This window comes from Nocardia macrotermitis, from assembly GCF_009604405.1.
Lineage (GTDB): Bacteria > Actinomycetota > Actinomycetes > Mycobacteriales > Mycobacteriaceae > Nocardia > Nocardia macrotermitis.
The window spans coordinates 172601-287943 of the sequence record NZ_WEGK01000011.1 but is presented as its reverse complement, the minus strand read 5'-3'; the positions used below and the strand labels follow the sequence as shown (position 1 = coordinate 287943).

The window sequence follows — 115343 nt, the reverse complement described above, 5'->3', positions numbered from 1 at the left end:
ACACCGCCTGGCCCGCCGCCCGAGCAGCCTCACAGCAACCCCGGAGCCGCTGGGCCGCATCGATTCGAAGTGAGCCCGACCGCAAGGATTCCCACCTCATGCACCCCAATTCGGCCGATCATCGCCGCGCCCGCGAGTACATCGACCAGCAGGATTCAGCGCGAAGATTCCACCCGAGCACCCAACTCACTCCATCGCCACCACTCCCGCTCCAACCGTTCCATCACCACCGCTCCTACGAGTGCGCCGAACAGCAGGATCCAGCGCGAAAGCCGAGCCGGGTAGCGGAATATCCAGCGTCAGCGATGCTCGCGCAGAAATAGATCGACAGCATCGGTGGCGAGCGGATCGGCCAGTTCGGCCGGAGCCCTGCCCGACGTGATCAGGGTGGCGATGCCCTGCAATGTGGCGATCAGCAGCAGGCGCAGCCGATCGAGATCGCCGGGCGGGAGAGCGCCGACGCGCCGGCCCTCGGCGATCAACTCACCGGTGGTGGTGAACAGACGCGTCGGGCCTTCCTCCGGAATGGAGTGTCCCGCACGGGTTTTGGCGGCGAACATCAGATCCATCAGGGCACCGTCACGGGTCGCGAAGCGAATGTAGGCGATCGCCGCCGCCCGCAGTCGCGCGGGATAGTCGTCGCCGCCGCGATCAATCGCGGCGGCGAGTTCCTCGGCGAGGCGATCGAATCCCACTCCGGCCAGTGCGTCCAGCAGCGCTTGGCGGTCCGGGAAGTGGCGCCGCGGCGCGGCGCTGCTCACCCCCGCCCGCCGCGCGAGTTCACGCAGCGACAACTGATCGATGCCTTCGTCCCGGAGCGTTCGCTCCGCCTCGGCGAGCAGCACCGACCGCAGATTGCCGTGATGGTAGGCGTGGTCGCTCATGATCGTCACCTTAACATCCGCATGTACCCACCGATTACAATGTACCCATTGACGACAATGTACTCAGTGGATACATTTGTCTCATGACTACTTTCCACGGTGTGGAACTGCCCGAGCTGTCCGGGACCACGGCGGTGGTGACGGGCGCGAACAGCGGCATCGGCCGGTCGGTGTCGCGGGCGCTGGCGGCGGCGGGCGCGCAGGTCGTCCTGGCGGTCCGCGATATCGAGCGTGGGCGAACGGCCGCGCACGCGATCGCGGGCATCACCGAGGTTCGCGAACTCGACCTCGCTGCCCTGGACTCGGTGCGAGCCTTCGCCGCGGGCTGGGACGGTCCCATCGACCTGCTGATCAACAATGCGGGCGTGTCCGGGCCGACGCTGACCCGCACGGCCGACGGATTCGAGTCGAAATTCGGCATCAACCATCTCGGCCATTTCGCGCTGACCAACCTGCTGCTGCCGCACATCACCGGCCGGATCATCACCGTGGCCTCACAGGCCGAGCGACTCGCCCGGCTCGACCTCACGGATCCGAACTGGGAGCATCGCCCCTATCAGCCCTCCCGGGCATACAACGACGCCAAGTTCGCGAACCTGCTGTTCACCGCCGAACTGCACCGGCGACTGACCGCGGCCGGATCGAATATCCGGGCGCACGCGGCACATCCCGGCCTGGTCGCGACCGATATCTACCGGCACGACGGCCCACGACGCCCGATGGACCTCGTGTGGGCGGCCGCGCTGAAGCTACTGGCCCAGGACGCGGACCACGGCGCACTGCCGGTCCTGTACGCCGCCGTCGCCGAAATCCCGGGCAACAGTTTCACCGGACCCCGCCACCTGGCCCACATGCGCGGCGCACCGCAACTCATCGACCGTTCCGAACCGGCGCGGAATTCCGAACTCGCCGAACAACTCTGGAATGTCTCCGAACAGCTCACCGGCGTCGGCTTTCCGCTACCCAGCCCGACGGGCACCCGATAACGCGCGCTTCCGTTGCCGGACAGCACGTATCGAATCCGAGCGGGTGCCGAACACATCCAGCGGACCTTCGAGACGCAGCGCGAACAGGTGCTCTGAGTGGGGAGCTGGCGGGCGCGTCACGGATGCGATCGGCTCGTGTCGACGACGAGCTCACCGTTCAGGATCGTCGTGCGTAGTTCACGAAGGTTGCCGATGTCACGGGTGGGGTCGGCGGTCAGCACGATGAGGTCGGCGCGTTTGCCGGGGGCCAGCGTGCCGAGATCGGGGCGGGCGCAGTGGCGGGCCGCGGCGCTGGTGGCCGCGGTGAGCGACTGGATGGGTGTCATGCCTGCCGCGACCATGAGTTCGGCCTCTTCCAGGGTGTTCGCGCCGAACAGACCTCGGCCGGAGAAGGTGTCGCTGCCCAGGACGATGCGCACGCCGGCAGCGGCGACCCTTCCGACGTTCTCGCGGGCGTGCGGATGGGTCGCGTCGTGAATCCAGAGCGTCGGCGTATAGGTGATGTCGCGTTCGAGCATCAGATCGATGAGCGAGTGGTCGGTGATCGGCTCGATCGTGACGCCGTGCTCGAGGCCGTCCGCTCCGGCCTCGATCGCTTCGCGCGCGGCGACCTGCTGGGTCGTGTGCACGGTCACCCGCAGACCTCGCTCGTGACCGGTGTCGATACCCGCCCGCAGGAAGTCGAGCGGGAGCCGCGCGAGTTCGACGGTGACCGGGAAGGCGGGATTCCGCCAGAGGTACTTCGGCGAGCCGTCGCACGCGCACCCGCCTTCGGAAAGCAGCTTGATCGCATCCACTTTGCGGTCGGCCAGTCGATGCACCAGGTCACGCAGCTGCCGCGCACTGTCGACCTCGGCCGTGAATCGCTCACGCGCCCAAGGATTGTCGCCGAAAATGGTGGAGGCGGGATGACCGTCGCGTCCGGTGATGCCGCAGCCGGTGACCAGCAGTCGCGGGCCTCGCAGCGTGCCCGCGGCCAGATCGGCGCGCGTCCGCAGGATCCCTTCGGTCGGGTCGCCCACCGACTTGATGGTCGTGACACCGTGACGGAGGAACAGGTCGAGTCGTTCGGGGAGTTCCTCCTCCTCGAACACCCGCATGGATTCCGGATCGGATACCGCCCGGACGTCGTAGAAGTGCAGATGCGTATCGATCAGGCCCGGTAGCACCCAGCCCTCGGCCGCGTCGATCTCCTTCCTGCCCTTCAGTGGCGTTGCCGAGATCGCGGCGATCTGTCCGCCATCCATCGCGATGTCGCGCAGTCCGGGCAGCGTGGCGTGGCCGTCGAAGACGTGTGCGCGTCGGATGACGAGGTCGTATGCGGCGGGGTCGCGCATCTCGGTGCTCGGCATCACTTCGGGCTCACCGGCCATTGCTCACACTCCTGATCGGGCGATATCTGCTGCGAACGGACCCTGCCGCCGCAGTCGGTAGCATTTCATTACTAGGTTACAAATTACAACCAGACAGGAAAATGTTCCCGAACTCGTATCCTGAAGACGTGACCGAGACCCAGCCGCCGCTGCAGGCCTGCTCGCACACCGAGACGGTCTTCGGTCTGCTCGGCAAGCGCTGGACGGGCCTGCTCATCGACCTGCTCCTCCAGCGCCCGGCCCGATTCAACGAACTGCACGCCGCGCTGCCGACACTGTCCAAGCGGGTATTGAGCGAGCGACTCACCGAATTGCAGGGCATCGGCCTGGTCGAGCGCGACGTCGATTCCGGTCCTCCGATCACCGCGACCTATCGCCTCACCGCACGCGGCCGCGGACTCGGCCCGGCCATGGATGCCCTGCGGATCTGGGCCGGGGCCCCGACCGATGCCGAGGGCCGACCGATTCCGCCGCACGCGCACACGGATCAGCCGACCGACCCCCTCGGTTCGCGCGACGAAAAGCTCGACACCGAGCAGATCGATGCTTGAACATATGTTCGATAGAACGTAGATTCGATCGCATGTCGGTACCGTTGCAGGGATCGTTGCTCGACGGATTCGAAGAGGTCGCACCCGGTCCGCTTGATGGGGTGCGCCGCGTCCAGCTGTCCGACGGCGCGTGGGTCGATCTGCTGCCGGGGTGGCTCGGGGGTGCGGATCTGCTGTTCGATCGGCTCGTCACGGCGGTGCCGTGGTGTGCGGATCGTCGGCAGATGTACGACCGGGTGGTGGATGTGCCGCGGCTGCTGCGGTTCTACGAGGAGGGGCAGGAGTTGCCGGATCCGGCACTGGATGCGGCGCGAATCGCGTTGAGCGAGCACTACTTCGACGAGTTGGGTGAGCCGTTCCGCACCGCCGGACTGTGCTACTACCGGGACGGGGCGGACAGTGTGGCCTGGCACGGGGACACCTCCGGGCGCGGTGCGACACACGACACAATGGTGGCGATCGTGTCGATCGGCGCGCCCCGGGCGCTGCTGCTGCGTCCCCGTGGCGGCGGGGCGAGTCTGCGGTATCCGCTGGGTCACGGGGATCTGATCGTCATGGGTGGGTCCTGTCAGCGGAGCTGGGAACACGCGATACCCAAGACCCGCCGGCCGGTGGGGCCGCGCATCAGCATCCAGTTCCGGCCGCGTGGCGTGCGCTGAGCGGTAGCGCGCGGCCGGTCCCCATCCGGTCACCGTAATTTCGCCTACCGATGGGTCACTTCGTCGGTGCCGCCCGATACATTGGGGCCATGAACGCGACAGGGGCGGGGATTCTGGCCGTGATGCCGCTGCACACGATCAGCGATGTGCACGGCGAGGAGGGGCTGCGCCGCAGACTCCGACTCGAGTCCGCGAAGCTGGCCGAGCCCGAACGGGTCGAGGCGGCACTGGAATTGGCCTCGCAGCTGCATCGCGACGACCGGTACGGCCGCGAGCCCTACCTGAATCATCTACTGCGCGTGGCCATTCGGATCGTCAGCCACTACGAGGTGCACGACACCGATCTGGTGGTGGCGGGCCTGCTGCACGACGCCGTCGAGGATCACGCGGCCGAACTCGCCGGCACCCACGACGGTTCCGCGACCGAGGCCGCCCTCGCCGCGCTGCGTGAACGTTTCGGGGCGCGGGTCGCCGAACTGGTCGCCGCGGTCACCAATCCCGCGCGCGAGCCCGGTATCGATCGCAATCACCAATACCGCGCGCACATCGCCGAAAGTCTGGAACGCGATCCGTGGGCACGGGTGGTGAAACTGTCCGACTTCACCGACAACGGGGTCGGCATCCTCTACGCCACCAGCCCGGCGATGGAACGGCTCGCGGTCAAATACCGCCCGCTCACCGGCGTCTACCGCGATCTGGTCACCCGGCCCGACACCCCGCTGGCCCCGCACGTCAAACAGCACATCCTCGATCAACTCGACCTGGCCGACCAGCGTTTCGCCGCCATCCTCCAGGAGACCTGACCGCCGCGAGCGCCGGTGATGCGGCGTGCCCCGAATCGGTGATCCGCCACCCTTTCCGATGATTCGAGGTGCGGCGCGGCCGAGAACGCGAGACCATCACCGGGCTCGGCGTTAGGCGAACGGAAGGACCTCCGAGGGATGAACGGCATCGATCGGATCGCGGCGAACCTGGAGTCACATCTCACGATCACGGTGCTCGCCGTCCTCGGGGCGGTCGTCGTGGTGGTCGGTGCGGTCTGGGCGGTGCGATCGGCGCGACGTCGCGGACTCACCGGAGAACAGGCGGGCACCCTGCTCGCGGCCGCGATCGCGACCGGTGTCAGCGCGCAGGGCATGTGGGTGTTCTTCGACAAATCACTGCATCTGACGCTGTCGCTGCGGATCATGTTCTTCGCCTTCCTCGAGATCATGGTGCTGACCTCGGCGTTGCGGGCGCGCAGCGCGCAGCAGGTGAGCGGTAGCGCCGGTATCGACGGCGTCGCCATGTGGGTGCTGACGTGCCTGTCCGCGGTGCTGGCCGCCACCGACGCCGACAATCTGGGCACCGTGCTGATCCGGCTCTCCGCACCACTGGTCGCGGCGTGGGGCTGGGAACGCAGTATGGCCCTGGAGCGGCGGCGCAGCGGCGCGCTGGGCGGGATCAACTGGCGCATCACACCCGAACGCATGCTGATCCGGCTCGGTATCGCCGATCCGACCGACCGCACCGCCGGGGAGGCCGCGCGGCAGCGTCGTCTGATCGATGTCGCCCTCGCCGCCGATCATGCCCGGACCCTGCGCGAGACCGGCGCGAGTTCGCGGCGGATCAATCGGGCTCGCCATCATCTGCAGCGGGTCATGCGGCGGGCGGTCGAGGACGGCGGCCTGGTGGACAATTCGCGTGCGCCGCGGACGGTGCTGATGGACAACCTGCGGATTCTGTCCGGGACCGGGGCGCTGGTGGATCTGGATCTGCCGAGTCCGTGGATTTCCGAGGAGGAGTCCGGTGGCGACCTCTTCGCTACCCCCGCGCTCGTGGCCCCAACGCTCGCGGCTTCGCCGGGAGTGGATCCGGTTGCCGGGACGCGGCCGACGGGTGGGGCGAACGGGCTGTCCGGGGCGGGCGTTGTTGCGGCGGAATCATCGGCCGCGCAGCAGGTTACGGCGGAGCAGGCCGTTTTGACCGATCAGACCGATCAGGCCGGGGCGACGGGGCAGGTCATGGCGCGGACGCACGCGCCTGCGAATTCGTCTGCCGCGCAATCGGTCCCGCCTGCCGCGCAATCGGTCCCGTCTGGCGAGCAGGTTTCGTCGGTTGCTCAAGCGGCCCAAGGGATTGCCAGCCAGTCACTTCCGTCGGACACGGAGACCTCATCGACGGACCGCTCCCTCCCCGTAGATGCAATCCGGCAGGATCGAACGGGCGAACCGACACCGGAAGCAAGCCAGCCTTCCTCGGTGGACGTACAGGCGCCACTCGCGGACCCGACGTTCACGATGCCCGCGCAGCCTCTGGACCCGTCTCAACTGTTGCCTGCGACAGCGCAGCAGACAGAACAGCCGTTGCCGACCACCACGCAACCGCAGGACCCCGATCGCACACTCTCGGCGTCAGCCCGGACAGCACAGCCGGACCAGGACTCCTCGGCCGTCACCCGAACCCTGCCGGTAACCCCGCCACTCCCCGATGCAGCGCGGACATGGCAAGCGGCACAAACACTTCCACCGAACACACCGGACGAGACAGCACCGGACGACGAGGAGTCCCCGGACTCGGAATTCGCCGACTCCTACGGCCCGTACACCGCCACCGCGATGCCGACAGCCTCGCCGCAGACCGGCCAGTCCGACTCACCCCAGACGAACCGTCAGTACCGCCGCGATCCGGCATTCCGCGAGCGGGTGCGGGAACTGCAGGCGATCAACGCGCCGACCAGCGAGATCGCGGCGCAACTCGGCACCAGCTCACGCACCATCCGACGCATTCTGGCCGATCTGGATGCCGAATCGGACGGCTCGCGGCGACAGAACCGGAATCCGGCACAGGCCGCGGTGTCGAACTGGCACAACGGTTTCCGCGTCCTGCCGGGCGGAAACACCCGTGTCGCACCGGGATCCGAGAACATCGACGAGACGGCCGCGGAGCGGACCTCGCGCCGCACCGATCGGTCGATGGAGAAGTAGACGGCCCGCCCGGCGACGCATCGCCGGGCGGCACACCCGGATCTACCGCGTACTCAGCCGTTATCGCGCGACAGGATGAAGAAGTACGGGTCGCTCATCCCGCGCATATCCATCACGCCGAGCAGCGTATCCCCGTCGACCAGGCGAAAGCAGTCGATGATCGGCAGGTGGTCGTACACCATCGCCGCGCTGACCTTGCCGCGGAATTCCAGGTCTCGCAGTCGCGCGCACGGTGATCCCGCGCGCAGGACCGGGCGCAGCAGCGGCAGCAGCCGTCGGCAGAACCGGACAGCGGGCAGCGGGATCCGGCCCGCGAGCGCGAGCGGGACGCGGCGCGGATCGACCGGGAAGACCCGCTCGTCCGGACCCGCGAACAGCAGCGGCTGCACACTGTCGGCGCTGTCGAATTGTTTGCCGTACCAACCGGATCCGACCAGTACGCCCTTCCACGGATGCCCGGTGTCCAGTTCACCGCCGTGCCACCGGCCGGTGGTGACCTCCTCCACGCGGACCGCGGGGAGGCTGTCGAAAAGTTCCCACGCCTGCTGCGGGGTGCAGCCCGCGCCGCGCAGCTCGTCCAGCCGCGCCGCGGGTGTGCCGATACCGGCCACGCCAGCCTCCTCGATTCGTGCGAAAGAATGAACAATCGTGTCTCACAATATCTCGACACGCCGACCCCTTCGACACCTCCGCCCCGCAATCGCCGCTAACCATCCGCGAACCTCCGCTCGCCGCACCTGATCGACCCCCTCGCACCTGATCGACATCGGTTGGCCGGTCCACCGACCACGCCCGATCAGCCAGCCTCATCGCTCGCATCGAACCAACCTCACGAATCCCCTTGACCTCGAGCGCGGTTGAGGTATCAGGATGTTCCCCGACCCCGGTCCGCGAATCCGCCCGATGCGATCGCGGAACACTCCGCCGTCCTGCCGTACACCCGTCGGCGGGGTTCCGGGGCTCATCTCTCGATGCGACCCGCCGCTACGCTGGATGGCGTGCAGCCGAGTCTTCTGTCGCATGTCGCCGCGGCCAACGAGTTGACCGGCCGTTGGTGTGAGCGGGCCGGGTCCGACGATTTCGTGCTGTCGGGGTGCGGGGTCTGGCCGCTGCTGGGGATTCTGGCCGACGCCGCCGACGAGCCCGCGCGGTCCGAGCTCGCCGCCGCCGCGTCGATCGCGGCTCCCGCTGCGCGGCGAGCCGCCTCGGCCCTGCTCGCCGAACTCACGGACGCCGACTCGACCGCGGCCGCACTCGGCGTATGGGTGCGGCCGGATATCGCGCTGCACGAGGCGTGGGTGCGGACGCTCCCGCCGGGCACGGTCGAGAAGCTGACCGGGCAACCCGCGCTCGATGCCTGGGCCGACCGCCACACCCGAGGGCTCATCGACCGGTTCCCGCTCGACGTACAACCCGACACGTTGCTGATTCTGGCGACCGCGATCGTCGCGAAGACGGCCTGGCGCACCCCGTTCCACGACGACGTCCTGGAACCCGAGTCGGGCCCCTGGGCGGGCCACCGCGGTCCCGGACTGTCCCGCGACTCCGAAACCCTCACCGACGCAACCGTTCTCGCGGCACCCACGCCGGTAACCAGGGTCGTCGTGCGCGGCACCGGCGACCTCGATGTACACCTGCTTCTGGGCGACGCCTCCCCCGCCGAGGTCCTGCGGGCCGGGCTCGGCGTCCTCGACGGCTCGATAGAGGCACACACCGCACTGCGGATCGGCGACACCGGCCCCGGCCTGACCGTCCGGGAAACTCGCGCGACCACCGACACCCTGCGAATCCAGTTGCCGCCCTTCGTCATCCGCTCCTCACACGATCTGATGAAACACCCCGACCTGTTCGGCCTGCACACCGCCGCCGACCCCCGAACCGGTCACTTCCCCGCACTGTCCGACACCCCACTGCGCGTCGACGGCGCGGCCCAGCACGCGCTCGCCCGATTCACCCGGGAAGGTTTCGAGGCCGCCGCGGTCACCGCCGTCCGCATGGTCCGCGCCGTGGCATACCGCCGCCCGCACCGCACCACCGAAGTCGCCGTGACCTTCGATCGCCCCTTCGGCTTCCTCGCCGTCCACCGCCCCACGGGTCTGGCCGTCGTCGCCGGATGGGTCGCGGCTCCCCCGAAATCGCGGTGACATCGCGTACCTCGGGTAACCGCCCGCCTCGCCGATCACTTCACACCCGGACGCGGATACCGCCACGAACGCCGACATCGAGGGCACCACTGCCGCTCCGAAACTCACTGGTCGGACATCTCCCCCCGTGGCATCCTGTACCTCGATTCCACATTCACGACTCACCTGGGGGTTTTCGTGCGACGAGTAATCATTCCTGCCATCAGCCTAGCGATTTGCACTCTGGGCATCCTCGCGCCCGCGGCGAACGCCGACGCGTGGACCGACGGCCAGGTCCAGTGGTCGAATTGCAAGAACGCCGGTCATTCCAACGCCTATTGCCGCTCTCCGCGGCCCCGCCCGAGGCCTGCCCCGCCGCGCGCCGCCCCGCCGCGGCCCGCACCGGCCCCCAGCGGCTCGGCCGGATAACCATCTGTTCCGACCCGTCATCGGCACCCGTCCACATCGGCCGGGTGCCGATTTCGTCCGCTCACCGAACTGCGAGTACCGAGGCGACCAGGTCGCGCATGCTCTGCCGGATTCGTTCTCGCCCCACCGCCTGCATCGCCCGCACGACCATCTCACTGCCCAGCGGCGCCATCAGTAGTGCCGCGGTGGTCTCCGCGTCCAACTCCGGCCGCGCTTCGCGCAGCAGACCGGTGATGTGCGCCGACCAGAAGGCGTGCAGTTTCTCCCGGTCGGGATGTTCGGGCAGGGTCTGATACGCGACGACCAGATCGAGGTTGTCCAGGGCCAGTTCCGTCATCGCGTCGAAGTAGGCGATCAGCCGTTCCGGCGCGGGCGCACCCGGTCCGAGGGGCGGCGGGCCGTGCTGGACCGCCTCACGCAACGCGAACGCCCGCTCCCCGACCAATTCCTGGAGCAGACCCGCCCGCGACCCGAAGCGGTGGAAGATGGTCCCCTTGCCCACCCCGGCGGCCGCGGCCACGCGCTCCATCGTGACACCGGCGGCTCCGTATTCGGCGAACAGCGCCGCCGTCGCATCGAGTATGGCGCGCCGATTGCGCGCGGCGTCAGCGCGTTCCCTGCGGGGTTCGTCGGCCATGCCATCCCTTCGTTGACAACTTGACCGGCGGTCCATATCGTCGTAATCGACAACTTGACCATCAGTCCACTTATGGAGTTTCGATGCAGACGATCGTAATGACCGCCGTCGGCGATCCCGAGGTACTCCAGGTCCGCGACCTGCCGGACCCCCACCCGGGCACGGGCGAAATCCTGGTGCAGGCCACCGCGATTCCGGTCCTCTACCCCGAAATCGCCCTGCGCACAGGCATTTTCCCGATGGCCGCCGACCTGCCGGCGGTATTCGGATTCCAGGCGGCCGGAGCGGTGATCGAGATCGGCGCGCGGGTGGATCCCGCACTGCTCGGCGCGCACGTCGTCGCGGCCACCGCGGGTTCCGGCGCGTACGCGGAAAAGGTCTGTGTCCAAGCTGAATTCGCGACCGTGATCCCGGCGGGACTGTCGGTCGACGCCGCCGCCGCGGTACTGATGGGCGGATCCGTGGCGATCGCGCTGCTGCGCCGGGCCGCCCTCACCGGCACCGAAACCGTCCTGATCCAGGCCGCAGCCGCCGGAGTCGGCGGTTATCTCACCCAACTGGCCGGGGAGTTCGGCGCGAAACGCGTCATCGCGACCGCCGGTGGGGCGAAGGCCGAGCGCGCCCGGGCACTCGGCGCACACGAGGTCATCGACCACCGCGACCCGAACTGGACGCAACACCTGCGAGATACGCTCGGGGACAACACGATCGACGTCGTCTTCGAATCGATCGGCGGCCCGGCCGCGGCGGATCTACTCGACCTGATGACCCCGCTGGAGGGCCGCATGCTCGGGTACGGCACCCTGTCCGGACTCCCCGCGGCGATCACCGCCGCCGACCTGTTCGCGCGCGGGTTGACCTACACCGCTTGCGCCGGTCCGGCCTGGCTCGGCACCGTCGCCGCGGCCCGCGCCGAAGTTCTCCGCCGCGCCGCCGACGGCACCATCGAACCGCTCATCGATCGGGTGCTCCCGCTGGATCAGGCCGCGCAGGCGCACCGCCTCGTCGAGGACCGCCGGACCGTCGGCACGATCATCCTGCGACCGAATCCGACTGCCGCGTAACACTACAGCGGCACGTCCGCCGCCACCTGGGCGATCTCACGCAGATACGGGTCCAGCTCCCCGATCTCGAAGCGGCACATGCCGATAACCCACCAGAATGCCCCGCCGATCGTCCCCTCGGCCTTGTAACGCCCGTCCGGAGCGATGGCCGCCCAGCCCTCCGGCAGCCCGACCAGCGTCGCGCGAATCCGCGGATCCGATTGGGCGGCATCGTCTTCCACTCCGGCAAGCGACCACAGGATGACGTTGCCGTCCTCCGAGCCGCTGGCCAGCTGCCCGCCGACTGATCGAATACCCCCCACGCCGTAAACCGTGCAGGTTATCGAGTAGCGAGGCACCCCACGCCACAATCAATCCACGCCCCAGGCCACGCAGTCGATCCACACGGGCCACTGTCAGCGTGGGCCGCGATGACCATGCGCCGTGAACACGCGTCGTGATGAAATGATGGCCCGGTGCCCGAAACGGTCGAATCCGATTCCCGGACCCCCTCGCCGCCCGCCCGCGCCTGGCGGCAACTGCGTCGGATGAGCGTCCTGGACCGCGTCCGGCTCGCGCTGCTGCTGGCCGGATTGCTCTGCGCCGCAACGGGTCTGCTGCCCCGCGCCGAGGTCGAGTCGAATATGCGCCGCATCGGGCCGCTGCTGCTGTTCCTGGGCAGCGTGATCGTGCTCGCGCAGCTGGCCCGGCGGGCCAAGGTGTTCGACGTGATAGCACACCGCCTGGCCATCATCGGGCGCGGCAACTACCCGGCCCTGTTCGGCCTGTGCGTGCTGTTCGCGGCCGCGACGACCATGCTGCTGAACCTCGACACCACCGCGGTACTGCTGACCCCCGTGATGCTGGCGCTGGCCGGACCCGCCCGCATCACCCCGCTGCCGCTGGCGATGACCACGCTGTGGCTGGCCAACACCGCCAGCCTGCTGCTGCCGGTATCGAACCTCACCAACCTGCTCGCGGCCAACCGGGTGGCCCTGGACGCGACCGGCTTCGCGTCGAAAATGTGGCTCCCGCAACTGATCTCGATCGCCGCGACGATGGCGTGCCTGTGGGTGTTCTACTGGCGGCGCGGGCGGCGCGATACGGACCGATACCTGCCGCCCGAGCCCGTCCGGCCCGCGGATCGGCGCGAGCGCGTGCTGCTGTACACGACATCCGGGGCATGTGTGCTGTTCATCGCCGCGATCCCGTTCGTCGGCGACCGGATCGGCCTGGCCGCGCTGGCGGCCGCAGCGCTGGCGATACTCGCCTTCGCGGTATTCGACCGGTCCGCCCTACGCCCGTCGCTGATTCCCTGGCAGCTGCTGGTCTTCGTGGTCGGGCTGTTCCTGGTGGTTCCGACGCTGAGCCGGTTCGGGCTCTCGGATCTGATGCACGCGCTCATCGGCACGAATTCCGGTGCGGCAGGGGCATTCCGGGCCGCGGGCGCCGGAGCCGGGTTCTCCAACGTGGCGAACAATCTGCCCGCCTATACCGCGGGCGAGGCGGTCGTTCCGGCGGCCAACCACAACCAGTTGCTCGCCCTGCTGATCGGGACCAACGTCGGGTCGATCGTGACGCCGTGGGCCTCGCTGGCCACCCTGCTTTGCCTGGAATTCTGCCGCACGCACGGGGTGCGGGTACCGATGCTCCGGTTCACCCTGACCGGGTTGCTGCTGGCGGGCGCCGGGACCGCCGCCGCGGTGGGCGGGCTGCTGCTGATGTCCTGATCAACCCGGCAGGCCCGCGACGGCCACCGTACAGCAGCCGCACCGGGGACGACGAACCGCCCGGGCCGAATCTCGTTCCGGCCCGGGCGGTTCGGGGTGTTTCAGGACTGCTCGGTGGTCCCGGGCGTGCTGCGGGTGGCCGCCGCGGCGGCGCGAACCTGCGGAGCCACCCGAACCACCTGTCCGAGTACGCCGTTGATGAAACTCGGCGAATCGTCGGTGGACAGCTCCTTGGCCAGTTCCACGGCCTCGTCCACGGCCACCACCGGGGGAACGTCGTTGGCGTGGAACAACTCCCACACCGCCACCCGCAGGATGGCACGATCCACGGCGGGCAGCCGCGAGAGGGTCCAGTCCTGGAGGTAGGACTCGATGGTGCCGTCCACCCGATCCAGATCGTCGGCCACACCCTCGACCAGAACGGTGGTGTAGGGGTTCACCGGCGCGACCGAATCGTCGCCGGTGGACAACTGCACCCGCTCGGTGATCAGCTCGGTCACGTCGACGTCGCGCGCCTCGGCCTCGAACAGCAGGTCCACCGCGCGCCGACGCGCCTTGTGTCGCGCGCCGAGCTTCTTGTACTGGGACTTCTTGTCCCCGGGCTGATCGGCCACAGTCGCTGGCTTCCCTCGGGTCAGGAGTTGACGCGGCTGATGTAGGAACCGTCGCGGGTGTCGATGCGCAGCTTGTCACCCTGGTTGATGAACAGCGGCACCTGTACCTCGGCGCCGGTCTCCACGGTGGCGGGCTTGGTGCCCGCGCTGGACCGGTCGCCCTGCAGGCCCGGCTCGGTGTGCGTGACCACGACGTCGATCGCGACGGGCAACTCGACGTACAGCGCCTCGCCCTCGTGCATCGCGATCTGGACCTGCATGTTCTCCAGCAGGAAGCCCGAGGACTTGCCCAGCACGGCCTCGCCCAGGTTGATCTGGTCGTAGGTGTCGCCGTCCATGAAGATGTAGTCCGACCCGTCGTGGTACAGGTAGGTCATATCGCGACGGTCGACCGTCGCGGTCTCGACCTTCACGCCCGCGTTGAACGTCTTGTCGACCACCTTGCCGGACAGCACGTTCTTCAGCTTGGTACGCACGAACGCGGGACCCTTGCCCGGCTTGACGTGCTGGAACTCGACGATCTGCTGGAGCTGATTGTCGATCTTCAGCACTAGGCCGTTCTTGAAGTCGCTGGTGTCCGCCACTGTCCTCGGATCTCCTTGTTGTGAATGAATACTGTTCGGGCCGTGCGTCAGTCGACGACGGTCAGGTCTTTGCCGGTGAGCGTGAGCAGCTCGGGACCCCCCTCGCGCACCACGAGGGTATCCTCGATCCGGACACCGCCGCGGCCCGGGAAGTACACACCTGGTTCGACGGTCACCGCTACGCCACCGAGCAGTGTACCCGTGCCCGTTTTGGCGAGACCGGGCGCTTCGTGGATCTGCAGGCCGACACCGTGTCCGAGTCCGTGCACGAACAGCTCGCCGTATCCGGCCGCCTCGATCACCCCGCGCGCGGCCGCGTCCACCTCGGCGCAGCCGACGCCCGGTTTCAACGCCTTGCGGCCCGCCCGCTGCGATTCGCGGACCAGGTCGTACACCTCGCGCTGCCATTCGTCGGGCTCGCCCAGCACCAGCGTGCGGGTCATATCCGAGTGGTAGCCGTCCACCACCGCGCCGAAATCGAGTTTCACGAAATCGCCCGCGGCCAGTACCGCATCGGTCGGACGATGATGCGGCACAGCCGAATTCGCGCCCGCGGCGACGATGGTCTCGAAGGCGACCGCCTGACCGCCGTGCTCGAACATCAGCCATTCCAGCTCGCGCGCGACCTGGCGCTCGGTCCGGCCGGGCCGGATACCGCCGCGTTCGAGCAGGGCGGCCAGTGCGGCGTCGGCCGCCGCGCAGGCCGCGCGCAACCGGTCCACCTCGTACTGGTCCTTGACCATGCGCAGCTGTTCCACCAGGCCGGGGACCGCGACCAGTTCCAGTCCGGTGGCCTGTTCCACGAAACCGCGATGCTGATCGACCGTGACGACGTGGCTCTCGAAGCCGACGCGTCCGGTCTGCCACTCCCCGGCCAACTCGACGATGCGCCGGGCGCTGGCCCGCGCGATCTCCGCGCGCAGATCCGGCACCTGCTCGCCGACCTGGGTGATGTACCGGCCGTCCGTGCAGATCACGGTGCGGGCCTCGGGTGTGTCCCAGGCGTACACCAGCAGGGCGGCATTGGATCCGGTGAATCCGGTCAGGTACCGGATGTTGACCAGATCCGTCACCAGCAGGGCGTCGACCCCGTTCTCCACCAGCAGGTCCCGCAGCGCGGCCCGGCGAGCCCCGTGGTCGGGGCGCTGGGCACCGTGATCAGCAGACATGCTCACAACGCTACCGCTGTCCGGCCCGAACATCCCCATGCCGTATCCCCATACTGCTACACAGCCGCGTCGGACCGCCCGCCCGCGCGGCAAGCTGGGCGAACGACCTCGAACGACGGAATCTGAAGCGATAGATATTCACATGTTCGAAGTTATCCACATTTCCCGTTCGGGGCGTCCGAGGGCCTTGCTGCGCAGGCACGATGAGGTCATGTCCCCAGCCACGATCGCCGCATTCCTCGCACTCACCGGTTGGTGTGTCGTGCTGAGCGTCATCGACCTCCGCGAGCGCCGCCTCCCCAACGCGCTCACCGGCCCGGGCGCGGTAACAGTACTGGGCGTCGCGACCGTCACCGGACGCGGGACCGCCGCCGCACTCGGCGCACTTCTCCTCGCGGTTCCCTATCTGCTGATCCACCTGCTGTTTCCGGCCGCGTTCGGGGCCGGGGACGTGAAATTGGCGCTCGGGCTCGGCGCGGCGGCGACGTTCGGCGGCGCGCAGGTCTGGGTGTGGGCGGCACTCGCCGCGCCCGTACTCACCGCACTGGCCGGGCTGGTGGTGCGAATACGCGGTCGCCCCGCCCGCGCCGCGCCCGTGGACCGGGCGATACCGCACGGCCCGGCCATGTGCCTGGCGACGCTCGGCGCGTTGCTGCTGGCCGGGTGATCCCGTCGTCGGCCCGTGCGTCCGAGTCGGCGACGGTCGCCGGCACGATGCTCGCGTAGCTGCGATTTCGCCGTCGACGCGCGGGCGGACCCGGGGTCCCGGCGGGCCGCGGTCGGGCGCGACATCCGGCCCGACGCCGGGCCAGATGTCCGGGTAGCGCTGCTGACGTGGAAAGATGGAGCCGTGCTGCGCTGGATAACTGCCGGAGAGTCCCATGGTCCCGCCCTCGTCGCCATCCTCGAGGGGATGGTGGCCGGTGTCGAGGTGAGCTCTGCCGATATCTCGGAGCAGTTGGCGCGCCGACGCCTGGGCTACGGCCGCGGCGCCCGGATGAAGTTCGAGGCCGACAAGGTCACCGTGATCGGCGGGGTGCGGCACGGACGCACCATGGGCGGACCGATCGCGATCGAGATCGCGAATTCGGAGTGGCCCAAGTGGATCGAGGTCATGGCCGCGGATCCGGTGGACGAGGCCGAACTCGCCGAACTCGCCCGCAACGCGCCACTGACCCGTCCCCGCCCCGGACACGCCGACTACTCCGGCATGCTCAAATACGGCTTCGACGACGCGCGCCCCGTGCTCGAACGCGCCAGCGCCCGCGAGACCGCCGCGCGCGTCGCGGCGGGCACCATCGCGCGGCAGTTCCTGCGGCAGACCTTCGGCGTGGAGGTCATCTCGCACGTGGTGTCCATCGGGACCGCGACCGCTCCGGCCGGTCTCGTCCCGGCCGCCGCGGATCTGCCCGCGATCGATGAGAGCCCGGTGCGGGCGTTCGACAAGGACGCCGAGGCCGCGATGATCGCGGAGATCGAGGCCGCGAAGAAGGACGGCGACACCCTCGGCGGCGTGGTCGAAGTCGTGGTCGAGGGCCTGCCGGTCGGCCTGGGCTCGTTCACCAGCGGCGAGAATCGTCTCGACGCGCGCCTCGCGGCGGCGCTGATGGGTATTCAGGCGATCAAGGGCGTCGAGGTCGGCGACGGATTCGAGACCGCGCGCCGCCGCGGCAGTGCCGCGCACGACGAGATGCGGCCGGGCCCGGACGGCGTGCTGCGCTCGACCAACCGGGCCGGTGGCCTCGAGGGCGGGATGACCAACGGCGAGGCGCTGCGGGTACGCGCGGCGATGAAGCCGATCTCCACGGTGCCCCGGGCACTGTCCACGGTCGACATGACCACCGGTGACGAGGCCGTCGCGATCCATCAGCGTTCGGACGTGTGCGCGGTACCGGCCGCCGGTGTGGTCGCCGAGGCGATGGTCGCGCTCGTCGTGGCCCAGGCCGCGCTGGAGAAGTTCGGCGGCGACTCGCTGTCCGAGACCATCGGCAATATCGATGGCTACCTGAAACGAATCAACGCCCGCCCCCACGTGCCATCGGGCTCCGCGGTCTCATGACCCGCGAGACCGGCCCGCACCGGCCCTGCGTGGTGCTGGTCGGGCCGCCCGGCGCGGGCAAGTCCACGATCGGCCGCAAGCTGGCCCGCGAGCTCGGGGCCGAATTGATCGACACCGACGCGGTGATCGAGGCCGAGACCGGACGGACCATCCCGGAGATCTTCTCCGTCGACGGGGAACCCGAATTCCGGCGCATCGAGGAGGATGTGGTCCGCCGCGCCGTGGAGGCCGACGAGGGCATCGTCTCGCTCGGCGGCGGCGCGGTGCTGTCCGAGGTCACCCGCGCACTGCTGCGCGAGCGGACCGTGGTCTACCTGGAAATCAGTGTCGCCGAAGGACTTCGGCGCACCGGAGCCACGACCCACCGGCCGCTGCTGGCCGGCGCCGACCCGTCGGCCAAATATCGCGAACTCATGCAGCTCCGCCGCCCGCTCTACCGGGAGGTGGCCTCGGTCCGGGTGCGCACCGACGGCCGCAGTCCGGGCCGGGTGGTGCGCAACATCCTGACCAGACTCGGCCTCGAACCCGTCGAACCGGTGGCGACCCCGCCGATCCCCGCCGCGGCCGCGGAGACACCGACGGCTCGGCGCAACCGGCGTCGCCGTCGCGGTGGGCGTTCCCGTAGTGCCAACAAGGCTGCCGCACAAGCTGTTTCGCCCACGACGCAGGATGAGAACGCGACGTCCGAGACCGACGAACCGACCGCATCAGCATCGGATACGTCGGCCACGAACGGCCCGGCCACCACCCGCAGGTCCCGCCGATCCCGGCGCGGCGGACGTCGACGTTCGAAAGGCCAACGCGCCACCGCGACGACACTGGACGCGCCGACCGCCGAAACGCGACCCGATTCGACCGCCGTATCCACCACCGCGCAACCGGCCTCGGAGCAGACCACCACCACACCACGGCGACGCGGCACATCGCGATCGAATTCCGCTGCAACACAACAGAACCGATCGACAGCCTCGCAGTCGCAAACAGGTACGACTCCCCCACGATCGCCAGTCGGCACGACCGGCACGACAGGCACCGAGACCGTATCTCCACGCACACCCGGCGCTCGACGTTCCCGCGCCGCCAAACGCCCGGCCGGTCCCCCCGCCCCCAGACCGACCCCCGACCCGGCAACTCCCGACACCCAACACCGAACCCCGCCGAGCGACGCATCCGAGGACACACCCAGCACGAATACCACCGTCCCCCAACGAGATTCGGCCGACCCCAGCACCCCCGGCCGCACCCGCTGGAACCGCACCCGCCGCGCCCGCACCACACGACCACAGCAAGAGCGAGCACAACAAGAATCGGAGCAGACCGCATGACCGACCCGATCCGCATCGACGTCCGCACCGCAGCGCCGTATCCGGTGATCATCGGGCGCGGCCTGCTGGACGATCTGGTCGAACAGGTGACCGGACGGCCCGCCGTGCGCACCGTCGCCGTCTTCCATCAGCCGCCGCTCACCGAGACCGCCGAGGTGGTCCGTAAAGCCCTGGCGGACAAGGGCATCGACGCGCATCGCATCGAGATCCCGGACGCGGAAGCCGGTAAGGATCTGCCGGTCGCCGGATTCTGCTGGGAGGTGCTGGGCCGCATCGGCCTGACCCGTCAGGACCTGGTCATCGGCCTCGGCGGCGGCGCGGCCACCGACCTGTCCGGTTTCGTGGCCGCCACCTGGATGCGCGGCGTACAGGTCATCCACATCCCGACCACGCTGCTGGCCATGGTGGACGCCGCGGTCGGCGGCAAGACCGGTATCAACACCGAGGCCGGGAAGAATCTGGTCGGCTCGTTCCACGAACCCGCCGCGGTGCTGGTGGATCTGGCCACCCTGGAGACGGTGCCGCCCAACGAGATCGTCGCCGGAATGGCCGAGATCATCAAGACCGGTTTCATCGCCGACCCGGTCATCCTCGACCTGATCGAACGGGATCCGCGGGCCGCCCTCGATCCCACCGGCGAGGTGCTGCCCGAACTCATCCGGCGTTCCATCCAGGTCAAGGCCGACGTGGTCGCGGCGGATCTGAAGGAATCCAGTCTGCGGGAGATCCTGAACTACGGGCACACTCTCGGCCATGCCATCGAACGTCGTGAGCGGTACCGCTGGCGGCACGGCGCGGCCGTGTCGGTGGGCCTGGTCTTCGCCGCGGAACTGGGCCGGCTGGCCGGCCGCCTGGACGACGCCACCGCCGACCGGCACCGCGCGATCCTGACCAGTGTCGGCCTGCCGACCAGCTACGACGCCGACGCCCTGCCGCAACTGCTGGAGGGTATGCAGACCGACAAGAAGAACCGCGCGGGCATCCTGCGTTTCGTCGTCCTGGACGGTCTGGCCAAACCCGGCCGCCTCGAGGGCCCCGATCCCTCGCTGCTGGCCGCCGCCTACGCCACCATCGCCCGCGAGGACGCTCCCCAGGGCGGCGCGATCCTGCTGTAGCCGGGAAACACCACGGCCGCACCGAAATACGAGACCCGCCGAAATACGAAATGCCGTTCCGGATCGAATCCGGAACGGCATTTTCGTTCTCGAAGGAAATCGGGCCCGAAGGGATCAGGCGGGGCTGGCGGCGTGATCCACCGACCGCGCACTCACCTTGTCCGCCTTGTTGTTCTCCCGGGTGACCAGGAAACGCCCGAGCGCGACGCCCACCATGGCGGGGATGAAGATCATCAGCACGATGAACGCGGCGCCCGCGGTGATCTCGAAGACCAGGCCGTTGTCGCCGAGGTCGAAGGACGGCACGTAATCCAGCAGCCAGGCCACCACGCCGGATCCCAGTCCGCCGACCACGCCCGCCTTCAGCCAGCGCATGGTCAGATCCGCGCCACCACGTTCGGGGTCGGGATTGGCCCGCCGGTCACCGCGACCGTCGAACAGACCCCAGGCCACTCCGGCCGCGATCAATACGACCAGGCCGACCAAGCGCATCCAGGAACCCTGGGTCGGCCAGTAGATCATCCCGAAGCCCAGCAGGGTTCGCAGGACAACCGTCAGCACACCCAGCCCTACGGCGCGTAACAACCACGCATTCATGTCGTCCACCCTAACCTGCCGAAGGATTCGGAAAAATAGTAACCGGTTACAGTTCTACAACCCGGACCGGCCGCGTCAGCCGTCCAGCGCCGCACTCATCGCCGCCCGGGGCGCCTGCGCACCGGTGAACTGTTCGACCTGCCCGTACGCCTGATTCAACAGCATTTGCAGGCCGCTGATCACGGTGTGACCGGCCCGCAGCACCGCCTCGGCGAGCGGGGTCGGCCACGGATCGTAGATGGCGTCCAGCACCACCGGCGCCGCGGCGATCGAATCCGCCACCGCCGCAACACCGTTCGCGGGTACCGTGCTGACCAGTGCGTCGGCGTCGGCGCAAACCTCACGCAATCGATCCGCGTCGAAATCGATCACCGCCGCCGACATGCCCAGCCGCCCGGCCAATTCCAGCGTGCTCATGGCCCGGCCCGCGTCGCGCGCCACGATCGTGACCGTGTGCGCCCCGAGTTCGGCCAGCGCCAGCAGCGCGGGCCGCGCGGTACCGCCCGCGCCGACCACCACTCCCGCGGCGACCTTCTCGACCCCGCCGCCGCGCAGCGCGCCACGCACCCCGTCCACGTCGGTGCAGTCCGCCCGCCAGCCGGATGCGGTGCGCACCAACGTATTCGCCGAACCGACCAGCACCGCGCGTTCGGTGCGTTCGTCGGCGAATTCGAGCGCGGCCACCTTGCCCGGCATCGTCACCGACAGCCCCACCCATTCGGGCCCGAGTCCGGAGACCAGGCCTGGCAACTGTTCGCCGGTGCATTCGATGCGCTCGTAACTCCAGTCCAGGCCCAGCGCGCGATACGCGGCCAGATGCAGTTGCGGTGAGCGGGAATGCGCGATCGGACTGCCCAGCACGGCCGCCCGGCGGGATGTGCCCGTCGTCGCGGTGTCGTTAGTGCCCACTGTCGAGAATTCCGCTCTGCCTTGCCTTTTCGATATTGCGCTGATGTTCGCTGTAACTGTCGGTGAACAGCGTGGTGCCCTGTTTGTCCACGGTGACGAAATACAGCCACGGTCCGGGCAGCGGATTCTCCATGGCGCGCAACGCACCCAGCGACGGCGAGGCGATCGGCGTCGCGGGCAGCCCGGACATGGCATAGGTGTTCCACGGGGTGCGCTTGGCCCGGTCGGTGTCGCTGGTGGCGACCGCGAGCTTGTCCAGGGTGTAGTTCACCGTCGAATCGAATTGCAGCGGTTGGTCCACCGCGAGCCGGTTCACGATCACCCGCGCCACCTTGGGCATATCGGCGGGCAGCGCCTCGCGCTCGACCAGCGACGCGGCGGTCAGCGTCTGGTACGGGGTCAGCTTGTTGGCGTTGGCCGTGAGCAGCCCGGTCGACTCGTAACTCTGCGCGCTCTGCCTGACCAGCTGCGCCAGAATCTGCTGCGGGGTGCCACTGGGATCGAAATCCCAGGTGCCCGCCTCGATCAGCCCCTCGAGCTGGCGGGTGCGATCGGGCACCTGACGCACCGAATCCAGCGCCCACTGCGGCACGCCGAGCCCGCTCAGATCGGTACCGCCGCCCGCGGCGACGAGCTGTTCGTAGGTGACGCACTTCTTCGCCGCGTCGGTGCCGATGCAACTGGCGTTGGCGATCTTGCGGTAGATCCCGTCGCTGCGGGAGCCGGTGTTCGCATCGGTCGAATCGAGCAGCCGCCGTCCCTCGGAGATGACCACGTTGCCGACCCGGGCGTCCTTGCTCATCAACGCGGTCACCGCGTCCGCGCCCTGGCTGTGCGTGGGCACCGCGTAGTAGCCGGGCTGCACCGAGTTCATCCCCGAATCCCGAACGGCCGCTTGATAGAACGCGCCGGTGCTCTTGACCACGCCCTTGTCCAGCATCGTCTTGGCGATCTGCTCGGCGGTGTCGCCGGGCGCGACGTGCACGACCGTCAGCGGACCGGCCGCGCCCGTGTAATCGTCGGGACCGCCGAATCCGCCGATGAACTTGTATCCGGCGTAGACCACCGCGACGGCGAACAGCACCACGAAGACGGTGCCGATGTAGATCAGATTCCGCCGCCGCCGCTTACGCTCGGCCGCCTTCCGGGACGCAGCCCGCGAGCGTCGCCCCCGGCCGGACCGACCGCGCTGCGGCTCGTCCCGCGAACCCTGTTTGCGCGAGCGCTGGGTACCCGAACCCGATCCGCGAGCGCCGGATTTCCGGGCCGCCTGTTTGCCACTGGTTTGCTTACGATTCGGGCGGGAAGCGCCCGATCGCGACTGCGCGGTCTCCTCGTCCGTGTCCCGGCTCCGCCGCCCGGACCGTTTCGGCGCGGGTTCGGGCTCGGGTTCCGGCAGTGGTTCGTCGTCGTAGTACTCGTCCTCGGCGTACTGGCCGTCGGCGTACTCGTCCTCGGCGTACTGCTCGCCGGCGTACTGCTCGCCGGTGTAGTGCTCGTCGGCGTACTGCTCGCCGGGATAACCGTGCTGCTCCTGCGGATAACCCCGCGGTTCGACGTACCGGTGCCCGCCGGTGTAGGCGTGGTCGCCGTACTCGGCGGTCTGCGAGTAGGCGTTGTTCGGATAGTCGTCGTCGCGGTACACCGGGATGACGCCGGTGTCGGCGGCGGATTCGTCCCACTCCTCGGGGGCCGCGTGCCGCGCCCGCCGCCGCGTGGGTTCGGGCGCGGGCGCCGCGCCCAGCTCCGAACCGCGCGCCGCCCGCTGCTGCGCACTCTGGGCGGCACGGTCGTCCGCCTCACCCCACTTCTCGGAACGACGGTACCGCCGCTCCTCCGTGCTCTGCCGAAGACGTTCTTCGGCACGGAGCCAGCGGTCGTTCATTCGCTCACCCCGCCGCCTGCGTCACCGGCCGACCTTAACACCGCACTCCGTTCGTCCAACCACCCTTGCAGGATCGATACGGCCGCCGCCTGGTCGATCATCTGCCGCTGCCCACGTGCGCGAACTCCACTGTCCCGCAGTGCACGTGCAGCTGCCACCGTAGTCAAACGTTCGTCGGAAAGTCGTATCGGCACATCGGGCAGCAGAGATCGCAAACTCTTCGCAAACCTTGTCGCGAGCGTCGCGGACGCGCCGTTCTCACCGCGCAGCGTGCGCGGCAGGCCGACGACCACCTCGACGGCCTCGTATTCCCGCACGATATCGACGATGCGGGCCAGATCGGTTGCGGCAGCGCCCTTTCCTCCCGCGCGTCCCTTACCCGCGCCGCCCTTGCCCTTTCCGGCACGCGGCACCGTCTCCACGGGCGTGGCCAGAATTCCGTCCGGATCGCAGGAGGCGACACCGATGCGGACCGTGCCCACATCGATGCCGATCCGCCTGCCGCGACCCGGATCGGTCGCGATATCCGGCCGATCGGAAATGGGACCGGACTCCGGTGGAGTCTCCGCCGGAGTCCCGTCCCCCGGGGACCCCTGCATCAGACGGCGAGCTCGGCCACCCGCGCACGCACGGCGGCCAGACCGGTCGCGATTCCGGACGGGTCCGAGCCCGCGCCCTGCGCCATCTCCGGCTTGCCGCCGCCGCGGCCGGCGATGCTCGGACCGAAGCTGCCGACCAGATCCCCGGCCTTGAAGCCGAGATCCTGCGCGGACTTGTTCACCGCGACCACGAACGGCACCTTGCCGCCGTCGCTGCCCAGCAGCACTACCACGGCCGGTTCACTGCCGAAACGGCCGCGGATATCGCCGGCCAGCGTGCGCAGATCGCCCGCGCCGACACCTTCGGGCGCGGCGGCGGCCACCAGCAGCACCCGCCCGATCCGCTCGGCGTCCTCGACGAACTTCCCGGCCTGCGACAGCACCGCCTGCACCTTGGTCCGCTCGAGTTCCCGCTCGGCGACCTTGAGCCGCTCCACCAGTTGCTCCACCCGCGCGGGCACCTCGTCGCTGGGCACCTTCAGCGAGGACGCGACACCGGCCAGCAGCGCGCGCTCCTTGGCCAGATACCGGTACGAGTCGAGGCCGACGAACGCCTCCACGCGCCGCACACCCGAACCGACCGAGGACTCGCCGAGCACGGTGATCGGGCCGATCTGCGAGGAGCGCTCGACGTGCGTACCACCGCACAGCTCCATCGAGAACGGTCCGCCGATCTCCACGACGCGCACCTCGTCGCCGTAGTTCTCGCCGAACAACGCCATCGCGCCCATCGCCTTGGCCTTGGGCAGATCGGTGACGAACGTGTTCACCGGGAAGTCCGCGCCCACAGCGTCATTGGAGACGGCCTCGATCTCGGCCTTCTGCGTTTCGGACAGCTGGCCCTGCCAGTTGAAGTCGAAGCGCAGATAGCCCGGCTTGTTCAGCGAACCGGCCTGCACGGCGTTGGGGCCGAGCACCTGACGCAGCGCGGCGTGCACCATGTGGGTACCCGAGTGCCCCTGCGTCGCGCCCCGACGCCACGCCGAATCCACCTGCGCGAGAACCGAATCGCCCTCGGTGAGCTGCCCCTGCTCGATCGTGGCCTTGTGCACCCAGAGCTGCTTGGCGATCTTCTGCACGTCGTTGACGCGCACCTTCAGCCCCGACGCACTCAGCGAACCCCGGTCCGCGATCTGACCGCCGGACTCGGCGTACAGCGGGCTGCGATCCAGGATCACCTCGACGTCCTGCCCCGCGGTGGCCACCGGCACCCGCACGCCGTCGGAGATCAGCGCGAGAACCTTTGCCTCCGAGGTGAGTTCGTCGAATCCGGTGAACTCGGTCGGGCCGCGGTCGACGAACTCCTTGTAGATGGTCAGATCGGCGTGCGCGTGCTTGCGGGACTGCGCGTCCTGTTTGGCGCGCTGACGCTGCTCCGCCATCAGCGACCGGAACCCCGCCTCGTCGACCTCGAGTCCCGCCTCGGCGGCCATCTCCAGGGTCAGATCGATCGGAAAGCCGTAGGTGTCGTGCAGCGTGAACGCGTCCGCACCCGCGATCCGCGCGCCACCGCCCGAACGCACCTCCGCGACGGTGTCGTCGAACAGTTTCGAACCCGTCGCCAGGGTCTTGAGGAACGCGGTCTCCTCGCCGACCGCCACGGTCTCGATCCGCTTGAAATCGGTGGCCAGCTCCGGATACGAGGGAGCCATCAGCTCGCTGACGACCGACATGAACTCGCCCATCACCGGCTTGTCCGCACCCAGCAGCCGGGCCGAGCGCACGATGCGGCGCAGCAGGCGGCGCAGCACATAACCGCGGCCGTCGTTGCCCGGGTTGACGCCGTCGGCGATCAGCATGGCCGCGGTGCGGGCGTGATCGGCGATGACGCGGAAACGCACGTCATCGGCGTGTTCCACACCGTAGGAACGGCCGGTCAGCTCCTCGGCGCGGGTGATGATCGGGCGGCACAGATCGGTCTCGTAGACGTTGTCCACGCCCTGCAACAGGAACGCGACACGCTCGACGCCCATGCCGGTGTCGATGTTCTGCTTGGGCAGCGGGCCCAGGATGTCGAAATCGTCCTTACCGCGTCCCTCGCCGCGCTCGTTCTGCATGAACACGAGGTTCCAGATCTCGAGGTAGCGATCCTCGTCGGCCTCGGGACCACCCTCGCGCCCGTACTCCGGGCCGCGGTCGTAGTAGATCTCCGAGCACGGGCCGCACGGACCGGGAATGCCCATCGACCAGTAGTTGTCGGCCATGCCGCGACGCTGGATCCGCTCCGGCGGCACGCCCACCGACAGCCAGATCTGCTCGGCCTCGTCGTCGTCGAGATAGACCGTGGCCCACAGCTTTTCGGGGTCGAACCCGTAGCCGCCGTCCTCGACCGAACCGGTCAGCAGCGACCAGGCCAGCTCGATCGCGCCACGCTTGAAGTAGTCGCCGAAGCTGAAGTTTCCGGCCATCTGGAAGAAGGTGTTGTGCCGGGTGGTGATACCGACGTTCTCGATGTCCAGGGTCCGCACGCACTTCTGCACGCTCGTCGCGGTCGCGAATGCAGGGGTCTGCTGACCGAGGAAATACGGCACGAACTGCACCATGCCTGCGTTGACGAACAGCAGGTTGGGGTCGGCCAGGATCAGCGAGGCACTGGGCACCTCTGTGTGTCCGGCACGGACGAAATGGTCCAGGAAGCGCCGTCGAATCTCGTGGGTCTGCACAGATATCCAGCTTACTGTGTCTTTGGCCTCCGCTTCGCTCCGGCGGGGTCGGGGCCCCCTGAGGCTCGATTCTTCCCTCCTCCGCTCCTCCGCTGTGTCTTCTGCCTCCGCTCCGCTCCGGCGGGGTCGGGGCCCCCCAAGGCTCGATTCTTCCCTCCTCCGCTCCTCCGCTTCGCTCCCCCGCTCCGTCAGTCCAGAATCAAGCCGGGCCCCGACCCTTGCCGTCGGCGTTATTTGGAGTTGGCGGAACTGGGTGACGTCGGCAACCAGGACTCAGCGGCCCCGGACGATGCGACGGAGTTTGGTCACGCGCGGGCCGACTTCGCGTTCGTAGCCGTGGTCGGTCGGGGTGTAGTAGTCGGTGCCGACGAGTTCGTCGGGCGGGTACTGCTGGGTCAGCACGCCGTCGGGGTGATCGTGCGGATATTTGTAGCCCTGAGCGTTGCCGAGCTTCGCGGCACCGGCGTAGTGGCCGTCGCGCAGGTGTGGGGGTACCGCACCGGCTTTGCCCTGGCCGATATCCGACATGGCCGCGCCGATGGCGGCGGCGACGGCACCGGATTTCGGGGCGGTGGCGACGTGGATGGTGGCGTGCGCGAGGGCGAGCTGGGCCTCGGGCATGCCGACCAGCTGCACCACCTGGGCGGCGGCGACGGCGGTCTGGAGTGCGGTCGGATCGGCCATGCCGACGTCCTCGCTGGCCTGGATCATCAGGCGGCGGGCGATGAAGCGGGGATCCTCGCCCGCGCTGATCATCCGGGACAGATAGTGCAGCGCCGCATCGACATCCGAGCCGCGCAGCGATTTGATGTAGGCGCTGATCACGTCGTAGTGCTGATCCCCGGCGCGGTCGTAGCGCACGGCCGCGCGGTCGACGCTGGCCTCCACCAGATCCACCCCGACGTTCCCGTCCAGCGAGGATTCCGCCGACGCCTCCAGCGCGGTCAGCGCGCGCCGCGCGTCTCCCCCGGCAATGCGCACGATGTGGTCGAGCGCCTCCTCGCTGATCGCGTACTCCCCGCCGAGCCCGCGCGGATCATCCGCGGCCCGCCGCAGCACCTGCCGAATATCGTTCTCCGACAACGACTTCAGCTGCAAGACCAGCGATCGAGACAGCAGCGGCGACACCACCGAGAAGGACGGGTTCTCCGTCGTCGCGCCCACCAGCAGCACCACCCGGTTCTCCACCGCCGCCAGCAGCGCGTCCTGCTGGGTCTTGGAGAACCGATGCACCTCGTCGATGAACAGCACGGTCTGCTCACCGGACAGCAGTCGGCGACGGGCCAGATCGATGACCGCCCGCACCTCCTTGACCCCGGCCGACAACGCCGACAGCGCCTCGAACCGGCGGCCGGTGGCCTGCGAGATCAACGAGGCCAGCGTCGTCTTGCCGGTCCCCGGCGGGCCGTACAGCAGCACCGACGCCGCCCCCGAGCCCTCGATCAACCGCCGCAGCGGCGACCCGGCCCCCAGCAGATGCTGCTGCCCCACCACCTCGTCCAGACCCGCCGGACGCATCCGCACCGCGAGCGGAGCCAACCGCCCCGCGGCCCGGCCCATCGAGAACTCCTCGGCTCCCGCCGAGGGCTCCGCCTCGCCGGGAGTGTCGAACAGCCCGTCACTCATCACCGCACCTCACCCGATTCCCCGCGCACAGCCGACGATTCACGTCCCGCGCCCTGCCGCGTCACACCCGACTCCGCCACACACCGATCACCGTACCGACGTGCACCGACATCCCGGACCGCCACCTCAGTCCCGCGGCGGCGGATCGGCGCGACCGGGCGGATCGGCGCGACCGGGCGGATCGGCCGACGGGTGCGAATCGTCGCGACCGGACAGCAGCAGACGGGCCGCGACGGAATCGATATCGCCCTGCAACTCGGCCTCGGTCATCTCCCCCAGGCCCGCCGCACCCCGCAGGAACGGCCCGAACAGCTGCCAGCCCAGCGACAACGCCGCGACGTGGGCCACCGCCAGCGACGCGTCGCGATCCGATGCGTGGACCGGCCGGGCCCGCTCGATCAGCCGCGAGATCACCGGGAAGTCGCGCTGCAACAGGGCGACCGGATACCCGTCCAGGATGCTGCGCGCGAGCACGGTCAGATGCAGGCGCAGCGCGTCGTCCAGCGGCGACCGATCACCGGGTACCGAACGATCCAGTGCCGCAAGCGATTCCGAGGCCAGATTCTCGAGCACCCGGGCCACCAGCTGATCCTTGGCCCCGAAGTGCCGGAACACCAGGCCGTGATTGACCCCGGCCCGTTCGGCGATATCGCGGATGGAGGTCGCGGCCGGACCACGCTCGGCGAACAACTCGGCCGCGTGCGTCAGCACCGCCGAGACGACCGCATCCCGTCCGACCGGGGCGTCACCGCTTCCGGACGGCCCTGTTGCGCGATCTGTAGTCATGCGACTACATTAGCGCATACGCCACTGTAGTCGACCGACTACACCTCGCCGTTCGAAGGAGCAGAAATGACCGAAGCACCCGCCGTCACCGCCCCCGAACCCACGGTGCGGCCGTTCCAGCTGCCGGGATATCCCCTGCTGTCCGGGCCGTTCACCCATCTGACCGCCGAACACCAGCGCCTCACCGCCCTGCGCTGGCAGCATTTCGACGCCCGGCTGGTCGGCACCACACTCGGCGGCGAGATCAGCGGTATCGATCTGTGCGCACCGCTGGCCGACGACATCGTCGCGGAATTGCGACGGGCGCTGCACGAATACAAGGTGCTGTTCTTCCGCGATCAGCCGATGACATCGGCCCAGCACGTCGCATTTGCCCGCCGATTCGGCGAACTGGAAGTGCATCCGGCCCTCGGATCGAATTCCGATCAGCCCGAATTGGTGCGTTTCGAAAAGGGTGCGGATGTGGCCGGACTGGAGAACACCTGGCATCACGACGTGACCTGGCGACCGCTCCCGTCGATGGGCGCGATCCTGCACGCGATCTCGGTGCCCGAGGTCGGCGGCGACACCCTGTTCTCCGATATGTACGCCGCCTACGCCGCCCTGGACGAGGACACCCGCGCACTCGCCGACGAACTCACCGCGGTGCACGATTTCACCCGCGCCTTCGGCCATTTCGCCACCCCCGACGTGCGCGAACGCATGCGCGCCGAACATCCCAGCGTGGAACATCCCGTGGTGTGCACCCACGCGGCCACCGGTCGCAGGCATCTGTACGTCAACCGGATCTTCACCGACCATTTCGGGGGCCGGACGTTCGAGGAGAGTCGCGAACTGCTGGACCGGCTGTGCCGCCAGGCCGACTACCCCGAACACCAGGTCCGCCTGCACTGGCAGCCGCACACCGTCGCGTTCTGGGACAACCGCGCGGTGCAGCACTACGCCACCAGCGACTACTGGCCGCAGATCCGCATCATGGAGCGGGCGTCCATCATCGGCCCGCGACCGGCCTGATCACCCGGCCCCGTCGAAACGCCGTCGCCGCAGCCCGCCCCGACTCGAGAAGGGCTCTTACTCTTCCCAGCGCTCTTCGAGAGTCGCCGACACATGCTCGGCGAAATCACCCAGAATGTCGTCGCCGACGCTCCGGGCATCCTCGGCCAGCGCGACCCAGCGGTTGATCAGCGCCGCCGAACGCGGAATCGACAGGCCGTGTTCGCGGGCGGCGGCGATGCGGGCGTGATCGGCGGGCAGGAACCAGTACGTGGTCAGCCAGACCCAGATCAGCCGCGCCTCGAGGATCCGCTCGGCCAGCACGTCGTCGTCGGCGAGGGCGGGCCAGACGCCGACCACCTCCGAACGCCACGCCTCCACCAGCTGCCGGGCACGTTCGCGGGAGAGTTCCACATCGCACAGGCAGCCCGGGAAGGAGACCAGCGCGTAGGCGATATCCAGCGTCGCGTCGCGGAAGCCGCCCCACTCGTAGTCCAGGAACCGCGCGCCCTCGGCATTGAGGATGACGTTGTCCGGGCACAGATCCGAGGGGCTGAACGCGCGGTAGCGTCCGGCCGAGAACAGCCGGTTGCCCGCGACGATGCGTTCGGCTATCTCGCCGGGCACCTCGATGTTCAGCTCGCGCCGCAGCATGCCGGGCACCTCGCCGATCGCGGCCTCGGCCTGCTGGGCGATCCCGTCCACCCGATGCACCACGTCGACGCGACGCAGCAGCGCGACGAAATCGGGCTCGCGGCCGACGGTGGCCGCGTGCATGCGGCCCATCGCCTGCGCGAACGCCATCAGCGCATTGCGGCTGGCCGGTTCGGCGCCCGACTGCAACACCGTGGTGAGCGACGCGTTCTCGCCCAGATCGCTCAGGATCAGCAGCCGCGCGGACAGGTCGTGCGCCAGCAGATACGCGCCGGGGCGATGGCGGCTGCTCAGCGCGGTGGTGAACTGGTAGGACACCGCCTCGCGCAGGAACGCCGCGTCGATACTCGCCACACCGGGCGCGAGACCGCCGATGCGGCGATCCTGCGCCGCACCGCGGAGTTGTTTGACGATGAGCGTGCGCGGAAGGGAAAACGCGTTCTCCGCGACACGCACTCGTAGAACCGTCGTCCTGCCACTTCCGCCGAGCTCGATCGGATCGCTGAGCTTCACCGGAGCACCCATTCGCTTTGTGAGCAAATGCTGTGCCGCGGACACGACTTCGGTGGCGCGTTCGGCCAATAGTGCGGTCATCGCGATCCAAGTTACTCGCTCCAGGTCACTTTCAGCGAGCGGTTCCACAACCTTTCGCGCGTCGTCCGGCGTGTCTCGGCGCAGCGCGCGCTGTCGCCGGGAGAGGCTGGACGTCCGCACACGACGTGCTCGTCGTCCAGGATCATCCTGCCCCACCAGGGATTACGACATTTCGGACAGGAATATCATTGAGGCTGCTTGACACGATGCGGCGCGTTCCGGTTGTGTCGAAAGCCAACTGCTGTGCGCCACACTGAAACCCAGGTGATTCGAAAGGTCCCCACGATGACCGAGACCCCGCACCCCGCGCCCGGCACATCCGGGGAAGGCACCTCGAGACCGACCACCGCCGCCGCCCCGCCGCCGCCCCCGGTCTTCGGCGCGACGCCGGCGCCGACTCCGCAGCCCGCGCCGCCGCCGGTCTCCGGACCCGGCCCCGGATACGGCCAGCCGTCGGGTTACGGCCGGTCACAGCCCGGATACGGCCCGCCGACCACGCCCGGCCAGGGCTACGCCCCCGGGCCGACGCCGGGTTACGACCCGAACACGGGTTACACCCCGAACCAGGGTTACGACCCCAACACCGGCCAGGGTTACATCCCCGGCACGATGCCCCCCGGGATGCCGCAGAGCACCACGCCGGGCCAGCAGCCGTACGGATTCCCCGCGCCCGCGCCTGTCGGGCTGAGCATCGGACGCGCACTCGGATACGGCTGGGAACGCTTGCGCGCCAACCCGATTCCGTGGATCTCCATCACGCTGGTCGGTTTCGTCGCCTACCTCGCGGCGATGGTGGTGGTCCGGGTCGCCGGGATCAACTCGCTGATTCCGCTGCTGCTGATCTTCCTGATCGTCGCGGTCGTGGTCTGGTTGTTGCAGGCGGCCATGATTCGCGGCGCGCTCTACGAAACCGACGGCACCCCACCGGATTTCCAGGCCTTCTTCGGATTCGTCAACGCGGGCAACGTACTGCTGTGCGCGCTGGCCGTCTTCGCGAGCAGCGTGCTGGCGATGATCGTGATGTCGGTGGTGTTCGGCCTGCTGTCCGCGGCGCTGGCGACCGTGCTGGGGGTGCTGGCCTCGATCGCGATCGGCTTCCTGTGCATGTTCGCGCTGCACTTCGTGATCGATCAGGATCAGAATCCGATCGCCGCGATCCGGTCCAGTGTGCGGCTGGTGCTCTCGGACTTCGGCAAGTCCGCGCTGCTGGCCCTGTCGGTGCTGTTCATGACCATGGCCGCGCTGGTGGTCTGCCTGATCGGCATGATCATCGCCGGGACGATCGGATTGATCGTCTGCTCGCTGAGCCTGCTGCTGGTCGGCCCGATCTCGGTGATGGCGCTGACCTACTGCTATCGCGCGCTCACCGACGGCCTGACCCTGGGCTGATCGGTAGCCCCGGGCCGATCAGCCCGCGGAGATCCACCAACGTTTGAGGCGATCCAGCGGTCCGCCCTCGCTGCCGTGGCGAGGGCGCAACTGCAACACGATCCATCCGGCGATCACGATCCCGACCATGTTCACGCCGAGCTGACCGATCGACTCGAACGCCTTGCTCCACTCGCCGACCGTCGCGGCCACCACCGCGAAACCGGCCGCCGGGATCGTGGTCACCGAGATGAAAACCCCAACCAGCGCAGCCGATTTCGAGGTCACCAGCGACAGCATCCCGGCCGCGCCCGCGAGCAGCGCGACGACCAGTGAGAACGGCCCCACCTGATAGATGAACTCCACGTTGTGGATCCGGTCCACGCTGTCCAGGGTCAGCCAGCCGAACTGTTCCCACACCAGCGTGGCCACCCAGGTAATCACCATGGCCACGGCGAATCCGACGACCAGCGCCAGCGCCGAACGCCGGGCCAGCGCGAAATCCTTGCGCACCAACGACACCGCGAGCGCGGCCAGCGGCCCGAACTCCGGTCCCACCACCATCGCGCCGACGATCGTCACCGGCGAATCGGTCGCGACACCGACCGCGGCGAGCAGGCACGCGATCGTGATGAACGCCAGGAACGCCGGGCTGAGCGTGGACTCGTCCCGGGTCTCGGCCAGCAGCGCCTGCCAGACGACCGCGTCGGACGGATCGCCCGGGGCCTCGGCGACCGCCCGATCCGCCGACTCCGACAGCGTCGTATCGATCGGCCCGAGCACGATACCGCCGTCGCGGCTGATGCCCAGGGCCTCCAGGGCCGCGACCACGTCGTTGACCGATTCGCGCGCGACGTCGGCGGCGAGGACGTCCCCCGCCGGTTCGACGGCCGCACCGCGCTGCACCGTGATCAGCGTCGCGCCGGGTTCGGCGCGCAGTGCGGCCAGGGCCGCCTCGGTCGTATCGGACGGGCAGATCACCCGGACGTGCAGCACGATTCTCCCGCCTCAGCTTCGCCCCGGACCGACCCGAGATCACTTGCCGGACAAGTGAACCCGGACCGGACGAACCGATCCGGGCACACCACGGTCACTTCTTCTCGGTGTCCTCGCGCTGCGCGGCCTTCTTGTCCGCGGCCACCGGGTTGCCGTTCTCGTCGAGGACGACCTCGAGCCCGGCCTCCTTGCGCTGCTGCCGGGTGATCGGCGCGGGCGCCTCGGTGAGCGGGTCCACGCCGCCACCGGACTTCGGGAACGCGATGACCTCGCGAATCGAATCCACCCCGGCCAACAGCGCGGTGATGCGGTCCCAGCCGAAGGCGATACCGCCGTGCGGCGGCGCGCCGTAGGAGAACGCGTCGAGCAGGAAGCCGAACTTCTCCTGCGCCTCGTCGTGGCTGATGCCCATCACCTTGAACACCCGTTCCTGCACGTCACGACGGTGGATACGGATGGAACCGCCACCGATCTCGTTACCGTTGCAGACGATGTCGTAGGCGTAGGCCAGCGCCGCGCCCGGATCGGTGTCGAAGGTGTCCAGCGATTCGGGCCGGGGCGAGGTGAACGCGTGGTGCACCGCGGTCCAGGCCGAATGGCCAAGGGCCACATCGCCACTCGCGGTCGCGTCGGCGGCCGGTTCGAACATCGGCGCGTCCACGATCCAGACGAACGCCCAGGCGTTCTCGTCGATCAGTCCGCACTTGCGGGCGATCTCGCCGCGCGCCGCGCCCAGCAGCGCGCGCTGCGCCTTGGTCTCACCGGCGGCGAAGAACACGCAGTCCCCCGGTTCCGCGCCGACGTGCTTGGCCAGACCCTCACGTTCGGCGTCGGTGAGGTTCTTGGCCACCGGCCCGCCCAGCGTGCCGTCCTCGTTGACCAGGATGTAGGCCAGCCCCTTCGCACCGCGCTGCTTGGCCCACTCCTGCCAGGCATCGAGCTGCCGACGCGGCTGGCTCGCACCGCCGGGCATCACCACCGCGCCGACGTACGGCGCCTGGAACACCCGGAACGGCGTCTGGGCGAAATACTCGGCGCACTCGGTGATCTCGACACCGAACCGCAGATCCGGCTTGTCGCTGCCGAACCGGCGCATCGCCTCGGCGTAGGTCATGTGCGCGATCGGCGTGGGGATCTCGTAGCCGACCAGCTTCCACAGCGCGGCCAGCACATCCTCGGCCAGCAGGATGACGTCCTCCTGGCTCACGAAGCTCATCTCGACGTCGAGCTGGGTGAACTCGGGCTGCCGGTCGGCGCGGAAGTCCTCGTCGCGGTAGCAGCGCGCGATCTGGTAGTACCGCTCGATCCCGGAAACCATCAGCAACTGCTTGAACAGCTGCGGGCTCTGCGGCAGCGCGTAGAACTTACCGGGCTGCAAGCGGGCCGGGACCAGGAAGTCGCGCGCGCCCTCGGGCGTGGAGCGGGTCATGGTCGGGGTCTCGACCTCGACGAACGCGTGGTCGGCCAGCACCGCGCGGGCGGCGGCGTTGACCTGCGACCGCAGCCGGATGGCGTGCGCCGGGCCCTCGCGACGCAGGTCCAGGTAGCGGTACTTCAGCCGGGCCTCTTCGCCGGGCTGCTCGTCGAGCTGGAACGGCAGCGGCGCGGCCTCGTTCAGCACGACCAGTTCGCTGACGTTCACCTCGATCGCGCCGGTCGGCAGATTCGGGTTCTCGCTGCCCTCGGGCCGCGGCTCGACCACGCCGGTCACCTGCACGCAGTACTCCGCGCGCAACCGGTGCGCCTGTTCGGCGGGAGCACCCTCGCGGAACACCACCTGCGCCACACCCGACGCATCGCGCAGATCGATGAAGATCACGCCACCGTGGTCTCGACGGCGAGCCACCCAACCGGTGAGGGTCACGGTCAGACCGGCGTGTTCGCTTCGCAGCGAACCTGCCAAGTGGGTGCGCAGCACGGGATTCCTTTCGACGGGTCGATGCACGCTGGGGCTACGGTGCATCGCAGGACTGTGGTTGATCGTCTTCATCCTAAAGAGATGCGTTCACCGGTCGGCAACCGATATCCGCCGCCCCCGTGTCAAGCTGTAGTCCGCGCGCGGCCCGGACCGACCGGATCGCGCGGCGGCACAACGAATCGAACGGGCGAGAGGGCCACGGGATGACCTTCAACGAGGGCATGCAGATCGATCCGGATCGGGTCTCCTCGGGCGGCGGCCCGGGAATGGGCGGGAAGATCGCGCTCGGTGGCGCGGGCGGTCTGATCGTGCTGGTGCTGGCACTGGTGTTCGGCGGGGATCCGGGCTCGCTGCTGCGCGAGGTGACCGGCGGCACGACCAGCACCCAGTCCGCCGCCGGCGCCAAGACGCCCGCGCACTGCAAGACCGGCGCGGACGCGAACAAGTACGTCGACTGCCGGGTGGTGCTGACCGCGCAGAGCCTGGATTCGGTGTGGGGCAGCAAACTTCCGCAGCAGACCGGCACCAAGTACGCCGCGCCCAAGGTGCGGTTGTTCACCGGCGCGGTGTCCACCGGCGGCTGCGGCCGGGCCACCACGGCGGTCGGGCCGTTCTACTGCCCCGCCGATCACACCGCGTATTTCGACACCAGCTTCTTCCAGGAGCTGGTCGACAAGTTCGGTTCCAGCGGCGGGCCGCTGGCGCAGGAGTACGTGGTCGCGCACGAGGTCGGCCACCACATCCAGAACCTGCTCGGTGATTCGGGCCGGGCCGCGAAATCCGCGCAGGGCGCCACCTCCGGATCGGTGCGGCTGGAATTGCAGGCCGACTGCTACGCCGGGTTGTGGGCCTCCTACGCCGACAAGCTGCCCGCGCCCGGCAGCAACCAACCGTTCCTGAAGCCGTTGTCCAACAAGGATATTCAGGACGCGCTCTCGGCCGCCTCGTCGGTCGGCGACGACCGGATCCAGAAGGCGGCCACCGGCCGGACCAATCCCGAGTCCTGGACGCACGGCTCCTCGTCCGAACGGCAGAAGTGGTTCCTCACCGGATATCACAACGGCCAGGTGAAGGCGTGCGACACGTTCTCGGCGACCAACCTGGACAATCCTCCGGCGTATCGCTGAGTCGTCGGAACAGCCGCGGTCCGGGTACCCGATCCGGATTCGTCCGTTCGTCCGGTTCCGGTGGTGTGCGGCGGCGCGTCGGGCGCGCCGCCCACGTTTCACCGGACGCGCGGCCGACAATCGCCGGACGCGGCAGCCCGCCGCTGCGACGAAGGGACGGTTCATGCAGAGGTTCGGGACGCGGGAACGATTCGGGTCGGCGCGGATCGTCGCGGCCGGGTCGGCGCTGACCCTGTCCCTCTGCGGCGGCGCACTGGTGGCCGCGCAACCGACACCGACCTCATCGACGCCCGGCACCGGACCGCCGACCGGGACGAGTCAGAGTTCGACGAGCCGGAGCTCACCGCCACCCGTCTCACCCACCTCCTCGACGGTCCCGCCGGAGGATTCCTCGACGCACGTACCCGCGTCGACCCCGCCGATCCTGCCGCGACCGACGGCCCGGCAGCGCCCCTCCCCCGCACCGACCTCACCGGCCGCCGCACTCGTCGTCAACCGGGGTCACACGCCGCGGACATGAGTTCGAGTCATACGCATCGCGAACCGGCGCGCCGACCACGACCACGAACGGTACCGATCACGACCCCCCGGTACAGAGACCGTAGACATGAAGTTCGGGCAGTGCGCATCGCGGGCTTGCCAGTACTGACCCAGACAGGAGATCGGGCGGTGCGCATCGTGGATCACGACGCGCACCGCCCGAATCCGTTGTGCCGGTTGACCGTTGAGCGGATTGGCCGTTGCAGGACTCAGCCGACGGTCCAGGTCTCCTTACCGCTGAGCAGTTGCTGCAACGAATCCGCCTGCACCGGTTTACGTTCCCGCGCGATCTCGGTCTGCTCCCGGACGCCGTCGTCGTAGGTCGGCCGGGAGACGCTGCGGAAGATGCCGACCGGCACGTGCGAGAGGTCCTGCTCGGACAGCCGCGAGAGCGCGTACGCGTACTCCGGATCCTCGCAGTAGGCGTCGTGCACGACGATGTCGGCCTCGGCGACCGAATCCGACGCCACCACCTCGAGGCCGAAACCCCTTCGCACCACCGCGAATTCACCTTCCGCGCCGAAACGCAGCGGCTGACCGTGCCGCAACGGGATCAGATGCGATTCGGCATTGTCCTTGCGCAGCACGTCGAACGAGCCGTCGTTGAAGATCGGGCAGTCCTGCAGGATCTCCACGAAGGAGGTGCCGCGATGTTCCGCGGCCGCGCGCAGCACCTCGGTCAGGCCGGCACGATCGGAATCCAGCGCCCGCGCGGCGAAGGTGGCCTCCGCGCCCAGCGCCACCGACAGCGTGTTGAACGGGTGGTCCACCGACCCCATCGGCGTCGACTTGGTGACCTTGCCCGGCTCCGAGGTCGGCGAGTACTGGCCCTTGGTGAGGCCGTAGATCCGGTTGTTGAACAGCAGGATCGTCATGTTCACATTGCGGCGCAGCGCGTGGATGAGGTGATTGCCGCCGATGGACAGCGCATCGCCGTCACCGGTCACCACCCACACCGACAGGTCCGGGCGGGTCACCGCCAGACCGGTCGCGATGGCGGGCGCGCGGCCGTGGATCGAGTGGATTCCGTAGGCGTCCAGGTAGTACGGGAAACGGCTGGAGCAGCCGATCCCCGAGACGAACATCATGTTCTCCCGGCGCAGACCGAGATCGGCCAGGAAGCTGCGCACGGTCGCCAGGATGACGTAGTCGCCGCAGCCCGGACACCAGCGCACCTCCTGATCGGAGGTGTAGTCCTTGACCTTCTGCGGCCCGTCCGCGCCCGGCACGCCGGACAGCCCGGTCAGGCCCAGATCGGCCCCGACGAGCGAGGTTTCCACGATCGTCATCATTTACCCCCTGCGGTGCGGTAGGTCGCCCGCGCGCGTGCGGCGAAGGCCTTGTCGTTCTCGAGTTCCGCGAGTGAGCCGTCCAGTGCCGCGTCGATCACCCCGACCAGCTCCTGCGCCGAGAAGGCGGTTCCGGCGACCTTCGTCCAGGGCTGCACGTCGACCAGGTAGCGGGCGCGCAGCAGCATGGCCAGCTGACCGCCGTTCATCTCCGGCGCGACCACGGTGCGATAGCGGCTCAGCACCTCACCGGTGTTGGCGGGCAACGGATTCAGATGCCGCAGATGCGCCTGCGCCACCGGCACCCCGCGCCGCCGCGCCCGGCGGCACGCCTCGCCGATCGGCCCGTACGAGCTGCCCCAGCCGATCAACAGCAGTTCGGCATTGCCGCTGGGGTCGTCGACCTCGAGGTCCGGCACCTCGATGCCGTCGATCTTCGCCTGCCGCAGCCGGACCATCAGATCGTGATTCGCCGGATCGTAGGAGATGTTGCCGGTGCCGTCGGCCTTCTCCAGGCCGCCGATCCGGTGCGCGCGCCCGCGCGTACCCGGCACCGCCAGCGAACGGGCCAGCGTTTCCGGATCGCGCGCATAGGGCTGGTACGGATCCGAATCATCCTCGGCCGCATCGGCTTCGAAGGCCGGGTCGATCGGGGCGAGATCGGAAACGCGCGGAATCGCCCACGGCTCCGAACCATTCGCGATCGAACCGTCCGAGAGCAGCAGCACCGGCGTGCGGTAGGTCAGCGCGATGCGCGCGGCCTCCACCGCCACCGCGAAACAGTCGGCCGGTGAACGCGGCGCGAGGATCGCGACCGGCGATTCACCATTGCGCCCGTACAGCGCCTGGAGCAGATCGGCCTGTTCGGTCTTGGTCGGCAGCCCCGTGGACGGCCCGCCGCGCTGCACGTCCACGATCAGCAGCGGCAGCTCGGTCATCACCGCCAGGCCGATGGTCTCGCTCTTGAGCGCCAGACCGGGCCCCGAGGTGCTGGTCACCCCGAGCGCGCCGCCCAGCGAAGCGCCCAGTGCCGCACCGATTCCGGCGATCTCGTCCTCCGCCTGGAACGTGGTCACGCCGAAGTTCTTGTGCTTGCTCAACTCGTGCAGGATGTCCGAGGCGGGCGTGATCGGATAGGTACCCAGGAAGACCGGCAGGCCCGCGAGCTGCCCGGCCGCCACGATGCCGTACGCCAGCGCGGTGTTACCGGTGATCTGCCGATAGGTGCCCGCGGGCAGCGCCGCCGGGGCGACCTCGTAGGTGGTCGCGAACGCCTCGGTGGTCTCGCCGTAGTTCCAGCCCGCCCGGAACGCGAGGATATTGGCCTCGGCGATATCGGGTTTGGCGGCGAACTTCTCCCGCATGAACTGCTCGGTGCCGCCGATCGGCCGCCCGTACATCCAGGACAGCAGGCCCAGGGCGAACATGTTCTTCGCGCGCTGGCCGTCCTTCTTGCCGACGCCGGTCGATTCGGTCGCGCCCAGCGTCAGCGAGGTCATCGGCACCCGGTGCACGACGAAATCGGACAGTGAATCGTCGGAGAGCGGATCGGCCGCGTAACCGACCTTGGTCAGCGTGCGCTTGGTGAACTCGTCGGTGTTGACGATGATGGTGGCCCCGCGCGGCAGATCCTCCACATTCGCCTTCAGCGCGGCCGGATTCATCGCCACCAGCACATCGGGCTGGTCGCCCGCGGTGAGGATGTCGTAGTCGGCGATCTGGATCTGGAAGGAGGAGACCCCGGGTAGCGTGCCCTGAGGTGCGCGGATCTCGGCGGGGAAATTCGGTTGAGTGGCGAGGTCGTTGCCGAATGCGGCGGCCTCGTGCGTGAAGCGGTCACCGGTCAGCTGCATGCCGTCGCCGGAGTCACCGGCGAATCGGATGACGACCTTTTCCAATTTCGCTGCGACACCACCGGTTCCGGCCGCAGCTGCGCGGCCCGCCCGCGAGGCGGTGTCGCCGGGAGAAGCGGCGGTGTCGCCGGGAGAATCAGAGCCCTGGGCAACCATGCGCGTGTATCACTTCCTCGTCGATGAGTACCACATGCCAAGTTACTCCGCTGCCTTCGAATACGCCCGAGTAGCAAGCGGTTCAACAGATTTCGCGTCCTACCGATTCCAGTCGGTACCAATCCGCACGTCGTCGGCGCCGAGATGTCCACCGCCGCGGCACAACACTCGTGTGCCCGGCGCTCGCCTCCTCCGCTCACCTACGCCGGCGCCCGTCCGGGCCCGGACGGGCCGCACTAGGAGAACAGCGCCAGCTGTGCGGCCGGTTGCGGCGCGCGCGGGGGCCGGACCTGCGGCTCCGGTGGCACGTCGCGGTTCAAACCGTGCCGCGACAGCAGCGGATCGAGCCGGTCGCGCAGCCACGCGGAGTACTCCGGTGTGACGTACGCCCCACGACCGTACAACTGCCTATAACGCCGCAGCAGCGCCGGGTGGTGCTCGGCGAGCCACTGCAGGAACCAGCCGCGGGTCCGGGCGCGCAGATGCATCGGGAAGGCGACCGCACTCGCCGCGCCGGCCTCGGCGATCGCGGCGAACAGCGCGTCCAGGTGCGCGGTGCCGTCGGTCAGGCACGGAATCACCGGCGCGACCATGACATTCACCGAAAACCCCGCGTCGGCCAGCGCGCGGACCAGGTCCAATCGCGCCCGCGGCGAGGGCGTGCCCGGTTCCAGGCCGCGATGCAGTTCCGGATCCAGGATCGCGATGGAGACCGCCAGCCGCACCGGGATCTCGCGGGCGGCCAGGGTGAGCAGCGGCAGATCGCGCCGCAGCAGGGTGCCCTTGGTGAGGATGGAGAACGGGGTGCCCGAATCGGCCAGCGCGCCGATGACGCCCGGCATCAACCGGTATCGCCCCTCGGCGCGCTGATACGGATCGGTATTGGTGCCCAGCGCGACCGGCTCGCGCCGCCACGAGCGCCGGTTCACCTCGCGCCGCAGCACCGCCGCGACATTGGTCTTGACCACGATCTGACTGTCGAAATCGCGGCCCGCGTCCAGGTCCAGATATTCGTGGGTGCTGCGCGCGAAGCAGTACCGGCACGCGTGCGAGCAGCCGCGCATCGGGTTGATCGTCCAGCCGAACGGCAGCGTGGAATTCTCCGGCGTGCGGTTGAGCGCGCTCTTGCACAGCACCTCGTGGAAGGTCACGCCGTCGAATTCGGGGGTCTGCACGGTGCGCACGAGACCGGCCCGGTCGAGCCCCGGGAGGGCGCCGTCCTCGGCATCCAGGGTCTGGCTTCGCCACCGCACCCTCCCAGTCGAACATCTGTTCTATTATCTGTCAAGCAACATCTGCCACGCGACAGCTGCGCCCGAGCACCTCAGGCGACGCTGTGCGAGCGCGATTCCAGCGGCTCCCCCTTGTAGAACGCGACCAGATCGCGCACGGTCTCCTCGGTCGAGCGCGGCCGGTAGCCGAGTTCGGCCTCGGCCTTCGCGCCGTCCACGACCGGCGCGGAGATCAGCGCGCCCATGGCGGCCTTGGACACCCGGTCACTGCCGAACAGTTTCGCGATCGGCTCCAGCACGGGCAGCGCCGCGGAGATCACCTTGGTCGGGATCGCGAACCGCGGCCCGCGCTTGCCGTTCACCGCGGCGGCCAGCTGGGTGATCTCCAGCATCGAGCACATCGCGCCGGTCAGCAGGTAGTTCTCGCCGGTGCGGCCCTTCTCCCCCGCCAGGATCAGCCCGTCCGCGACGTCACGCACGTCGACCAGATCGAATCCACCGGCGATCATCACCGGAACGCGCCCGCGCGCGGCATCCCACAGCGTGGTGTTGATCCGCGAATCCGAGTGATCGACCGGTCCGTACACTCCCGTCGGGTTGCAGATCACCGCGTCCAAACCCTGTTCGATGACCTTGCGCAGCTCCACCTCGCCCTGGAACTTGGACCGGTCGTAGACGGGCAGATCGGGATCGATCGAACGCGGCGCGCGCTCATCGATCCGGCCGCCGCAGTCGTACTGGTTGAACGCGTGGATGGAGCTGGTGTGCACCATCCGTCGCACACCCGCGGCCAGCGCGGCCTCGGCAACGATACGCACGCCCTCGGTGTTGATCCGCCAGGCCAGATCGTGCCGGTGCTCGAGGGTGATCATGGCCACCAGGTGATACACGACCTCGGCCCCCGCGAGCGCCGAGCGCATCGACTCCGGGTCCAGCACGTCGCCGCTGACCCAGGTCACCTTCGGGTCCGGCGCGACGGTGGGCCGGACGCGATCGATGGCGGTCACCTCGTGACCGCGCTCCACCAGTTGGTGGAGCAGGTTGGTGCCAAGGAAGCCGGCTGCGCCGGTGACTGCGACCTTCATGAGAACGAGAATATAGAACCCGTTCTAATTTGCAACAAGTTCTAGTTTCGACCCATTCCCGTTTGTCCGATTCGACGCGGAAACGGCCGAAATCCGCAGGGGCCGTACCCGTCGGGGTCGAAACCTGTCGGACTGGTCGGCTATATTGATGCCCTGTACCGTTACCGGTCACGCCGGTGACGGCGCATGGGACCGGACGCCGTGACGTCCGGGTAAGTCTACGAGACCGATGGTATGAGGATTGGGGGGCAGACTCGATGAGTTTCTCGGTGGAAACCGACGCGCTGCGCGCATTCGCGGCGACACACAAGACTGTCGCGGCGCAGATCTCCGGGGCGGGCAATATGGATACGGCCACGCACGTGGCCGCGATGACACCGGTGTTCGGCCTCATCGGCGCCGACTATCTGGCGATGTTCGCCGCCGCGCAGGTGTTGCACTGCCAGGACATCAACGATCTGTCCAGCAAGGTCGACAAGATCGGGCAGTCCGCGTTCGGCACCGCCGCGTCGTTCGACAGTTCCGATTCGAGCTTCTCCAGCGCGCTGAAGTCCGCCGCCGACCAGATCGGGGCCTGAGCATGGCAATCGATTCCGGACTGGGCGGGGTCATCGGCGCGCAGACGGCCGATCCGGTCGCCGCGGTCTCCGCGGCGGCCTCGCAGACCGCCCAGAACATCGCCTCGGCCGTGCAGAACGGCCCGTTCGCGCACATCTCGCTGCCGCAGTGGCCCACCCAGAGCACCGACGCGGCCGATGCCACCGAGGCCACCTCGCCCGAATTGCACCTGTCGCAGAAGGAGTTCGAGGACGGGCACAGTTCCTCGCTCGGCGGCGGGCACATCCCCGGCCTGGGCGACACCTCCACGCACACCTCGTCCCTGACCGATGCGGCCAGCCCGCTGCTCGGCTCGGCCAACGACGCGCTGACCAATGCGCAGCACACGCTCGGCGCGATTCCGGGCGCGCAGAACGTCTTCGACAACGCGCACACCGCCCTGAACAGCGCCCCCAGCGCGTTGAGCAGTGCCGCGTCCTCGATCCACCAGGCCGCCGCCCCGATCGCCGCGGCCGATCCGACCGGCACGGTCGAGACCCTGCTCAGCAAGGGCATCACGCTGCCCGCCATCCCCGGGATCGAGCAGCTGTTCCAGCCGTTCGCGAGCCTGTTGCAGAGCTTCGGCACGGGCGTGATGGGCGCACTCGATCCCAGCACGCTGCTGAGCCAGTCCTCGCAGATCATCCAGGCGGCCATGTCGGTCGGGCAGGGCGCGCTCAAATCCGTCGAGCAGGTCTGGCAGGGCAAATCCGCCGACAGCGCGCAGTCCGCGGGTCAGCAGACCCAGTCCAAGGGCGAGGACACCAGCCAGCGCGGTTTCGACATCTCCAAGCTGACCGACGAGGCCGCGGCCGTGGTGCAGAAGGGCAATGTGCAACTCACCGCCGTGGCCCAGTCCTTCGCCACCCAGGCCACCGCGCTCGCCCCGGTGATCGTCACCCCGCCCGCACAGGCCACCCTGATCGCCACGGCCACAGAGCATCTCGGCACGGCGGTCAGCATCGTCAACGCCACCCGCGGCGAACTGTCCGGCTACACCGGGCAGCTCAGCGGCGTGGTCAACCAGCTGCTCGGGCAGAGCGGCGCCGGACAGCAGGCCGCGCAGGCCGCACAGTCGGTCGCGCAGAACATCGCCCAGCCGGTGATGGAGCAGGCCCAGTCGCTGCTGTCCAACAACAGCGACAGCAGCACCAGCAGCAGCGATCTCACCTCCAAGCTCGGCACCTCGACCGCGGGCTTCGGCGGCTCACACAGCGGCGGCGGTGGCTCCTTCAGCAGCGGTGGCGGCGGTGGGAGCAGCCTGGGCACCAACGGCATCGGCACCAATTCCGGTGGCGGCCTGGGCAGTTCCGTCCCGGGCACCATTGCCAACGCGAGCAACGCCGTGGCCGCTCAGGTCAGCGCGGCGGCCCGCGCGGCCGGCCTGACCAGCCCGAGCAGCTTCATGGGCGGCGGCGGTGCCGCGGCGAACGCCCGCAACACCGAGGACGAGGAACACCAGAGCACGGTCCAGCCGTACCAGAGCATCACGGGCGATACCGAACTGTCGGGGCTGCTCGGCGAGATCGCGCCCGATGTCATCGGCCAGGTCCACAACGACGAGGAGATCAACGGCTACTCCTCCGACAGCAAGCTCTGATCGACCGGATCACTCGACAGCTTCACCCCGCAAGGCCCGGACCGACACGGTCCGGGCCTTGCGTGTATACGCGCAAAAGTGTTTCCCGGGAACACAATTCGCAGATCCCGTACCCAGTGCACCGGCCCGCGCACGCGCCGGATCACCCGATCGGCTGACAGTTCATGATCGCTGCGGCTACCATCGCGGACGAAACTAGAATCTGTTCTAATTCGACCGTCCGGAGGCAGCAGCATCCGTACCCGCGCCATCCGGACCGGCGACTACCCAGACCGCCGACCGAGAGGATGTCCGATGCGCTTCACCTACGCGGAGGCGATGACCGATCCGGCCCACTACGTTCCGCTGGCGCAGGCCGCGGAGGCCGCCGGATTCCACAGCATGTCGATCGCCGACAGCATCGCCTATCCGGCCGAATCGGATTCGACGTACCCGTACACGCCCGACGGCTCGCGCGAATTCCTGGACGGCAAACCGTTCATCGAGACGTTCGTGCTGTCCGCGGCGCTCGCCGCCGCGACGACCACGCTGCGCTTCACCCCGTTCGTGATCAAACTGCCGATCCGCCCGCCGGTGCTGGTCGCCAAGCAGGCGAGTTCGGTTGCGGCACTGAGCAACAACCGTTTCGCCCTCGGTGTCGGCATCAGCCCGTGGCCGGAGGATTTCGAGATCATGGGCGTCCCGTTCGAGCGTCGCGGACGGCGGATGGACGAATGCATCGAGATCATCCGCGGCCTGTGCACCGGCGAATACTTCGAGTACCACGGCGAGTTCTACGACATCCAGCGGATCAAGTTGACCCCCGCGCCGACCGAGCCGATCCCGATCCTGGTCGGCGGGCACAGTGACGCCGCGCTGCGCCGGGCGGTCCGGTGCGACGGCTGGATGCACGCCGGAGGCCAGCCCGAGGAACTCGATCGAATGCTCGCCCGGCTGGACGAACTGCTGCCCGAACGCGACAGTGCCATCCCGTTCGAGATCCACGTCGCCTCGCTGGACGCGTACACCCCCGACGGCATCAAACGGCTCGAGGATCGTGGTATCACCGACGTCATCGTCGGCTTCCGCTACCACTACACGCCCGGACCGGACACCGAACCGCTGGCGAAGAAGATCACCGCGATCGAGCGCTACGCCGAATCCGTCATCGCGAAGTGCTGATCCGCCGCACGCGGTCCGGTCGCCGCCTCCGCGACGCCCGGACCGCACGGCACCTCGATCACTCCTGCTTCGCGTAACCCAGTTCGATCACCGCGTCCCGCTCGGCTTGCAACTCGGCGACGCTGGCGTCGATGCGGGCGCGGGAGAATTCATCGATCTCGAGCCCGGTCACGATCCGGTACTCCCCGTCGGCACAGGTGACCGGGAACGAGCTGATCAGCCCCTCGGGCACGCCGTACGAACCATCCGACGGCACCGCCATGGACACCCAGTCCCCGTCCGGCGTCCCGCGCACCCAGTCCCGGACGTGATCCAGGGCCGCACCCGCCGCGCTGGCCGCCGACGACGCCCCGCGCGCCTTGATGATGGCCGTCCCGCGCTGCTGCACGGTCGGAATGAAATCCTCACTCACCCAAGCGGTTTCGCCTATCGCGTCGATCGCCGGACGGCCACCCACCGTGGCGTGGCTCAGATCCGGATACTGGGTGGCCGAGTGATTGCCCCAGATGGTCATGCGCGCGATGGACGCGGCGGGCGCACCCGTCCGGCGGGCGAGCTGGGCGATGGCCCGGTTGTGGTCGAGCCGGGTCAGCGCGGTGAATCGCGCGTCGGGCACGTCGGGGGCGTTGTTCATCGCGATGAGCGCATTGGTGTTCGCGGGATTGCCGACCACCAGCACCTTCACATCCGGTGCGGCGCTGGCGTTGATCGCCGCACCCTGATCGGCGAAGATCGCGCCGTTGGCGGCGAGCAGATCCGACCGCTCCATGCCGGCGGTCCGCGGCCGCGCGCCCACCAGCACCGCGATATTCGCGCCGTCGAAACCGAGCCACGGATCGTCGGCGATGTCGACCGATTCGAGCAGGCCGAACGCGCCGTCCTCGAGTTCCATCGCCACCCCTTCGAGCGCGCCCACGGCGGCCGGAATCTCCAACAGCCGCAAGCGAACCGGCGTCTGCGGCCCGAGCATCGCCCCGGCGGCGATCCGGAACAGCAGTCCGTAGGCGATCTGTCCCGCCGCCCCGGTGACGGTAACGGTCACGGGCGTCCGAGCGGTCCTGGTCACATCAACTCCTCGATGATCGGTATGTGCCGAGCCTGTCGAGCCGCACATCGCCGGACGGCTCACCGCGAACGATCTCCACATCCGCGCAACCCGCCGCGAATGCCCGGCGCAGGCCGCGATGCGCTGCGCCACAACACTTCCCGCACGAAGGCCGAAGCTCTCAGCCCAGTGCCGCGATCTCCGCGTCGCTCAGCGCGACCGGTTGGACCACGTCCTTCACTCGCACCAGGTGCACGGCCCGGTACAGCGGCCGCTCCCCGAGTCCCGCGTCCCGGGCCTCCGCGCGCAACTGGCCGACCAGCATGCTGGACACACCCAGCGCCGCGGCGAGATGACTCGAGGCCAGCGCGTCGGCCAGGGTACGCAACCCCAGGATGTGCAACTCCCGGCCACCACCGGCGTCGGTGTACATGGCCAGCGGAATCACCTGCCGACCGCGCCCCGCGGTGACGCGCAGCACGATGCGGCTCAACCGCCCGGGATACACCAGGATCTCCACGCCGGTGGCCTGCGCGATATCCACCCGGCGCAGTCCGGTCAGGGTGCGAGCCTCGATGACCGTGCCCGCCAACCAGATTCGCCGCCACCGCACCGATACCGCATAGATCGCGGCCGGTGCCAGCAGCAGCACTCCGGCGAGCACCGCGACCACCCAGTTCACCAGCAGCCCCAGCACCACGGCCGCCACCACGGCCGCGCCACACGCGAGTGCGGTGAACCGGCGCAACACCGGCGCGTACACCTCGGGTGCGATGAGATCCAGGCCGACCCGTTGCGGCCCTGACGAATTCGGTTCCTGCATCTGTATCCACGGCCTCCGCTGCACTCCGGCCCCGTGACCGTACTACCGATCGTGTGCGAGAGCCTCGGCGACCGTGCCGACCGCGTCGTCCAACGCGATCTGCCGCTGCTCGCCGGTGGCCAGTTCCTTCAGCCCGATCTGGTTCTCGGCGATATCCCGATCCCCCAGTACCAGAGCGTATTTCGCGCCGGACCGATCGGCGGCCTTCATCGCGCCCTTGACCCCGCGCCCGCCGTAGGCCAGATCCACCCGCACGCCCGCCGCGCGCAGCCGCGCCGCCAGCACGACCAGCCGCTGAGTCGCCGCCTCGCCGAGCGGCACGCCGAACACGTCGACCCGCGCCGGATCCGCCGCGGTCTTGCCCTCGGCCTGCAACGCCAGCATGGTCCGGTCCACGCCCAGGCCGAATCCGATGCCCGAGAGCGGCTGTCCGCCCAGTTGCGCCATCAGCCCATCGTAGCGGCCGCCGCCCCCGATACCCGACTGGGCGCCGAGGCCGTCGTGCACGAATTCGAAGGTGGTCTTGGTGTAGTAGTCCAGGCCGCGCACCATCCGGGGGTTGATCGTGTACGCCACGCCGATCGCGTCCAGATAGCCGAGCACCTGGTCGAAGTGCACCTTCGCCGACTCCGACAGGTGATCGAGCATCAGCGGCGCCGCAGCCGTCAGCTCGCGCATCTCGGGACGTTTGTCGTCCAGCACCCGCAGCGGATTCAGCTCGGCGCGCTGCCGGGTCTCCTCGTCCAGCGGCAGCTCGAACAGGAACTCCTGCAACAGTTCTCGATACTGCGGGCGGCAGGAGTCGTCGCCGAGGGAGGTGATCTCGAGCCGGTAGCCGTCCAGGCCCAGTGCCCGGAATCCGGCGTCGGCGATCGCGATCACCTCGGCGTCCAACGCCGGATCGTCGACGCCGATGGCCTCGACACCGACCTGCTGCAACTGCCGGTACCGCCCCGCCTGCGGCCGTTCGTACCGGAAGAACGGGCCCGCGTAACACAGCTTGACCGGCAACTGCCCACGGTCCAGACCGTGTTCGATGACCGCGCGCATCACCCCGGCGGTACCCTCCGGCCGCAGCGTGACACTCCGGTCACCGCGATCGGCGAAGGTGTACATCTCCTTGCTGACCACATCGGTCGACTCCCCGACGCCACGGGCGAACAGGCCGGTGTCCTCGAAGATCGGCAGCTCCACATGCCCGTATCCGGCCGATCGCGCCGCGCGCACGAGGGTGTCGCGCACGGCGACGAACTCGGCCGAGCCGGGCGGGACGTAATCCGGGATCCCCTTCGGGGCATTGAAGCTGCTGGTCTTGGTCACGATCTCCGAGTCTCCCCTACCGGATATCCGCAAGTCCAACCGGTTCTCGGCCGTACAACCGCCAGATCCCGTTGACCACCCCGATAACGCCGACTCCGAGGCCGCGGCCCGGGTCGATTCTGGACTGACGGAGCGGGGGAGCGAAGCGGAGGAGCGGAGGAGGGAAGAATCGAGCCTTGGGGGGCCGCGGCCCGCCGGAGCGGAGCGGAGGCCGAAAATACAGCATGGCAGACTCTTGGCCGGAACGCAGACCTACACGGGAGGAACTGGGAGTGCCGAGCAACGAACAGCGACGGGCCGCGGCGAAACGGAAGTTGGAGCGACAGCTCGCCCGGCGGGCCGAACGCGCCCGGCGGCGCAAGCAGCTCACCATCGCGGGATCGGCACTCGGCGTGGTCGTCGTGGTGGCGGCGGGCGTCGGCATCTACTTCCTCACCCGCGGTGACGACCACAGCGCGAATTCGGCCGACGCGTCCACCACCACCAGCGCCGACGCGTCGCTGTCCAATACGCCCAAGGCCGCCCCACCCGCGCCGGCCAAGCCGAAGGCCGCGACCGTGAGCTGCGCGTACCGCGCGGGCGGTCAGGCCGCGAAGCCGGTGCACCAGCCGGAGAAGACCCAGGTCGCCACCTCGGGCAGCCCGAAGGTCAGCATCGACTCGACGCAGGGTCCGATCGGGATCACCCTGGATCCGGCCGAATCCCCGTGCACGGTCAACAGTTTCGAGAGCCTGATCCAGCAGCACTTCTACGACAACACCTCCTGCCACCGGCTCAGCACCGAGGGTCTGCAGATGTTGCAGTGCGGCGACCCGCTGGCCAACGGTCAGGGCGGCCCCGGGTACATGTTCGACAACGAGTACCCGACCGATCAGATCGCCAAGGGCGACACCGAGGCCGGGCAGAATCCGGTGCTCTACAAGCGCGGCGTGATCGCGATGGCGAACGCGGGCCCGGACCGCACAACGGGCCAGGGCACCAACGGAAGTCAGTTCTTCCTGATGTTCGGCGATTCGCCGCTGCCGCCGCAGTACACCATCTTCGGCACGATCGATCAGCCCGGCCTGGCCACGCTGGACAAGGTCGCCAAGGCCGGCGACGACCACTCGATGGACGCCTCGGCCGGTGGCGGCAAGCCGAACCTGCCGATCACCTTCAAATCGGTCACGGTGAGCTGAAATCGGTGGCCGCCGAGTCGATTCCGGCGGCCACCCCGTCCAGGGGGCCGCACCACCGCATACGTAGGAACTACGACGCGTGCCCGTTATTGCCGAAAAATATACGCATGTTCGGCGAGCGAACCGATAATGCGCGATATATGCTGCGGCAGTGCACGCCTGGTAAGGCAACCCTGCATATTTATTGGTAATCTCGTATAACGGAGTACGAACGCAGTGTTGCCAACGCCCGACCGGTAGCGCCGCCCACTCGGTGCTCCCGGTGTCCACAAATGCATGCGGGACGTATCACTCGAACCACCGTTCCGGTGACCACGTCCGTGATGATGCACCACAATTATCCATAGTGATCCCACTGCAACATCGGGGAGCAGGCCATGCCGGAAATGGACGACATCGGCGCAGAGACGGCGTCGATCATGAAGCAAATGTTGCAGCTCGCGACGCTGGTCGCGCTACGCAGCCGCGAGCGCGGGCAGAAGGAAGCCGAAGCTCGCGTCAAGGTCACCGAATCGCGCGTCAAAGAGGCCCGGGAGCTGCAACTCCGGGAAGCGCGCGAGGCGAAGGCCAAGGATCCGCGCAACCTCGAACTGTCCCGGATGTTCGACAAGGCCCCGCTCGAGCGGGGTGTCTCCCTGCAACGAGACCGCATGCCCGAACGTACCGGTTCCAGTACCGCGCCCGTCGGCGGCCAGACCAGCTCGCCCGGCGTGCGATACGACTCGGCCGAACGCCGGGCCGCGCTGGCGCAGCATCTCAACCGCGTCGGCGTCGCGCCCGAACTGGCCGCGGTGCGCATGCTGATGGAAGTCGGCCAGGCCCAACCCGCCTCCGAGGCCGTCCGTGCCAGGCCCGACACCGCCCGGCGTATCGGACAGGCCCGGGAATTGGAAGGTCGCGGACTCGAGCGCACTCGCGGCTGATTTCGCTCGACTCACCGCGTCGCCCGGAGGATCGATCATCGATCCTCCGGGCGACGTGGTGTTTCCGACGACTCTTCCGGTGGCCGACGTTGCGCCGGGACCCGTTGTCGCGCAACCGGTTCCGGTTCAGACCTGATACTTCTCGATACCCTCCGGATTGCTGAACATCTCCGCACCCGGATCCCCGGACGGTAGCGGGGTCAGCAAATCCTTGTGGCCGTGCCGCGCATTGCAATAGCGGAAAGTGCCTCGCGCGTCGAACAATTGCTGCATCTGCGGATCGGCGTAGTCCACGAACCACTCACTCAGGCCGGTCGCACCCTGCTTCCTGAGTTGCTCCCACACCCGCCACAGTGAATCCAGCCGCGCCCCGGCCTCGGGATGCTTCCACCACTCCGGGCACCACACCGTATCGGTCGTATCGGTGACCTGCCGCGGATAGGTCATGCTCAGATAGTTCTCGACGAACTCCACCACCGACTTGTAGATGACGTCGCCGCTCTCCTCGCTGAACATCCCCGTCGGCGGCGTCCGCAACGGCAACGCGGTCAGCAAGTCGCGATGCCCGTGCCGGGCACTGCAATATTTGAACGGGCCGTTGGGGTCCAGCAGTTTCGCCATGTGCTTGTCGGCGTGGTCGAGGAACCAGAGGCTCAGCCCCTTGCCGGGGTCGCGCCGCAGGTTCTCCCACGCCCGCCACAACGCGTCCAGCCGGATGACCGCCTCGGAATGCTTCCACCATTCGGGGCACCACACGGCATCGGTGGTATCGGTGACCTGACGCTGATACACGTAGCGCAAATACTGGTTCACGAACGCCAGCACATTCGGATAGTGCGTGGGGTGCTCCAGTTCGGTCACAGCGGCTGCACCTCCTCGGGCTGACCGTACTGCTCCGACGGCGTCTCACGAACCAACCCACGCTCCTCGACCAGATCGCTGATCTGCGTCCGGCGCGCACCGGGTTCGTACTGCGCGATGGATTCCCGGACCGCGTCGGCGTATTCGCCCTCCCACCACGGCACGGTCCGCACCAGCACCGCGGGCGCACCGGAGGTGAACACCACGGCCCGGCCGCGCGGCAACGTCACCAGCGCGTTCACGTTCAAGGTCCGCGAGGAGCCGAGCGAACGCGAATAACTCTTGCCGCCCTTGGATTCCGACATCGACTGGGAGATCGAGTCGTAATCGCCGATGGCCTCGGAACGTTCGGCCAGGAACTTCATATCGTCGATACCGCTGCCCAGCACCTTGATGTTGGCGGCGGACCACAGCGCCTCCATCCCGTCCTCACCCCAGCACCGCGCACCCTGCGCCCAGGACTGCAACACCGTCATCACCACGATGCCGCGCGAACCGAAGTGGCTGTACTGCTTGGGCAGATCCTTCCAGCGCACCACGTTGGCCGCCTCGTCCAGCACCGCCAGCAGCGGCACCCGCAGCCGTCCGTGCGCCGAACGGGACGCCTCCCGCATCGCCACATCGATCACCGCCGCGGTCAACGCGCTGACCAGTGGTGCGGCCGAACCGCGACCCTCCAGCGAGAGGCAGTACAGCGTGCCGTTGCGCTCCAGGAATTCCAGTTCGTCGAATTCGCGGCGATCACCGCCGGGAGTGATCCACTGGTGCACATTGGACATCTTCAGGCAGCCGATCATCTTCTTGGCGGTGCCGAAGATGCCGCTCTTGGTCCGCGGATCGGTGTTGTACTGCGCGGACACACTGGACGCGGACAGGCTCAGATCGGCCACGTTCGCCCAGTACGGCGTCGCCTGACGCAACATCTCGATCGGTTCGGGGTTGTTCGGGTTGGTGACCCACTCCCACACCTGCACGATCGGCCGCTGCGCCACCGCGGCGGCCAGGAACAGGTTGGCCAGCAGATCCTCGGCCTCGGAGTCGAAGTACTTGTCCCCCTGGCCGCCGTCCTGGCCGGAATCCGCGTCGGCGAAATGTCCGGCCAACTGCGCGGCCCGCATCTCACAGCCGCGGCGGCGCGCGTCCACCCACTTCAGCGGATCCCAGTACCAGTTGATCGGCTGATCCACGTCCAGGGCGACGCCCTGCGGATCGAAGACGTAGACGTGGCGCGGATCGCCCTGGCGTTCGCGCACACCGCGCGTCGCGTCGACGACGTCACGCTTGTTCGAGGTGACCAGCACCGGGCCGATGGCCGACAGGATCGCCGGAATCACCCGCGAGGTCGACTTACCCTGCCGCGGGCCCCAGATATCCAGGTGCAGATCCTCGTACGAGCCGTACAGCGGCACGCCCTCGGCGACCGAGATGCCGATCGGCACACCCGGTGAATCGTTCGAGCCCAGCCCCTGATTGCGGAGCGGATCCGAACCGAAGCCGGATCCGGAGCCCAGGCCGACACCGAGTTGTTCGGCCTTCTCCCGCACGCCCGCCTCGGTCAGCGCGGAGATGGCGCCGCCCGTGCCCATGTACTGGGCCTTGTCGTCGACCGGGAGTTTGCCCTTGCCCGCGCGCTTGCGCAGCTCCTTGCGCACCGTGACGTACGCGATCACCAGCACGATGACCAGGATGACGATCACCGTCGCGGGCGTCGGCCAGCTGAGCTTGCCGCGCGCGAACGCGGCCACGATCGCGATCGGGTTGATCGGGATGTTCTGTCTGGGCGAGGACAGCCAGTTGCCCACTTGCAGTGCCACCCACAGGGTTCCGACGACCGCGAATCCGATGTAGATCAGAATCAGGGTGTGGTCGGGACCCGGGTCGGCCGGATCCTTCACCTTCTTCGCCATCTCCGCCTCCTGAGGTGACCGTATATGTTGTTGCCGCTCAACGGAATCCGTCGAGTCGCCAGACTCCGCCGGTGGATACGACCGTGGCGATGACCGTCGTGGAGGGCAGCGATTCGCGCCTGCCGTCCGGGTATACGGCGGTCTGTTCGATTCCGATCTTGTACTGCTGATGATCCGGGTCGCCGGTGGACGGCGCCTTCTCCCCCGACGCGAACGCGAACGCTTCGATCTTCGCCCCGGCCCGGCCCCAATCCGCCCATTGCAGTGAGGGTTTCGGCGTCTCGGCGACGCTCGGCGGGGAATCCAGCGTGCGCAGCAGGGTGGGGCCGAGATAGCGCCGGGCCCGCGCCAGCGACGAGCCCTCGGACTCGGTCGCCGGATACCAGGTGTAGATCTCCTTCAGCGCCGCGACCGCCACGCCGTCGGGTGTGCTCGGATCCGGCGGCGGCACCGCCTCCAACTGCCGGACCGTGGTCGTCGAGGGCTGTGCGACATCGGATCCGGTGCCGCCGGCGCATCCGGCGGCCAGCATCGCGACGCCCACCACCAGCATCACCACCACTATCGCGTATCGCCCGGCCACCGAGGCTCTCCCGCCCGGCGGACGGGGGCCGACCTTGTCCGTACTCCAGGCTATCGGGCGTGCGGGACTCGGGACAGCACTCGGCAATTCGATGTTCTCGGCGTGTCCCGCGCGGGCGCGGGCGTGCGCGACTGTCCGACTCACATCACCCTCCGTAACCGTGCGTCACCGGGGACCCGGGCCTTGCCCACTCCGGACGGATCGGCCGCGCGCAGCATGGTGCCGCTGCCCAGATAGATGCCGACATCCGCGGGCCCGCGGAGGCCGAAATCGAAGAACACCAGATCGCCCGGACGCGCCGCACTCAACGAGACCTCCGAACCCTTCTCCCACTGCTGTTCGGCCGTGCGGGGCAGGATGATCTTGCCCGAGGAGGCCGCGAACACCGACGCCGAGGTCAGGCCCGGCCCGTCCAGACCGCCGCCGGTGGGGCCGGACGGACCGCCGCCGCCCCACACGTACGGGGTGCCGATCCACTGTTGACCGGCCTGCACGATCTGATCGCCACCCGCGCTGCCGTCCGGCTGGAAGCGGCCCAGCGAGCCCGGGGCCCGGAACTGCGTCTCCATCGCCAGGATGTTCTTCACGTACGGCTGGGTCTCGGAGAAGTGCGCGGGCACCTGATCGGGCATCCCGCCCGAGGCCAGCACCGCGCCCTCACCGGCGTTGTAGGCCGCCAGCGCCAGTGGCACGACATCGCCGTGCACCTTGCCCTGACCGATCCACCCCTCGATCCGATGCGCCAGCGAACACATGTAGCGGCCCTGCGCGATGATCGCGTCACCGTCGTCCCACAGGCTCGCCGTACCGTTGCCGTCGGCGTCCAGCAGATAGGGTCTGCCGTCGTCCGGATCGGCGGATTGCGCTGTGCCGGGCAGGAATTGGGCCAATCCCTCGGCGCCGGCCGGGGAGGTCAGCCCGCGCCGGAAGCCGGATTCCTGCTTACCCTGCGCCGCCAGGATCGACGAGCTGATCTCCGGGCACAGGGAACCCGCACGGCGATACCAGATTTCGAGTTCGGCGGGCACCTTGCCGTCGGCGAGCGCACCACCGGCGGTGCCGAATCCCCTGCCGCACAACGGATTAACCGAATTCGGGATCGCACCGCTGGCCTGCGGGGTCGGCGCGCCGTCCAGCCAGGGCAGCGGATCGATCTGATGTCCGCCGTTGAGCCTGCCGCCGGGCACGATCTCGAAATGCAGGTGCGGACCGGTGGCCTGCCCGGCCGAACCCACCCGGCCGATCGGCTGGCCCGCGCGCACGGTCTGACCGACCCGCACCCCGACCCCGCTGGCCCATTCGTGGCCGTACACCGCCGAGAACGGACGCCCGTTGACGTCCGTGGAGTCGATCACGATCCAGTTGCCGAATCCGGAGGCCGGTCCCGCCGCGACGACCGTGCCGTCGGCCACCGAATAGATGGGCGTGCCGTCCGACGCGGCCAGGTCCACCCCGAGATGGGTGCCGCCGCGCGAACCGAAGGTGTCGGAGATCTGGAACGTCCCCGCCGCCAGCGGCCAGGTCCGCCGGATCGGAGCCAGACTGCCACCCGAGCGATCCCCGCCCGCGTTCGGATCCACCGCTGCCGCAGGCTGATTCGGTACATTCGTATTCGACGCCGAGGCGGGCGCGGTCGACGCCCGGGTGCTCGATCCGGGCGCGCCGGACGTCGGTGAGGTCTGTGCCTGCGCCGCGGCGCTGGGCATCGGCGCGGTCGGTGAGATCGTCGGCTGATCGGCGCACTCGTCCTCGGAGGCGGGCAGCACGATCACGATCACCAGTGCGATCAGCCCGATCACACTGCCGAGTCCGATCCACAGCAGAGATTTCGCGTTCACCGCGGCACGCCCATTCGTCGCTGGGCAGCGATCATGTGCTGCGCTGGGTGTCGTTGAGGGTTTCCACCAGGGTGCGGTTCATCTCGGCGGCGGCGGCCAACTGCTGTTGCAGCAGCGCGACCTTGCGCCGCAGCGCACCCGCGTCCATCCGATCCAGGCCCGGCCCCTCCGCGGCGCGCACCCAGTTGCGGACCGAATTGGCGTGCACGCCGATCTGTTCGGCCACCACCCGGCACGCCTCGGATTCGCTGCGCAACTTGCCCGTCAGGGCGATCACCTGTGCCACCGCGGCCTGCCGCACCTGCGGCGACACCCTGCGATAGGACCTGTGCGGCATCATCGCACCAGCCCTCCCGACCGCCGAATCCGCGAAGGCGCCTGCGCCACCGCCCGGTTCGCTCTCACGCAGCACTCCCCTCGTCACCGCTCGGCGCGGTGTCCCCACCGCGACGCGCGGTGGATTCGGTGAATTCGCTGAAACGCTGGTTGGTTTCGTGGATTCCGCTCTCCCGCTCCGAGATCGTGAATTCCATGTGGAACGGTATGCCCGGACGGCGATCCTCGCCGATCTTCAGCAGGAATTTACCGGTACCGGGTGCGGGCGGACGGGCCTGCCCGGGTTTGAGCGCCTCACCGGTCAACGCCTGCGGCGCGGACCATCCGGTCACCATCTCCTCCTCGGCGGAGGTGAACGGGATCGTGGAATCCAGCCGTTTGATCTCCTCCGGCGGCAGCGCGCCGAAGATCTTCGCACGGGCACGCTCGAGGAAACCGATCGCCTTGGCGATCGCGGCGTCCGAACCGAGCGATTGCAGATCCTTGATGGTGTGGCTGATCATGATCAGCGAGGTGGCCAGGCCGCGTTGCAGACGGGTCAGTTCGTCGACGCGATCGACCATGAAATCGCCCAGGCCCAGCACCTGCCACAACTCGTCCATGACGACCTGGAAGTAGCGCTGCGCGCCCATTTCGGCGTCGGCGAGCACGTGCGCGGCCTCGACCGAGGCGAAACCGTCGGCCCAGCAGGCCAGCATGACCGCGGCCTTGAGCTTCTTGTCGCCGGTCGGGATGTGCGAGACGTCGATGCAGACCGCGACCGAACTGGTGTCGATCGGGGTGCTGGTCTGCCCGTTGAACACCGCGCCGAACGGGCCCTGGGTCAGCGCGCGCAACGAGCGGCGCAGGCCCTTGATGGATTCGTGGTACTCGTCGGGGCTGTCCGCACCGGCGTCGAGCATCAGCTGCTCACCGCCCTCGACGATGACCTCGAGCAGATTCTCCATGATCGGCGGATTCTCCGGGGCGAAGCCGCTGCCCTCGCGATACAGGATGCTCAGGCCGGTGGAGATCAGTGTCTCCTCGTAGTCGCGCACCCGCGCGCCGCGCACGAGTTCGACCAGACCCGCGATCAGGGTGACCTGACGGGCGCGCAACTCCTGCAGCACCTGCACCTGCATGGCGGGCAGTTCGCTCAGCAGCGGCACCACCGAACCCAGCACGCCACCGGCGAGCGGATTCAGCTTGCCGTGGCCGTAACCCAGGTCGATCACCTGCCCGCCGACCATCTCCACGAGTTTGCGGTAGTCGGGTTTGACGTCGGCCAGGATCAGCGGCGTGATGCCCTGCGCGATACCGCCCAGCACGATCCGCCGCACCAGCGAGGATTTACCGAAACCGTTGAGCCCCAACACGAACAGGCTGGGCGCGGTGATGAAACTGCCGCGCATGAACCAGTTCATCGGGTCGAAGCAGACCGGCGCTCCGGTGTGCAGATGCGAGCCCAGCGGGGTGCCGATCAGCGGCGCGCCCGCGCCGACCGACCACGGCCACAGGCCCGCGACCTGCGCCGTGGTGGCGCGATATTCGACCGGGCGGCCCACCACGTTCATCCGGCCGCCGCCCGCGCCGAGATAGCCGCGATCGGTCAATTGCGCTGTGGTGCGGTCGAATCCGTCCTCGTCCACGGATTCCAGCCGGGCCGCGGCGTTCATCCGGCGCAGATCGTCGGTGCGGATGCGGAAGGTCGCCCAGGCCGCGCGCAGGCCCGCGCCCTCGCGGGCGGTCAGCTCCAGCCGGGCCCGGGTGAGTTCGTCCAGCAGGGGCGGGCCCTGCTTGGTCTGCTTGCCGCCCTTGCCTTTTCGGGCCGCGGCGCCCGACCTGGCCGCGGATCCGGATCGGGTGGTGCGGTCCGGGCGCGGGGTTGTGGTGCGGGCGCCGTCGCCGCCGTTGCGATCGGTCACCCGGCGGCGGTTGCGTTCGGACATCGGGGCGCGGCTGCGGGTCAGGTGTCCCGCGTCGGCGCGCTGCTGTTCCGGATGGGATCCGTTGCCGGACAGTCCGTTCGAGTCCGGGCGCGAGCGCGTCGCGCGGGGGTCGGGCGGCCCCATCTGCTCGGGTAACTCCTGCGGCGGGCGCTGACGCCGACCGCCCTGCCCGTCTGGCATGTCCTCACGACCTCTCGTGCGCTGTTCGGTCCCCCGGGCCGCACCGCCCGACCGGTCGGCTGGCTGTTCCGCACCGCGCTCCCGGGCCGTCGTGGGCCGAGAGATGGTGTCGCGCTTGCTCGTTCCGGCCGTCACGTCGGCGGGGGCGCGGCCGGTGTCGACGGAACCTGCCGTGCCCGAACCGGGATTTTCCCGGCCCCGCGCCGTAGCGTCGCCCGCCGGTACGGCGCCGTTGCCGGAAGTCGTTCCGTTCGGCGCAGTCGCGCCGCTGGCCGAAGTCCCGCTGTTCGCCTGGTCCGTGCCATCGTCCCGAGCCGTTCCGTCGGCAGGAGTCGTACCGTTCGCCGCGGGCGCGTCGAGCGCGGGAATCGTGCCCGCACGTGAGGTGGAGCGCTCGCGCGCGGTGACGGTTTGCTCACGGGCAGTGGACGATTCGATCGCCATCCGATCGGAGGTGGCGTCCTCGCGCACCGGACGCCGATCGCGCGGCGCGGCGGCGTCCCGGGAACGCGACCGCGCCTCGACATCGGCATCACGCCCGGTCGCACCGCGGTCCTCCTCGGCGCGTCGCGGACGACGTTCCGGAGGCGTATTCGACCGGCCGCGCCCCGAACCGAGGCCCGACGAACCGCGCCGCGGCGGCCGCACGGGTGCGTCGTCCCAGTCGGCAGGCATGGCGGTACGCGGCTGGCCCGGCGTGTACGCCTCGACGTTCCAGTCGTCCTCGCGGCGCAGCCCGCGCCCGCCGCCCGGCAGCGGATTGCTCGTGTCCACCACGCGTTCGCGATAGCGCGGCGGTTCGCCGCGGTAGCGGATCGGCGCGTCGCCGTCGTCACCTGCCATGAAGAATCACCCCGCCAATGCTTTCGGAATGCTCGCGTGTTCCGGCAGAATCACCCCGCACCCGAGGGAGGCCGCGAAGCCCGCCGCCTGGTAGCGGTAACACCGCCGGATCTTCAACCGCGCCTGGGTGGACAGATCGCGCGTGATCGCCTCGATCCGCGGCAGATCCCCGCGCAGGGGTTCGGTGATCGTCACCAGCGCCCCGAACCGGGTCACGCCGTGTCCGCGCGCCTGTTCCTCGCGGGCCTGCTGCGTCGCGCCCACCCGCAGGGTGGCCGCCGCCGAGACGACACCGCGTTCGCTCTGCTGGGCCACCAGCGCGTTCTTGTAGTCGTCGTCGACGATCTCGGCGGCGTCGGCGGCCGAGTGCGGGCGGTACACGATCGCCACCCGCTTACGCGGCACTTCGGGATTCGGCGCGAGCAGCCGCTGCAACACCCGCTCGTCCACCGCGCCCTCGGGAGCGGTGTCCATCTCCCAGGTCACCGAGCGACCGCCGTCGTGCAGGAAGTGGTCCCAGCGTTCCTCGTGCGAGACCGGTCCGGCATCGGCCCAGTCCAGCCCGTGCCCGCCGGGCTCACCGGCGGCGACCTCGAGGTCGGCCTGCGCGGCCGGATCGTAACTGCGCCGGATGAAGGAGATCACCTCGTCCGCGGACATCGGCTGCGCTCGCACACCCGCCTCGGCCAGCGCCGCGCAGATACCCGGCAACCGGCGGCCGATCTCGACCGCCTCCTCGGCCGGATTCTTGCGACGTTCGGCGGTGGTGGCCTTGAACGTGATCGCCACGCGCGGCAGCAATTGCACACGCTCCTGCGGCAATTCGGTCGCCAGCTCGTACATCACCTGCTGCGCCAGCTCCGGGGCCTGCGGGTGGGTGATGGTCGAAACCTCGGTCAGCAGACGGTTACCGGTCTCGGGCACGGTGTCGATGACCGGCACCACCGCGATGATGTCGGAGGTCTGCCCCAGCGAGGCCAGGAAGGTGCCCCAGGCCGCGACCCAGCGGTCGATCACCGGCTGATCCACCGCCTCGTGGCCCTGCGGCCAGGCCCGCAGCACGACCGTGTACTGGCCGAACTGCGGCAGATGGATCATGCCGAAGCTGTAACCGCCCGCGTCGATCCCCTCGTACAACTTCGACGGCGCCATCAGCCCGGGCAGCCGGGCGACCCCGCCGGGGATGCGGGAGAACCGCCCGCCCCGGTAGACGTGCTCGCCCCGATTACGACCGCGTAGCCAATGGAACATCATCAATCCCGTCTCGTAGCCCGAGCGGCCCCCCGACCGCCACACCAGTGGAACCATCACCACGACGCCGATCCCGGCGACGAAGAACGCCGGTTTCGGACCGGCCACCAACGCGGTCAGCAGCGCGCTGATGACCACGACGAAGCCGAGCACCGTCTCACCCCAGCGCAGGCCGAAAAGACCTGCGCTGCGCGGCTTCTGCCAGAGCCCGTACGAGCGGCGCTCATAGGTTTCGGTCGTCGTCATCGTGGGATGGTGCTCCTGCCGAGGTCGGGTGAACGGTTACCCCAGCCGTCACCGGCGACGTCACCCATCGCCGATTCACCGCGTTGCAGACTGGCCGCGGCCGCACGGGCATTGGCGATCCGGTTCATCGCGCGGGTGGCGCCGGACGTCGTGCTGGCCGATCCGCTGACCGTCGGCGGACTCGCCGCCGCCGACGCGCCGTTACCGCCACCGCCCCGCGGCGGCGGCACCGGACGACCGCCGCCACCGCCACGACCCGCACCCCCCGGCGGCCGCGGACCGCGACCGCCGACGTATCCGGGCGCACCCGAGGCCGCGGCGCCGCGCATGGCGACCGCCTTGGTGCCGACCGCGCCCAGGGCCATCGCGCCCAGCACCACACCACCGGTGGCGCCCAGACCCGAACCGCCGTTGCCGACCATGCCGACCGCCGGAGCGACCAGGCGCATCAGCACCGGCAGCACGAACGCGACACTGCCCAGCAGCACGATCGCGACCAGCATCCGCTGGGCCTGATCCGCGTCGGGAATCCCTGCGGTGGAAGTGGTTTCGTCGGTGTTGCCCGCGGCGAGGAAGGCGATCATGTAGACAATCGCCGCCACCGGTTTCCACAGCATGAACGCGATGATCCAGCTCAGCAGCTTGGAATAGGACTGCTTGCCGATACTCGTGCCCGAGGCCGCCGCGGCCAGCGGCAACACCCCCGCGGCCACGACCAGCATGCCCTGTCGCACGATGGCCAGCACGATCTGCGCCAGCGCGCCGAGCAGGCCCACGATCGCGATGATCAACACCAGACCCGGCGAAAACGCTTGCAGCTTACTGGTTTTCACCATCAGCTCGGCGATGTTCTTGGCCTGGCCATTGGTGGCATCGGTGATCACCCACGCGGAGAAGCGGTCCGAGGCCTGCGTGCCCGCGACGATCACCGCGCCCAGCATCCAGGAACTGAACACCACCCGGGCGAACATCTTGAACGATTCGGCCGCCTCGGATATCAGCGCCCCGCGTCTGGCCTCGGCCAATCTGACGCCGGACAGGATGATCGAGACGATCAGCAGCAGGATCTGCGCCTGATACGTGTAGTCGTTGATCTTCTGGAACAACTGACCGCCGTTGCTGAGCCGCTCGTTGGGCACCTTCATCCAGAAGGTCAGCGCCATGATCAGCGCCTGGCCCAGACCACTCATCAGCGAGTCGACCACCTTGCCGAAGGTGGTGTCCCAGGCCTTGTCCCGCACCGCGGTGGCCGCGTCGCCGGGATGGGTCGCGGCGTTGGCGCCCTTACAGGCCGCCGAGGCCGCATCCCCCAGGGACACCCCGGGTAAGCCCATATTGTTGAGATCGTCGTGAATCTGGTTGCAGGTCTGGTCGAATCCGTAGGTCTGGCCGTATGCCACAGTGGGCGTCGCGATCATCACGGTGAAGATCACCGCGAGAATCGTGACGAGGCGCCTGAACATATGATTCATCCTCACCATTTCGTCCACCCGTCCAGCGAGTCCACGTACTCCGTCTGCGACCCCGAGGCGTCGGTCGGCTTCAGCCGCCAATCCCCGTTGTCCCACACCATGACCAGGCGAACCGCCGCCCAGAGTTGTTTGCCGTCGTTGACCGGGCCGCGTGCAGCCAAGCGCACGATGGCCATGTCGTCGGCATAGTTCTCGATCTGAAACGCGTCGGGGGCCACCAGATATCGCGTCACCTGCTCCGGTTGTTGTTGCGGCAGCCGTCCCGCCGCCCGCGCCTTGTCGTAGGACGCGAGTTGCTGGGCGCTGGCGTCGACCTGACGGACGTACAGATCCCGATCGGCCGGACGCGCGTTGAGCCGGTAGGTGATCTGCGCCGCCGCCACCACCGCGCCCTGCGGGGTGTGCGAATACCCCGTGGCCAGGCCGTCGGTGATCCGGGTCGGACCGTCGCTGGTGGAGAACGGCACCGACGCGCCGAACACCCGCTGCCAGCCGTGCGCCGCGGTGATCCCGGCCGGGGCCGCGGTCAGCCAGTCCTGATCGCTCGGCTTGTGCTCCTTGCCCGGTTCCTGCGTGAGCACCTGTCCCACCGGGTTGTTCGGTACGTCCACCCGGCGGCCGAAGACGTCGACCGCGGGCGCGGCGAATCCGGTCGCGTTCGTCGCCCCCGCCGCCGGAGACGGCGCCCCGGGAGCCGCGGCCCGTGCGCCACCGCCGCGCGAATCATCGTGATTCACGTACATGAACACCCCGACCACCACGATCAGCGCCAGCACCGCCGCGGACGCGATGCCGCCGAAGGATATGCCGCGGTCCGAGTCCGCGTCCTTGTCCTTCATGTCGGCAGGAAGGTCAGCGCGATCGCGCTTGCGGACGATGCCACGATCGCACCGACCAGGCTCATCACGACGCCGTGCGAGGCATCGTTGATCGCCATGTCGTCACGTATCGCCGACCAGAAGCGCCCGGCCGAGATGATCAACCAGGCGAGGCAGAACAACAGCACCACCCAGAGCAACCAGTCGATCAGCTGCATCAACGGCGCGACGACGTCGGCCGGCATCTGTTTGTAGGCAAGCACTCCGCGCCTCGCCTCTATGATCCGATGGCGGCGTTCATGATGGTCCCGGCGCTGGTGGCGATGATGCCGCCGATCATGGCGCCCGCCACCATCTTCGGGGACTCGAGCCCGCCGCCGGTCCACTTCTCCCACGCGAACCGGCCGCCCGCGTAGGTGATGCCCATGATGCCGGACAGCAGCACGAACCAGGTGAAGTAGCGGACCAGTTTGAGCAGCTTGTCCGAGGCGGGCGGGGCCTCCGGGGTCGGATTACCGACCTGGGCGAGAACAGCGCTGTACGTGTCGTGTACAGCGAGCAGGATGGTACTCATCGAGCGTCCTTCTCAATAGGTGAACCGAAAACAATGCCGTGTACCGGGAGTACACCGTCTGTTACGCCATGTCGCCGCCCGCCCAGCGGCGGCCGAGAGTGCACGGTCGTCATCGCCTGCCCTCCTCGAAATGCGAAGCAGTGCTTACCTTTTCACGAATCAGAGCTACTATACCCGCACCCAGCCGGTCCACGTCGTGTGGAACCTCGTGCAGCGGATCGAGTTTGCGTTTGCTCTGCTGCGGCGGCGGATCGCTCGGCGACCACACCGGCAACTGCTCGGGTTCGACCAGCGTCCACTCCTCGTACCAGGGCACCTGCCACACCGGCCCGGCCAGGGAGCCGACCACGTCGCGGTAGCGGCGGATTTCCGCCGGGATGCGACCGGGCCGGGTGGCGACCGTGATCAGCCCGAGCACCTCGCACGCTCCGGCCAGGCCCGCGTGATGCTGGCGCAGCAGGTCGTGCGCCCGGGTCAGGCCCGAAATGGTCTCGCGCGCAACGAGAATCACGTAGGGGGATTCGCGGTCGAAGACACCCGGCCACCGGCGATGCGAATCCGCGGCGGGCGCGAGCACGTGCGCGAGGGTGCTGGCGCCGGCGCCGCCGTGCACACCGAGCAACCACACCAGCGGCGCGCGTCCGGCCCCGGGTACCGGCCGGTCCCAGATGGGCGCGCGACGATTCTCCGGCGGTGCGACGACGCCCGCCGCCCCCGTCGGCCCGTCGGCCTGGGCGGGGTTCTCCGATGCTTCACGACTCTGCTTCATGGCCGCGGTCATGATGCCACCCCCGCCAGCAGGGTGCGATAAGCCCTGCGCGTTTCGGCGGCAAGTGCGTTGTGGCGCACCAGTTCTCCGCGTGCGAGGTGCTGATCGTAGGGAATCTCCCGGATGTCCCGGACCCAGCCGTCCAGATGTTCGCGCAGGTGTTCGGCCACCGGGGCGCTGTCGCCGGGCAGCTGATGGGACACCACGATCGTGGTGTCGCCGACGATTCCGCCGCCCTGGCCCTCGGTCTGGCCGCCGAACTCGTCGTCCAGCCATTCCAGGGTCACCCGCAGCCGGTTGGCCGCGTCGGCGCGCGCCGGAATCGCCAGTACCAGAGCGATATCCGCGTCCTCGAGCAGCGGCCGCAGCTGCCGCGCGGCGATCGGGCTGCCGCCGTCGTAGACCGGGGTGTGACCGGCGTCGGCGAGGGCGCGCGCGACGGTCAGGTAGGTCGCCCGGCGGCGCAGCGGCGCGGCGTCCCGCCAGAGCAGCCCGACACCCGAACTCGACTGGGACAGACACTCTTTCAGCGGTGCGGGCTCGTCGTCACCGCGGCCGTAGAGCCAGGCCTGCAGGCTGATCGGGCTCAGGTGTTCGTCCGCGCCGCGCAGCGCCAGATCACTGCCCGCGGCCGTCGCGTCCACCGCGACCGTGGCCAGACCGCCCGAACCCAGTTCCGCGGCCAATCCGAGCGCCGTCGTCGTGGTACCCGCCCCGCCGCAGCCACCGACCACCAGAATCGGTCGCGGCAGCAGTTCACCCTCACCGTTCTCGCGCCGGCTCCGGCGTAACCGCACCACCGGAGCCCGATCGCGCGTACGCGAACCCGCCGGGTCGCCCGTCTCGGGCGTCTCGTCGAGCCACTGGCTCCAGTCCTGTCCCATCGTCTCAGCTCTCCTCTTAACCGGCCGTGATACCCGTGATCAGGGTGCGGCCGCCGACGACCTTCGTGGTCACCGTCTGTCGGCCGTAGGTCGCGGGCGCGCCACCGGGCCGTTGTTCGGTGACCTCCACCGAATACCTGGAATCCCCGGACGGCGCCACCCGCACGCAGTACGCGGTCCCCGCCGGGACCGAGTCGATGCCGCGCTGAATCACTTCCGCCGGAGGCAAACCCGCGTCGGGTGCGACGACCTCGAGGGCGCGTACGGCGGAACGGTCGACGTAATAGGCGTGCTGGAACCACATGATCGCGTCGGGCCCGGAGTCGGTGCCGCCCGGCCCCGCCCCGCGCACCACCGAACCGATGTGCTCGGTCGGACAGCTGAGCACCGTGCCGGTGGTCGCCCCGGTGAGCCGGACCTCCGAAATCACCGGACGCGCGGAATTCGCGGCGTGCGCGGAACGTGCGGCACCGCCACGGGTCTGAAGCAAATACACAGCGAACATCGCCGCGGCCGCGAGCAGCAGTACCGCGACGCCCAGGACGAGCGCGACGCGCAGACTGCCCGGACCGGCCTGCTGACGCCGGCCGCGCGGTGCGGTCGCCGCGCCGGGACCGCTCTTCGGACGGTTCGCACGGCGACGGGGAAACCAGCTTCTGCGGCCGCTTTCGGCGCGACCGCCGCCGGTGGGCTCGGGCCAGTCGTCGAGCCAGTCCGCGGAGTTGCCGGGCCAGTCGTCATCGTCGAGTGGGCCGGGACGGGACTCGGTCCGGCGCGTACGGGAATCCGCGTCGGCCCGATCGGATTCGTTGCGGGGACTCCGCTCCCTCGGCTCGAATGCCGCGTCCTCGGCGTCGTCCGCACGCGATCGCCGGGGGCGGCGGGCCGGGGCCTGCGCTTCCTCGTCCCACGGGAACTGCACCAGCTCGGCATTGCGCACCGGGTAGTCGTCGTCGGGGCCCGGTGCGTGATCACCCGCGACCCAGTCCGACCAGCCGCCGACGAATTCGGCGCGGCGGGTACCGGTCCCGCCGAACGGGACGTCGAACGGCTCCGGTTCGGTCTCCTGGATGTAGTGCGGATACCGGCCCGCGCCACCCTGGCTCAACGTGTGCTCGAGATCGGGGTCGGCGGTCTCCCGCGGCGCCGCGGGGTCCTGCGGCTCGAGGGCGGGGAACCAGTGCTGCACGTCTTTGTACGAGTTCAACATTCCCCCACCCCCGCAGCGCCAGGCACCTCGTGCGACATCGTCGGACCCTCTCGGCGATCAGTTCGTGGTGAACGGGCACGGAAATTCTCCCGTACCCGACGAATTCGACGAACTCGACGCGCCGCACGCGACACCCGGGATTCCGCCGACCAGGTCTTTCAGATTCTCACACCGGGCCCGAAGATGGCGATTCACGCAGCTCGCGCCGGTGCAGCGAAACGCGGATTCCCCTGGTGGCCAGGCACGATGGCGTATCGCACGCCGACAGACCGAAAAGTGAAACGCCGCTGAACCGCCGACGGCGACGTCCGGAACCCGACGATCCGGTCGAATGTCCAAGGCCGCCAACGCCGCAACGCCACGGGCACCGACGGGAGGGAGGAAGGTTCGCACGGGCTGCGGATACGTCTGCGTTCGCGTGGTGCCCGCCGAGGCGGTACCCGCGATCACGACCAGCCTGCTCCAGGTTGAGCGCGCGGTCAGCATCGTCCGACCCCCTTAACCAGCTGTGTGCAAGGCGTTCGGAGGGCGAGAGCCACGACAGGCGAGGGCAGCCGGTGATCGATTCGAGTTGCCATCGGTGCCGTGTGAGCCCCGAAACGCAATAGACCGTAACAGAATCCGGCGAACTCCGCAGTGCATCCGGTGTGATGCGACCTCGAGACGGGAAGGATCCGGGCCTCGAACACCGCCGCGCCGGAAGAATTTTCGAGGATCGAGCCTGCCACACCGAAGTACCAGCAACCATTCGGCAATCACTCGAGGTGGGGCAGGGACTTCTCGCGACAATGAACACACCCGCGCCACAACCGAATTGCATGCCGGCGGAATGCCGTAATTCGAATATTTCCACAGAAAAGCACGAATTACCGCCCGGGTACGCATAATTCACATTCGCCGTAATTTCGCTGATTGCAATTCCGGCATTCGGATCGATCGGGTCGAACGGTTCACCACCCGCGCACATCCCCCTCGGCCGACGACTCGACGCCACCGCCGACTCGCACCGCCCGGCCGCCGCGGCCCTCGCCGGGCCCCTCGAGCGAGTTGTCAGGGACGTCCGGGCAGACTGTCCGGGTGGCTCAACTACCCCTGGCAGCCGTGGGCTGCGCATTCATCGGCGCGGTGATGTTCGCCGTGTCGGCCGTGGCGCAGCAGCGGGCGGCGGCCGACGTGCCCGAGGGCGACGCCCTGCTCGCCCGGTTGATCCGCAATCCGCGCTGGTGGGCCGGGATCGTCGGCGACGCGGGCGGATTCGGCTTCCAGGTGGCGGCGCTGGCGATGGGGTCGGTGCTGGTCGTCCAGCCGATCCTGGTCACCTCCCTGGTCTTCGCGCTGCCGCTGGCCGCGCACTACAGCGGGCGGCGGGTCACGCCGATGATGTGGGCGCAGGCCGCGGCGCTGTCCGCGGCGCTGGCGGTCTTCCTGGTCGTGGGCGATCCGACCGAGGGCAATACCGACGCGCCCTGGCATCGCTGGATCGGGCCGCTGGGGCTGCTGGGCGGACTGATCGTGGTCGGCATCGTCATCGCCACCACGATCCGCATTCCGGCGCTGCAAGCATTGCTGCTGGGGACCGCCGCCGGTCTGCTGTTCGGCATCTCCGCCGCCCTCACCGAACACGTCACCCAATTGTTCGGCGACGGCCTGAATGCGGTACTGACCAGCTGGCAGCCCTACACCCTGGTGGCCGCCGGAATCGCCGGACTCTATCTGCAACAGCGTGGCTATCAGGTGGGCCCATTGTCGGCGTCGCTCCCGGCGTTCACCGTGGCCGAACCGCTCGGCGCGGCCTTCATCGGGCTCACCGTCCTGAACGAGCGCCTGCGCAGTGGTCCGGTCGGCACGGCTTTCGTCCTGGCCTCGGTGATCGTGATGTGCGTCGGGGCGGTGCTGCTGTCCCGGGCGCAGGCGGCCGGGACCGAAACCACCGACGCCGCGCCCGTGACCGGCTGATCCGCTTGCGCGACCGTTCACGACAGCGCGCGAGAGTGATTGGCCGTGTCGGTGCCGTCGGTGAAGGATGCCCAGACGAACATGCCGCCGGTGGCGTCGGTGCTCACGATGGCCCGTTCGGCTGCCAACGCAAGCCCTCGAGTCTTGTCTCTGATACCCCGGCCCTGTCTCCGACACGTCGCGGTGTGTACCCGAGACGGTGGAATCGATACGGCATTCCGAGTCGACTCCGCCGAATATGTCAGTAGCGCAACAGGTTCCGGCTGAGGTTGCGCGAACTCCAGCCGGTTACGCGGCCGAGGTCACCCGGTAGACGTCGTACACGCCCTCCACATTGCGCACCACGTTCAGCAGGTGGCCGAGGTGTTTGGGATCGCCCATCTCGAAGGTGAACTTGCTGATCGCCACCCGGTCGCCGGAGGTCATCACCGAGGCCGAGAGGATGTTCACCTTCTCGTCGGCGAGCACCTTGGTCACATCCGAAAGCAGGCGGGTGCGGTCCAGCGCCTCGATCTGGATGGCGACCAGGAAGACCGAGGACGGTGACGGGGCCCAGGTGACCTCGATGATCCGTTCCTGTTGCGCCTGTAGGGAATCCGCGTTCGTGCAGTCGGTGCGGTGCACGCTCACCGCACCGCCGCGGGTCACGAAACCCATGATCTCGTCGCCCGGCACCGGCGTGCAGCACTTCGCCAGTTTCGCGACAGTCCCCGGCGCACCGGGGATTTCGACACCGGCATCGCCGCCGGACCGCTGTCGCAGCGGCAGCGTGGACGGCGTACTCCGTTCGGCCAGTTCGTTTTCCACGTCGCCGACGCCGCCGAGCTGCGCCATCAGACGCTGCACCACGTGATGCGCCGAGACCTGGTTCTCCCCCACCGCCGCGTACAGCGCGGAGATGTCCGAGTAGTGCAGCTCGTGCGCCAGCGCTGTCATCGCGTCGACGCTCATCAACCGCTGCAACGGCAGGCCGGAACGGCGGACCTCCTTGGAGATCTGCTCCTTACCCGCCTCCAGCGCCTCCTCCCGACGCTCCTTGGCGAACCACTGGCGAATCTTCGCCTTCGCCCGCGGCGAGACGACGAAGTTCTGCCAGTCGCGACTGGGCCCGGCGTTCTGCGCCTTGGATGTGAAGATCTCGACGACCTCACCGTTCTCCAGTTGCCGTTCCAACGCGACCAGCCGCCCGTTCACCCGCGCGCCGATGCACTTGTGCCCGACCTCGGTGTGCACCGCGTACGCGAAATCGACCGGCGTCGACTTCTGCGGCAGCGTGATCACATCACCCTTCGGGGTGAACACGAAGATCTCCGGCGACTTCAGATCGAACCGCAGCGACTCCAGGAACTCCGCCGGATCCGCGGCCTCCCGCTGCCAGTCCAGCAACTGACGCATCCAGGCCATATCGTCGACCTCGGCGAGATCACCGGAATGCTTACCCTTGGTCTCCTTGTACCGCCAGTGCGCGGCGATACCGAACTCCGCGGTCCGGTGCATGTCCCGGGTGCGGATCTGCACCTCGAGCGGCTTGCCGTCCGGACCGACGACCGTGGTGTGCAGCGACTGGTACACCCCGTACCGCGGCTGCGCGATGTAGTCCTTGAACCGGCCCGCCATCGGCTGCCACAGCGAGTGCACCACACCGACCGCCGCGTAGCAGTCGCGCACCTCCTCGCACAGGATGCGGATACCGACCAGATCGTGGATGTCGTCGAAGTCCTTACCCTTGACGATCATCTTCTGATAGATCGACCAGTAGTGCTTGGGCCGACCCTCGACACTCGCGTTGATCCGGCTCGCGGCCAGCGTATTCACGATCTCCGCGCGCACCTTGGCCAGATAGGTGTCCCGCGAGGGCGCGCGATCGGCGACCAGACGCACGATCTCGTCGTACTTCTTGGCGTGCAGAATCGCGAACGCGAGATCCTCCAGCTCCCACTTGACCGTGGCCATACCGAGCCGATGGGCAAGCGGCGCAATGACTTCCAGCGTCTCGCGGGCCTTCTTGGCCTGCTTCTCCGGCGGCAGGAAGCGCATGGTGCGCATATTGTGCAGGCGGTCGGCGACCTTGATGACCAGCACACGGGGATCACGCGCCATCGCGATGATCATCTTGCGGATGGTCTCGGCCTCGGCCGCGGCGCCCAGATTGACCTTGTCCAGCTTGGTGACGCCGTCGACCAGATGCGCGACCTCCTGGCCGAACTCCTCGGTCAACTCCTCCAGCGAGTAGCCGGTGTCCTCGACCGTGTCGTGCAGCAGCGCCGCGACCAGGGTCGTGGTGTCCATGCCCAGCTCGGCCAGGATATTGGCCACCGCCAGCGGATGGGTGATGTACGGGTCGCCGGACTTGCGGAACTGCGGCGCGTGCTTCTCGTCGGCGACGTCGAACGCGCGTTGCAGCAGTTGCAGATTGGCCTTCGGATACAGCTCGCGATGCACCGTCGCCAACGGCTCCAGCACCGGTTTGACCGCCGCGATACCGCGCTGACCGGTCATCCGGCGGGCCAGCCGGGCCCGCACCCGGCGCGAGGCCGAGGTGGACACGACCGCCGGGCTGCCCGGCTGCCGCGGCGGCATGGCCCGCGGCGTCGGCGCGGGCGCGGGCTTGGCGGGGGCGGCCTTGGGCACGGGTGTGACACGATCGCCAGCGATCGTTTGCTCGGCATTCGCCTTTTCCAGATGCTGAGTCATGCCACCACCTCTCCCGCCTCGACCGGAACACCCTATCCGATGTGCCGGTGCGGCTCAGACCACCAACTTTAATCCCCGCCACCGACAACCGCCGATTCCTGGGAAACGCACCCCGTTCCAGGGCACCGACGGCATCGATCGGCCTATCCGGTGGCGGGGCGATACCGGCATCTTTACAGAACGCCGGCCGCCACCGGACAGTTCCCCGAAGATGCCACGAATTCGCAGAGACCCGTCACGGGTCCTCGGACAGACCCTCCTGCCCCAGTTCCAGCCAACGGGTCACCCCGATCTCCTCCAGGAATCGCCGGTCGTGACTGACCACGATCAGCGCGCCCTCGAATCCGGTGAGCGCCTCGGTGAGATGCGCGAGGCTCGGCAGATCGAGATTGTTGGTCGGCTCATCCAGGAGCAGCAGCCGGGGTGCGGGATCGGCCAGCAGCAGCATCGCCAGCGCCGCCCGCAACCGTTCCCCGCCCGATAGCGCGCCCGCCGCCACATCGGCGTCCGTCCCGCGGAACAGGAAGCGGGCCAGCTGGGCGCGCACCCGCTCGGCGGTGGCGTGCGGCGTTGCGGCCGAGACGTTCTCGAAGACCGAGCGCTGCTCGTCGAACACGTCCAGGCGCTGCGGCAGCATCCGCCACGGCACCTTCGGCGGCTCGGCGGCGATCCGGCGCAGCAGCGTGGTCTTGCCCGCGCCGTTGCGCCCGGTCAGCGCGATCCGCTCCGGGCCGTTCACCCGCAGTGTGACCACCGGACCGTTCGCCAGCCGCACCTGCTCCAACTCGATGACGTCCTGTCCCGGATACAGCCGCGTCCCGGGCAGATCCACCCGGATCTCCCGATCGTCCCGCAACTGGTCCTGCGCGCGATCCAGCGTCTCGCGCGCCTGCTCCACCTTCGCGATGTGGTTGTTGCGCAACTTGCCCGCCGACACCTGCGCCTGCCGTTTGCGTTCGCCCATAACGATTTTCGGCTCACGCTTCTGCTCGAACATCTTCTGCCCGTACCGCTGGCGGCGATCCAGTTTGATCCGCGCCTCCACCAGTTCCCGCGACTGCTTGCGCACATCGCCGCGCGCATCGCGGATCGCCGCCCGCGCGGACTCCTGTTCGGCCTCGATGATCTCCTCGTAGGCGTCGAAATTCCCACCGAAGGAACGGATTTCGCCGCGCCGCAGTTCGGCGATGACACCCATCCGGTTCAGCAGTTCCCGATCGTGGCTGACGATCAGCACGGTGCCGGGGAACTGGCCGACGACCTCGTAGAGTCGTTGGCGCGCATGCAGATCCAGATTGTTGGTGGGCTCGTCGAGCAGCAGCACATCGGGTTCGCGCAGCAGTTCGGCGACCAGGCCGAGCAGCACCGTCTCCCCGCCCGAGAGCGTCTCCAGGCGACGATCCAGCTGCGCGACATCCCCGGCCAGATAATCCAGGCCCAACCGCCCGAGCAGCGCGACCGCGGCCTCCTCGACATCCCAGCGATTACCCACGAGTTCGAAGTCCGACTCGGACCCCTCCCCCGATTCGATCCGGTGCAACGCGTGGCGCACCGCATCGATCCCGAGTACCGAATCAACCCGTTGACCTGCGGAGAGACCGAGATCCTGGCGAAGATATCCGAGCGTGCCACCGACCGTGATCGACCCGCGCGCAGGCCGCAACTCACCGGCGATCAACCGCAAGAGGGTGGATTTCCCAACCCCGTTGCTCCCGACCAACCCCAGGTGAGCGGGCCCGAGCACCGCGTCCAGCCCCTCGAAGACGGGGGCGCCGTCGGGCCAGGCGAAGGTGAGATCGGACAGCGAAACGGAAATAGACATGTGCACACTCCTGAGAGGTTCGCGAGAATGCGGCGCGCGGGACGCGGGCCACTCGACAGTCACCTCAGAAGAGCAACGGCACTACTCCGATCAACGGGAATGAGACTCGACCACGTTAGCCAACCGGACAGGTTCACGCAAGACCCGCACGGCTGTGTGACCCGCCACAGCAGGGTGAACCGTTGCCGCGCAACGCATTCCTCGCCGCCGGATCGGGCAGCCGCCACCGCACCTGAGCCGAACGCGTCGATCCGTCGACACTGGCCGGACCGCCCCGGATCGATGTAAACTCGACTTACCAAGTGGCCTAACGGTTTTAGCGATTCGGCGACGGGATCCGCTCAGTATGGACAGATATCGCAGAGCCCCCGGCCGTGGCCCGGTGGGCGCGCTCATCAGCGCTGTCGGCAGTATCTTCGCCCTTATCGAGATCGTGCACATGCTGATGCTGCTGTTCGGAGTGAATCCGGTGAACAGAATATTCACCGTCATCACCTCGCTGGCCGAATCGCTCGCGCTGTTCTTCCCCGGACTGTTCGACACGGGCAATCACGAACTGAACATCGTCGTGGATTACGGTCTGGCAGCGGCGTTCTGGCTACTCGCGGCCGGTCTCGTGGCGCGCATCTTCGGCCGCCTCTGAGAGCGCGTCAGCGGCGCGGGGTCAGGAATTCGAGCCGGTGATGCTGGAGGAATTCGAAAGCCGGCGCCCAGTGCCCGGTGAACACATCCTGCTCATGCCCGACGGTATGCGCCGAGGACGCCCCGACCTGCGGATTCTCGCAGACCACGCGCGCATCGTGCCGCCCCTGCCGCACCGGCCCGCTGTCCAGGCTGACCGTACCGTCCTGAGCCACCGCATGCCACGGCATATCGATACCCGTGGCCGTGATCCGGCAGGACTGCCCCGGCTTCTCCCCCGAGACGCGCGCGGTGATGGTCTCCCCACCGTGCACATCCACCGACGGCGAGGCCGAGGCGGTGGCGGCGCCGACCGCGAAGACGACTCCCACCGCGCCCACGATGGCGATGCTGATTCTGGTGTGCTGCGCTCGGCTCATAACTGTGAGTATGGATCCGGATCCCTGTGTGATCGCTGAGGAACAGCGATGATTTCGGTCTGCCCGCGAACGACCCGGCATCCGGCCGCGCCGCCGCGGGCACGAGCATAGCGACCCCTCGGCCACCCCACAACCGCAGACCGAAATCTACAGCTGCACAATCGAAGTCAACGAATAATCACCCTGATGCGCCCGCCCGCCCAGGGCGCTCAGCTCGAGCACCACCGCGGCGGCGACCACCTCGGCGCCGGCCGCGGCGAACAAACCGGCCGCAGCGGCCAGGGTGCCGCCGGTGGCCAGCACGTCGTCCAGCAGCAGCACCCTGCGGCCCTTCAGATCGATACCGTCGGCAGGGATTTCCAGTGCGGCGGAACCATATTCGAGGGTGTACTCGCGCGAGAGCACCGGCGGCGGCAGCTTACCGGCCTTGCGCACCGCGACCACGCCGGTGCCCAGCGAGGCCGCGACGCCCGCGCCGAGCAGGAAGCCGCGCGCGTCCACCCCGGCCACCAGATCCGCGTCCGGCGCGCACGCGCCCAGGCAGTCGATCACCGCGTGGAATCCCTCGGCATCGGCGAACACCGGCGTCAGATCGGCGAAACGCACACCGGGAGTGGGGAAGTCGTCATGCCACCGGGTCAGCCGCCGTACCGCCTCCCCGGCCCGTGCGACGCGCTCACCCACCGCGTCGGCCGATTCGGTCAAACCGTGTTTACTCATCCGCACCCACTCCACTCATCCAGCGCCCGGTATCCGCGCTCACCGCCGCAACACCCAGCGATCCATATTCCACCCCGCACCGGCCTCGGTGGGGTTCACGATGCCACTCTGCATACCGTTGCCGAACGCGATCGTCCGCGGTGTGTTGAACAGTGGAATCGTCGGCATCTCGTTCCACAGCAGATTCTCGGCCTCGGCGCGCAGATTCAGCACGTTGGTCGAATTGTCGTCCGCCGCAAGCTGATCGACGATCGCATCGTAACGACCGTTGCCGTAGTGACCGAAATTCAGGCCCTGGCCGGTGTACAGCGCCGCGGCCGCGGCGATACCGGACAGCGATCCGGCCGGACCGGGCGCACCGGCGGTGCCGCCCAGCGCCGCGTCCACGCCGGCGCCGAGCTGGGTCGGCACGAAGGTCGGCGAGCCCGCGTCCACCACGGTGATCCCGGCCGCGCGACACGCGTCGGCGATCATCGCGACGGTCTGCGCCCGCCGATCGTCCGGGGCGCGATATCCGACGCGCACGGTCGGATTGCTCACCCCGGCCGAACTCAGCGCCTGCTGCGCCCCGGCGGTGTCACCACCGGCGTATTTGTTCCCCGCACCGCTGCTCGGGCCGTAGTACAGCGAATCCGCCTGTGTGATACGGGAATTCAACGGGCCCGAACCCAGACCCGACTTCTGGTCGAACCCCGGATGCCCCAGTTTGTCGAACAGCGCCTTGCGCGGCACGCACAGCCCGAACGCCCGGCGGGTGTCGGCCGACGCGAAGACCCCGGAGGTCGACAGCGTCAACTGCTCCGCACCGCGACCGGGCACCTGATTCACCGAGAATCCGCTCAGGTCCAGATCCTTCACCGACCCCGCGCCGATGTCGACGACACCGATCGCCTTGTCCGACATCTTCTTCTTCATGTCGGTGTTCTTGGGCCACACCACAATTCGCGGTGTCCGGGGCGCCAGGCCCCACCACTTGTCGTTTTTGACCAGGACCAGACCGTCGCTGTCACTGTACGAATCGATCCGGTACGGCCCCGAGGACGGGAAGAGTTTGGTATCCACCTTGCCCGGGGTGAGATTCCAGCCGGTGTTCCAGAACTGCGCCAGTTTGCCCATCACGACCGGATCGGCGGACTGCACCGCCGACACGATGTTCGGCACCCCCGTGGCCTGCGCGATGATGTGCGCGGGCAGCAGGCTCGCGGCGCTGAACAGCGTCTGCCAGGGCAGGAAGTGCCGCCCCGGCCGGAAGACGACCGTCGCGTCCTTCGAACCGGACTGGCACTCGACCTTCTCGATATCCCGATACCCTGCGGTACTCGCCGCATCGAACATCGGCACCTGACCACCGCCGGGCCCGGGCTTGGTGAAACGCCCGCTGCGCGCGGCCCACTCCAGCACCAGATCGTCGCAGGAGGTCGGCACCCCGTCGGAGTACGCGCCCTCCGGGCTGAGCCGGTACTGGATGGTCTGCACATCGCCCGGCACCTGCTTGGCCGTGCCGTAGTCGGTGTCCGCGACCTGCTGGCCGTCCGGGCCGGTGTAGAAGAATCCGGTCAGCACGCGCGAGAACACCGCTGCCGCACCGCCGTTCGCGCCCAGCGTGCTGCCGCCGTTGTAGCTCAGCGGCACCGCGTCGACCGCATAGCCGATCGAGGGCACCTGATTCTTCGCTGAACATCCGGCCAGCGCACCACCGGCGAGCGCACCCGCCGTCAGCACCCCGACCGTCCGCAGCATCCACCGACCGCGCGCGCCGGACCCCGGGTGGTTACGCACGCTGCCCTCCGTCGTTACGCAAACTTCCTCCGCTGAATTCGCCGCGCTCGCGGCAGGGCAGCGCCCGCATGTTCAGTGCCTGTTCTTGTGCCGCTTTCCGGTCGGCCGCGCACCCGGACGGGGTGCGGCGGACCGGGGTGCGTCGTTCACCGATTCCCGGCGGCGGGGCGCGCCGCCCGAGGCCGCCGCGCGACGCGGCGCGTCGGACTCCTCCTCGTCGCGGGGAGCCCGGCTCCTACCGGCGCGCTTGTTCAGCACCTTCCTGGTGTGCGCCGCAACGGGCCCCCACCGCTCCTTGATCGAGACCAACAGCGGCACCGCGAAGAAGATCGAGGAGTACGCGCCGACGATCATGCCGATCAGCTGCACCAGCGCCAGATCCTTCAGCGTGCCGACACCCAGCAGCCACACCGCGATGACCAGCATGCCGATGATCGGCAGGATGCCGATGATGGTGGTGTTGATCGACCGCATCAGCGTCTGGTTGGCCGCGAGGTTCGCGAACTCGGCATAGGTGCGGTTGGTGCGGTGCAGCACGCCGCGGGTGTTCTCCTCGACCTTGTCGAAGACGACGACGTTGTCGTAGAGGACGTATCCCAGAATGGTCAGCAGACCGATCACCGCCGCCGGGGTGACCTCGAATCCGACGATCGAGTACAGGCCCGCGGTCACGATCAGGTTGAAGAACAGCGAGGCGATCGCGGCGATGGACATGTCGCGCTCGAACCGGATCGCGATGTAGATCATCGTCAACAGCACGAACACACCCAGCGCGATGAGCGCCTTGCGGGTGACCTGACCACCCCAGGTGGAGCTGATCTCCGCGATGCTGATCGCGTTGCGGCTGACCGTGCCGCTGGAATCCTTCGGATGGAAGGCTTCGAAAAGTCCGGTCTGCACCTTGTCCTGCTGCGCGGCATCCAGTGTGTCCGAACGGATCTCGTACGAGGCCGCGGCGCCCGAGCCGACCTTCTGCACCGTCACCGGGGCGTGCCCGAGCGCGTTGGCGTAGGCGTCGGAGACCTGCGTGGTGCTGGTCCCGGCCGCGGCGGGCAGCTGGATCCGGGTGCCACCGGCGAAGTCGATACCGAGGGTGAAACCGCGCAGTCCGATACTCAGCAGCGCGATCAGTATCAGCACCGCGGCCACGACGTAGTACATCCGGCGACGCCCGACGATCCGGAATCCACCGGTACCGGTGTAGAGCCGTTCGAAGAATCCGTGCTGGGGCGCGGCGACGGGCTGATCGTTCACAGTGTCGGTCTCCATGACTGAACCGGGGTTGCTCATCACGCCTCCTTACCGGCGGGAACGCCGGCGGCGGCCTTGCGTTCACGCGCGTACTGCGCCACCGCGCCCAGGCCGTTCACCGACGGCTTGGCCCAGAAGGACGAGCGCGAGGCCAGCATCATCAGCGGTGAGGTGACCAGATACAGCACGATGACGTCGAGCACGGTGGTCAGACCGAGGGTGAAGGCGAAACCCTTCACCTGACCGGCGGCCAGAATGTACAGCACCGCCGAGGCGATCAGGCTGACGGTCTTACCCGACAGGTTGGTGCGCTGGGCGCGGGACCAACCGCGCGGCACCGCCGACCGGAAACTCCGGCCCTCCCGCATCTCGTCCTTGATGCGTTCGAAGAACACCACGAACGAGTCCGCGGTCATACCGATACCGATGATCAGACCCGCGATACCGGCCAGGTCCAGGGTGAAATTGATCCACCGGCCCAGCAGCACGATGATCCCGTACACCGCGAAACCCGAAGCGACAAGCGAGAATCCGGCCAGGAAGCCGAGCATCCGGTAGTAGAGCAGGCAGTACAGCAGCACCGCGAGCAGACCGATCGCACCCGCGATCAGACCCGCGTGCAGCGAGGACAGGCCCAGCGTCGCGGACACCGTCTCGGCCTCGGAGGTCGCGAAGGACAGCGGCAGCGAGCCGTACTTGAGCTGGTTGGCCAGATCCTTGGCGGTGGTGGCGTTGAAATGTCCGGTGATCTGGGTGGTGCCGCCCTGCTGCGGACCCTGCTGCACCACCGGCGCGCTGACGACCTTCGAGTCCAGCACGAACGCGATCTGCTGGTTGACGTAGTCACCGGTCAGCTTCGCCCACGGATCGGAGTGCTTGAAGCTCAGATCCACCGACCACTGCGACTGCTGCTGGTCGAGCGAGGCGCTGGCGTCCTTGATGTCCTGACCGTCGATGCGGCTCTTGTCCAGCAGGTAGGTGCCGGTGCCGTCGGTCGCGCAGGTGACCAGCGGCAGATTCGGATCGTCGTTACCGGCCAGCGGATCGGGCTTGCTGCAATCCAGCGTGGCCAGCGCGTACTGCTGGATCTGCGGGTTGGTGCTCTGCCGGATCAGCTTGGCGTCGGCGATGGCCTTCTTGGTCTGCTCGGCGGGGCTCAGCGTGCTGGCCGGGGCCGCACTGGTCGGAGCCGGGGTGCCGGGCTTGGGCGTCGTCGTGGCCTTCGGCGTCGTGGAGGGCGTGGGCTTCTTCGGCGTCGTCGGCGGGGTGGTCGGGGCCTGCTGGTGGTTCAGGTCCTGGGCCAGCGGCACCTGGTAGTCCGCCGGGAACACCCGGTTCTGCGGCGCGTGGTTGGCGGCGCTGGGCTTCTGGGCGCCCGGCGCGGGTGCGGGGGTCGCCTTGCCCGGAGTCGCGGCGCCCGGAGTCGCGGTGCCGGGCGTCGTCATACCCGGCAGCGGCAGACCCGGGGTGGTGTTGCCGGTCGGCCCGCCCGGCAGACCACCCGCGGCGGCCTGCTGACCGGATTGCAGCACCGGGCGGATGTAGAGCTTGGCGGTGGTGGCCAGCGACTTGGCCTGCTGACCGTTCTGCCCGGGCACCGTGATCACCAGGTTGTCGCCGTCGATGACGACCTCCGACCCGGCGACGCCCAGGCCGTTGACCCGGGACTCGATGATCTGCTGGGCCTGTTTGAGGCTGTCCTGACTCGGCTTGTTGCCGTCCGGGGTGCGCGCGCTGAGCGTCACACGCGTGCCGCCCTGCAGGTCGATACCGAGTTTGGCCGCCGCGGTCTTCGCATCGGTGAAGTACACCAGGCCGTAGATCACGATCAGCAGCAGCGCATAGACGCCGAGCAGCCGCAGCGGATGCCCCGTTCCCTTGGAAGGTGGCACAGTTCTTATCTCCTGGACGGTGTTGGGCCGGACAGTGGACATGGTGAGCAGGCGGATGCCGGTCGAACGGTCGACTGCGGACATGCCGCAGCGCCGTCGCACACGGCCGGTGCGGCCGGGCGACGACGCGGATCGGTCATTCCTTGGTCAGCCGCGCGTTGGTGTCCTCGACGGACTCCTCCTCCACGGCCGCGCCGTTGGCCGCGGCGTGCGGCTGCTCGGTCTCGGCGGCGGGGTGCGCAGGCTCGGCGGCCTCGGCCTCGTCGTGCGGCGCGAGTTCGGCCGACTCCGGGGCCTCGTCGACGCGCACCTCGCGGACCGCGGCACGCAACCAGGTGGTCACGACATCCTCGGCGATCTCCAGATCGACGGTCGTCTCGTCGAGATCGACCACGGTGCCGTACAGGCCCGAGGTGGTGGTGACCTGGTCGCCGACCTTCAGGTTCTCCTGCATGGAGGTAGTGTTGGCGGCCTCACGCTTCTGACGGCGGACGCCGAGGAACATCGGCACCAGCAGGGCTACCAGCAGCAGGGGAAACAGCAGTTGCGCCATCGTTGTCGTCGGTCCTAGGTCTGTCGGTGGAAGCGGTCCGGCGGACGCCGAACTGCCAGCGTAGTACCCCAGTCTGCCATCAGCTCGCCGTTACCGCCCACGGCGGTCGTCTCGAGCACCCGCACCGACGCCGACGCCGTCGCGACCGGGTGGTCGTCCCCGGGGTCGGGCGAACACTACCCCACCGCGCGTCGGCGGGGCCGTGCGGCCGTCGCGCGCGGGTGTCGAAGACGGCAAACCGGACTACGCGCTGTCGTAGACGTAATCGTCCAGCGGGAAGCTGACCGCCTCGCGGTGGGCGTTGAGGGTGCTGGTCGGGCGCAGCAGGGCGGCCTCGCCATGCTGGTTGAAATAATAGCTGCGCGCGGTCGAGCACTGGCCGTCGTAGAAGACCGACGATTCGAGTTTCTCGGTGACGCGGTCCAGGAATTCGGTGTTCGCGCGCTCGGTCACCTCGAACACCTCGGCGTCGCGGCGGAACATCTCCCCGAACAGCCGGCCCATGTGTTTCATCTGGGCCTCGATGGTGGTGAAGTACGACAGGCCGCTGTAGGAGTACGGGCTGTTGAGGCTCAGGAAGTTCGGGAACTTCGGCACCGTGATGCCCTCGTACGCCTGGAATCGGTTGTCCCGCCAGAACTTTCCGAGATCGACTCCGTCGCGGCCGATGATCTCGATGGCCGGGAAGTTCACGTCCCACAGGTTGAATCCGGTGGCCAGGATCAGGGTGTCGATCTCGGTGGTGCGGCCGTCGGCGGTGACGATGCCGTCGGGTTCGACACGTTCGATGGAGTTCGTCTCCAGGTGGACGTGCGGTTCGTTGAACGTCTTGAAATAGGTGTTCGAGAACGTCGGCCGCTTGCATCCGAAGTCGTAGTGCGGAGTGAGTTCACGCCGGGTCTCCGCGTCACGCACCTGGGTGCGCAGATGCGCCTTCGCCAACAGCCCGGCGCCGCGATTGAGCAGTTTGGCCTGCCGGAAGTGCAGGACGCCGATCACCATCAGGGCTTCGAGCGCGGTGGTGTTGGCCAGGCGGGCGGCCTGCTGGGTGAGCGGCACCCGGTCGAAGAGGTTCTGCACGACCGGCGGGATCGGCATATCGATCTTGGGTACCACCCAGATCGGGGTGCGCTGGAAGACCGTCAGTTCCTCGACCACGCGGGCGACCTCGGGGACCAACTGCACGGCGGTCGCGCCGGTGCCGATGATCGCGGCCTTGCGGCCGGTCAGGTCGTAGTCCTGATCCCAGGCGGTGGTGTGGATGATCTTGCCCGCGAACGTCTCGATGCCCGGGAACGGCGGGGTGTACGGCTGGGACAGGAAACCGGTCGCGGTGAGCAGATAGCGCGCGGTCAGCGGTTCGCCGCCCTCGATGCTCACCACCCACTGGTTCTGCTCGGCGTCCCAGCGGGCGCCGGAGACGACGGTGTCGAAACGCATCCGGCCGCGCAGATCGTATTTGTCGGCGACGTGTTCGGCGTACCGCTTCAGCTCCGCACCCGGCGCGAACAGGCGCGACCAGTGCGGATTGGGTTCGAAGGAGTACGAGTAGGTGACCGAGGCGATATCCACCGCGAGGCCCGGATAGCGGTTGACGTGCCAGGTCCCGCCCAGATCGCTCTCCCGCTCGAGGATCACGAAATCACCGAGCCCGAGCCGGTCGAGCTCGATGCCCGCGCCCATACCGCCGAATCCGGCTCCGACCACGATCGCGTCGAATCGAGGCGCCACGACGAACCTCCCGTCAGAAAAAGTATCTGATACAGCATGACACGCCATTTGCCCGGGACACACCCGTCCGCCACCGCGCGCATACCGGCACCGATCCAATAACCCTGACCCGCACCACATCCGGGCCCACCCATAGTAAGAATGTTCGGTGTGATGACCGAGGACGTGCGTGATACCCGCTTCGCCAGGACCCCCGCCGGACACCGCGGCTACGACGCGACCGAGGTGGACGCCTTCTGCGAGCGGATCTCCGCGGCGTTCGCGGGCCGCGCGATGCTCAGCGCGGCACAGATCCGCGACCACGAATTCGCCTCGGCCGCACTCGGACACAGCGGATACGACCGCGATCAGGTCGACGATTATCTGGACCGCGCGTGCGTGAAGCTGGAGTACGCGCGACGCGGGGACGCACCGCATCCGGGTCCGGAGCCGCTGAGCCCGCGCGATGTGCAGCGGCTCCGGTTTTCCGCACCTCCGGCCGGGCGGGACGGGTACGCCGCCACCGAGGTCGATACGTTCCTGGACGTCGTCGCCACCACCCTCGCGCACGCCGGGCCCACCGGGCTGAGCAGCCAGGACGCCAAGGCGATCGATTTCGGCCCGGCCCGGCCCGGGCTCGCGGCCTATTACGCCGATGAGGTGGACGCCTTCCTGGACGTCGTCGTGCGGACGCTCACCGAGCAGGAGCAGGCGCACACTGTGTCGTGAATGGTGCACACCTCGCCGTGAGGAATGCACACCGCATCGTGAGTAGTGCGTACCGCATCACGAACAGCGCACACCGCATCACGAACAGCGCCGCTAGTTCGTGCGCGGCGCATGCCACTTAGCGGACGGCGCACATCACATGGCGGACAGCGCACGCCGCGTCGTGAGCGGTGCACGCCACACAGCGGACAGCGCACGCCCCGTCGTGAGCGGCGCACGCCACACAGCGGACAGCGCACGCCCCGTCGTGAGCGGCGCACGCCACACAGCGGACAGCGCACGCCCACTCGTGAGCGGTGCGCACCGCTCACGAGTGGGCCGTACCGCGTCGTGGGTAGTGTGGGCACGCGATCCGGCCGAGCGGAGAGGTGACGCATGCACTGGGATCAGATGACCGCCACACCGGACGATCTGCGTAAGCGGGCCACCCGGTTGCGCCGTGGCGTCGGGCAGCTCGGCGTCATCGAGTCGATCCTCGATGCCGCCGACGGGCCGTGGCTGGGCGTGATGGACGCCGACGGTCGCGGCACCGCGGAACTGCGCATGCACCTGGCGGGCCGCTATCGCCTGACCGCCGTGGTGACCAGTGCCGGAAAGCTGAGCCTGATCCAGATGCACGCGCCGACGGTCGGCGAGCGGGTGATCTCGGGCAAGCCCGCGCTGCGGCAGGGCTGGGACGAGAACGTCACGATGCCCAAACAGCCCGAGTGGCTCGATTACGTCATCGACTGGGTCGGCCGGGCCAGCGCGGACGTCGACCGCCGCACCGTCATCGCCTGGCAGCTCGAGGGCGCGGACCGCCGCCTCGCCGCCATGGACGACACCCTCGAGGGTATGCGCGCCAGCCTCGCCGAACGCGAACAACTCCGCGACGAACTCGCCACCGAAATCCACCACCTCCGCACCGAATTCGCCACCCTCCCCGAACCCCCCACCGCCACAACGGATTCCGTCGTCACCGATCACCCGGCCGACCCCGAAACGGTCGCGCCACAATCCACCGTCGACATTCATCTCACCGAATCCACCCCGGCCGCACCCGAAATCCCCGGCGACCCGACCGATCCGGACGCATCTGTATCCGCCCTCCCCACCGAGAGTCGCCCCGGCGAACCCGCAACGGCGGTAATCGGACTCCCGAGCAGCGACTCCCTTGCCACTATGACCGAATCGCCCCACCCCGATGACGACAGCCCGCCTGGCCTCGGCACGAATGCGTCCGAAATCCCCAGCGCGACGGAAACTCCCGATACCGGCACTCCCCCGGGCTATCGGCTCACTACCCCCAACACGCGCCCGGAAGAGAATACGGACATCGTGCACGCGCCGACCGACCTCTCGAGCAGCGCGGCCGACGCACCGATCTGAGTTCCGGTACGAGCCGGGCGAATTCGAAAGCTACTGGCACCCGACCGCACAGCGCGCACCGCACCGCACAGCGCGCACCGCACCACACAGCGCGCACCGCACCACACAGCGCGCACCGCACCACACAGCGCGCACCGCACCGCACCGCACCGCACCGCACCGCACCGCACCGCACCGCACCGCACCGCACCGCACCGCACCGCACCGAGTGTTCGCGACACCATGTGCATCCATCGGGAGCGATATCGCATCCGACACCGAGGAACTGGACTGCGACTGGGCAACACTTCCCAGCCGGGCCCGAAAGACGCAGCGCCGCCCGGGTGAGTACCCGAACGGCGCTGCGCGAGGAGAGATCTCGGCCGGAAAACCGACCGGGCGGGTTGCGGCTACGGGGTGGAGTAGCCGATCAGGGCACCGATGCCCGCGCCGATCGGGATGGTGACCAGCGCGCCGACGCCGCCGAGGAAGAAGCCGATCACCGCGCCGATACCGGCGCCGATCAGGGCACCCACACCCGCGTTGTACTGCTTGCGGGCGTTGGTGTCGGCCTCGTTGATCGACTTCACCACATTCGACGAGGCGGATTGCGGTGTGAGGGTGAGGGTTCGGCCGTCGTTGGCGATGCGCGGGGTCAGGCCGACGAGGCCGGAGGCGGAGCGCAGGCCCAGCGGGACCGTGGCGACGACCGCGCCCGAGGCATCGGTGAGCGTGACCGACCGGGCGTCCGGCGTGAGCGCGAACCGACCCGCCGCGACGGTCGTGGCCACACCGGTGTGGTCCGCGGTCGGCGCGACCGAATACTGCACACCGTGGTCGGCACCCTGGATGGCGGTGACGGCAGGAGTGACAGGCTGTGCTTGGACGACACCCGCGGTGACGCCGGTGGCACCGATCGCGAGCAGCGCGGTAGCTGCGAACTTCTTGGCTCTCATATGCTTTCCCCTCAATCCGTCGGTTGGTTCACCGACACGTCCGACCCCCGACGCTTCGACCGCATCCATTCTGGCGGAAGCCTCGCGGGGACGGTCGTTTTTGGATCACATTGCCTGACAAGGTTTCCCTGGACGAGATTGCCCGGAACGGCCGCGAAACGCCACCCCAACCGCGCACCCGCACCCGTTACCACGGACAACCAGCAGGTCGGCGTTATCAGTGATCTGGATCACGCCTGATGTAGAGGGTGCGAGAACCGTTGTGCGGCAGGTGGACAGCCCGCCGCGCCGCATTCACATCCGGTAGTGCCGGCGCGGCCCACGCACCTGTCGTCCCCATCCCCGGCGGCTACGAATGAACACGAACAACAGCACCGGGACGATGAAGAACGGGAACACATGGACCGTAACGGCAAGTACCACAGCCGCTATCAGCACCACGAACGCGATCACGGGCAGCACCGGACGCGCGGGCCCGGCGGGCATCGCCGCCTGGGTCGGCCGTTGCGTAACCGGACGCGGCAGATCGCTGAACAGCACCGCGAGGTCCGCGGTCGTCTTCGCCGCGTAGGCCCGCGCCACCCGGTCGTCGTATTCGGCGACCTCGAGCCGTCCCGCCGCGAAATGCTCCCCCAGCGCCGCGGCCGCCTGTTCACGTTCGGCCGTGCCGATCCGCACGGCCCCCGAGTTCGCGGACGCCCCGAAGCCCGCGAAGTCTGCATCGGCCATCTCTACCGCCTCACCGGAAATTACGACATTCGAGCTGCCACCAGGGTAGATCGCCGCCGGACCGGTGCGCCTGCGCCGCGACGCGTATTCCCGGGTACGTCCGGCGACGCAGTTCGTACACATATCCGCCGAGCCATTTGAATGCCCGTGCGTGCCCGTCATTTCCGGATATTCCCCGACATCGGTCCGCGGAGGTGTTCGCGCAGAGCCGAATTCACCCGGCACCGCACCTCGAAACCCGCACCGGCCAGGCATTTCCCGGAATTTCGCGCGGCTGCCGGGCAGCCCGGATTCCACCGATACACGCCCGTCAACCCGTTTTGGGTCCGATAGCCGAGACCGGTCGCGTCGACGGGACCGCAAGATCGTCGTAGCGTCGATACGGTGACCGCACCGGAGAACCTCCCCACCACCGCGGGCGAGCTGCGCGCCGCCGGATATCTGCCGCGCAGCGTGAAGTCCGAGCTCCGCGAGAATCTGCTGGCCCTGCTGAGCTCCGGCGGCGACCCCTGGCCCGGCATCGTGGGCTTCGACCGGACCGTACTGCCGCAACTCGAGCGCGCGCTGCTGGCCGGACACGACGTCGTGCTGCTCGGTGAGCGCGGTCAGGGCAAGACCCGGCTGCTGCGCACCCTGATCGGCCTGCTCGACGAGTGGACACCCGTCATCGCGGGCGCGGAGCTGGGCGAACATCCGCTGGAGCCGATCAGCCCGGCCGGACGCCGCCTCGCCGCCGAACTCGGCGACGATCTCCCGGTCACCTGGCGGCACCGCGCCGAGCGCTACGCCGAGAAACTCGCCACCCCCGACACCTCGGTCGGCGACCTGATCGGCGACGTCGACCCGGTCAAGGTCGCCGAGGGCCGCAGCCTGGGCGATCCGGAGACCATCCACTTCGGGCTGGTCCCGCGCGCGCATCGCGGCATCGTCGCGGTGAACGAGTTGCCCGACCTGGCCGAACGCATCCAGGTCGCGCTGCTGAACGTCATGGAGGAGCGGGACATCCAGGTCCGCGGCTACACGCTGCGCCTGCCGCTGGACGTGCTGCTCGTCGCCACAGCCAATCCGGAGGACTACACCAACCGCGGCCGCATCATCACCCCGCTCAAGGACCGCTTCGGCGCGGAGATCCGCACCCACTACCCGCTCGATGTGGAATCCGAGGTGGATCTGGTCCGCCAGGAGGCCGAACTCGTGGCCGAGGTGGGCGATCCGCTGATCGAGGTGCTCGCCCGGTTCGTGCGTCAACTGCGGGAGTCGCCCGCGATCGATCAGCGTTCGGGCGTTTCCGCGCGATTCGCGGTCGCCGCCGCCGAGACGGTCGCCGCGGCGGCGCTGCGCCGGTCCGCGATCACCGGGGAGTCGCCCGCGGTCGCGCGTCCGGTCGATCTGGAATCGGTGCCCGCGGTGTTGCGCGGCAAGCTGGAGTTCGAATCCGGTGAGGAGGGCCGTGAACAGGAACATCTCACCCATCTGATGCGGCGCGCGTTCTCCGAGACCGCCCGCGCCCGCCTCGGTGGCGTCAACCTGCGCCCGCTGGCCAGCGCGGTCGGCGACGGCAATCTGGTGACCACCGGTGAGCGAGTGCCCGGCAAGGACGTGCTGTCCGCCCTGCCCGAACTGCCCGTCCTGCACGAGGTCGCCGAACGCCTGGGCGTCGAGCCCACCGATCCGCCGACCCGGATCGCCGCGGCCGTGGAATTCGCCCTGGAGGCGCTGTTCCTGGCCCGGCAGGTCGCCAAGGACACCGACGACGGCCTCGCGGTCTACGGTGCGTGACCGCCGAACCCCTTTGTGAGAGACCATGACTGCCCCTGATCACTATTCCTACGGTCCGTATCACGACGGACCGGATCCGCTCGCGCCGCCGCTGGATCTGCGCGACGCGCTGGATCAGATCGGTCGCGAGGTGATGGAGGGCGGCTCACCCCGGCGCGCGCTGGAGGAGCTGCTGCGGCGCGGTATGCGCGATATGCGCGGCCTGGACGAGCTGACCCGGCAGGTCTGGCAGCGTCGCTCCGACATCACCCGCCGCAACCGCCTCGACGGCACCCTGCAAGAAGTGCGGCGGCTGCTGGACGAGGCCCTGAACGCCGAACGCCGGGCCCTGTTCCCCGATCCCTCCGACGACGCCCGCTTCGCCGAGGCCCGGCTCGACGCGCTGCCGCCGAGCACCGCGGCCGCGGTAGGCGAACTGTCCGAATACGATTGGCGTTCGGAGACCGGCCGGGAGAACTACCGCAAGATCCGCGACATGCTCGGCCAGGAACTACTCGAATCGCGCTTCCAGGGTATGAAGCAGGCGTTGCAGGGCACCACGCCCCAGGACGTCGAACGCATCAAGCGGATGATGTCCGATCTGAACGATCTGCTCGCCGCGCACGCCCGCGGCGAGGACACCGAACAGCAGTTCGCCGAGTTCATGGCCGAACACGGCGAGTTCTTCCCGGAGAATCCGCGTAACACCGACGAGTTGATCGATGCGCTCGCCGCCCGGTCGGCCGCCGCGCAACGCATGCTGAACTCGATGTCCGAGCAGCAGCGCGCGGAACTGTCCGAGCTGATCGGGCAGGCGTTCGGCGATCCGGAGGTGGCCGCGCAGGTCGCCGCGCTGGACGCGAATCTGCGGTCGCTGCGGCCCGGCGAGGACTGGGAGTCCGCGCAACGGTTCCGCGGCCAGGATCCGCTGGGCATGGGCGAGGGCGCGCAGGCCATGCAGGATCTGGCCGAACTGGACGCGCTGGCCGAACAGCTGGGGCAGTCGTATCCGGGCGCGCGGCTCGAGGACATCGACCTCGACGCGCTGACCCGCCAGCTCGGCGACGAGGCCCGCGTCGACGCCCAGCGGCTGGCCGAACTCGAACGTGAGCTGCGGCGGCAGGGCTTGTTCGAGCGCGCGCCGGACGGCTCGCTTCGCTTGACGCCCAAGGCATTACGGCGGCTGGGTGAGACCGCGTTGCGGTCCGTCATCGGGCAGTTGCGGTCGCGGCGGGGTGAGCGGGACACCGCGTTGGCGGGAGCGGCGGGCGAGCCGACGGGTGCGTCGCGGCCGTGGCGGTTCGGCGACACCGAGCCGTGGGATGTGTCGCGGACCGTGCGCAACGCGGTGCTGCGCTCGGCCTCGACCGGTAGCCGGACGGTCCGGATGGACGTGTCCGATGTGGAGATCGTCGAGACCGAACAGCGTTCGCGCGCGGTGGTGGCGCTGTGCGTGGACACCTCCTGGTCGATGGTGCAGGAGGGGCGGTGGGTGCCGATGAAGCGCACCGCGTTGGCGCTGCACCAGTTGATCAGCACCCGATTCCGTTCCGACGCACTGGAAGTCATCACCTTCGGCCGCCACGCCGGAACCGTGGACGTCTCGGAACTGACCGCGCTGGAAGGGGTGTGGGAGCAGGGCACGAATCTGCACCACGCGCTGCTGCTGGCCGGGCGTCACCTGCGTCGGCATCCCGACGCGGTTCCGGTGGTGCTGGTGGTCACCGACGGCGAACCCACCGCCCACCTCGAATCCGACGGGGAGGCGTACTTCAGCTGGCCGCCACAGCCGCGCACCTTGGCCGTCACCATGACGCAGGTCGACGCCCTGGCCAAACTCGGTGCGTCGATCACGGTGTTCATGCTCGGCGACGAACCTCGCCTGGCCGCCTTCGTGGATCTGGTGGCCCGGCGCAGTGGTGGCCGCGTCATCTCCCCCGACCTCGACGGCCTCGGCGCGGCCGTGGTCAGCGACTACCTGCACGGCCGCCGCGGACGCTAGGGCACAGCTCGTCGGTCAGCACGGTCCCGACGCAGAGCGATTCCGCTCGACGGTTCGGCACCGGAATACCCTGGGGCGTTCACACCGAAATACCCTGGGGCACAACCTATTCGAAGAGATCCAGGGTCGGATGGGACTCGCGGCCGCGGACCTCGATCGAGCCGAAGACCAGATCCGGGGGCGGAACCAAGCCAAGGTGTTCCCAGGCTGCCGCAGTGGCGACGCGGCCGCGGGGCGTGCGGGCGACCATTCCGGCGCGGACCAGGAAGGGTTCGCAGACCTCTTCGACCGTGGCGGCCTCCTCGCCGACGGCCACCGCGAGGGTCGAAACACCCACGGGCCCACCGCCGAAGCTGCGGACCAGTGCGCCCAGCACGGCACGGTCGAGGCGGTCCAGGCCGAGACCGTCGACGTCGTAGACGGCCAGGGCGGCCTGGGCGATGTCGACGGTGATCAGGCCGTCGGCGCGGACCTCGGCATAGTCGCGGACCCGGCGCAGCAGGCGGTTGGCGATACGCGGCGTGCCGCGCGATCGGCCCGCGATCTCGGCGGCGGCGTCGGATTCCAGGCGCACACCCAGGATTCGCGCCGAACGTTCCAGAATCCGTTGCAGCTCATCGGCTTCGTAGAAATCCATATGGCCGGTGAAACCGAAGCGGTCGCGCAGCGGACCGGTCAGCGCGCCCGACCGAGTGGTCGCGCCGACGAGAGTGAAGGGGGCGATATCCAGCGGGATCGAGGTCGCGCCGGGCCCCTTGCCGACCACCACGTCGACCCGGAAATCCTCCATCGCCAGATAGAGCATCTCCTCCGCCGGCCGGGCCATGCGATGGATCTCGTCGATGAACAGCACATCGCCCTCGACCAGGTTGCTGAGCATCGCCGCGAGATCACCGGCCCGCTCGAGCGCCGGACCCGAGGTGATGCGCAGCGCCGAACCCAGCTCTCCGGCGATGATCATCGCCATACTGGTCTTGCCCAGTCCGGGCGGGCCCGAGAGCAGTACGTGGTCGGGGGTTCCGCCGCGCTGTGTGGCACCGCGCAGCACCAGCGCCAGCTGCTCGCGCACCCGTGGCTGACCGATGAAGTCGTCCAGGGACTTGGGTCGCAGGCTCGCCTCGACCTCACCGTCGGAGCTGAGATAGCTTGCGGTGACCGGGGATTGCTCTTCCTCGAACTCCTCGTCCATCCGCGGCTACCGGTTCTTCCCGAGCATGCCCAGCGCCGCGCGCAACGTCTTGGACGTATCCAGCGCGGGATCCTCGGCCAGGATGGTATCGACGGCGGGCTCCGCCTGTTTGATGCCGAAACCCAAGCCGACGAGTGCCTCGATCACCTGATCACGCACCGGCGTGACCACCGGCACGGGCGTGGTGCCGGGCGGACCCGATTGCACCGGAACGAGATTCACCTTGTCACGCAGTTCGACCACCATGCGCTCGGCGCCGCGCTTGCCGATGCCGGGCACGCGGGTCAGCGCGGCCACATTGCTCTCGGCCAGCGCCTTGCGCAGTGCCTCGGGTTCGAGCACCGCCAGCACCGCCATCGCCAGCCGGGGCCCGACGCCCGAGACGGTTTGCAGCAGACCGAACAGATCCCGCGCCTCGGTGTCGGCGAAGCCGAACAGCGTCATCGAATCCTCGCGCACGATCATCGCGGTGAACAGCCGCGATTCCTCGCCGCGGGTCAGTGTCGACAGGGTCGCGGGCGTGGCGTTGAGCCGGTAGCCGACCCCGGCGGCCTCGATCACCACATGGTCGAGGCCGATCTCGAGCACCTCTCCGCGTACCGACGCGATCACCGGTCCACCGCCTTCCGTTGCCGGGCAAGTCGTTCCGTGTATTTGCGCCGCTGTTCGGCGGCCATGGCCTCGGCCTTGGCCATCCGCTCCTGCATCGGCGCCCGCCAACAATGACAGATCGCCAGGGCGAGCGCGTCGGCGGCATCGGCCGGCTTCGGCGCGGTCGCCAGGCCCAGGATCCGGGTCACCATCGCGGTCACCTGTGCCTTGTCCGCGGACCCGTTACCGGTGACCGCCGCCTTCACCTGACTCGGTGTGTGGAACGCGACCGGAATGCCGCGCCGCGCCGCCGCCAACGCGATCACCCCACCGGCCTGCGCCGTCCCCATCGCGGTGCGAACGTTGTGCTGGGAGAACACCCGCTCGATCGCCACCGCCTCGGGCCGATGCGTATCCATCCACTGCTCCGCCGCATCGGACACCGCCAGCAACCGATGCGCCAGATCCATCTCCGGCGGCGTCCGCACCACATCCACCCCGATCGCACTCACCTGCCGTCCGAGTCCGCCGTCGACCACACTCAGACCACACCGTGTGAGCCCGGGGTCCACACCCATCACCCGCACGTACACACCCCTACCCGATTCGCGAACAGTTGTTCGAAGTCTAGAGGATGAGCGGCAACCGCCCCGATACCGACACGGACCCCGGCTCCGGGCCCGATCGGGAACGCTTGCGCCGAGTTCGTCACGATCCAGCTGTAGCCGAGACCACCGACGTATTCTCGCGAAAGCGTTCAGACCAGCGCTTTCTCGAAGATCGCATACCCGTCGTGCGAGAACAGCACGAAGCTGACCCGCTGCACGGACGTGCCCGCCGAACGCACTGTCTCGATCGCGATTCGGGCCCCGTCGTCCATCGGCCAGCCGAAGATTCCGGTGGATATCGCCGGGAAGGCCACCGTCTGCGCGCCCAGTTCGTCTGCGACGGCCAACGATTCGCGATAGCAGGAGGCGAGCAACTCCGAACGATCGTCGCGGGCCGACCACACCGGGCCGACGGTGTGAATCACCCAGCGCGCGGGCAGATTTCCGGCGGTGGTGGCCACCGCGGCGCCGGTCCGCAACCCCTTGCCGTAGTGGGAGGCGCGCAACTTCCGGCATTCCGCGAGGATGGCCGGACCACCCTTGCGGTGGATCGCGCCGTCCACTCCCCCGCCGCCGAGTAGCGAGGAGTTCGCCGCGTTCACCACCGCGTCGACGGCCTGTTCGGTGATGTCGCCATGCACCAGTACGAGTTCGACCATGCCCGCCATTGTGCTCCGCCGCGCATCCGGCAGGAGCGGTGCGGGAGCGAACCGGACGGTCGCATACGGTACGGGGGTGGCCTGGATACTGTTGATCGTCTCGGGATTCATGGAGACCGCTTGGGCGATCTCGTTGGAGAAGTCCGAGGGATTCAGCAGGCTGTGGCCCAGTGTGGGCTTCCTGGTCGCGCTGGCGCTGAGCATGGCCGGGCTCGGATACGCGCTGCGCACGATTCCCGTCGGCACCGGTTACGCGGTCTGGGTCGGTATCGGCGCAGTCGGCACGGCACTGGCCGGAATGCTGTGGCTGGGCGAATCCGCCGCCGTGAGCCGCATCGTGTGTCTGCTGCTGATCGTCGCGGGAGTGGTGGGGCTCAAGGTATTTCACTGAGACATCGCGACGCGCGACGAATCGTGGTTCGCACCGGCCGCCGGTGCGAACCACGAAAGTCTCAGCAGTACTGGCAGATTCCGGTGGCGGGCAGTTGGATGAAGCACTGCGGGCACACCGCGGGGGCCGCGACCGGCTCGGGCTCCGGTTCGACCTTGCGCGCCTTGGCGACACCGCGCCGCGCCGCGACCTTCGGCGTCAACGGCGGCACGCCACCGTCGGCCGGAACCTCCGCGCCGTAGGTCTGGTAGCACTGCCACCGCGCGTACGCCGCATGCAGTTCCAGATCCTCCGGCGTCGGCAGCCCAGCGAGTTCGAGGACGTATTTGTAACTATCGCCGACGGTGTGGTTGGCCCGGACGCACAATGCGGTCAGCGGGGGTTCTCCCGCGCTGTGGCAGCGGCGCGCGACCTTACGCAGGATCGCGTCCATCCAGGTGCGGGTCGGGGCGTCGGTGCGCACGCCCGACATCTCCTGCACCCGCTCGGCCAACTCCTCGACAGTGATGAAATGTCCATAGCCGGTGGCGGTTTCGGCAAGGACCCCATGGGCGGCCAGCGCCCATGCCACGGCGGCGTCACGGAACGACACTGTTGTGTCGTCGCCCGCGAGCCAAGCTCCTGAAATTGTGGTGGCGGCAGTTTTCATAGCTTTCTAAAAATAGCCCTCGAACCCCTTCCGCCGAGCACCGACCCACCTTTTTCGGCCGCTGCACATCGAGAAGTTCATTCCGATCCGGCAAGATCACCAAGGGTCGCCCGCGCGCCCCTGGTGTGCAGCGACTCCAACGCCGCCAGGTAGGGCCGCACGAACCGCGGTTCGTCGATCAGATCGCCGAATACCGAACGGTTGCACAGGAATGCGGTCGGATCGGTGCGCTGCCGCTGCGCCAGCGGGGTCAGCCGATCGCGCAACCGGTCGACCACCTCGATCGGCTGCCCCTGCTCGTCGACGCCCTCGGCGTACCGAGCCCAACTCGCCACGATGGCTGCGGCGCAATCGATCTCGCCGCCCGCGGCCAGACGCTCCCGGATCACCGGCAGTACCCACTTGGGAATCCGGTCCGAGGATTCGGCACACAGCCGGGCGACGGTGTCACCGATCGCCGGATTCCCGAAACGCTCGATCAGCGTCCGCTTGTAGCGATCCAGATCGACGCCCGGCACCGGACGCAACGTCGGCGTGGCCTCGAAATCCATGTACCGCATGAGGAATCGGTCGAACAGCGGATCGCGCGCCGCCTCGTCCACCATCCGGTAACCGCACAGGTGTCCGAAGTAGGCGATGCCCTGATGACTCGCGTTGAGCAGCCGCAACTTCATCAACTCGTAGGGCATGACGTCCTCGACCACCTGCACCCCGACCTCCTCGTAGGCCGGGCGGCCGAGCGTGAACGAATCCTCGAGCACCCACTGGGTGAACGGTTCGGTGATCACCGGCCAGCGATCGGTGATTCCGGTGCGGCGCAACACTTCCAGCTCCGCCTCGGGCGGGGTGACCGGCGTGATCCGGTCCACCATCGAATTCGGGAAGCGCACCTCGCGGTCGATCCACTCGCCCAGGTCCGGATCGCGCAACCGCGCGAACGCGCCGAACACCCGTTGCGCGACATGGCCGTTGCCCTGGATGTTGTCGCACGACATCACCGTGAAGGGGGCGATACCCGCGGCCCGCCGCCGCGCGAACGCCTCGACCACGAATCCGAATACCGTGCGCGGCACCGCGCCGGGCGCCAGATCCGCCGCCACGGACGGTTCGGCGGCATCGAATTCGCCTGTGGTGGCGTCGATTCCGTAACCGCCCTCGGTGATGGTGAGCGAGACGATGCGGGTCGCGGGATCGGCCAGTTTCGCCAGCACCGCCTCGGGATCGTCGGGGGCATAGAGGTATTCGACGATCGAGCCGATCACCCGGGTGTCCCAGCCGCCGTCGGGGCCGACGACCGACAGCGTGTACCGCCCGTCCTGCGCGGTGAGCACATCGCGCATGCGGCGATCGCCGGGCAGCACGCCGACGCCGCAGACGGCCCACTCCCGCGATCCCCCTCGCGCGAGCAATCGGTCGATGTACATCGCCTGATGCGCACGGTGGAATCCACCGACTCCGAAGTGCACGATTCCGGCCGTCAAACCATCGCGGTCATACGTCGATGACGAAAGTGTTGTGTGCGTCACATACCCGATGGTACCGTGTTCCGAGCAATGGATCACCTAGTGAGCAGATGATCATTCGATGAGGAGCGTCGTGGCCCCCGAACCCCGGTCCAGCAATCCGGAGGACGTCCGGATGGCGTTGCGTGCCGCGCGGCTCTACCACTTCGAGGGCGCGACCCAGGCCGAAATCGCTGCGGTACTGGGCGTTTCGCGCCCGACCGCGGGGCGGTTGATCGCCCGCGCCCGCGCGCAGGGCCTGGTCCGCATCGAGATCGTGGTCCCGGACGAGCTGCGCGCCCAGGTGCACACCGATCTCGAACGCGAACTCGAGGCGGCCTTCGGCCTGACCGAGGCGGTCGTCCTGGGCGACGCGCCCGACGACTCCCCCGCGAGCCTGGCCCCGCTCGCGCGCGCCGCGGTCGCGGTCCTCGGACGTCGCCTGCCCGCCCAGGCCACCCTCGGCTTCACCTGGGGCCCGGAGACCATCGCGGTCGCCACCGAACTCGGGCCGCATTCGGCGCGCTGCGCCACCGTCGTCCAACTCGACGGCTCACTCACCTCCTCGGACTACCAGACCGGCGTGGAATTCACCCTGGGCCGCTGCGCCGACCGACTGCGCGCCAATCCGGTCCGGCTGCACGCGCCGCTGTACGCCGACGCCGCGACGGTTGTTGCGCTGGAACAGGATTCGGTGCTGGGCCGGGCCATCGCGCTGGGCCGCACGGCCGAGGTGATGATGTTCGGCGTCGGCACCGTCTCCACCGCGACCACCCTGTTCGAGGGCAGTTATCTGGACACCGCGCTGCTCGACGAGTTGCGCGGCCTCGGCGCGGTCGGCGAGATCGGCGGCCGGTTCTACCGCGCCGACGGCACCGACGTCCCCGGATCCCTTGCCGCCCGGACGGTTTCGGTCGGACTGGACGCGATCCGCGCCTGCGGGTGCACGGTGCTGATCTCCGGCGGCGCGCCCAAACACCAGGCCGTCCTCGGCGCGTTGCGCGGCGGCCTGGCCACGATCCTGGTCACCGACATCGAGTGCGCGCGGTGGCTGCTGGAAAAGAAGGAGGGCGCACGCCCATGACAACGCCGATGAACAAGAACGGCCCCGGCCGCACCAGACGACGCGCGAAAGCTCTGGCCGCACTGGCACTCTCGACGGTGCTGGCGCTGAGCGGCTGCGCGGGGGCGGGTTCGTTCACCTCCGGCGGCGGCCGGACGGTCACCATCGCGATGGTCTCCAACTCGCAGATGCAGGACGCGATCAAGCTGTCCGGCGAATTCGAGCAGGCCAATCCCGGTATCAAGCTCAAATTCGTCTCGCTGTCGGAGAACGAGGCGCGCGCCAAGATCACCTCCTCGGTCGCCACCGGCGGCGGCGAATTCGACGTGGTGATGATCAGCAACTACGAGACCCCGCAGTGGGCCGCGGACGGCTGGCTCACCGATCTGGCCCCGTACCAGGCGAAGACGCCCGGTTACGACGCCGCCGACTTCATCTCCTCGCTCCAGAAGTCGTTGTCCTACAAGGGCGATATGTACTCGGTGCCGTTCTACGGCGAGTCCTCGTTCCTGATGTACCGCAAGGATCTGTTCCAGCAGGCCGGGCTGACCATGCCCGATCAGCCCACCTGGGATCAGGTGGCGCAGTTCGCCGCGAAACTGAACGATCGGGCACACGGGCATTCGGGTATCTGCCTGCGCGGCGTGCCGGGCTGGGGTGAGACCCTGGCCCCGCTGGACACCGTGATCAACACCTTCGGCGGCCGCTGGTTCGACGAGAACTGGCATGCCCAGCTCACCAGCCCGCAGGTGGAGAAGGCGGTGAACTTCTACGTCGACCTGGTCCGCAAGTACGGCGAACCCGGCGCCGCGACAAGCGGTTTCAGCGAATGCGCGACGCAGCTCTCGCAGGGCGACACCGCCATGTGGTACGACGCCACCTCGGCGGTCGGCGTACTCGAGGATCCCGCGTCGAGCAAGGTGGTCGGCAAGATCGGCTACGTGCTGGCCCCGATCGCGCAGAAGCCGAACTCCGGCTGGCTGTACACCTGGTCGCTGGGTATCCCGAAGACCAGCCATCATCCCGACGACGCCTGGAAATTCATCTCCTGGATGACCAGTAAGGAATACATCAAGCACGTCGGGCAGAAGCTGGGCTGGTCGCATGTGCCGCCCGGCAGCCGCAAATCCACCTACGAGATCCCGGAGTACGCCGAGGCCGCCAAGGCGTACGGCGCGGTCACGCTGCAGGCGATGTCGACGGTCGATCCGGAACATCCCACGGTGCAACCGGTTCCGTACACCGGCATCCAGTTCCTGGCGATTCCGGAGTTCCAGGATCTGGGCACCCGGGTCAGTCAGCAGATCAGCGCGGCGATCGCCGGGCGGGAGAGCGTGCAGACCGCGCTCCAGCAGTCCCAGGAGTATGCCGAGACCGTCGGCCGGTCGTATCGAGGGAATCAGTAATGTCCGTAACCACCACGGCCACCGCGGCCACCCCACCGTCGGATATCGTCCGGCGCGCCCAGACCGTCTCCCGCGCCGAGGGCTGGCGCAAACGCGGTCCCCTGCTGCCCGCGCTGATCTTCATGATCGTGGTCACGCAGGTCCCGTTCGTGTTCACGCTGTACTACTCGACGCAGTCCTGGAACCTGGTGCGGCCAGGTTCCCGGCACTTCGTCGGACTCGGTAACTACGCGGATGTGTTCCGGGACAGCCAGTTCTGGTCGGTCACGCTCAATACGATCATCCTGATCGTCGGCACCGTGATCGTCTCGGTGATCCTGGGTCTGCTGCTGGCCCTGCTGCTCGATCGCGCGTTCCTCGGACGCGGTGTGGTCCGCACACTGCTGATCACCCCGTTCCTGGTCACGCCCGTCGCGGCGGCGCTGATCTGGAAGACCACGATGCTCGATCCGGTGTTCGGCCTGATCAACTTCGTGCTCAAACCCTTCGGCGCGGGCCAGACCGACTGGGTGAGCAAATTCCCGCTGCCCGCGGTGATGGCCGACATGGTCTGGCAGTGGACGCCGTTCATGATGCTGCTGATCCTCGCGGGCCTGCAATCCATGCCCCGCGACATCACCGAGGCCGCACGCGTGGACGGGGCGAACTCGTTCCAGGTGTTCCGCGAACTCACGCTGCCGCATCTGCGCCGCTTCATCGAGCTGGGCACCGTGCTCGGCGCGATCTACCTGGTCAACACCTTCGACTCGGTGTACATGATGACCCAGGGCGGGCCCGGCATCGCCAGCTCCAACCTGCCGTTCTACATCTATCAGCGCGCCTTCCTCGGCTTCGACATCGGCCAGGCCGCGGCCATGGGCGTGGTCACCGTCGTCGGCACGACAGTCGTGGCGACGTTCGCGTTGCGGCTGCTGTTCACCTCGTTCACCGGCAAGGAGGAAGCGGCTTAACGGTTCTCCTGCCTGAAGGCGGGAGATTTCCAGCTCAGACCGCAACCGAACCACACACCCGGAGGAGGGGATCCGCTTGTCTTACATCCTCGACACTGACGTGGCCCCGTTCTGCCACGGCCAGAATCACTCTGGCAGCGTTCCGATCCCGACTGTCGCTGTGGCCGCAGTTCCCGCACCGGAAGTCCCTCTCGTGCAGCTCCAGTCTTTGCTTGGCTCTCGCAAAGCAGGCACTACACGTCATCGTTGTGTACGCGGGCCGGACCATCACCACCTTTCGCCCAGCCCGCACGGCACGCTCGACAAGTTCACGCTTCGCAACGCCGATCGCCGCGTCGGCAGCCTTGCGCGCCATTGTCGACTTGGCCAGGAACACCGGCTTGAAGTCCTCGACCGCGATCAGGCCATGAGTCTGGACAACACGCTTGGCCCACACTCGGGAATCATGCATAGTTTGCCGAGCTGCTCTCTTCGCCAGCCGGGCAGCCAGGCGCTTGGCATCGGCATAACCCCGCGACTGTGGTCGGCCCTTTCGGTGACGCCGGGCCATCGTGCGTTGCGCCCTCGCCAACTCGGCCGCACATCGCTTGCGGTGCCCCCAATGCGGCAGATCGAACGCCTCGTGAGTGGTTGTCGCCGTGGTGGACACACCCCAGTCGATACCGATTCCACCTTCACCGCTCGCAGGGGGCCGGACCTCTCGACGCACCACGAAGGAGGCGTACCAGCATCCCAGACTGTCACGATAGACACGGACAGACGTGGACGGCGAAGGCAATTCTCGCGACCACACGACCGGGATCGTGATGCCCTTGGGCAGGCACAACCGGCGGTCGCGGATGGAGAACCCGCGCGTCGTGTACCCCAACGATGGCAGGGAACCCTTGCGGGACTTGGCCTTTGGTCGACCACGCCCTTTCACCGTGAACGAATGGTCCAGCGCCTGCGCGTAATCGCGAAGCGTCTGCTGCTGAGCGACCTGCGAACCGTCACGCAACCACTGCAATTTCGCCCGCGCATCGGTCAACATCTTGCCCAACCGCGCGAACGTCGGCTTCCGTCCGGACTTCTGCTGATGCACCGCTTCGTTCCACAACCAGCGACAGCGGCCCCACTCGGCCAGCAACGCAGTCTCGGCGATGCGTCCAGGCCGCAACCGGTACGTGTACCGCACCACCTCATCCATTCGAACATACTATCGAAAGACGTTGTCATGCACCACAACCAGGACCGCTGCCGAGTCCTTCCCGCAGTGTGTCGCGGCATATGCAAGGCGGAATCCCGATGACGACTATCACTCCCGCGACCACACCATCTGCGGCGCAACAGGTTCCGGTGCGCCGCCGCCGCAATCGGGCCGGTATCGGCTGGGGCATTCTGGCCTGGGTACTGGGGATCGGGATGTTCTTCCCGGTGCTGTGGATGGTGCTCACGGCGTTCAAACAGGAGGGCGACGCCTACACCAACACCCCGAAGCTGTTCTTCGTCCCGACGTTGGACCAGTTCTCGGCGGTGTTCTCGAGCGGGGTCGGCACACCGCTGCTGAACTCCGCGTTCGCGACCATCGTCGCCGCGATTCTCGTACTGGTACTGGGCATTCCGGCGGCGTTCGCGCTGTCGCTGCGCCCGATCACCCGCACCCGCGACGCGCTGATGTTCTTCATCGGCACCAAGATGCTGCCCATCGTGGCCGCGATCATCCCGCTGTACGTGATCGTCGGCGATATCGGCCTGCTGGACAACATCTGGACGCTGGTCATCCTCTACACGGCAATGAATCTGCCGATCGCGGTGTGGATGATGCGGTCGTTCTTCCTGGAAGTCCCGGGCGAGTTGTTGGAGGCGGCCAGTATGGACGGCGCGAGCCTGTGGACCGCGATGCGCGAGGTGATCCTGCCGCTGGTCTCCCCCGGTATCGCCGCCACCGCGCTGATCTGCGTGATCTTCTCCTGGAACGAATTCTTCTTCGCGGTCAACCTGACCGCCGTGCAGGCCCAGACGATGCCGGTGTTCCTGGTCGGCTTCATCACCGGTGAGGGCCTGTACTGGGCCCGGCTGTCCGCCGCGGCGACCCTGGCCGCCCTGCCCGTCGTCCTGGCCGGGTGGTTCGCGCAGAACAAGCTGGTGCGCGGGCTGTCCTTCGGCGCCATCAAATAGAAGCTCGAGTGAGGTAAACGACAATGGCCACCATTCAATACGACCGGGCCTCGTGCGTGTACGCGGGCGCCGAGACGCTCGCGGTCGACTCGCTCGACCTGGATATCGCCGACGGTGAGTTCATCGTGCTGGTCGGGCCCTCGGGCTCGGGTAAGTCCACCGCGCTGCGCATGCTCGCCGGACTCGAGGAGATCGACGGCGGCACCATCCGCATCGACGGTCAGGACATGGTCGGTGTCTCGTCCAAGGACCGCGACATCGCCATGGTGTTCCAGAACTATGCGCTGTATCCGAACAAGACCGTCGGCGAGAACATGGGTTTCGCGCTGAAGATGATGAAGGTGCCGCTGGCCGAGCGCAAGCGCCGCGTGGCAGATGCGGCCGAATTGCTCGGGCTCACACCGTATCTGGATCGCAAACCGGCGAAACTGTCCGGCGGGCAACGACAGCGCGTCGCGATGGGACGGGCGATCGTGCGCGAGCCCCGGGTGTTCTGCATGGACGAGCCGCTGAGCAACCTGGACGCCAAACTGCGCGTGCAGACCCGCACCCAGATCGCGGCGCTGCAACGCCGGCTCGGCACCACCACCGTCTACGTCACCCACGATCAGGTGGAGGCGATGACGATGGGCGATCGCGTCGCGGTGCTGCGCGACGGCAAGTTGCAGCAGTTCAGCACCCCGGCCACGCTCTACGACCACCCCGACAACGCGTTCGTCGCCGGATTCATCGGCTCGCCGTCGATGAACCTGTGCACCGTGCCGCTGACCTCGGGCGGGGTCGACATGGCCGGGACCACGGTGGAACTGCCGCGGGCGTACATGACGCGGCTGGCCGAGGCGAAGCTGGAGTCGGTCACGCTCGGTATCCGTCCGGAACATCTCGAATTGCGCCGCGACGGAACGGGATTCACCGCCACCGTCGAGTTGGTCGAGGAGTTGGGCAGCGAGTCGTACGTGTACGCCCGCATTCCCGGCGATCCGATCCCCGGACTCGAGGGCAGCCCGGTCACCTTCGTGGCGCGTTCCCCGCAGCGGGCCCCGGCCGCGCTGGCCGAATCGGTCGCGCTGCACATCACCGATGCGAGCGCGGTGCACCTGTTCCATCCCGAAACCGGTGACCGCATCGGCGACTGATCGCGCTCCGCCCGATCGGTTCGGCTCGAGACATCTCGAAACACTCCGCCCCGCATCGTGTCGCCCGTGAATTCGCGACCGCTGCGGGGCGGTGCCCGTCCGCCCTCATCAGTCCCGTGATCAGGGCATCGTTCACCAGGGCGTACGTGGAAGCGGAGATTCCGTCCGCTCCGTTCACTTCACTCGTAGGCCCCTCACAGCAAACCTCGAGGTAGACACCCCAGAATTACGGCCGTGTTTCCTGTGCAGACGGACGTCACGACAACGCCCACCCCGACACCCGCCGGAGTGGCGCCGCCGCCCGCTCCGACGATGCCGTCGGCGAAGCTCAATCCCTACGAGATGAACTTCCATCACGGGACCTCACTGCTGCACGGATGGTTGCCGGTGACCATCGAGATCGTCGCGATCGTGTTGCTGCTCATCGCGATCGTCCGGCTCACCCGGCGCTGGTGGCTGATCCGGATTCCGATCGCGGTGGTGCTCGGTGTCGCCGGGGCGATCGGCGCCTGGCTGTACACCAACGATCAGGGCCTGGCCTCGGATCCGGCCCCGGTGCTGCTGTGGATCTGCGTGGGCGCGATGGTCGCGGCGCTGGTCATCGTGGTGATCGGCTGGCCGGGCGCGCGCTGGTGGCAGCGCGTGGCCGCGGTGCTCGCGCTGCCGTTCGCGGTCGCCAGCACCGGTGTGGTGCTCAATCAGTGGGTCGGTTACTACCCGACCGTGGAGTCGGCTTGGAGTGCGTTGACCGCCGGGCCGCTGCCGCATCAGACCACCGTGGACGCGCTCGCGGGGATGCGCGGCACCGAACCGAAGACCGGCGTCGTCGTCCCGGTGGACATCCCGGATGACGCCAGCGGTTTCAATCACCGCACCGAGTACGTCTATCTGCCCCCGGCCTGGTTCGCCGGGAAGACCGCGCCGTCCCTGCCCGTGGTGATGATGATCGGCGGCGAATTCAACACCCCCGGCGACTGGCTGCGCAGCGGTCAGATCATGCCCGACATCGACAAGTTCACCGCGGCGAACAACGGTCAGGCCCCGATCCTGGTGTTCGTCGACTCGAGCGGCAGCTTCAACAACGACACCGAATGCGTCAACGGGCCGCGCGGTAACGCCGCGGACCATCTCACCAAAGACGTTGTCCCCTATGTGGAATCGAAGTTCAACGCCTCGTCGGATCCGGCGCACTGGGCGGTGATCGGCTGGTCCATGGGCGGCACCTGCGCGGTCGACCTGACCGTGATGCATCCCGAACTGTTCCACACCTTCGTCGACATCGCCGGTGACGCCGGACCCGATTCGGGCACCAAGGCGCAGACCATCCAGCGGCTGTACGGCGGCAGCACCGAGCAGTGGGAGCATTTCGACCCGGTCACCGTGATGGACAAGCACGGCCCCTACACCGGGGTCGCGGGCCTGTTCGACGATCTGACCGCGCCGCAGCGCGACGGCAAGCACGGTATGCCCAAGGGCTTCAAGATGCCGAAGGTGAGCGAGGATCAGATCGGCAAGGGCGGTCAGGACGCGTTCGAGGCGTCCAGTGAGGTCGGTGCGGCCGAAAAGCTGTGTGCCACCGGGAAGAAGGTCGGTATCGACTGCACCATCCACACCACTCAGGGCGGGCACACCTGGCAGTTCGCCTCGGCGGCGTTCAGTTCGTCGCTGGCGTGGGTGACCGCTCGGGTGGGGCTGCCGGTTCCGGCGAGCACCTGAGTTCTCCGGAACCGTCGTCCCGGGGTGAGCCGCACGGCTCGCCCCGGGATTTTTTCTTGTCGCTCAATCGAGTTCGCGATATTCCGCGGGCGGCTCGACCAGTTCCGGATGCTCCTGCGGGTACCCCTCGCCGTGGATCCGCAGCATCGCCCAGTGCCATGCCTCGTCGTGCAGGATCAGCCCGCGATACGGCTCGTCGGACTGCTCGTACGGATACCGCCGCAGCGCGCTCGATTCCGCCTCCACCTGCGCCAATCCCCCGTACCGCCGCATCACCCAGGCGAAACGACGACGCTCACCCCATAGACAGCCGAGGTATTCGCCTTCGTGCCATTGCCGATCCACTCGCGCAGGGTAAACCCGATTCGGTCATCCGACCACTCGAATGGATCAGCAGGCCGCGGACGTTTTTTCATTACTTGACGACCGGTAAGTAATGCTTCTAGCCTTCGATGCGAGGAGGCCGCGGGCCCATCGAGGGAAACGAACCGCTGCCTCACCGATATCGCAGGTGGGGAGGCGAGGTGCGGGATTTCAGTATCGTCCGGGCGGATGCGGCCGCGGTCGAGGTGGATCGGGTGGCGCTCACCGATCTGAACATCGATCAGGTGCTGGCCGCGGTGCTGCGCGGGGATGCGGAATACGAGCTGGGGCCGCTGTATCTGCGGCCGGTGCGGGATCCGGATGTGGTGCGGTATCGGCGCGAGGTGTTCGCCGATCTCGACGAGTTGCCGGTGCGGGCCGCGTTCCACGAATTCGCGGCGGGGATGCGGGCGATCCGGCGCGGGTTGGCGCAGGGCGCGCATCTGCATCAGCCGGATCAGCGACGGCGGTGGCATCTCGATGCCGCCGAGAGTTATCTGCTGGTCCTGACCCGGCTGTCCGAGGAGTTGTCCGGGCTGCCCCTGCACTCGCGCGGGTTGCGCGGGTGGCGTGCGCTGCTGGCCGAGTATCTGCGCGGATCTCCGATCACCACGCTGGCGCGCGATGTCCGGGAGATGCGGCGGGAACTCGATGCGATCCGCTACAGCGTCCGGATCGTCGGGCGGACCGTGGAGGTCGGATTCGACGAGGGCGCAACGGATTACAGTGCCGCGATCGCGAATCTGTTCGCGCGCTTCGGATCCGCCGAGCCGTCCGCGTCGCGGGCGCAACCGCAGTGGGCCGATATGAATCAGACCGAGGAGCAGATTCTGCGGGAGGTCGCGCGGTTGCATCCGGGGCCGTTCGCGCGGCTGGAGCGGTTCTGTGCCGAGTATCCGGACTTCCTGGATCCGATGGTGGTGCGGTTCGAACGCGAAATCCAGTTCTATCTGGTGTATCTCACCTTCGGTCGCGGTCTGGCCGCCCAGGGGCATCCGCTGCGACTGCCGGACACCGCCGCGCCCGGTGCGGAGATCTACGCCCGTGACGCCTTCGATATCGCGCTGGCCGTGCGGCCGCGGCGTGGAAATACCCTGGTGTGCAACGACTTCCAGTTGTCCGGCCCCGAGCGGGTACTGCTGGTGACCGGGCCGAACCAGGGTGGGAAGACCACCTTCGCCCGAATGTTCGGGCAGCTCGTGTACTTCGCGGCCCTGGGTTGTCCGGTTCCGGCGCGCGCGGCCCGGTTGCCGCTGCCGGACGCGATCTTCACCCACTTCGAACATGCCGAGGACCCTGTGGATCCGGACGGCAGATTGCTCGGTGAGCTCGTCCGGATGCGCGATACTCTCGATCGCGTCACCGCCGACAGTGTCATCGTGATGAACGAAAGTTTCAGCTCCACAAGCACATCCGACGCGGTGCGGATCGGCGGCGATGTGCTCGGGCGGATCATCGAGCGGGGCGCGCTCGCCCTGTGGGTCACCTTCTTCGAGGAGTTGTCCCGCATTTCACCGGCGGTGGTGAGCATGGTCGCGGGCACCGAGGATGACACCGCGCGACGCACGTTCCGTATCGAGCGCCGTCCCGCCGACGGTCAACTGCACGCCCTCGAGCTCGCCGGACGGCACGGGCTCGACTACGACCGGGTGATCGAGAGGTTCCGCCGATGAGACTCGCGCTGTTGCAACCGCCCGACGTCGCGGTCCGCACCGTCACCACCGAACCGCGCACGCTGACCGATCTCGGCCTGGACGCGCTCTGCACGGCCATGTCCCGCGACGAGGAGTTCGGCGAGGATCCCGCTGTGGCCGCGGCGGTCCGGGCGATCCTGCCGGTGAGCGTCACCGATCCCGAGGTGATCCGCTACCGCCACGCCGTGCTCGCCGACTGCTGCGCGCATCCCGACGCGGTGCGCGAACTCTACCGAATCGCCACGCGCGCAACGCAGATCAAACGTTATCGGGTCGGCCCGCGACATCGCCCCAACGGCAAACTCCTGCTCGCCCTGGAACCGCTGCGGGAGCTGCTCGGCTGTCTGCGCGAGCTGCGGACCGCCTGCGCCCGCCACACCGCGTCGTTCGAATCCGCCGGATTCGCCGATCTGGCCGCCACCGTCGCCGCCGAGCTGGACGAGTCGTACCTCACCTCGGTCGAACAACAGCTCGCCACACTGGATTTCGAGCACGGACTGCACTTCACCGCGAGCCTCGGACCGGGTGACAAGATCGCCGGGATAACCCTGCACGCACCGATCCGCCGCCGCCGTTTCGGCCTGGACCGCCGCACCGGCCGTGCCTTCGAAGCCATCGACGATCCGGAGCCCGAATCCGATCCCCTTGTCCGACTACAGAATCCGGCATTGCAGATCATCGCCGACGTGGTCAGCGACGCCGCCGATCACGTCCAGGACTTCTTCGGACTGCTGCACACCCAGCTGGCGTTCTATCTGGGCTGTGTCACCCTGCACCGCAGGCTGATCCGCGATTCGATCCCGTTCTGCCTGCCGACCGTCCACCCCACCGGCTCAGCACGCCTGCGCTGCACCGGATTACGCGATATCGGACTGTGCCTGACCGCGGGCCGCACCGTCGTCGGCAATGACCTCGACGCGACCGGCCGCACCCTCGTCATCGTGACCGGAGCCAACAACGGCGGCAAATCCACCTTCCTGCGTTCGGTCGGCGCGGCCCAACTCATGGCACACGCCGGAATATTCGTCACCGCAACAACTTTCGAGACAGACCTGCACGGCGGCATCTTCACCCATTTCGCCGCCGACGAGGACCGCACCATGTCACACGGCAAACTGGTCGAGGAACTCACCCGCATGAGCACCCTCATCGACCACATGACCCCCAACTCCCTACTCCTGTGCAACGAATCCTTCGCCACCACCGCCGCCCGCGACGCCGAACAGATCGCCACTCCCCTGCTCAACGCCCTCCTCGACACCGGCATCACCATCCTCTTCGTCACCCACCTGACCGAATTCGCCCGCCGCCGAGCCGATTCCCCCCACCCCACCGACCTGTTCCTCCGCGCCGAACGCCTCCCCGACGGCACCCGCACCTACCACCTCACCCCCGCCACCCCCGAACCCGAAAGCCACGCCACCGACATCTTCCACAAGGTCTTCGACCGCACACCCGAATCCCACACCCCACCCCGATAACGACACCCCGCTCCACCGACATGCTGTCCGCTACAACAGATTCGACCGCAGATCTGTAGCCAGCAGCCCGAAGACCGAACAGCCCCAGCCCATCCCAGCCACACCGGCCATAGACGCGGTCCGCAAGCACCCCTCCGCCGAACCAATCGGTTCCGGAACCGCGGCGAATCCCCCGATGCCCCAGGACCGGCCCGCCCCGCCCGCGCCGAACAGTCGATCGACACAACGAAACACAGGTCGCGGCGAGCAAATGCCGCTACACCACAGAATATTTCGATCAAACACATCCGCGGCACCGCGCCCGACGAACACGTCGAGTCACGACTACGCAGCCACGATCGCACGCGCCTGATACCACGGTCAGCCACGCGATGCCCCCGATCGAAACAGCAGCGTAAGACGGCCGAGAACCGTCCCCCGCTCACCGGCGGGGTGGACGGGGTGAACACGTGCGCGATGCCCTCGCGCAGCACTCCGGCGCTGCGGCCGGAGGAATGACATCCCGAATACGAAAATCGAAGGCCGCCTGCAGCATTCACTGCAGACGGCCTTCGGTGCAGATCGGATTACGCGTCGAGTTCGGCGAGGACCTCGTCGCTGATGTCCACGTTGGTGTAGACGTCCTGGACGTCGTCGCTGTCCTCGAGGGCGTCGACGAGTTTGAAGACCTTGCGGGCGGTTTCGGCGTCGACCGCGACCGATACCGACGGCTGGAAGCCGGAGTCGGCCGAGTCGTATTCGATACCGGCCTCCTGCAGCGCGGTGCGCACCGCGACCAGGTCGCCGGGTTCGCTGATGACCTCGAACGAATCGCCCAGGTCGTTGACCTCTTCGGCGCCGGCGTCCAGGACGGCCATCAGGACGTCGTCCTCGCTCAGGCCGTTCTTCTCCAGCGTGACCACGCCCTTGCGGTGGAACAGGTATGCCACCGAACCCGGGTCGGCCATGTTGCCGCCGTTGCGGGTCATGGCCACGCGCACCTCACCGGCGGCGCGGTTGCGGTTGTCGGTGAGGCATTCGATCAGCACCGCGACGCCGTTCGGGCCGTAACCCTCGTAGGTGATGGTCTGCCAGTCGGCGCCACCGGCCTCTTCACCGCTGCCGCGCTTGCGGGCGCGCTCGATGTTGTCGTTCGGGACCGAGGATTTCTTCGCCTTCTGGATGGCGTCGTACAGAGTCGGGTTTCCGCCAGGGTCCCCACCACCCGTACGCGCCGCAACCTCGATGTTCTTGATCAGCTTGGCAAACATCTTGCCGCGCTTGGCATCGATAACGGCCTTCTTGTGCTTGGTGGTGGCCCATTTGGAGTGGCCGCTCATTCCCCTACTTCCTTCACGTCGGTGTGCTCGAAATTCGCGCGGATAACCGTGACAGTCTACTGCCCGGTGTCTCAGGTCATAGCGGCCGCCCGCTCGCGGACGATGTCCACGAACATGGCGTGCACCCGCAGATCGCCGGTGACCTCCGGATGGAACGAGGTGGCCAGCACGTTGTCCTGCCGCACCGCCACGATCCGGCCCGCCGCCGGGCCCGACGGTACCGTCGCCAGCACCCGCACCCCGTCACCGACACGCTCGACCCACGGCGCGCGGATGAACACCGCGCGCACCGGATCGCCCGCGATGCCCGCGAAGTCCAGATCGGTCTCGAACGAATCCACCTGACGCCCGAAGGCGTTGCGCCGCACGGTCATATCGATCCCGGATAGCGATTGCGCGTCGGGCCGGGTGTCCAGCACGGTATCGGCGAGCAGGATCATCCCCGCACACGAACCGTAGGCGGGCAGGCCCTCGCGCAGCCGCTGCCGCAACGGTTCGAGCAGCCCGAACACCTCGAGCAACTTGCTGATCGCGGTGGATTCGCCGCCGGGCAGCACCAAGCCGTCGACGGCGGCGAGTTCGGATTCGCGGCGCACGTTCACCGGTTCGGCGCCGCAGGCGGCGAGAGCGTGGAAATGCTCGCGCACGTCACCCTGCAACGCCAGCACTCCGATGATCGGTTTCACGGATCGAGCATACGAGCAGGCCGGTCAGGGCCTCGAACGACCGCCCCCGGATGTGGTTCTGGTCACCCGCCCGGCGGGCCGGTGGACACCCCGACGCCCCGGCGCGGCCTGACCGTGGCCACCGGCCTGGCGGGGTTGTCCCTCGATGTGATGGCCTCGGTGGCGTACGGCCCCGAATCCATCGGGCTGGTGCTGGCCGCCGCGGGCAGCGCGGGACTGGGAGTGCCCCTGCCGGTGACGGTGGCGATCGTGCTGCTGGTTCTGGTGATGGAGCGAATTCGCAAGCAGTACAACCGGATCGACGGCTGTCGCGGCACCGGCTGGGTGCCCGCGGCGCTGTCGCTCGGGCACGACCTCGTCGCGGTGCACGTCTGCCTGCCCAGGGAGAACACCACCGCGTTCACCAAGGCGTGGGAGGCGTGGCATCCCGAGGTGCACCCGGAGATCATCGACGCCGGTGATTGCGGCGTCGGCGCTCCGGTGGCGCGGTATGTGCGGGAGAACTTCGACGGACGTCGCAAGGTCGTGCTGATCGCCGAGGTGGATCCGCCCGCCGGATGAGGTCGGGTACTGCCCAGTCATCGCAACGACGAACTGGAACGTCAGCTGCGCCGCCTGCCCGATACGGTCGTGTGCCACCTGCGCGTACAGCCCGCGTGACCGATTCGGCCCGGCTCCCGCACGGGAACCGGGCCGATGCCATCGGAGGCGGCGCGGATCAGACGGTGCGCAGCGTGCGCACGAGCCCCTCCTGCACCACCGCGGCCACCAATTCCCCACGCTGCGTGAAGATTCGCCCGCCGGTGAGCGCGCGACCGAAACCCGCCGAGGGCGAGTTCTGGTCGTAGAGCAGCCAATCGTCGGCGCGGAACGGCCGCAGGAACCACATCGCGTGATCGAGCGACGCGTTCTGGGTCGGCTCGTCCTGATGGGTCACCTTGGACGAGCCGAGCAGCGTCATATCGCTCATATAGGCCAGCGTGCAGACGTGGAACAGCGGATCGTCCGGCAACGGGTGGCGGTAGCGGAACCACACCTGCTGCTGGGAGCCGAGCCCGTCGCGCCGGGTGACCTGGTCGTTCGGGATCGGGCGGATATCCCAGTGCTCCCATTCGCGCATGGCCCACAGGCGTTCGGGGCTCATCGCGTTCTCCGCGTCGGGCAGATCGTCCGGCGGCGGCACCTGCGGCATCAGGTCCTGGTGCTCGGGCCCCTCGTCGCCGATGTGGAACGAGGCCGACATGGTGAAGATCGCCTGACCGTCCTGGATCCCGGTCACCCGGCGGGTGCAGAACGAGCGACCGTCCCGGATGCGGTCGACCTCGTAGACGGTCGGCTCGGTCGGGTTGCCGGGGCGCAGGAAATAACCGTGCAGCGAATGCACCTGAAATTTCGGATCCACCGTGCGCACCGCCGACACCAGCGCCTGTCCGGCAACCTGCCCGCCGAACGTGCGAGGCAACTGGGTCTTGAGCGATGCGCCACGGAAGATGTCCCGCTCGAGCCGCTCGAGCTCCAACGCCTCTTCGATCGTCGCCATGATCCGTCCTTCCGGAAGTCGCCGTGCTCAGGCTAAGCGATGGCGAACCCACGCCGATGGCCGACTCTCCGCGAAACCCACCGCCCGGCATGATGGTCCGGTGCCGAGCTTCTCCCCTGTCACCGTGGACGCGCTGTTCTCGCTGGTGCTGGATCGCGCCCTCGTGCTGCCCGGATACGCGATCGTCGCGGTGGACGGGGCCGATCCGGCCGACCCGCTCGGTTTCGCCGAGACCGTGGCCGACCGGATCCGCACCCGAGGCCGGGCCTGCGCGACGGTGTCCCTGCACGACTATGTCCGCCCGGCGTCGCTGCGCCTGGAGTTCGGACGCGACGAGATGTCGTACCGCACAGCGTGGTTCGACTACGCGGGGCTGAATCGCGAAGTGCTCCAGGCGTTGCGGGAGCGGGGGCAGTGGCTGCCCGCGCTGTGGAACGAGAGCACCGACCGATCCGCCCGCGCCACAACGGTTTCCGCGAAGCCCGAGACGATCGTGCTCGTCGCGGGGCCGATGTTGCTGGGTCGCGGATTGGGTTTCGATCTGAGTGTCGAACTGCGACTGTCGGAGGGTGCGCTGCGACGCGCGGAGGTCGAACCGTTCGTCGTCGCGGCGCTGCTGCGGCACCGCCGCGACGCGGATCAGGATCCGGACATCCTGGTCGCGTGGGACCACCGCGACCGTCCGGCCCTCCGTCTCGGAGACTCGCCGAGACGCTGAAAGCACCTTCGGCACAGCGTATCTCGGCAAAACATGTCTCGGCGCAACGCACCGGACAGCGCGTTTGCCGCCGGTGACAGCCTGCGTCTCACCGACTCGCGCGATCCCGCCCCGCCGCGACCGCGAACAGGCAGCCCGCTACACACCCACCGGTGCAGCCTCGGCACGACTACCGATGATCTCCTCGGCAACCCAGCGCGCCACCCCGACCGGATACGGCTCCCCGAGCCCCAGCACGATATGCCCGAACCCCGCCCCGAGCGCCTCGTCGACCGCATCCCGGGTGCGTTCCGGCTGGTCGTAGGACACCGGCAGGAAGATCGAGCGCGTGATCGCGGCCGGATCCCGCCCGATCTCGGCGCAGTACCGGTCCAGCAGGGCGCTGCGCTGCACGGCATCGGCGATATCGCCACCCGGGATGTTCCACAGATCGGCGTGCTCGGCGGCCACCCGCAACGTCGACGCCGCGCGCCCGCCGATCATGATCGGCGGATGCGGCCGCTGCACGGGCCGGGGATTACCGAGCGCCCCGGTCAACTTGATGTACTCGCCGTCGAAGTCGAAGGGCTCGTCCGCGGTCCACAGCCGCCGGATCACCGTGCATGCCTCGGCGAAGCTCCCGATCGCATGCGCGGTGTCGTGATACTCCAGCCCGTGCCCGTCGTATTCCCTTCGCGCCCAAGGAATATCGGGCCGCGAGCCGACACCGATACCGAAGTCCAGGCGACCGTCGGAGACGATATCCACCGTCGTCGCGATCTTCGCCAGCAACGCGGGCGGCCGCACCCGATTGCTGGTCACCAACAGCCCCAGCCGCAGCCGCGAGGTCTGCGCGGCCAGCGCGGACAACAGCGTCCACCCCTCGAAGATCGGCCCGTCCGGATCGCCGCCGATGGGCATCAGATGATCGAACAGCCAGGCGTGCTCGATCTGCTGAACGCCGTCCGCCTCCCGCCACACTCGCTGAATGTCCTGGTAGGCGACCTGCTGGGGCGGGGTCATAATCCCGAAACTCGGGCGGGAGACAGGCGGCATGGCGATCGGTCCTCTCGATATCGGCAACACACCTTGAAACGGAACCTTGCTCCACTAACGATACGGATCGTTGTTCCGTTTGCCAAGTGCGACCTCGAGCCGCGCGAACCGTCCGCTCAGTCGCGGACCTTCACGATCGGGACGCGGTGACCGATCGACGCCCTGGACTTCCGAATACGTTCCGAATACCATGAGCCCATGGGCACCACAGCAAGAATCCCCCTGGCGACCCGGCGCTCCTCCGACCTGAGCAAGCACTCCGCCGAGGTCTTCGCCGAGGCCGAGGTGCACCCCGTGACGGTAACCCGACGCGACGGCGAAGCACTGGTGCTGATGTCGCAGCGCGAGGCCGAGGGGCGCTCACGCCTATTGAGATTCGCCGCACAGCTCATCACCGTCACCCTCGACGACAACGGCTCGCTCGCCGAGCGGATGGCCAAGGCATTCCCCTGGATGCTCGCCCTGTCGCCTGCCGACCGGGAGTCCTGCGCGCAGGATCTCGTAGACGCGGCGCGCGCATCGTTCTCCACCGACCAGCCACATCTGGCGATCGCGGAACTGACGTCCTGGAAAGAGACAGCCACAGCCATCGCGGCCGGACTCGACAGCACCGACCCCGAGTGGCTCGATGAAGACGAGAACGTGGAGCGTCCCTAGCCGTGGCAGCCGCGAAGAAGGGCGAACTGGTCCCCCGCCCCACGAAGAAGACCGAGTACGAGGTCCGCTTCGCCACCACCAACGCCCGCAAGGGGTGGCAAGACCTTGTCGCGACGATCCGCAACCCCATGACGGAAGCCTGGGACTTCCTCACGCGGACACCTCTCGCCACAACGCCGACAAATTACCGGCTGAAGGGCGAGCTCGGCGTCATCGAGCGAGGTGGGACGTCCCACGAACGCTGGCAGCACAAGCCGACAGCGAAAGGCACCGCGCGCATCTGGTTCTACGTAGCCGAGCACACGGTCTTCCTCGAGCAGGTGCACACGAGCCATCCGAACGAGACGAAATAGAGCCGATCCGCGCGGACGGAGTGCGCGCGGATCGACGGAGGTGAGGCGGATGTCACCGATCGGGACACCCGCCCGACTCGTTTACCAACCGCGCTCGGCGAGCCGGTGCGGCTCCGGGATCTCCTCGACGTTGATGCCGACCATCGCCTCACCCAGGCCGCGCGACACCTTGGCCAGCACGTCGGGATCGTCGTGGAAGGTGGTGGCCTTGACGATGGCCGCCGCGCGTTCGGCGGGGTTGCCGGACTTGAAGATGCCCGAGCCGACGAAGACGCCCTCGGCGCCGAGCTGCATCATCATCGCGGCGTCGGCGGGGGTGGCGATACCGCCCGCGGTGAACAGCACCACCGGCAGCTTGCCGGTCTCGGCGACCTCGCGGACCAGCTCGTAGGGGGCCTGGAGTTCCTTGGCCGCCACGAACAGCTCGTCCTCGGGCAGCGAGCTCAACCGGCGCAGCTCGCCGCGAATCTTGCGCATATGCGTGGTGGCGTTGGACACATCGCCCGTGCCCGCCTCGCCCTTGGAGCGAATCATGGCCGCGCCCTCGGTGATTCGCCGCAGCGCCTCACCCAGGTTGGTCGCGCCGCAGACGAACGGGACGGTGAAGTTCCACTTGTCGATGTGGTTCGCGTAGTCCGCGGGCGTGAGCACCTCGGACTCGTCGATGTAGTCCACGCCGAGGCTCTGCAGGATCTGCGCCTCCACGAAGTGGCCGATCCGGGCCTTGGCCATCACCGGAATCGAGACGGCCTCGATGATGCCGTCGATCATGTCCGGATCGCTCATCCGGGAGACGCCGCCCTGGGCGCGGATGTCGGCGGGCACCCGCTCGAGCGCCATCACGGCCACCGCGCCGGCGTCCTCGGCGATCTTGGCCTGGTCGGGGGTGACCACGTCCATGATCACCCCGCCCTTGAGCATCTCGGCCATACCGCGCTTCACGCGGGCGGTACCGGTCGTCGGGGCGGTTTCGGGCGTCGTCACGGCTAACTCCTGGGTGCGGGGCGAATACGGATCGTTCATGATCGAACGACACGATTCTAGGCGGCCCGATCAG

At 68.3% G+C, this 115343-nt stretch carries 102 protein-coding genes and 2 pseudogenes (1 of these 104 cut by a window edge); 40 read left to right on the top strand and 64 right to left on the bottom strand.

All coding sequences use genetic code 11. The features are described 5' to 3' along the window. Window positions 1–73: pseudogene (locus NRB20_RS25055) on the top strand (alpha/beta hydrolase family protein); it begins 838 nt to the left of the window's first position. A gap of 226 nt (window positions 74–299) precedes the next feature. Here NRB20_RS25055 and NRB20_RS25050 read toward each other — a convergent pair. Beyond that, window positions 300–884 carry a TetR/AcrR family transcriptional regulator gene (locus tag NRB20_RS25050; protein WP_153413116.1) on the bottom strand — a complete coding sequence of 195 codons (585 nt, stop codon included), beginning with the start codon at window positions 882–884 and terminating at the stop codon, window positions 300–302. Window positions 885–967: 83 nt separating this feature from the next. Here NRB20_RS25050 and NRB20_RS25045 point away from each other — a divergent pair, with 83 nt between their 5' ends. Then, window positions 968–1870, top strand: coding sequence for an oxidoreductase (locus NRB20_RS25045; protein WP_153413114.1), 903 nt, complete (start codon window positions 968–970; stop codon window positions 1868–1870). A gap of 116 nt (window positions 1871–1986) precedes the next feature. Here NRB20_RS25045 and NRB20_RS25040 read toward each other — a convergent pair whose 3' ends face one another. After that, window positions 1987–3243 (bottom strand): amidohydrolase family protein, encoded by a 1257-nt coding sequence (locus NRB20_RS25040; RefSeq protein ID WP_153413112.1) that lies wholly within the window; start codon window positions 3241–3243, stop codon window positions 1987–1989. Between the two features lie 128 nt (window positions 3244–3371). Here NRB20_RS25040 and NRB20_RS25035 point away from each other — a divergent pair, with 128 nt between their 5' ends. The 4 genes from NRB20_RS25035 to NRB20_RS25020 all read left to right on the top strand — a co-directional run bounded on the left by NRB20_RS25035 (window position 3372) and on the right by NRB20_RS25020 (window position 7419). Beyond that, window positions 3372–3794 carry a winged helix-turn-helix transcriptional regulator gene (locus tag NRB20_RS25035; RefSeq protein ID WP_319945362.1) on the top strand — a complete coding sequence of 141 codons (423 nt, stop codon included), beginning with the start codon at window positions 3372–3374 and terminating at the stop codon, window positions 3792–3794. Between the two features lie 32 nt (window positions 3795–3826). Beyond that, a complete protein-coding gene (locus tag NRB20_RS25030) occupies window positions 3827–4453 on the top strand; it encodes an alpha-ketoglutarate-dependent dioxygenase AlkB (RefSeq protein WP_153413108.1) in 627 nt (208 codons plus the stop codon). A gap of 89 nt (window positions 4454–4542) precedes the next feature. After that, a complete protein-coding gene (locus tag NRB20_RS25025) occupies window positions 4543–5256 on the top strand; it encodes an HD domain-containing protein (RefSeq protein WP_153413107.1) in 714 nt (237 codons plus the stop codon). A 138-nt stretch (window positions 5257–5394) separates the two neighbouring features. Then, on the top strand, window positions 5395–7419 hold the full coding sequence (locus NRB20_RS25020; protein WP_153413105.1) for a hypothetical protein: 2025 nt from the start codon (window positions 5395–5397) through the stop codon (window positions 7417–7419). A gap of 53 nt (window positions 7420–7472) precedes the next feature. On the opposite strand, the gene NRB20_RS25015 is transcribed toward NRB20_RS25020, so the two are convergent. Then, on the bottom strand, window positions 7473–8030 hold the full coding sequence (locus tag NRB20_RS25015) for a DUF4334 domain-containing protein (RefSeq protein ID WP_406603871.1): 558 nt from the start codon (window positions 8028–8030) through the stop codon (window positions 7473–7475). A 387-nt stretch (window positions 8031–8417) separates the two neighbouring features. Here NRB20_RS25015 and NRB20_RS25010 point away from each other — a divergent pair, with 387 nt between their 5' ends. Beyond that, window positions 8418–9563 carry a serpin family protein gene (locus NRB20_RS25010; RefSeq protein WP_319945361.1) on the top strand — a complete coding sequence of 382 codons (1146 nt, stop codon included), beginning with the start codon at window positions 8418–8420 and terminating at the stop codon, window positions 9561–9563. 469 nt (window positions 9564–10032) lie between these two features. On the opposite strand, the gene NRB20_RS25005 is transcribed toward NRB20_RS25010, so the two are convergent. After that, window positions 10033–10608 carry a TetR/AcrR family transcriptional regulator gene (locus tag NRB20_RS25005; RefSeq protein WP_153413101.1) on the bottom strand — a complete coding sequence of 192 codons (576 nt, stop codon included), beginning with the start codon at window positions 10606–10608 and terminating at the stop codon, window positions 10033–10035. A gap of 83 nt (window positions 10609–10691) precedes the next feature. Between NRB20_RS25005 and NRB20_RS25000 the strand changes: the two genes are divergently transcribed. Further along, the gene (locus NRB20_RS25000) at window positions 10692–11672 is read left to right on the top strand and encodes a quinone oxidoreductase family protein (protein ID WP_153413099.1); all 981 of its coding nucleotides are present in this window, start codon (window positions 10692–10694) and stop codon (window positions 11670–11672) included. A 2-nt stretch (window positions 11673–11674) separates the two neighbouring features. Here NRB20_RS25000 and NRB20_RS24995 read toward each other — a convergent pair whose 3' ends face one another. Next, window positions 11675–11974, bottom strand: a complete 300-nt coding sequence (locus tag NRB20_RS24995) for a hypothetical protein (RefSeq protein WP_153413097.1) — start codon at window positions 11972–11974, stop codon at window positions 11675–11677. A gap of 153 nt (window positions 11975–12127) precedes the next feature. On the opposite strand from NRB20_RS24995, the gene NRB20_RS24990 reads away from it, so the two are divergent. Further along, window positions 12128–13381, top strand: coding sequence for an SLC13 family permease (locus NRB20_RS24990; protein ID WP_319945360.1), 1254 nt, complete (start codon window positions 12128–12130; stop codon window positions 13379–13381). 101 nt (window positions 13382–13482) lie between these two features. Here NRB20_RS24990 and nusB read toward each other — a convergent pair whose 3' ends face one another. Genes nusB through NRB20_RS24975 form a run of 3 tightly spaced genes read right to left on the bottom strand, consistent with a single transcriptional unit; the run spans window position 13483 to window position 15748 of the window. Next, window positions 13483–13995 carry a transcription antitermination factor NusB gene (nusB, locus tag NRB20_RS24985; RefSeq protein WP_319945359.1) on the bottom strand — a complete coding sequence of 171 codons (513 nt, stop codon included), beginning with the start codon at window positions 13993–13995 and terminating at the stop codon, window positions 13483–13485. Window positions 13996–14015: 20 nt separating this feature from the next. Further along, a complete protein-coding gene (gene efp, locus NRB20_RS24980; RefSeq protein ID WP_319945358.1) occupies window positions 14016–14579 on the bottom strand; it encodes an elongation factor P in 564 nt (187 codons plus the stop codon). A gap of 47 nt (window positions 14580–14626) precedes the next feature. Next, window positions 14627–15748, bottom strand: a complete 1122-nt coding sequence (locus tag NRB20_RS24975) for an aminopeptidase P family protein (protein WP_153413092.1) — start codon at window positions 15746–15748, stop codon at window positions 14627–14629. 211 nt (window positions 15749–15959) lie between these two features. Here NRB20_RS24975 and NRB20_RS24970 point away from each other — a divergent pair, with 211 nt between their 5' ends. From NRB20_RS24970 to aroB, 4 genes and pseudogenes are all read left to right on the top strand, one after another. Then, window positions 15960–16415: a prepilin peptidase gene (locus NRB20_RS24970; protein WP_153413090.1), complete on the top strand. Its 456-nt coding sequence runs from the start codon at window positions 15960–15962 to the stop codon at window positions 16413–16415. A 183-nt stretch (window positions 16416–16598) separates the two neighbouring features. Further along, on the top strand, window positions 16599–17807 hold the full coding sequence (gene aroC, locus NRB20_RS24965) for a chorismate synthase (RefSeq protein WP_319945357.1): 1209 nt from the start codon (window positions 16599–16601) through the stop codon (window positions 17805–17807). Then, a pseudogene (locus NRB20_RS38390) lies at window positions 17804–18322 on the top strand (shikimate kinase); the annotation flags it as partial. The gene aroC and the pseudogene NRB20_RS38390, both read left to right, overlap by 4 nt. Before the next feature lie 806 nt (window positions 18323–19128). Then, complete coding sequence (gene aroB / locus NRB20_RS24955) at window positions 19129–20247, top strand: 3-dehydroquinate synthase (protein ID WP_153413086.1); 1119 nt, start codon at window positions 19129–19131, stop codon at window positions 20245–20247. 114 nt (window positions 20248–20361) lie between these two features. On the opposite strand, the gene NRB20_RS24950 is transcribed toward aroB, so the two are convergent. The 7 genes from NRB20_RS24950 to NRB20_RS24920 all read right to left on the bottom strand — a co-directional run bounded on the left by NRB20_RS24950 (window position 20362) and on the right by NRB20_RS24920 (window position 29312). Beyond that, window positions 20362–20844, bottom strand: coding sequence for a B-4DMT family transporter (locus NRB20_RS24950; protein WP_153413084.1), 483 nt, complete (start codon window positions 20842–20844; stop codon window positions 20362–20364). 75 nt (window positions 20845–20919) lie between these two features. Next, window positions 20920–21753 (bottom strand): shikimate dehydrogenase, encoded by an 834-nt coding sequence (locus NRB20_RS24945; protein WP_319945356.1) that lies wholly within the window; start codon window positions 21751–21753, stop codon window positions 20920–20922. Further along, entirely contained in the window at window positions 21743–23638 is a 1896-nt protein-coding gene (locus tag NRB20_RS24940; RefSeq protein WP_153413082.1) for an endolytic transglycosylase MltG, read from the bottom strand. The genes NRB20_RS24945 and NRB20_RS24940 overlap by 11 nt, the downstream gene beginning before the upstream one ends. Beyond that, window positions 23635–24237 carry a Holliday junction resolvase RuvX gene (gene ruvX, locus NRB20_RS24935; RefSeq protein WP_153413080.1) on the bottom strand — a complete coding sequence of 201 codons (603 nt, stop codon included), beginning with the start codon at window positions 24235–24237 and terminating at the stop codon, window positions 23635–23637. Before ruvX ends, NRB20_RS24940 begins: the two co-directional genes overlap by 4 nt. Next, window positions 24237–26900 (bottom strand): alanine--tRNA ligase, encoded by a 2664-nt coding sequence (alaS, locus tag NRB20_RS24930; RefSeq protein ID WP_319945355.1) that lies wholly within the window; start codon window positions 26898–26900, stop codon window positions 24237–24239. The genes ruvX and alaS overlap by 1 nt, the downstream gene beginning before the upstream one ends. Before the next feature lie 273 nt (window positions 26901–27173). Next, the gene (locus NRB20_RS24925; RefSeq protein WP_153413078.1) at window positions 27174–28526 is read right to left on the bottom strand and encodes a replication-associated recombination protein A; all 1353 of its coding nucleotides are present in this window, start codon (window positions 28524–28526) and stop codon (window positions 27174–27176) included. A gap of 126 nt (window positions 28527–28652) precedes the next feature. Beyond that, a complete protein-coding gene (locus NRB20_RS24920) occupies window positions 28653–29312 on the bottom strand; it encodes a TetR/AcrR family transcriptional regulator (RefSeq protein ID WP_153413076.1) in 660 nt (219 codons plus the stop codon). A 66-nt stretch (window positions 29313–29378) separates the two neighbouring features. Between NRB20_RS24920 and NRB20_RS24915 the strand changes: the two genes are divergently transcribed. Further along, window positions 29379–30326 (top strand): TauD/TfdA dioxygenase family protein, encoded by a 948-nt coding sequence (locus tag NRB20_RS24915; protein ID WP_153413074.1) that lies wholly within the window; start codon window positions 29379–29381, stop codon window positions 30324–30326. Window positions 30327–30383: 57 nt separating this feature from the next. Here NRB20_RS24915 and NRB20_RS24910 read toward each other — a convergent pair whose 3' ends face one another. Further along, the gene (locus NRB20_RS24910) at window positions 30384–31553 is read right to left on the bottom strand and encodes a phosphotransferase family protein (protein ID WP_153413072.1); all 1170 of its coding nucleotides are present in this window, start codon (window positions 31551–31553) and stop codon (window positions 30384–30386) included. A gap of 285 nt (window positions 31554–31838) precedes the next feature. On the opposite strand from NRB20_RS24910, the gene NRB20_RS24905 reads away from it, so the two are divergent. Then, a complete protein-coding gene (locus NRB20_RS24905) occupies window positions 31839–32942 on the top strand; it encodes a DUF2189 domain-containing protein (protein WP_227833831.1) in 1104 nt (367 codons plus the stop codon). An 18-nt stretch (window positions 32943–32960) separates the two neighbouring features. Here the strand turns inward: NRB20_RS24905 and NRB20_RS24900 are convergent, their stop codons facing one another. Then, the gene (locus tag NRB20_RS24900) at window positions 32961–33917 is read right to left on the bottom strand and encodes a DUF389 domain-containing protein (RefSeq protein WP_319945354.1); all 957 of its coding nucleotides are present in this window, start codon (window positions 33915–33917) and stop codon (window positions 32961–32963) included. A 94-nt stretch (window positions 33918–34011) separates the two neighbouring features. Further along, complete coding sequence (gene aspS, locus NRB20_RS24895) at window positions 34012–35835, bottom strand: aspartate--tRNA ligase (RefSeq protein WP_319945353.1); 1824 nt, start codon at window positions 35833–35835, stop codon at window positions 34012–34014. 203 nt (window positions 35836–36038) lie between these two features. On the opposite strand from aspS, the gene ypfJ reads away from it, so the two are divergent. Next, complete coding sequence (gene ypfJ, locus NRB20_RS24890; protein WP_153413069.1) at window positions 36039–36962, top strand: KPN_02809 family neutral zinc metallopeptidase; 924 nt, start codon at window positions 36039–36041, stop codon at window positions 36960–36962. Window positions 36963–37280: 318 nt separating this feature from the next. Here the strand turns inward: ypfJ and NRB20_RS24885 are convergent, their stop codons facing one another. The 5 genes from NRB20_RS24885 to NRB20_RS24865 all read right to left on the bottom strand — a co-directional run bounded on the left by NRB20_RS24885 (window position 37281) and on the right by NRB20_RS24865 (window position 43117). Beyond that, the gene (locus NRB20_RS24885) at window positions 37281–37457 is read right to left on the bottom strand and encodes a hypothetical protein (protein WP_153413067.1); all 177 of its coding nucleotides are present in this window, start codon (window positions 37455–37457) and stop codon (window positions 37281–37283) included. 254 nt (window positions 37458–37711) lie between these two features. Then, window positions 37712–38791, bottom strand: coding sequence for a 2-oxoacid:ferredoxin oxidoreductase subunit beta (locus NRB20_RS24880; protein ID WP_153413065.1), 1080 nt, complete (start codon window positions 38789–38791; stop codon window positions 37712–37714). Beyond that, on the bottom strand, window positions 38791–40800 hold the full coding sequence (locus tag NRB20_RS24875; RefSeq protein WP_227833830.1) for a 2-oxoacid:acceptor oxidoreductase subunit alpha: 2010 nt from the start codon (window positions 40798–40800) through the stop codon (window positions 38791–38793). The genes NRB20_RS24880 and NRB20_RS24875 overlap by 1 nt, the downstream gene beginning before the upstream one ends. Window positions 40801–41036: 236 nt before the next feature. Further along, window positions 41037–42053, bottom strand: coding sequence for an Rv2578c family radical SAM protein (locus NRB20_RS24870; protein ID WP_319945352.1), 1017 nt, complete (start codon window positions 42051–42053; stop codon window positions 41037–41039). Window positions 42054–42124: 71 nt separating this feature from the next. Further along, window positions 42125–43117, bottom strand: coding sequence for an NAD-dependent epimerase/dehydratase family protein (locus NRB20_RS24865; RefSeq protein WP_153413063.1), 993 nt, complete (start codon window positions 43115–43117; stop codon window positions 42125–42127). A 257-nt stretch (window positions 43118–43374) separates the two neighbouring features. Between NRB20_RS24865 and NRB20_RS24860 the strand changes: the two genes are divergently transcribed. The 3 genes from NRB20_RS24860 to NRB20_RS24850 all read left to right on the top strand — a co-directional run bounded on the left by NRB20_RS24860 (window position 43375) and on the right by NRB20_RS24850 (window position 46475). Beyond that, window positions 43375–43695, top strand: coding sequence for a type VII secretion target (locus NRB20_RS24860; RefSeq protein WP_153413061.1), 321 nt, complete (start codon window positions 43375–43377; stop codon window positions 43693–43695). Window positions 43696–43697: 2 nt separating this feature from the next. After that, window positions 43698–45314 carry a hypothetical protein gene (locus NRB20_RS24855; RefSeq protein WP_153413059.1) on the top strand — a complete coding sequence of 539 codons (1617 nt, stop codon included), beginning with the start codon at window positions 43698–43700 and terminating at the stop codon, window positions 45312–45314. A gap of 294 nt (window positions 45315–45608) precedes the next feature. Further along, the gene (locus NRB20_RS24850) at window positions 45609–46475 is read left to right on the top strand and encodes a TIGR03619 family F420-dependent LLM class oxidoreductase (protein WP_153413057.1); all 867 of its coding nucleotides are present in this window, start codon (window positions 45609–45611) and stop codon (window positions 46473–46475) included. A gap of 58 nt (window positions 46476–46533) precedes the next feature. On the opposite strand, the gene NRB20_RS24845 is transcribed toward NRB20_RS24850, so the two are convergent. From NRB20_RS24845 to hisS, 3 genes are all read right to left on the bottom strand, one after another. Next, a complete protein-coding gene (locus NRB20_RS24845; RefSeq protein ID WP_319945351.1) occupies window positions 46534–47541 on the bottom strand; it encodes a malate dehydrogenase in 1008 nt (335 codons plus the stop codon). Between the two features lie 160 nt (window positions 47542–47701). Beyond that, window positions 47702–48343, bottom strand: a complete 642-nt coding sequence (locus tag NRB20_RS24840) for a hypothetical protein (RefSeq protein WP_153413055.1) — start codon at window positions 48341–48343, stop codon at window positions 47702–47704. A gap of 42 nt (window positions 48344–48385) precedes the next feature. Continuing rightward, window positions 48386–49663, bottom strand: coding sequence for a histidine--tRNA ligase (gene hisS / locus NRB20_RS24835; RefSeq protein WP_319945350.1), 1278 nt, complete (start codon window positions 49661–49663; stop codon window positions 48386–48388). Window positions 49664–49935: 272 nt separating this feature from the next. Between hisS and NRB20_RS24830 the strand changes: the two genes are divergently transcribed. Beyond that, window positions 49936–50841, top strand: coding sequence for a peptidylprolyl isomerase (locus NRB20_RS24830; RefSeq protein WP_319945349.1), 906 nt, complete (start codon window positions 49936–49938; stop codon window positions 50839–50841). A 377-nt stretch (window positions 50842–51218) separates the two neighbouring features. Further along, the gene (locus NRB20_RS24825; RefSeq protein ID WP_153413051.1) at window positions 51219–51764 is read left to right on the top strand and encodes a hypothetical protein; all 546 of its coding nucleotides are present in this window, start codon (window positions 51219–51221) and stop codon (window positions 51762–51764) included. Between the two features lie 126 nt (window positions 51765–51890). Here NRB20_RS24825 and NRB20_RS38385 read toward each other — a convergent pair whose 3' ends face one another. The 14 genes from NRB20_RS38385 to NRB20_RS24755 all read right to left on the bottom strand — a co-directional run bounded on the left by NRB20_RS38385 (window position 51891) and on the right by NRB20_RS24755 (window position 67464). Continuing rightward, a complete protein-coding gene (locus NRB20_RS38385; RefSeq protein WP_319945348.1) occupies window positions 51891–52625 on the bottom strand; it encodes a DUF4913 domain-containing protein in 735 nt (244 codons plus the stop codon). Next, window positions 52622–54532, bottom strand: a complete 1911-nt coding sequence (locus NRB20_RS24815; RefSeq protein ID WP_153413049.1) for a type IV secretory system conjugative DNA transfer family protein — start codon at window positions 54530–54532, stop codon at window positions 52622–52624. Before NRB20_RS24815 ends, NRB20_RS38385 begins: the two co-directional genes overlap by 4 nt. 37 nt (window positions 54533–54569) lie before the next feature. Next, window positions 54570–55259, bottom strand: a complete 690-nt coding sequence (locus NRB20_RS24810; protein ID WP_319945347.1) for a hypothetical protein — start codon at window positions 55257–55259, stop codon at window positions 54570–54572. After that, window positions 55256–56953, bottom strand: coding sequence for a peptidoglycan DD-metalloendopeptidase family protein (locus NRB20_RS24805; protein ID WP_319945346.1), 1698 nt, complete (start codon window positions 56951–56953; stop codon window positions 55256–55258). Before NRB20_RS24805 ends, NRB20_RS24810 begins: the two co-directional genes overlap by 4 nt. Before the next feature lie 31 nt (window positions 56954–56984). Beyond that, window positions 56985–57290, bottom strand: a complete 306-nt coding sequence (locus tag NRB20_RS24800) for a transposase (protein WP_227833829.1) — start codon at window positions 57288–57290, stop codon at window positions 56985–56987. A gap of 64 nt (window positions 57291–57354) precedes the next feature. Then, on the bottom strand, window positions 57355–60240 hold the full coding sequence (locus NRB20_RS38380; protein ID WP_227833828.1) for a hypothetical protein: 2886 nt from the start codon (window positions 60238–60240) through the stop codon (window positions 57355–57357). Window positions 60241–60246: 6 nt separating this feature from the next. Continuing rightward, window positions 60247–61737, bottom strand: a complete 1491-nt coding sequence (locus tag NRB20_RS24790; protein WP_153413047.1) for an SCO6880 family protein — start codon at window positions 61735–61737, stop codon at window positions 60247–60249. Further along, on the bottom strand, window positions 61734–63200 hold the full coding sequence (locus NRB20_RS24785; protein WP_153413045.1) for a hypothetical protein: 1467 nt from the start codon (window positions 63198–63200) through the stop codon (window positions 61734–61736). Before NRB20_RS24785 ends, NRB20_RS24790 begins: the two co-directional genes overlap by 4 nt. Window positions 63201–63211: 11 nt before the next feature. After that, entirely contained in the window at window positions 63212–64048 is an 837-nt protein-coding gene (locus NRB20_RS24780; protein WP_153413043.1) for a hypothetical protein, read from the bottom strand. Beyond that, a complete protein-coding gene (locus NRB20_RS24775; protein ID WP_153413041.1) occupies window positions 64045–64272 on the bottom strand; it encodes a hypothetical protein in 228 nt (75 codons plus the stop codon). Before NRB20_RS24775 ends, NRB20_RS24780 begins: the two co-directional genes overlap by 4 nt. Window positions 64273–64304: 32 nt before the next feature. Next, the gene (locus NRB20_RS24770) at window positions 64305–64601 is read right to left on the bottom strand and encodes a hypothetical protein (protein ID WP_153413039.1); all 297 of its coding nucleotides are present in this window, start codon (window positions 64599–64601) and stop codon (window positions 64305–64307) included. A gap of 109 nt (window positions 64602–64710) precedes the next feature. Next, a complete protein-coding gene (locus NRB20_RS24765; protein ID WP_227833827.1) occupies window positions 64711–65382 on the bottom strand; it encodes a DUF6668 family protein in 672 nt (223 codons plus the stop codon). Next, a complete protein-coding gene (locus NRB20_RS24760) occupies window positions 65379–66254 on the bottom strand; it encodes a hypothetical protein (protein ID WP_153413037.1) in 876 nt (291 codons plus the stop codon). Before NRB20_RS24760 ends, NRB20_RS24765 begins: the two co-directional genes overlap by 4 nt. A gap of 16 nt (window positions 66255–66270) precedes the next feature. Next, on the bottom strand, window positions 66271–67464 hold the full coding sequence (locus tag NRB20_RS24755) for a hypothetical protein (protein WP_153413035.1): 1194 nt from the start codon (window positions 67462–67464) through the stop codon (window positions 66271–66273). 1077 nt (window positions 67465–68541) lie between these two features. Between NRB20_RS24755 and NRB20_RS24750 the strand changes: the two genes are divergently transcribed. Next, window positions 68542–69420, top strand: coding sequence for a DMT family transporter (locus tag NRB20_RS24750; RefSeq protein WP_319945345.1), 879 nt, complete (start codon window positions 68542–68544; stop codon window positions 69418–69420). A gap of 288 nt (window positions 69421–69708) precedes the next feature. Here NRB20_RS24750 and NRB20_RS24745 read toward each other — a convergent pair whose 3' ends face one another. Next, the gene (locus tag NRB20_RS24745) at window positions 69709–72000 is read right to left on the bottom strand and encodes a RelA/SpoT family protein (RefSeq protein WP_227833844.1); all 2292 of its coding nucleotides are present in this window, start codon (window positions 71998–72000) and stop codon (window positions 69709–69711) included. A 349-nt stretch (window positions 72001–72349) separates the two neighbouring features. Continuing rightward, window positions 72350–73936: an ABC-F family ATP-binding cassette domain-containing protein gene (locus NRB20_RS24740; RefSeq protein ID WP_153413031.1), complete on the bottom strand. Its 1587-nt coding sequence runs from the start codon at window positions 73934–73936 to the stop codon at window positions 72350–72352. Between the two features lie 346 nt (window positions 73937–74282). On the opposite strand from NRB20_RS24740, the gene NRB20_RS24735 reads away from it, so the two are divergent. Then, window positions 74283–74579 (top strand): hypothetical protein, encoded by a 297-nt coding sequence (locus NRB20_RS24735; RefSeq protein WP_153413029.1) that lies wholly within the window; start codon window positions 74283–74285, stop codon window positions 74577–74579. A 7-nt stretch (window positions 74580–74586) separates the two neighbouring features. Here the strand turns inward: NRB20_RS24735 and NRB20_RS24730 are convergent, their stop codons facing one another. The 7 genes from NRB20_RS24730 to NRB20_RS24700 all read right to left on the bottom strand — a co-directional run bounded on the left by NRB20_RS24730 (window position 74587) and on the right by NRB20_RS24700 (window position 82923). Beyond that, window positions 74587–74997: a hypothetical protein gene (locus NRB20_RS24730; RefSeq protein WP_153413027.1), complete on the bottom strand. Its 411-nt coding sequence runs from the start codon at window positions 74995–74997 to the stop codon at window positions 74587–74589. Window positions 74998–75144: 147 nt separating this feature from the next. Then, complete coding sequence (locus tag NRB20_RS24725; protein WP_153413025.1) at window positions 75145–75717, bottom strand: adenine phosphoribosyltransferase; 573 nt, start codon at window positions 75715–75717, stop codon at window positions 75145–75147. A gap of 39 nt (window positions 75718–75756) precedes the next feature. Continuing rightward, window positions 75757–77457 carry an ABC transporter substrate-binding protein gene (locus NRB20_RS24720; RefSeq protein ID WP_153413189.1) on the bottom strand — a complete coding sequence of 567 codons (1701 nt, stop codon included), beginning with the start codon at window positions 77455–77457 and terminating at the stop codon, window positions 75757–75759. Window positions 77458–77568: 111 nt separating this feature from the next. Beyond that, window positions 77569–78786: a protein translocase subunit SecF gene (gene secF / locus NRB20_RS24715; RefSeq protein ID WP_153413023.1), complete on the bottom strand. Its 1218-nt coding sequence runs from the start codon at window positions 78784–78786 to the stop codon at window positions 77569–77571. Beyond that, window positions 78786–80639, bottom strand: coding sequence for a protein translocase subunit SecD (gene secD / locus NRB20_RS24710; protein WP_319945370.1), 1854 nt, complete (start codon window positions 80637–80639; stop codon window positions 78786–78788). The genes secF and secD overlap by 1 nt, the downstream gene beginning before the upstream one ends. A gap of 136 nt (window positions 80640–80775) precedes the next feature. After that, window positions 80776–81192, bottom strand: a complete 417-nt coding sequence (gene yajC, locus NRB20_RS24705; RefSeq protein WP_153413021.1) for a preprotein translocase subunit YajC — start codon at window positions 81190–81192, stop codon at window positions 80776–80778. Between the two features lie 243 nt (window positions 81193–81435). After that, complete coding sequence (locus NRB20_RS24700) at window positions 81436–82923, bottom strand: flavin-containing monooxygenase (protein WP_319945344.1); 1488 nt, start codon at window positions 82921–82923, stop codon at window positions 81436–81438. A gap of 153 nt (window positions 82924–83076) precedes the next feature. Here NRB20_RS24700 and NRB20_RS24695 point away from each other — a divergent pair, with 153 nt between their 5' ends. Together NRB20_RS24695 and NRB20_RS24690 are read left to right on the top strand one after the other, a co-directional pair. Beyond that, window positions 83077–83631, top strand: a complete 555-nt coding sequence (locus NRB20_RS24695; RefSeq protein WP_194289995.1) for a DivIVA domain-containing protein — start codon at window positions 83077–83079, stop codon at window positions 83629–83631. A gap of 375 nt (window positions 83632–84006) precedes the next feature. After that, complete coding sequence (locus NRB20_RS24690) at window positions 84007–84999, top strand: hypothetical protein (protein WP_153413015.1); 993 nt, start codon at window positions 84007–84009, stop codon at window positions 84997–84999. 389 nt (window positions 85000–85388) lie between these two features. Here the strand turns inward: NRB20_RS24690 and NRB20_RS24685 are convergent, their stop codons facing one another. Together NRB20_RS24685 and NRB20_RS24680 are read right to left on the bottom strand one after the other, a co-directional pair. Beyond that, window positions 85389–85934: a hypothetical protein gene (locus NRB20_RS24685; RefSeq protein WP_153413013.1), complete on the bottom strand. Its 546-nt coding sequence runs from the start codon at window positions 85932–85934 to the stop codon at window positions 85389–85391. 294 nt (window positions 85935–86228) lie between these two features. Beyond that, window positions 86229–86663 carry a DUF1707 SHOCT-like domain-containing protein gene (locus NRB20_RS24680; protein WP_153413011.1) on the bottom strand — a complete coding sequence of 145 codons (435 nt, stop codon included), beginning with the start codon at window positions 86661–86663 and terminating at the stop codon, window positions 86229–86231. Between the two features lie 384 nt (window positions 86664–87047). Here NRB20_RS24680 and NRB20_RS24675 point away from each other — a divergent pair, with 384 nt between their 5' ends. After that, window positions 87048–88442, top strand: coding sequence for a sigma 54-interacting transcriptional regulator (locus NRB20_RS24675; RefSeq protein WP_319945343.1), 1395 nt, complete (start codon window positions 87048–87050; stop codon window positions 88440–88442). Between the two features lie 25 nt (window positions 88443–88467). Next, entirely contained in the window at window positions 88468–90423 is a 1956-nt protein-coding gene (locus tag NRB20_RS24670) for a vWA domain-containing protein (protein WP_153413009.1), read from the top strand. A gap of 106 nt (window positions 90424–90529) precedes the next feature. Here NRB20_RS24670 and ruvB read toward each other — a convergent pair whose 3' ends face one another. From ruvB to NRB20_RS24650, 4 genes are all read right to left on the bottom strand, one after another. Next, entirely contained in the window at window positions 90530–91612 is a 1083-nt protein-coding gene (gene ruvB, locus NRB20_RS24665; protein ID WP_153413007.1) for a Holliday junction branch migration DNA helicase RuvB, read from the bottom strand. A 6-nt stretch (window positions 91613–91618) separates the two neighbouring features. Continuing rightward, window positions 91619–92224, bottom strand: a complete 606-nt coding sequence (gene ruvA, locus NRB20_RS24660) for a Holliday junction branch migration protein RuvA (protein ID WP_319945342.1) — start codon at window positions 92222–92224, stop codon at window positions 91619–91621. After that, window positions 92221–92790 carry a crossover junction endodeoxyribonuclease RuvC gene (gene ruvC / locus NRB20_RS24655; RefSeq protein WP_319945341.1) on the bottom strand — a complete coding sequence of 190 codons (570 nt, stop codon included), beginning with the start codon at window positions 92788–92790 and terminating at the stop codon, window positions 92221–92223. The genes ruvA and ruvC overlap by 4 nt, the downstream gene beginning before the upstream one ends. Before the next feature lie 170 nt (window positions 92791–92960). Continuing rightward, window positions 92961–93470, bottom strand: coding sequence for an O-acetyl-ADP-ribose deacetylase (locus NRB20_RS24650; RefSeq protein ID WP_153413001.1), 510 nt, complete (start codon window positions 93468–93470; stop codon window positions 92961–92963). A gap of 76 nt (window positions 93471–93546) precedes the next feature. On the opposite strand from NRB20_RS24650, the gene NRB20_RS24645 reads away from it, so the two are divergent. Next, window positions 93547–93861: a DMT family transporter gene (locus tag NRB20_RS24645; RefSeq protein ID WP_319945340.1), complete on the top strand. Its 315-nt coding sequence runs from the start codon at window positions 93547–93549 to the stop codon at window positions 93859–93861. Window positions 93862–93922: 61 nt separating this feature from the next. On the opposite strand, the gene NRB20_RS24640 is transcribed toward NRB20_RS24645, so the two are convergent. Beyond that, the gene (locus NRB20_RS24640) at window positions 93923–94510 is read right to left on the bottom strand and encodes a hypothetical protein (protein ID WP_227833825.1); all 588 of its coding nucleotides are present in this window, start codon (window positions 94508–94510) and stop codon (window positions 93923–93925) included. Between the two features lie 77 nt (window positions 94511–94587). Continuing rightward, window positions 94588–96036 (bottom strand): mannitol dehydrogenase family protein, encoded by a 1449-nt coding sequence (locus NRB20_RS24635; RefSeq protein ID WP_319945339.1) that lies wholly within the window; start codon window positions 96034–96036, stop codon window positions 94588–94590. A 58-nt stretch (window positions 96037–96094) separates the two neighbouring features. On the opposite strand from NRB20_RS24635, the gene NRB20_RS24630 reads away from it, so the two are divergent. From NRB20_RS24630 to NRB20_RS24620, 3 genes are read left to right on the top strand one after another with little or no spacing between them, the layout of a single operon-like run. Then, a complete protein-coding gene (locus tag NRB20_RS24630; RefSeq protein WP_153412997.1) occupies window positions 96095–97096 on the top strand; it encodes a sugar-binding transcriptional regulator in 1002 nt (333 codons plus the stop codon). Next, the gene (locus NRB20_RS24625; protein WP_454786548.1) at window positions 97093–98481 is read left to right on the top strand and encodes an ABC transporter substrate-binding protein; all 1389 of its coding nucleotides are present in this window, start codon (window positions 97093–97095) and stop codon (window positions 98479–98481) included. The genes NRB20_RS24630 and NRB20_RS24625 overlap by 4 nt, the downstream gene beginning before the upstream one ends. Then, window positions 98481–99431 carry a carbohydrate ABC transporter permease gene (locus NRB20_RS24620; protein WP_153412995.1) on the top strand — a complete coding sequence of 317 codons (951 nt, stop codon included), beginning with the start codon at window positions 98481–98483 and terminating at the stop codon, window positions 99429–99431. The genes NRB20_RS24625 and NRB20_RS24620 overlap by 1 nt, the downstream gene beginning before the upstream one ends. Window positions 99432–99465: 34 nt before the next feature. Here the strand turns inward: NRB20_RS24620 and NRB20_RS24615 are convergent, their stop codons facing one another. Continuing rightward, complete coding sequence (locus tag NRB20_RS24615; protein WP_153412993.1) at window positions 99466–100617, bottom strand: RNA-guided endonuclease InsQ/TnpB family protein; 1152 nt, start codon at window positions 100615–100617, stop codon at window positions 99466–99468. Between the two features lie 98 nt (window positions 100618–100715). Between NRB20_RS24615 and NRB20_RS24610 the strand changes: the two genes are divergently transcribed. The 3 genes from NRB20_RS24610 (at window position 100716) to NRB20_RS24600 (ending at window position 104440) form a co-directional block, all read left to right on the top strand. Further along, window positions 100716–101588 (top strand): carbohydrate ABC transporter permease, encoded by an 873-nt coding sequence (locus tag NRB20_RS24610; protein WP_153412991.1) that lies wholly within the window; start codon window positions 100716–100718, stop codon window positions 101586–101588. A 23-nt stretch (window positions 101589–101611) separates the two neighbouring features. Further along, entirely contained in the window at window positions 101612–102724 is a 1113-nt protein-coding gene (locus tag NRB20_RS24605) for an ABC transporter ATP-binding protein (RefSeq protein WP_153412990.1), read from the top strand. Between the two features lie 312 nt (window positions 102725–103036). Further along, a complete protein-coding gene (locus NRB20_RS24600; RefSeq protein WP_194289998.1) occupies window positions 103037–104440 on the top strand; it encodes an alpha/beta hydrolase in 1404 nt (467 codons plus the stop codon). 63 nt (window positions 104441–104503) lie between these two features. Here the strand turns inward: NRB20_RS24600 and NRB20_RS24595 are convergent, their stop codons facing one another. Continuing rightward, on the bottom strand, window positions 104504–104785 hold the full coding sequence (locus NRB20_RS24595; RefSeq protein ID WP_227833824.1) for a hypothetical protein: 282 nt from the start codon (window positions 104783–104785) through the stop codon (window positions 104504–104506). A 179-nt stretch (window positions 104786–104964) separates the two neighbouring features. Here NRB20_RS24595 and NRB20_RS39365 point away from each other — a divergent pair, with 179 nt between their 5' ends. Together NRB20_RS39365 and NRB20_RS24585 are read left to right on the top strand one after the other, a co-directional pair. Next, window positions 104965–106476, top strand: coding sequence for a MutS-related protein (locus NRB20_RS39365; protein WP_194289994.1), 1512 nt, complete (start codon window positions 104965–104967; stop codon window positions 106474–106476). Beyond that, window positions 106473–107978 carry a MutS-related protein gene (locus NRB20_RS24585; RefSeq protein ID WP_153412986.1) on the top strand — a complete coding sequence of 502 codons (1506 nt, stop codon included), beginning with the start codon at window positions 106473–106475 and terminating at the stop codon, window positions 107976–107978. Before NRB20_RS39365 ends, NRB20_RS24585 begins: the two co-directional genes overlap by 4 nt. 566 nt (window positions 107979–108544) lie before the next feature. Here the strand turns inward: NRB20_RS24585 and NRB20_RS24580 are convergent. Further along, complete coding sequence (locus NRB20_RS24580) at window positions 108545–109297, bottom strand: YebC/PmpR family DNA-binding transcriptional regulator (RefSeq protein ID WP_153412984.1); 753 nt, start codon at window positions 109295–109297, stop codon at window positions 108545–108547. Window positions 109298–109368: 71 nt separating this feature from the next. Beyond that, entirely contained in the window at window positions 109369–109983 is a 615-nt protein-coding gene (gene pdxT / locus NRB20_RS24575) for a pyridoxal 5'-phosphate synthase glutaminase subunit PdxT (RefSeq protein ID WP_319945338.1), read from the bottom strand. Window positions 109984–110064: 81 nt separating this feature from the next. On the opposite strand from pdxT, the gene NRB20_RS24570 reads away from it, so the two are divergent. Further along, entirely contained in the window at window positions 110065–110544 is a 480-nt protein-coding gene (locus tag NRB20_RS24570; protein WP_153412982.1) for a hypothetical protein, read from the top strand. 157 nt (window positions 110545–110701) lie between these two features. On the opposite strand, the gene NRB20_RS24565 is transcribed toward NRB20_RS24570, so the two are convergent. Further along, window positions 110702–111523 (bottom strand): acyl-CoA thioesterase, encoded by an 822-nt coding sequence (locus NRB20_RS24565; RefSeq protein ID WP_153412980.1) that lies wholly within the window; start codon window positions 111521–111523, stop codon window positions 110702–110704. Window positions 111524–111623: 100 nt separating this feature from the next. Between NRB20_RS24565 and NRB20_RS24560 the strand changes: the two genes are divergently transcribed. Next, a complete protein-coding gene (locus NRB20_RS24560; protein WP_319945337.1) occupies window positions 111624–112241 on the top strand; it encodes a nucleoside/nucleotide kinase family protein in 618 nt (205 codons plus the stop codon). A gap of 138 nt (window positions 112242–112379) precedes the next feature. Here NRB20_RS24560 and NRB20_RS24555 read toward each other — a convergent pair whose 3' ends face one another. After that, complete coding sequence (locus NRB20_RS24555) at window positions 112380–113243, bottom strand: LLM class flavin-dependent oxidoreductase (protein WP_227833823.1); 864 nt, start codon at window positions 113241–113243, stop codon at window positions 112380–112382. Between the two features lie 231 nt (window positions 113244–113474). Between NRB20_RS24555 and NRB20_RS24550 the strand changes: the two genes are divergently transcribed. After that, window positions 113475–113933: a prevent-host-death protein gene (locus NRB20_RS24550; RefSeq protein ID WP_153412976.1), complete on the top strand. Its 459-nt coding sequence runs from the start codon at window positions 113475–113477 to the stop codon at window positions 113931–113933. A gap of 2 nt (window positions 113934–113935) precedes the next feature. Further along, complete coding sequence (locus NRB20_RS24545; RefSeq protein ID WP_319945336.1) at window positions 113936–114286, top strand: hypothetical protein; 351 nt, start codon at window positions 113936–113938, stop codon at window positions 114284–114286. Window positions 114287–114367: 81 nt separating this feature from the next. Here NRB20_RS24545 and pdxS read toward each other — a convergent pair whose 3' ends face one another. Then, complete coding sequence (gene pdxS / locus NRB20_RS24540) at window positions 114368–115270, bottom strand: pyridoxal 5'-phosphate synthase lyase subunit PdxS (protein ID WP_319945335.1); 903 nt, start codon at window positions 115268–115270, stop codon at window positions 114368–114370. Window positions 115271–115343 lie beyond the last annotated feature (73 nt).

Coding starts and splice junctions, on each gene's coding strand:
- ruvX (WP_153413080.1), bottom strand. CDS start 24,237: ATGCAGGGGTCCCCGGGGGACGGGACTCCGGCGGAGACTCCACCGGAG.
- NRB20_RS24800 (WP_227833829.1), bottom strand. CDS start 57,290: ATGCCGCACAGGTCCTATCGCAGGGTGTCGCCGCAGGTGCGGCAGGCC.
- NRB20_RS24850 (WP_153413057.1), top strand. CDS start 45,609: ATGCGCTTCACCTACGCGGAGGCGATGACCGATCCGGCCCACTACGTT.
- ypfJ (WP_153413069.1), top strand. CDS start 36,039: ATGACCTTCAACGAGGGCATGCAGATCGATCCGGATCGGGTCTCCTCG.
- NRB20_RS24580 (WP_153412984.1), bottom strand. CDS start 109,297: ATGAGCGGCCACTCCAAATGGGCCACCACCAAGCACAAGAAGGCCGTT.
- NRB20_RS25040 (WP_153413112.1), bottom strand. CDS start 3,243: ATGGCCGGTGAGCCCGAAGTGATGCCGAGCACCGAGATGCGCGACCCC.
- NRB20_RS24555 (WP_227833823.1), bottom strand. CDS start 113,243: ATGACCCCGCCCCAGCAGGTCGCCTACCAGGACATTCAGCGAGTGTGG.
- NRB20_RS24735 (WP_153413029.1), top strand. CDS start 74,283: ATGGACAGATATCGCAGAGCCCCCGGCCGTGGCCCGGTGGGCGCGCTC.
- NRB20_RS24625 (WP_454786548.1), top strand. CDS start 97,093: ATGACAACGCCGATGAACAAGAACGGCCCCGGCCGCACCAGACGACGC.
- NRB20_RS24730 (WP_153413027.1), bottom strand. CDS start 74,997: ATGAGCCGAGCGCAGCACACCAGAATCAGCATCGCCATCGTGGGCGCG.
- NRB20_RS24650 (WP_153413001.1), bottom strand. CDS start 93,470: ATGGTCGAACTCGTACTGGTGCATGGCGACATCACCGAACAGGCCGTC.
- NRB20_RS24790 (WP_153413047.1), bottom strand. CDS start 61,737: ATGACGACGACCGAAACCTATGAGCGCCGCTCGTACGGGCTCTGGCAG.
- NRB20_RS24940 (WP_153413082.1), bottom strand. CDS start 23,638: ATGAACGACCGCTGGCTCCGTGCCGAAGAACGTCTTCGGCAGAGCACG.
- ruvB (WP_153413007.1), bottom strand. CDS start 91,612: ATGGACGAGGAGTTCGAGGAAGAGCAATCCCCGGTCACCGCAAGCTAT.
- NRB20_RS24920 (WP_153413076.1), bottom strand. CDS start 29,312: ATGACTACAGATCGCGCAACAGGGCCGTCCGGAAGCGGTGACGCCCCG.
- NRB20_RS24825 (WP_153413051.1), top strand. CDS start 51,219: ATGCCGGAAATGGACGACATCGGCGCAGAGACGGCGTCGATCATGAAG.
- NRB20_RS24915 (WP_153413074.1), top strand. CDS start 29,379: ATGACCGAAGCACCCGCCGTCACCGCCCCCGAACCCACGGTGCGGCCG.
- NRB20_RS25030 (WP_153413108.1), top strand. CDS start 3,827: ATGTCGGTACCGTTGCAGGGATCGTTGCTCGACGGATTCGAAGAGGTC.
- NRB20_RS25045 (WP_153413114.1), top strand. CDS start 968: ATGACTACTTTCCACGGTGTGGAACTGCCCGAGCTGTCCGGGACCACG.
- NRB20_RS24685 (WP_153413013.1), bottom strand. CDS start 85,934: ATGAGAGCCAAGAAGTTCGCAGCTACCGCGCTGCTCGCGATCGGTGCC.
- NRB20_RS24815 (WP_153413049.1), bottom strand. CDS start 54,532: ATGGCGAAGAAGGTGAAGGATCCGGCCGACCCGGGTCCCGACCACACC.
- NRB20_RS25025 (WP_153413107.1), top strand. CDS start 4,543: ATGAACGCGACAGGGGCGGGGATTCTGGCCGTGATGCCGCTGCACACG.
- NRB20_RS24910 (WP_153413072.1), bottom strand. CDS start 31,553: ATGACCGCACTATTGGCCGAACGCGCCACCGAAGTCGTGTCCGCGGCA.
- NRB20_RS24760 (WP_153413037.1), bottom strand. CDS start 66,254: ATGGGACAGGACTGGAGCCAGTGGCTCGACGAGACGCCCGAGACGGGC.
- NRB20_RS24605 (WP_153412990.1), top strand. CDS start 101,612: ATGGCCACCATTCAATACGACCGGGCCTCGTGCGTGTACGCGGGCGCC.
- NRB20_RS24550 (WP_153412976.1), top strand. CDS start 113,475: ATGGGCACCACAGCAAGAATCCCCCTGGCGACCCGGCGCTCCTCCGAC.
- NRB20_RS24770 (WP_153413039.1), bottom strand. CDS start 64,601: ATGAGTACCATCCTGCTCGCTGTACACGACACGTACAGCGCTGTTCTC.
- NRB20_RS24640 (WP_227833825.1), bottom strand. CDS start 94,510: ATGAAAACTGCCGCCACCACAATTTCAGGAGCTTGGCTCGCGGGCGAC.
- NRB20_RS24975 (WP_153413092.1), bottom strand. CDS start 15,748: ATGTCTGCTGATCACGGTGCCCAGCGCCCCGACCACGGGGCTCGCCGG.
- NRB20_RS24765 (WP_227833827.1), bottom strand. CDS start 65,382: ATGACCGCGGCCATGAAGCAGAGTCGTGAAGCATCGGAGAACCCCGCC.
- NRB20_RS24950 (WP_153413084.1), bottom strand. CDS start 20,844: ATGAATGCGTGGTTGTTACGCGCCGTAGGGCTGGGTGTGCTGACGGTT.
- NRB20_RS24755 (WP_153413035.1), bottom strand. CDS start 67,464: ATGTTGAACTCGTACAAAGACGTGCAGCACTGGTTCCCCGCCCTCGAG.
- NRB20_RS24725 (WP_153413025.1), bottom strand. CDS start 75,717: ATGAGTAAACACGGTTTGACCGAATCGGCCGACGCGGTGGGTGAGCGC.
- NRB20_RS24740 (WP_153413031.1), bottom strand. CDS start 73,936: ATGTCTATTTCCGTTTCGCTGTCCGATCTCACCTTCGCCTGGCCCGAC.
- NRB20_RS24695 (WP_194289995.1), top strand. CDS start 83,077: ATGACCGAGGACGTGCGTGATACCCGCTTCGCCAGGACCCCCGCCGGA.
- aroB (WP_153413086.1), top strand. CDS start 19,129: ATGACCGACCCGATCCGCATCGACGTCCGCACCGCAGCGCCGTATCCG.
- NRB20_RS24565 (WP_153412980.1), bottom strand. CDS start 111,523: ATGGCGACGATCGAAGAGGCGTTGGAGCTCGAGCGGCTCGAGCGGGAC.
- NRB20_RS24780 (WP_153413043.1), bottom strand. CDS start 64,048: ATGAAGGACAAGGACGCGGACTCGGACCGCGGCATATCCTTCGGCGGC.
- NRB20_RS24855 (WP_153413059.1), top strand. CDS start 43,698: ATGGCAATCGATTCCGGACTGGGCGGGGTCATCGGCGCGCAGACGGCC.
- NRB20_RS25000 (WP_153413099.1), top strand. CDS start 10,692: ATGCAGACGATCGTAATGACCGCCGTCGGCGATCCCGAGGTACTCCAG.
- NRB20_RS24745 (WP_227833844.1), bottom strand. CDS start 72,000: ATGCCGCCGCGGCAGCCGGGCAGCCCGGCGGTCGTGTCCACCTCGGCC.
- NRB20_RS24670 (WP_153413009.1), top strand. CDS start 88,468: ATGACTGCCCCTGATCACTATTCCTACGGTCCGTATCACGACGGACCG.
- NRB20_RS24880 (WP_153413065.1), bottom strand. CDS start 38,791: ATGACGATCGTGGAAACCTCGCTCGTCGGGGCCGATCTGGGCCTGACC.
- NRB20_RS24840 (WP_153413055.1), bottom strand. CDS start 48,343: ATGCAGGAACCGAATTCGTCAGGGCCGCAACGGGTCGGCCTGGATCTC.
- NRB20_RS24860 (WP_153413061.1), top strand. CDS start 43,375: ATGAGTTTCTCGGTGGAAACCGACGCGCTGCGCGCATTCGCGGCGACA.
- secF (WP_153413023.1), bottom strand. CDS start 78,786: ATGAGCAACCCCGGTTCAGTCATGGAGACCGACACTGTGAACGATCAG.
- NRB20_RS24680 (WP_153413011.1), bottom strand. CDS start 86,663: ATGGCCGATGCAGACTTCGCGGGCTTCGGGGCGTCCGCGAACTCGGGG.
- NRB20_RS24610 (WP_153412991.1), top strand. CDS start 100,716: ATGACGACTATCACTCCCGCGACCACACCATCTGCGGCGCAACAGGTT.
- NRB20_RS25050 (WP_153413116.1), bottom strand. CDS start 884: ATGAGCGACCACGCCTACCATCACGGCAATCTGCGGTCGGTGCTGCTC.
- NRB20_RS24620 (WP_153412995.1), top strand. CDS start 98,481: ATGTCCGTAACCACCACGGCCACCGCGGCCACCCCACCGTCGGATATC.
- NRB20_RS25020 (WP_153413105.1), top strand. CDS start 5,395: ATGAACGGCATCGATCGGATCGCGGCGAACCTGGAGTCACATCTCACG.
- NRB20_RS24630 (WP_153412997.1), top strand. CDS start 96,095: ATGAGGAGCGTCGTGGCCCCCGAACCCCGGTCCAGCAATCCGGAGGAC.
- NRB20_RS24875 (WP_227833830.1), bottom strand. CDS start 40,800: ATGGTTGCCCAGGGCTCTGATTCTCCCGGCGACACCGCCGCTTCTCCC.
- NRB20_RS24600 (WP_194289998.1), top strand. CDS start 103,037: ATGCCGTCGGCGAAGCTCAATCCCTACGAGATGAACTTCCATCACGGG.
- NRB20_RS38380 (WP_227833828.1), bottom strand. CDS start 60,240: ATGGCAGGTGACGACGGCGACGCGCCGATCCGCTACCGCGGCGAACCG.
- NRB20_RS24785 (WP_153413045.1), bottom strand. CDS start 63,200: ATGTTCAGGCGCCTCGTCACGATTCTCGCGGTGATCTTCACCGTGATG.
- NRB20_RS24865 (WP_153413063.1), bottom strand. CDS start 43,117: ATGAAGGTCGCAGTCACCGGCGCAGCCGGCTTCCTTGGCACCAACCTG.
- NRB20_RS24585 (WP_153412986.1), top strand. CDS start 106,473: ATGAGACTCGCGCTGTTGCAACCGCCCGACGTCGCGGTCCGCACCGTC.
- NRB20_RS24970 (WP_153413090.1), top strand. CDS start 15,960: ATGTCCCCAGCCACGATCGCCGCATTCCTCGCACTCACCGGTTGGTGT.
- yajC (WP_153413021.1), bottom strand. CDS start 81,192: ATGGCGCAACTGCTGTTTCCCCTGCTGCTGGTAGCCCTGCTGGTGCCG.
- NRB20_RS24720 (WP_153413189.1), bottom strand. CDS start 77,457: ATGCTGCGGACGGTCGGGGTGCTGACGGCGGGTGCGCTCGCCGGTGGT.
- NRB20_RS24925 (WP_153413078.1), bottom strand. CDS start 28,526: ATGAGTGACGGGCTGTTCGACACTCCCGGCGAGGCGGAGCCCTCGGCG.
- NRB20_RS24775 (WP_153413041.1), bottom strand. CDS start 64,272: ATGCCGGCCGACGTCGTCGCGCCGTTGATGCAGCTGATCGACTGGTTG.
- NRB20_RS24615 (WP_153412993.1), bottom strand. CDS start 100,617: ATGGATGAGGTGGTGCGGTACACGTACCGGTTGCGGCCTGGACGCATC.
- NRB20_RS25005 (WP_153413101.1), bottom strand. CDS start 10,608: ATGGCCGACGAACCCCGCAGGGAACGCGCTGACGCCGCGCGCAATCGG.
- NRB20_RS24905 (WP_227833831.1), top strand. CDS start 31,839: ATGACCGAGACCCCGCACCCCGCGCCCGGCACATCCGGGGAAGGCACC.
- NRB20_RS24690 (WP_153413015.1), top strand. CDS start 84,007: ATGCACTGGGATCAGATGACCGCCACACCGGACGATCTGCGTAAGCGG.